99 protein-coding genes, 1 tRNA gene, 5 pseudogenes and 1 riboswitch (1 of these 106 only partly in view) are annotated in these 96,183 nt (G+C 39.8%); of the genes and pseudogenes, 60 read left to right on the plus strand and 45 right to left on the minus strand.

Annotated elements, in window-relative coordinates:
- The 12 genes and pseudogenes from lanKC (AC07VD_RS18065) to AC07VD_RS18120 all read left to right on the plus strand — a co-directional run.
- Window positions 1–2,247 carry the 3' portion of a class III lanthionine synthetase LanKC gene (gene lanKC, locus AC07VD_RS18065; protein ID WP_494721900.1) on the plus strand. It extends 441 nt beyond the left edge of the window, so only the last 2,247 of its 2,688 coding nucleotides appear in the window; its start codon lies off the left edge, out of view; it ends in the stop codon at window positions 2,245–2,247.
- A complete protein-coding gene (locus AC07VD_RS18070) occupies window positions 2,210–2,338 on the plus strand; it encodes a class III lanthipeptide (RefSeq protein WP_187290710.1) in 129 nt (42 codons plus the stop codon). The genes lanKC (AC07VD_RS18065) and AC07VD_RS18070 overlap by 38 nt, the downstream gene beginning before the upstream one ends.
- 37 nt (window positions 2,339–2,375) lie before the next feature.
- Window positions 2,376–2,504 (plus strand): class III lanthipeptide, encoded by a 129-nt coding sequence (locus AC07VD_RS18075; protein WP_187290711.1) that lies wholly within the window; start codon window positions 2,376–2,378, stop codon window positions 2,502–2,504.
- A 36-nt stretch (window positions 2,505–2,540) separates the two neighbouring features.
- Window positions 2,541–2,669: a class III lanthipeptide gene (locus tag AC07VD_RS18080; RefSeq protein ID WP_198511543.1), complete on the plus strand. Its 129-nt coding sequence runs from the start codon at window positions 2,541–2,543 to the stop codon at window positions 2,667–2,669.
- A 36-nt stretch (window positions 2,670–2,705) separates the two neighbouring features.
- Window positions 2,706–2,834 carry a class III lanthipeptide gene (locus tag AC07VD_RS18085; RefSeq protein ID WP_187290712.1) on the plus strand — a complete coding sequence of 43 codons (129 nt, stop codon included), beginning with the start codon at window positions 2,706–2,708 and terminating at the stop codon, window positions 2,832–2,834.
- A 37-nt stretch (window positions 2,835–2,871) separates the two neighbouring features.
- Complete coding sequence (locus AC07VD_RS18090; protein WP_187290710.1) at window positions 2,872–3,000, plus strand: class III lanthipeptide; 129 nt, start codon at window positions 2,872–2,874, stop codon at window positions 2,998–3,000.
- A gap of 318 nt (window positions 3,001–3,318) precedes the next feature.
- Entirely contained in the window at window positions 3,319–5,889 is a 2,571-nt protein-coding gene (gene lanKC, locus AC07VD_RS18095; RefSeq protein WP_124060060.1) for a class III lanthionine synthetase LanKC, read from the plus strand.
- A gap of 89 nt (window positions 5,890–5,978) precedes the next feature.
- Window positions 5,979–7,712, plus strand: a complete 1,734-nt coding sequence (locus AC07VD_RS18100) for an ABC transporter ATP-binding protein (protein ID WP_088325336.1) — start codon at window positions 5,979–5,981, stop codon at window positions 7,710–7,712.
- A gap of 322 nt (window positions 7,713–8,034) precedes the next feature.
- Window positions 8,035–8,409 carry a YdeH family membrane protein gene (locus tag AC07VD_RS18105; RefSeq protein ID WP_029317380.1) on the plus strand — a complete coding sequence of 125 codons (375 nt, stop codon included), beginning with the start codon at window positions 8,035–8,037 and terminating at the stop codon, window positions 8,407–8,409.
- Window positions 8,410–8,658: 249 nt separating this feature from the next.
- Window positions 8,659–9,035: pseudogene (gene srtD, locus AC07VD_RS18110) on the plus strand (class D sortase, LPxTATN-specific); the annotation flags it as partial.
- A gap of 189 nt (window positions 9,036–9,224) precedes the next feature.
- The gene (locus AC07VD_RS18115; RefSeq protein WP_003240464.1) at window positions 9,225–9,458 is read left to right on the plus strand and encodes a helix-turn-helix transcriptional regulator; all 234 of its coding nucleotides are present in this window, start codon (window positions 9,225–9,227) and stop codon (window positions 9,456–9,458) included.
- Window positions 9,455–9,808 (plus strand): hypothetical protein, encoded by a 354-nt coding sequence (locus tag AC07VD_RS18120; RefSeq protein WP_033883540.1) that lies wholly within the window; start codon window positions 9,455–9,457, stop codon window positions 9,806–9,808. Before AC07VD_RS18115 ends, AC07VD_RS18120 begins: the two co-directional genes overlap by 4 nt.
- 439 nt (window positions 9,809–10,247) lie before the next feature.
- Here the strand turns inward: AC07VD_RS18120 and desA are convergent, their stop codons facing one another.
- Window positions 10,248–11,276, minus strand: a complete 1,029-nt coding sequence (gene desA / locus AC07VD_RS18125; protein WP_129092256.1) for a Delta(5) desaturase DesA — start codon at window positions 11,274–11,276, stop codon at window positions 10,248–10,250.
- 139 nt (window positions 11,277–11,415) lie between these two features.
- Here desA and AC07VD_RS18130 point away from each other — a divergent pair, with 139 nt between their 5' ends.
- Together AC07VD_RS18130 and cspC are read left to right on the plus strand one after the other, a co-directional pair.
- A complete protein-coding gene (locus tag AC07VD_RS18130; RefSeq protein WP_349897605.1) occupies window positions 11,416–11,574 on the plus strand; it encodes a molecular chaperone TorD family protein in 159 nt (52 codons plus the stop codon).
- Between the two features lie 409 nt (window positions 11,575–11,983).
- Entirely contained in the window at window positions 11,984–12,184 is a 201-nt protein-coding gene (gene cspC, locus AC07VD_RS18135; protein ID WP_003234247.1) for a cold shock protein CspC, read from the plus strand.
- A 682-nt stretch (window positions 12,185–12,866) separates the two neighbouring features.
- On the opposite strand, the gene AC07VD_RS18140 is transcribed toward cspC, so the two are convergent.
- From AC07VD_RS18140 to AC07VD_RS18150, 3 genes are all read right to left on the minus strand, one after another.
- Complete coding sequence (locus AC07VD_RS18140) at window positions 12,867–13,328, minus strand: CarD family transcriptional regulator (protein WP_024572643.1); 462 nt, start codon at window positions 13,326–13,328, stop codon at window positions 12,867–12,869.
- A gap of 658 nt (window positions 13,329–13,986) precedes the next feature.
- Complete coding sequence (locus tag AC07VD_RS18145; RefSeq protein ID WP_128740047.1) at window positions 13,987–14,850, minus strand: DMT family transporter; 864 nt, start codon at window positions 14,848–14,850, stop codon at window positions 13,987–13,989.
- Between the two features lie 230 nt (window positions 14,851–15,080).
- Window positions 15,081–15,956: an AraC family transcriptional regulator gene (locus tag AC07VD_RS18150; protein WP_024572645.1), complete on the minus strand. Its 876-nt coding sequence runs from the start codon at window positions 15,954–15,956 to the stop codon at window positions 15,081–15,083.
- 112 nt (window positions 15,957–16,068) lie between these two features.
- On the opposite strand from AC07VD_RS18150, the gene AC07VD_RS18155 reads away from it, so the two are divergent.
- Window positions 16,069–17,028, plus strand: a complete 960-nt coding sequence (locus AC07VD_RS18155; protein ID WP_440671412.1) for a DMT family transporter — start codon at window positions 16,069–16,071, stop codon at window positions 17,026–17,028.
- Window positions 17,029–17,150: 122 nt separating this feature from the next.
- Here AC07VD_RS18155 and AC07VD_RS18160 read toward each other — a convergent pair whose 3' ends face one another.
- Complete coding sequence (locus AC07VD_RS18160) at window positions 17,151–18,029, minus strand: AraC family transcriptional regulator (protein ID WP_217018535.1); 879 nt, start codon at window positions 18,027–18,029, stop codon at window positions 17,151–17,153.
- A gap of 225 nt (window positions 18,030–18,254) precedes the next feature.
- Between AC07VD_RS18160 and AC07VD_RS18165 the strand changes: the two genes are divergently transcribed.
- The 4 genes and pseudogenes from AC07VD_RS18165 (at window position 18,255) to AC07VD_RS18180 (ending at window position 22,493) form a co-directional block, all read left to right on the plus strand.
- The gene (locus tag AC07VD_RS18165) at window positions 18,255–19,643 is read left to right on the plus strand and encodes an aminotransferase-like domain-containing protein (protein WP_494721901.1); all 1,389 of its coding nucleotides are present in this window, start codon (window positions 18,255–18,257) and stop codon (window positions 19,641–19,643) included.
- 109 nt (window positions 19,644–19,752) lie between these two features.
- Entirely contained in the window at window positions 19,753–21,045 is a 1,293-nt protein-coding gene (locus AC07VD_RS18170) for an MFS transporter (RefSeq protein ID WP_494721919.1), read from the plus strand.
- Window positions 21,046–21,287: 242 nt separating this feature from the next.
- Window positions 21,288–21,661 (plus strand): annotated as a pseudogene (locus AC07VD_RS18175) (YdeH family membrane protein).
- Between the two features lie 238 nt (window positions 21,662–21,899).
- Window positions 21,900–22,493: a YdeI/OmpD-associated family protein gene (locus AC07VD_RS18180; RefSeq protein WP_494721902.1), complete on the plus strand. Its 594-nt coding sequence runs from the start codon at window positions 21,900–21,902 to the stop codon at window positions 22,491–22,493.
- 371 nt (window positions 22,494–22,864) lie between these two features.
- On the opposite strand, the gene AC07VD_RS18185 is transcribed toward AC07VD_RS18180, so the two are convergent.
- Together AC07VD_RS18185 and AC07VD_RS18190 are read right to left on the minus strand one after the other, a co-directional pair.
- Window positions 22,865–23,524, minus strand: a complete 660-nt coding sequence (locus AC07VD_RS18185) for a YdeJ family lipoprotein (protein ID WP_124060101.1) — start codon at window positions 23,522–23,524, stop codon at window positions 22,865–22,867.
- Between the two features lie 795 nt (window positions 23,525–24,319).
- Complete coding sequence (locus AC07VD_RS18190) at window positions 24,320–24,595, minus strand: HPr family phosphocarrier protein (RefSeq protein WP_014478952.1); 276 nt, start codon at window positions 24,593–24,595, stop codon at window positions 24,320–24,322.
- Window positions 24,596–24,912: 317 nt separating this feature from the next.
- Here AC07VD_RS18190 and AC07VD_RS18195 point away from each other — a divergent pair, with 317 nt between their 5' ends.
- Window positions 24,913–25,458, plus strand: coding sequence for a TetR/AcrR family transcriptional regulator (locus tag AC07VD_RS18195; protein ID WP_015252737.1), 546 nt, complete (start codon window positions 24,913–24,915; stop codon window positions 25,456–25,458).
- Window positions 25,459–25,626: 168 nt separating this feature from the next.
- On the opposite strand, the gene AC07VD_RS18200 is transcribed toward AC07VD_RS18195, so the two are convergent.
- Window positions 25,627–26,490 carry a DMT family transporter gene (locus tag AC07VD_RS18200; RefSeq protein ID WP_003234225.1) on the minus strand — a complete coding sequence of 288 codons (864 nt, stop codon included), beginning with the start codon at window positions 26,488–26,490 and terminating at the stop codon, window positions 25,627–25,629.
- Between the two features lie 154 nt (window positions 26,491–26,644).
- Here AC07VD_RS18200 and pdxR point away from each other — a divergent pair, with 154 nt between their 5' ends.
- Complete coding sequence (gene pdxR, locus AC07VD_RS18205; protein WP_494721920.1) at window positions 26,645–28,036, plus strand: MocR-like pyridoxine biosynthesis transcription factor PdxR; 1,392 nt, start codon at window positions 26,645–26,647, stop codon at window positions 28,034–28,036.
- 195 nt (window positions 28,037–28,231) lie between these two features.
- Window positions 28,232–28,657, plus strand: coding sequence for a MaoC family dehydratase (locus AC07VD_RS18210; protein ID WP_048654930.1), 426 nt, complete (start codon window positions 28,232–28,234; stop codon window positions 28,655–28,657).
- Window positions 28,658–28,709: 52 nt separating this feature from the next.
- Here the strand turns inward: AC07VD_RS18210 and AC07VD_RS18215 are convergent, their stop codons facing one another.
- Both AC07VD_RS18215 and AC07VD_RS18220 read right to left on the minus strand, forming a co-directional pair.
- On the minus strand, window positions 28,710–29,282 hold the full coding sequence (locus AC07VD_RS18215; protein WP_124060052.1) for an alpha/beta hydrolase: 573 nt from the start codon (window positions 29,280–29,282) through the stop codon (window positions 28,710–28,712).
- Between the two features lie 81 nt (window positions 29,283–29,363).
- Window positions 29,364–29,693, minus strand: a complete 330-nt coding sequence (locus tag AC07VD_RS18220) for a winged helix-turn-helix transcriptional regulator (RefSeq protein ID WP_086343496.1) — start codon at window positions 29,691–29,693, stop codon at window positions 29,364–29,366.
- A gap of 253 nt (window positions 29,694–29,946) precedes the next feature.
- On the opposite strand from AC07VD_RS18220, the gene AC07VD_RS18225 reads away from it, so the two are divergent.
- Window positions 29,947–30,819: a YitT family protein gene (locus tag AC07VD_RS18225; protein ID WP_014478959.1), complete on the plus strand. Its 873-nt coding sequence runs from the start codon at window positions 29,947–29,949 to the stop codon at window positions 30,817–30,819.
- Window positions 30,820–30,967: 148 nt separating this feature from the next.
- Here AC07VD_RS18225 and AC07VD_RS18230 read toward each other — a convergent pair whose 3' ends face one another.
- Complete coding sequence (locus AC07VD_RS18230; protein WP_124060051.1) at window positions 30,968–31,354, minus strand: winged helix-turn-helix transcriptional regulator; 387 nt, start codon at window positions 31,352–31,354, stop codon at window positions 30,968–30,970.
- A 110-nt stretch (window positions 31,355–31,464) separates the two neighbouring features.
- Here AC07VD_RS18230 and AC07VD_RS18235 point away from each other — a divergent pair.
- Window positions 31,465–32,058: pseudogene (locus AC07VD_RS18235) on the plus strand (NAD(P)H-dependent oxidoreductase).
- A gap of 143 nt (window positions 32,059–32,201) precedes the next feature.
- On the opposite strand, the gene AC07VD_RS18240 reads toward AC07VD_RS18235, so the two are convergent.
- Window positions 32,202–33,389, minus strand: a complete 1,188-nt coding sequence (locus tag AC07VD_RS18240) for an MFS transporter (RefSeq protein WP_124060050.1) — start codon at window positions 33,387–33,389, stop codon at window positions 32,202–32,204.
- A gap of 206 nt (window positions 33,390–33,595) precedes the next feature.
- Here AC07VD_RS18240 and AC07VD_RS18245 point away from each other — a divergent pair, with 206 nt between their 5' ends.
- From AC07VD_RS18245 to AC07VD_RS18265, 5 genes and pseudogenes are all read left to right on the plus strand, one after another.
- Window positions 33,596–34,192 carry a TetR/AcrR family transcriptional regulator gene (locus AC07VD_RS18245; protein WP_015715300.1) on the plus strand — a complete coding sequence of 199 codons (597 nt, stop codon included), beginning with the start codon at window positions 33,596–33,598 and terminating at the stop codon, window positions 34,190–34,192.
- A 624-nt stretch (window positions 34,193–34,816) separates the two neighbouring features.
- Window positions 34,817–35,152, plus strand: a complete 336-nt coding sequence (aseR, locus tag AC07VD_RS18250; protein ID WP_015482851.1) for a metal-responsive transcriptional regulator AseR — start codon at window positions 34,817–34,819, stop codon at window positions 35,150–35,152.
- A gap of 12 nt (window positions 35,153–35,164) precedes the next feature.
- A complete protein-coding gene (locus tag AC07VD_RS18255; RefSeq protein WP_124060049.1) occupies window positions 35,165–36,472 on the plus strand; it encodes an arsenic transporter in 1,308 nt (435 codons plus the stop codon).
- Window positions 36,473–36,530: 58 nt separating this feature from the next.
- Window positions 36,531–36,777: pseudogene (locus tag AC07VD_RS18260) on the plus strand (low molecular weight phosphatase family protein).
- A 193-nt stretch (window positions 36,778–36,970) separates the two neighbouring features.
- Window positions 36,971–37,761: pseudogene (locus AC07VD_RS18265) on the plus strand (GNAT family N-acetyltransferase).
- Between the two features lie 69 nt (window positions 37,762–37,830).
- On the opposite strand, the gene AC07VD_RS18270 reads toward AC07VD_RS18265, so the two are convergent.
- The 6 genes from AC07VD_RS18270 to AC07VD_RS18295 form a co-directional block, all read right to left on the minus strand.
- The gene (locus AC07VD_RS18270) at window positions 37,831–38,718 is read right to left on the minus strand and encodes an LCP family glycopolymer transferase (RefSeq protein WP_029878427.1); all 888 of its coding nucleotides are present in this window, start codon (window positions 38,716–38,718) and stop codon (window positions 37,831–37,833) included.
- Between the two features lie 154 nt (window positions 38,719–38,872).
- On the minus strand, window positions 38,873–39,700 hold the full coding sequence (locus AC07VD_RS18275; protein ID WP_031315635.1) for a polysaccharide deacetylase family protein: 828 nt from the start codon (window positions 39,698–39,700) through the stop codon (window positions 38,873–38,875).
- Between the two features lie 246 nt (window positions 39,701–39,946).
- Complete coding sequence (locus AC07VD_RS18280) at window positions 39,947–41,086, minus strand: WD40 repeat domain-containing protein (protein WP_494721903.1); 1,140 nt, start codon at window positions 41,084–41,086, stop codon at window positions 39,947–39,949.
- Entirely contained in the window at window positions 41,083–42,531 is a 1,449-nt protein-coding gene (locus AC07VD_RS18285; protein WP_124060047.1) for a HAMP domain-containing sensor histidine kinase, read from the minus strand. Before AC07VD_RS18285 ends, AC07VD_RS18280 begins: the two co-directional genes overlap by 4 nt.
- Window positions 42,532–42,543: 12 nt before the next feature.
- Window positions 42,544–43,236, minus strand: a complete 693-nt coding sequence (locus tag AC07VD_RS18290; RefSeq protein WP_494721921.1) for a winged helix-turn-helix domain-containing protein — start codon at window positions 43,234–43,236, stop codon at window positions 42,544–42,546.
- A gap of 256 nt (window positions 43,237–43,492) precedes the next feature.
- Window positions 43,493–44,395, minus strand: coding sequence for a DMT family transporter (locus tag AC07VD_RS18295; RefSeq protein ID WP_494721904.1), 903 nt, complete (start codon window positions 44,393–44,395; stop codon window positions 43,493–43,495).
- A gap of 132 nt (window positions 44,396–44,527) precedes the next feature.
- Between AC07VD_RS18295 and AC07VD_RS18300 the strand changes: the two genes are divergently transcribed.
- Window positions 44,528–45,976: an aminotransferase-like domain-containing protein gene (locus AC07VD_RS18300; RefSeq protein ID WP_124060045.1), complete on the plus strand. Its 1,449-nt coding sequence runs from the start codon at window positions 44,528–44,530 to the stop codon at window positions 45,974–45,976.
- A 117-nt stretch (window positions 45,977–46,093) separates the two neighbouring features.
- On the opposite strand, the gene AC07VD_RS18305 is transcribed toward AC07VD_RS18300, so the two are convergent.
- Window positions 46,094–46,717 carry a flavin reductase family protein gene (locus tag AC07VD_RS18305; protein ID WP_124060044.1) on the minus strand — a complete coding sequence of 208 codons (624 nt, stop codon included), beginning with the start codon at window positions 46,715–46,717 and terminating at the stop codon, window positions 46,094–46,096.
- Window positions 46,718–46,806: 89 nt separating this feature from the next.
- Between AC07VD_RS18305 and AC07VD_RS18310 the strand changes: the two genes are divergently transcribed.
- Window positions 46,807–47,487, plus strand: coding sequence for an ArsR/SmtB family transcription factor (locus tag AC07VD_RS18310; protein ID WP_003244115.1), 681 nt, complete (start codon window positions 46,807–46,809; stop codon window positions 47,485–47,487).
- 79 nt (window positions 47,488–47,566) lie between these two features.
- Here the strand turns inward: AC07VD_RS18310 and AC07VD_RS18315 are convergent, their stop codons facing one another.
- From AC07VD_RS18315 to AC07VD_RS18325, 3 genes are all read right to left on the minus strand, one after another.
- Window positions 47,567–48,010: a carboxymuconolactone decarboxylase family protein gene (locus AC07VD_RS18315; protein ID WP_124060043.1), complete on the minus strand. Its 444-nt coding sequence runs from the start codon at window positions 48,008–48,010 to the stop codon at window positions 47,567–47,569.
- Between the two features lie 85 nt (window positions 48,011–48,095).
- Window positions 48,096–48,275, minus strand: a complete 180-nt coding sequence (locus AC07VD_RS18320) for a hypothetical protein (protein ID WP_010886421.1) — start codon at window positions 48,273–48,275, stop codon at window positions 48,096–48,098.
- Entirely contained in the window at window positions 48,272–48,415 is a 144-nt protein-coding gene (locus tag AC07VD_RS18325) for a hypothetical protein (RefSeq protein ID WP_014478971.1), read from the minus strand. Before AC07VD_RS18325 ends, AC07VD_RS18320 begins: the two co-directional genes overlap by 4 nt.
- A gap of 267 nt (window positions 48,416–48,682) precedes the next feature.
- Here AC07VD_RS18325 and ydfH point away from each other — a divergent pair, with 267 nt between their 5' ends.
- From ydfH to AC07VD_RS18340, 3 genes are all read left to right on the plus strand, one after another.
- Complete coding sequence (gene ydfH, locus AC07VD_RS18330) at window positions 48,683–49,906, plus strand: two-component system sensor histidine kinase YdfH (RefSeq protein ID WP_124060042.1); 1,224 nt, start codon at window positions 48,683–48,685, stop codon at window positions 49,904–49,906.
- Window positions 49,899–50,540, plus strand: coding sequence for a two-component system response regulator YdfI (gene ydfI / locus AC07VD_RS18335; protein ID WP_015382876.1), 642 nt, complete (start codon window positions 49,899–49,901; stop codon window positions 50,538–50,540). The genes ydfH and ydfI overlap by 8 nt, the downstream gene beginning before the upstream one ends.
- Window positions 50,541–50,655: 115 nt before the next feature.
- On the plus strand, window positions 50,656–52,830 hold the full coding sequence (locus AC07VD_RS18340) for an MMPL family transporter (protein WP_326237345.1): 2,175 nt from the start codon (window positions 50,656–50,658) through the stop codon (window positions 52,828–52,830).
- Between the two features lie 413 nt (window positions 52,831–53,243).
- On the opposite strand, the gene AC07VD_RS18345 is transcribed toward AC07VD_RS18340, so the two are convergent.
- The 4 genes from AC07VD_RS18345 to mneP all read right to left on the minus strand — a co-directional run bounded on the left by AC07VD_RS18345 (window position 53,244) and on the right by mneP (window position 56,946).
- Window positions 53,244–54,146: a carboxylesterase gene (locus AC07VD_RS18345; protein WP_494721905.1), complete on the minus strand. Its 903-nt coding sequence runs from the start codon at window positions 54,144–54,146 to the stop codon at window positions 53,244–53,246.
- 203 nt (window positions 54,147–54,349) lie between these two features.
- Complete coding sequence (locus tag AC07VD_RS18350) at window positions 54,350–55,039, minus strand: DUF554 domain-containing protein (protein ID WP_134155629.1); 690 nt, start codon at window positions 55,037–55,039, stop codon at window positions 54,350–54,352.
- An 89-nt stretch (window positions 55,040–55,128) separates the two neighbouring features.
- A complete protein-coding gene (locus AC07VD_RS18355; RefSeq protein WP_124060038.1) occupies window positions 55,129–55,941 on the minus strand; it encodes a MerR family transcriptional regulator in 813 nt (270 codons plus the stop codon).
- Between the two features lie 111 nt (window positions 55,942–56,052).
- Complete coding sequence (gene mneP / locus AC07VD_RS18360; protein ID WP_038428417.1) at window positions 56,053–56,946, minus strand: manganese transporter MneP; 894 nt, start codon at window positions 56,944–56,946, stop codon at window positions 56,053–56,055.
- 474 nt (window positions 56,947–57,420) lie between these two features.
- On the opposite strand from mneP, the gene AC07VD_RS18365 reads away from it, so the two are divergent.
- The 4 genes from AC07VD_RS18365 (at window position 57,421) to AC07VD_RS18380 (ending at window position 60,007) form a co-directional block, all read left to right on the plus strand.
- Window positions 57,421–58,041 carry a nitroreductase family protein gene (locus AC07VD_RS18365; RefSeq protein WP_024572374.1) on the plus strand — a complete coding sequence of 207 codons (621 nt, stop codon included), beginning with the start codon at window positions 57,421–57,423 and terminating at the stop codon, window positions 58,039–58,041.
- Window positions 58,042–58,056: 15 nt separating this feature from the next.
- Complete coding sequence (locus AC07VD_RS18370; protein ID WP_014478981.1) at window positions 58,057–58,995, plus strand: ring-cleaving dioxygenase; 939 nt, start codon at window positions 58,057–58,059, stop codon at window positions 58,993–58,995.
- A gap of 98 nt (window positions 58,996–59,093) precedes the next feature.
- Window positions 59,094–59,483 carry a DoxX family protein gene (locus tag AC07VD_RS18375; protein ID WP_003234169.1) on the plus strand — a complete coding sequence of 130 codons (390 nt, stop codon included), beginning with the start codon at window positions 59,094–59,096 and terminating at the stop codon, window positions 59,481–59,483.
- Between the two features lie 185 nt (window positions 59,484–59,668).
- Window positions 59,669–60,007: a thioredoxin family protein gene (locus AC07VD_RS18380; RefSeq protein WP_024572376.1), complete on the plus strand. Its 339-nt coding sequence runs from the start codon at window positions 59,669–59,671 to the stop codon at window positions 60,005–60,007.
- Between the two features lie 50 nt (window positions 60,008–60,057).
- On the opposite strand, the gene AC07VD_RS18385 is transcribed toward AC07VD_RS18380, so the two are convergent.
- From AC07VD_RS18385 to AC07VD_RS18400, 4 genes are all read right to left on the minus strand, one after another.
- Window positions 60,058–60,294, minus strand: coding sequence for a spore germination protein (locus tag AC07VD_RS18385; RefSeq protein ID WP_015482867.1), 237 nt, complete (start codon window positions 60,292–60,294; stop codon window positions 60,058–60,060).
- 204 nt (window positions 60,295–60,498) lie between these two features.
- Window positions 60,499–60,792, minus strand: coding sequence for a hypothetical protein (locus AC07VD_RS18390; protein WP_009969672.1), 294 nt, complete (start codon window positions 60,790–60,792; stop codon window positions 60,499–60,501).
- A 32-nt stretch (window positions 60,793–60,824) separates the two neighbouring features.
- Window positions 60,825–61,055 (minus strand): spore germination protein, encoded by a 231-nt coding sequence (locus AC07VD_RS18395; protein WP_024572979.1) that lies wholly within the window; start codon window positions 61,053–61,055, stop codon window positions 60,825–60,827.
- Between the two features lie 123 nt (window positions 61,056–61,178).
- Window positions 61,179–61,763 carry a DUF421 domain-containing protein gene (locus AC07VD_RS18400; protein ID WP_185157708.1) on the minus strand — a complete coding sequence of 195 codons (585 nt, stop codon included), beginning with the start codon at window positions 61,761–61,763 and terminating at the stop codon, window positions 61,179–61,181.
- A gap of 206 nt (window positions 61,764–61,969) precedes the next feature.
- Between AC07VD_RS18400 and AC07VD_RS18405 the strand changes: the two genes are divergently transcribed.
- Window positions 61,970–62,677, plus strand: coding sequence for a DUF421 domain-containing protein (locus AC07VD_RS18405; RefSeq protein ID WP_072175204.1), 708 nt, complete (start codon window positions 61,970–61,972; stop codon window positions 62,675–62,677).
- Between the two features lie 14 nt (window positions 62,678–62,691).
- On the opposite strand, the gene cotP is transcribed toward AC07VD_RS18405, so the two are convergent.
- From cotP to AC07VD_RS18420, 3 genes are read right to left on the minus strand one after another with little or no spacing between them, the layout of a single operon-like run.
- Window positions 62,692–63,123: a spore coat protein CotP gene (gene cotP, locus AC07VD_RS18410; RefSeq protein ID WP_069322405.1), complete on the minus strand. Its 432-nt coding sequence runs from the start codon at window positions 63,121–63,123 to the stop codon at window positions 62,692–62,694.
- 12 nt (window positions 63,124–63,135) lie between these two features.
- A complete protein-coding gene (locus AC07VD_RS18415; RefSeq protein WP_014478992.1) occupies window positions 63,136–63,378 on the minus strand; it encodes a spore germination protein in 243 nt (80 codons plus the stop codon).
- Window positions 63,379–63,391: 13 nt separating this feature from the next.
- Window positions 63,392–63,664 (minus strand): spore germination protein, encoded by a 273-nt coding sequence (locus tag AC07VD_RS18420; RefSeq protein WP_003243854.1) that lies wholly within the window; start codon window positions 63,662–63,664, stop codon window positions 63,392–63,394.
- A 346-nt stretch (window positions 63,665–64,010) separates the two neighbouring features.
- Between AC07VD_RS18420 and AC07VD_RS18425 the strand changes: the two genes are divergently transcribed.
- From AC07VD_RS18425 to AC07VD_RS18435, 3 genes are all read left to right on the plus strand, one after another.
- Window positions 64,011–64,607: a TetR/AcrR family transcriptional regulator gene (locus AC07VD_RS18425; protein WP_124060036.1), complete on the plus strand. Its 597-nt coding sequence runs from the start codon at window positions 64,011–64,013 to the stop codon at window positions 64,605–64,607.
- Window positions 64,604–64,948 (plus strand): DoxX family protein, encoded by a 345-nt coding sequence (locus AC07VD_RS18430; protein WP_124060035.1) that lies wholly within the window; start codon window positions 64,604–64,606, stop codon window positions 64,946–64,948. The genes AC07VD_RS18425 and AC07VD_RS18430 overlap by 4 nt, the downstream gene beginning before the upstream one ends.
- A gap of 163 nt (window positions 64,949–65,111) precedes the next feature.
- Window positions 65,112–65,582, plus strand: a complete 471-nt coding sequence (locus AC07VD_RS18435; protein ID WP_124060034.1) for a GNAT family N-acetyltransferase — start codon at window positions 65,112–65,114, stop codon at window positions 65,580–65,582.
- A 163-nt stretch (window positions 65,583–65,745) separates the two neighbouring features.
- Here the strand turns inward: AC07VD_RS18435 and vmlR are convergent, their stop codons facing one another.
- The 3 genes from vmlR to dinB all read right to left on the minus strand — a co-directional run bounded on the left by vmlR (window position 65,746) and on the right by dinB (window position 69,778).
- Window positions 65,746–67,392 carry an ABC-F type ribosomal protection protein VmlR gene (vmlR, locus tag AC07VD_RS18440; RefSeq protein WP_124060033.1) on the minus strand — a complete coding sequence of 549 codons (1,647 nt, stop codon included), beginning with the start codon at window positions 67,390–67,392 and terminating at the stop codon, window positions 65,746–65,748.
- Window positions 67,393–67,711: 319 nt separating this feature from the next.
- Window positions 67,712–69,088 carry an amino acid permease gene (locus tag AC07VD_RS18445; protein ID WP_014475969.1) on the minus strand — a complete coding sequence of 459 codons (1,377 nt, stop codon included), beginning with the start codon at window positions 69,086–69,088 and terminating at the stop codon, window positions 67,712–67,714.
- Between the two features lie 171 nt (window positions 69,089–69,259).
- Window positions 69,260–69,778 carry a damage-inducible protein DinB gene (gene dinB / locus AC07VD_RS18450; protein WP_130573280.1) on the minus strand — a complete coding sequence of 173 codons (519 nt, stop codon included), beginning with the start codon at window positions 69,776–69,778 and terminating at the stop codon, window positions 69,260–69,262.
- 168 nt (window positions 69,779–69,946) lie between these two features.
- Between dinB and AC07VD_RS18455 the strand changes: the two genes are divergently transcribed.
- On the plus strand, window positions 69,947–70,405 hold the full coding sequence (locus tag AC07VD_RS18455) for a MarR family transcriptional regulator (protein ID WP_003242874.1): 459 nt from the start codon (window positions 69,947–69,949) through the stop codon (window positions 70,403–70,405).
- Window positions 70,402–73,059, plus strand: coding sequence for an MMPL family transporter (locus AC07VD_RS18460; protein ID WP_494721906.1), 2,658 nt, complete (start codon window positions 70,402–70,404; stop codon window positions 73,057–73,059). The genes AC07VD_RS18455 and AC07VD_RS18460 overlap by 4 nt, the downstream gene beginning before the upstream one ends.
- Window positions 73,060–73,205: 146 nt before the next feature.
- On the opposite strand, the gene AC07VD_RS18465 is transcribed toward AC07VD_RS18460, so the two are convergent.
- Together AC07VD_RS18465 and AC07VD_RS18470 are read right to left on the minus strand one after the other, a co-directional pair.
- Entirely contained in the window at window positions 73,206–73,835 is a 630-nt protein-coding gene (locus AC07VD_RS18465) for a nitroreductase family protein (RefSeq protein WP_494721907.1), read from the minus strand.
- Between the two features lie 15 nt (window positions 73,836–73,850).
- Window positions 73,851–74,345: a MarR family transcriptional regulator gene (locus AC07VD_RS18470; RefSeq protein ID WP_072557150.1), complete on the minus strand. Its 495-nt coding sequence runs from the start codon at window positions 74,343–74,345 to the stop codon at window positions 73,851–73,853.
- 310 nt (window positions 74,346–74,655) lie between these two features.
- Here AC07VD_RS18470 and AC07VD_RS18475 point away from each other — a divergent pair, with 310 nt between their 5' ends.
- Window positions 74,656–75,864, plus strand: coding sequence for an MFS transporter (locus tag AC07VD_RS18475; protein WP_014475975.1), 1,209 nt, complete (start codon window positions 74,656–74,658; stop codon window positions 75,862–75,864).
- 36 nt (window positions 75,865–75,900) lie between these two features.
- On the opposite strand, the gene AC07VD_RS18480 is transcribed toward AC07VD_RS18475, so the two are convergent.
- Window positions 75,901–76,638, minus strand: coding sequence for a sulfite exporter TauE/SafE family protein (locus AC07VD_RS18480; RefSeq protein ID WP_003234130.1), 738 nt, complete (start codon window positions 76,636–76,638; stop codon window positions 75,901–75,903).
- 248 nt (window positions 76,639–76,886) lie between these two features.
- Between AC07VD_RS18480 and AC07VD_RS18485 the strand changes: the two genes are divergently transcribed.
- The 3 genes from AC07VD_RS18485 (at window position 76,887) to AC07VD_RS18495 (ending at window position 80,298) form a co-directional block, all read left to right on the plus strand.
- Window positions 76,887–77,561 carry a GntR family transcriptional regulator gene (locus tag AC07VD_RS18485; RefSeq protein ID WP_003234129.1) on the plus strand — a complete coding sequence of 225 codons (675 nt, stop codon included), beginning with the start codon at window positions 76,887–76,889 and terminating at the stop codon, window positions 77,559–77,561.
- 126 nt (window positions 77,562–77,687) lie between these two features.
- Window positions 77,688–78,950 (plus strand): glycoside hydrolase family 18 protein, encoded by a 1,263-nt coding sequence (locus AC07VD_RS18490; protein ID WP_153255726.1) that lies wholly within the window; start codon window positions 77,688–77,690, stop codon window positions 78,948–78,950.
- A gap of 160 nt (window positions 78,951–79,110) precedes the next feature.
- Window positions 79,111–80,298, plus strand: coding sequence for a macrolide family glycosyltransferase (locus tag AC07VD_RS18495; protein ID WP_494721908.1), 1,188 nt, complete (start codon window positions 79,111–79,113; stop codon window positions 80,296–80,298).
- A 38-nt stretch (window positions 80,299–80,336) separates the two neighbouring features.
- On the opposite strand, the gene AC07VD_RS18500 is transcribed toward AC07VD_RS18495, so the two are convergent.
- Both AC07VD_RS18500 and AC07VD_RS18505 read right to left on the minus strand, forming a co-directional pair.
- A complete protein-coding gene (locus AC07VD_RS18500) occupies window positions 80,337–81,047 on the minus strand; it encodes a membrane lipoprotein lipid attachment site-containing protein (protein ID WP_024571332.1) in 711 nt (236 codons plus the stop codon).
- A 65-nt stretch (window positions 81,048–81,112) separates the two neighbouring features.
- A complete protein-coding gene (locus AC07VD_RS18505) occupies window positions 81,113–82,501 on the minus strand; it encodes an alkaline phosphatase family protein (protein ID WP_494721909.1) in 1,389 nt (462 codons plus the stop codon).
- A gap of 330 nt (window positions 82,502–82,831) precedes the next feature.
- Here AC07VD_RS18505 and fra point away from each other — a divergent pair, with 330 nt between their 5' ends.
- On the plus strand, window positions 82,832–83,203 hold the full coding sequence (gene fra / locus AC07VD_RS18510) for an iron chaperone frataxin (protein WP_106074111.1): 372 nt from the start codon (window positions 82,832–82,834) through the stop codon (window positions 83,201–83,203).
- Between the two features lie 74 nt (window positions 83,204–83,277).
- On the opposite strand, the gene AC07VD_RS18515 is transcribed toward fra, so the two are convergent.
- Both AC07VD_RS18515 and AC07VD_RS18520 read right to left on the minus strand, forming a co-directional pair.
- Window positions 83,278–83,775: a YdhH/YoaO family protein gene (locus AC07VD_RS18515; protein ID WP_003234115.1), complete on the minus strand. Its 498-nt coding sequence runs from the start codon at window positions 83,773–83,775 to the stop codon at window positions 83,278–83,280.
- A 17-nt stretch (window positions 83,776–83,792) separates the two neighbouring features.
- The gene (locus AC07VD_RS18520) at window positions 83,793–84,272 is read right to left on the minus strand and encodes a GNAT family N-acetyltransferase (RefSeq protein ID WP_032727120.1); all 480 of its coding nucleotides are present in this window, start codon (window positions 84,270–84,272) and stop codon (window positions 83,793–83,795) included.
- Window positions 84,273–84,357: 85 nt separating this feature from the next.
- On the opposite strand from AC07VD_RS18520, the gene AC07VD_RS18525 reads away from it, so the two are divergent.
- Complete coding sequence (locus AC07VD_RS18525) at window positions 84,358–85,335, plus strand: HD domain-containing protein (protein ID WP_134155599.1); 978 nt, start codon at window positions 84,358–84,360, stop codon at window positions 85,333–85,335.
- 141 nt (window positions 85,336–85,476) lie between these two features.
- On the plus strand, window positions 85,477–86,094 hold the full coding sequence (locus AC07VD_RS18530; RefSeq protein ID WP_082200996.1) for a YdhK family protein: 618 nt from the start codon (window positions 85,477–85,479) through the stop codon (window positions 86,092–86,094).
- Between the two features lie 15 nt (window positions 86,095–86,109).
- Here the strand turns inward: AC07VD_RS18530 and pbuE are convergent, their stop codons facing one another.
- Complete coding sequence (gene pbuE, locus AC07VD_RS18535; RefSeq protein ID WP_003234105.1) at window positions 86,110–87,276, minus strand: purine transporter PbuE; 1,167 nt, start codon at window positions 87,274–87,276, stop codon at window positions 86,110–86,112.
- Window positions 87,277–87,331: 55 nt separating this feature from the next.
- Window positions 87,332–87,431: riboswitch (purine riboswitch) on the minus strand.
- A gap of 176 nt (window positions 87,432–87,607) precedes the next feature.
- Here pbuE and AC07VD_RS18540 point away from each other — a divergent pair.
- The 8 genes from AC07VD_RS18540 (at window position 87,608) to gmuG (ending at window position 94,854) form a co-directional block, all read left to right on the plus strand.
- A complete protein-coding gene (locus AC07VD_RS18540; protein ID WP_014112863.1) occupies window positions 87,608–87,919 on the plus strand; it encodes a PTS sugar transporter subunit IIB in 312 nt (103 codons plus the stop codon).
- Complete coding sequence (locus AC07VD_RS18545) at window positions 87,919–88,251, plus strand: PTS sugar transporter subunit IIA (protein WP_021481624.1); 333 nt, start codon at window positions 87,919–87,921, stop codon at window positions 88,249–88,251. The genes AC07VD_RS18540 and AC07VD_RS18545 overlap by 1 nt, the downstream gene beginning before the upstream one ends.
- Window positions 88,252–88,269: 18 nt before the next feature.
- Window positions 88,270–89,598, plus strand: coding sequence for a PTS cellobiose transporter subunit IIC (celB, locus tag AC07VD_RS18550; protein ID WP_024571324.1), 1,329 nt, complete (start codon window positions 88,270–88,272; stop codon window positions 89,596–89,598).
- 17 nt (window positions 89,599–89,615) lie between these two features.
- On the plus strand, window positions 89,616–91,013 hold the full coding sequence (gene gmuD, locus AC07VD_RS18555) for a 6-phospho-beta-glucosidase GmuD (RefSeq protein ID WP_124060026.1): 1,398 nt from the start codon (window positions 89,616–89,618) through the stop codon (window positions 91,011–91,013).
- A gap of 148 nt (window positions 91,014–91,161) precedes the next feature.
- The gene (gmuR, locus tag AC07VD_RS18560) at window positions 91,162–91,875 is read left to right on the plus strand and encodes a transcriptional regulator GmuR (RefSeq protein WP_124060025.1); all 714 of its coding nucleotides are present in this window, start codon (window positions 91,162–91,164) and stop codon (window positions 91,873–91,875) included.
- A 28-nt stretch (window positions 91,876–91,903) separates the two neighbouring features.
- The gene (locus tag AC07VD_RS18565) at window positions 91,904–92,803 is read left to right on the plus strand and encodes an ROK family protein (protein WP_494721910.1); all 900 of its coding nucleotides are present in this window, start codon (window positions 91,904–91,906) and stop codon (window positions 92,801–92,803) included.
- The gene (manA, locus tag AC07VD_RS18570) at window positions 92,800–93,747 is read left to right on the plus strand and encodes a mannose-6-phosphate isomerase, class I (RefSeq protein WP_124060023.1); all 948 of its coding nucleotides are present in this window, start codon (window positions 92,800–92,802) and stop codon (window positions 93,745–93,747) included. The genes AC07VD_RS18565 and manA overlap by 4 nt, the downstream gene beginning before the upstream one ends.
- An 18-nt stretch (window positions 93,748–93,765) precedes the next feature.
- Window positions 93,766–94,854: a mannan endo-1,4-beta-mannosidase gene (gene gmuG / locus AC07VD_RS18575; protein ID WP_124060022.1), complete on the plus strand. Its 1,089-nt coding sequence runs from the start codon at window positions 93,766–93,768 to the stop codon at window positions 94,852–94,854.
- A gap of 60 nt (window positions 94,855–94,914) precedes the next feature.
- Here gmuG and AC07VD_RS18580 read toward each other — a convergent pair whose 3' ends face one another.
- Window positions 94,915–95,769 carry a manganese catalase family protein gene (locus tag AC07VD_RS18580; protein ID WP_494721911.1) on the minus strand — a complete coding sequence of 285 codons (855 nt, stop codon included), beginning with the start codon at window positions 95,767–95,769 and terminating at the stop codon, window positions 94,915–94,917.
- A gap of 337 nt (window positions 95,770–96,106) precedes the next feature.
- Between AC07VD_RS18580 and AC07VD_RS18585 the strand changes: the two genes are divergently transcribed.
- Window positions 96,107–96,183: transfer RNA gene (locus AC07VD_RS18585), tRNA-Arg, on the plus strand.

Consider the following 96,183-nt stretch of genomic DNA (forward strand, 5'->3'; position numbering starts at 1 on the left):
AATGATAAACGCTGGAAGTATTCAAATGTCTTCTTTCGTTATGGAGCATTTGTATCTATGTATGTGAATAAAGATGGACAAAATGTTCCAGCAATTCAGCGACCTGATGGCACATTAATTCCAGATGTCCGTGCTCCATATTATGAAGTTCCTGACTTTGTTGAAGAACCTGTTGAAATACAAATCATGACTAAAAAAGTTGATGCAGAACTTGATAAAGAAGACACATCGAAGTTTGATTCATACAATGTTATTTCTGCACTGCATTTTAGCAATGGTGGTGGAGTATATAAAGTTGAAAAAAACGGGAAAACGTTTGTTATGAAAGAAGGAAGACTTGGTTCAGGTTTGGATCGGTTGAAACTAGATGGTTTTAAACGAATTTATAAAGAGGCTGAAACAATAAAGCAATTAAGTGAGAAGCCTTACATAGTTGATTTTTACGATTACTTTGAGATTTGGGAAAATAACTATTTGATTGAAGAACATGTATCAGGAATTTCTCTTATGGAATATGTATCTCAAAACTTTCCGTTTTCATATAAAGAAGATAAAGATATTTATATGGAACGCATGATGCATGTGATAGATCAGTTGATTGATGCTTTAAAAGATCTTCATAGAAGTAAGATTGCACTCGGAGACTTACAGCCAAATAATGTATTGGTATTAGAGGATTACTCAATCAAATTAATAGACCTAGAAACTGCTGTAACTCCCGAAAGCAAATACACCCCCGCCTTAATGACTCCTGGTTACGTTACGGATCAAGCAGAAACTTTTGAGCAAGCAGATTGGTATGCATTACTTAGAATTTGCAGGTTTTTATTTTTACCGATAGAAAATTTATCTGATCTGTCAATTGATATTGAAATAAATCAAGATAAATGGATTGGAGAGAATTTTGGGGATGAAGTTTTAAATAAAATTCAAGAAATTCAAGAGAAGACATTACCAACCATCAGGAAATTAAGTAAAGCTGCTACTTTAACAATTCCACCAATGAAAATAAACTACAAGAATGTTAATGAAATAACTGAAGGTTTGCGAGCTGGAATTATGAGTCATTTAAAACCTAAGTCAGAAAGTTTAATATCCGGAGATATCAGGCAATTCATTGAAAAAATGGGCAGTCTATCAATCGCTAATGGAGGATTTGGGGGAATAATGGCCTTGGATAGAACAGGGACTCTATCCGATTCAGTTTATCAATGGGTTGATCATGTATTGGAGACAATATTGAATTTAGACACGGAAACATATAAAAATTTCCCGCTCGGTTTATTTAATGGTATCTCAGGCATATTGTCCGTTTTATACGATATTGGATATAAAGAAGAAGCAATTAAACTGTTAGAGACAATGCCTTTTCCAGATACTGAAGATTCAGATTTAACACTGTTTTCTGGATTATCGGGAATTGGATTAAACTACCTGGCGTTTTATAGCATTACTCAGAAAAAAGACTTTCTAGATCGCTCTATAAAAATAGGAAATAGAATAATAGATGCCTATAAAGAAGACTGCTCCATCACTGTAAGGGATCCTTATGCAATGCCGTATGGCTTGTTAAATGGCTGGTCTGGAATCAGCTTGTATATTCTAATGTTAGGCAAGGCGACAAATGACAATGACTTAATAAAGCTGGCTAGCGAAATTTTCAATAAAGAAATAAGCAAAAACATTGAAATTGATTCTAAATTAGAATTAGCACAAATAAAAGAATATTCATTGGGCTATAAAAGGTTGATACCATATCTTGGTGAAGGTGCAGCTGGGATTGCATTAATTATGCTGGAATTCAATAAAAATCTTCCTGATTTTATGACAGAAAGTAATACTGAACTATTCAAAAAACTAACTAATGTTACAGACTTATATAGCACATTTGCAAGTGGCATCTTTCGAGGTGTGGGAGGAATGATTATTCTTGCGAATGCAATGAAATGTGCAGGGGTAAATACAGGCTCATTAGAATATACCATTAAAGCACTCGGGAATTATCTCCTGTATAAGAAACACGAAGGAATTTTAAGTCCAGGAGAGTATGGTTACCGACTATCTTTAGACTTACAAACAGGAAACAGCGGATTACTACTTGCTCTTTCTGATATAGATAGTGATAAATGGAGTAGTTGGTTACCGTTACCTAAAAACAATAATCTGAATCTCTTTGAAATAGACAAGTTCATTAAAGGAGGTGAAACAAATGAAAAAGCTATTATCACTTCAGCACAAAGCACTTGATAAAGAGGTTACTCTATTAAAAGGCAGATCATCAGTAAGCTTAGGCTGCGATAAGATCAGTACAGTAAGTTTGTATTTCTGCGGTAACTAAAGGTTACCCTCTGTTTATACTAAAGGAGGTGAAATAAATGAAAAAGCTATTATCACTTCAGCACAAAGCACTTGATAAAGAGGTTACTCTATTAAAAGGCAAGTCATCAGTAAGCTTAGGCTGCGATAAGATCAGTACAGTAAGTTTGTATTTCTGTGCTAACTAAGATTACTCACTGTTTAGACTAAAGGAGGTGAAATAAATGAAAAAGCTATTATCACTTCAGCATAAAGCACTTGATAAAGAGGTTACTCTATTAAAAGGCAGATCATCAGTAAGCTTAGGCTGCGATAAGATCAGTACAGTAAGTTTGTATTTCTGTGCTAACTAAGATTACTTACTGTTTAGACTAAAGGAGGTGAAATAAATGAAAAAGCTATTATCACTTCAGCACAAAGCACTTGATAAAGAAGTTACTCTATTAAAAGGCAAATCATCAGTAAGCTTAGGCTGCGATAAGATCAGTACAGTAAGTTTGTATTTCTGTGGTAACTAAGATTACTACTGTTTAGACTAAAGAGGAGGTAAAACAAATGAAAAAATTATTATCACTTCAGCATAAAGCACTTGATAAAGAGGTTACTCTATTAAAAGGCAGATCATCAGTAAGCTTAGGCTGCGATAAGATCAGTACAGTTAGTTTGTATTTCTGTGGTAACTAATGATTTTGGACAACCCTACTTAAAGAAAAGAGAGGGGATCATCCTCTCTTTTCTTTGTATTACCCAAAAAGTAAATACAATAAACTATCTAAAAAATATAAAAGGAGTTGGATGAAATGTCAAGAGGAAAGCAAATCAGTAATATCCTGAAATTGCAGAGCTTGGAGAGTGGTTCAGCGTATAATGCAGGGGCGACAGGTACCGTAGAAGGCCAATCACTATCTTTTTATAGTATAGCTTTTTGTGCTACCCCTCTTCCTGTCAGCGCAGTGAGTGCAGCTTTTTGCAACTAACTAATCAATTGAAAGGGTTGTAAATATGGATTTGCGATATTTAAATTATCTTAGTTCGACAAACAATTCTTTTTACACAAAGCCGGATATCCCTAATAGGGAGTCGGCTTTGTATATTTCTAATATACCTAATAACTATGAAACTATAAAAGAAAATCATTGGATTCATATCATGAATAAAGATTATGAACTTCCAATGCAAGGTTGGAAAATTCATATAAGTACTACAATAGATTCTGCAGAAAAAACATTAGAAATTGTATCAAATATATTGTTCGCTTATAAAGTCTCTTTTAAATATGTTAAAAGTTTATGGGAACTAAGTATTAAAAATTCAAAGTATAGCGACAGATCTTCTGCAGGTAAGTTTATTACGATTTTCCCGTCAAATGAAGAAGTATTTCTAAATTTGTTGAAAATATTAAGCAGGCAGCTAGACACTCTTCCTAAAGGTCCTTATATTTTAACAGACAAAAGATGGTACGACAGTAATGTTTACTTTAGATATGGTGCATTTATTGGCATGTATTTTTATGAAGATAATAAAAAGGTATATGCTATTCAAAGTCCTTCTGGTGACTTAGTTGAAGACTCAAGAAGTCCTCATTATTCTATACCCGAATTTATCACTGAACCTGCTCCAATAAGAGAGATGGATAATAAATTAGAAAACGAGTTAGCTGAACCTACTCCATTAGATGATATAGAGGTTATCCATGCAATTCATTATAGTAATGGAGGGGGAGTCTACTTAGCCCTAGATAAACTAGACAAAAAAGTTATCCTTAAGGAAGGAAGACCAAATATCGGATTAGACAGTCTTGGAATTGATGCCTTTACAAGAATAAAAAATGAAGCGATAATTTTGGAAAAACTTGAAGGGACGCACTATCCCGTAAAAATATATGATTTTTTTAAGGCTTGGGAACATCATTTTATTATAGAAGAATATATTGAAGGCACATCACTTAGAACTTGGCTTGCAACAAAATATCCTTTTTATACGAATGAACCAAATAAGGAATATCAATATCTAAAATCAGCATTAAATATTTTGGATCAATTAATAGATGCTCTAACTGAAATTCATAATCACGGAATAGGGATAGGAGATTTACAGCCCTCAAATATTATTATTACACCTGAAGAAAATATACGATTGATAGACTTTGAAACTGCTAGTTTTATTAATGATAGTGTACCATCAGGTTTAAAAACATTTGGTTTTACTGGCGGGCCTAATTTGACTAGAAAACAAGCGGATTGGTTTGCATTACTAAGAATATCGAGATATTTATTTTTGCCTATTGGTCCAGTTCAAGATATTTCTTCAAAAATTTTAGAGATACATGATAGATATATTGAAAATTATTTTGGCTCCGAAGCTATAAAAATAATTAATAAAATACAAAATATATGTTCACGAGTTCAGGCAAATCCAGCTAAAGATTTACTGAATTATGAATATAAATATAAACATATTAAAGAAATGACACTAAATGAAATGAAGATATCACTTCAAAATAATATAATAAAAAATATGTTTGTTGATGAAAGGGTAATCTCAGGAGATATTAGACAGTATGAATTAAACAATGGATTATTTAATATCTTAACTGGCGGTTTTGGAGCTGTATTAGCCTTTAATAGAACAAATATTCAAAATGAAAAATTAAACGAATGGGTAGGTAATCAATCTTTAGACGATTTATTGAAGATGGAAAATGGACTTTTGACTGGCAAGGCTGGAATAGCCACTAGTTTATGGGAATCAGGTTATTTTGACAAAGCAAAACATCTTTTTGATAGCATTAATCATTTTAAAAATAACAGTGATATAACATTATCATCTGGACTATCTGGAATCGGTTTAGCTTTTTTAGGCCTTTCATATGAAAAAGACTCTATCAAATATCTTAACAAATCTATAGAAATTGCAAACCGGCTAGAGGAATTATTAGAAAAAGACGTTTCAATCGTTCCTTATGATATGGATATAATACCTCGTGGTCTTATCAATGGGTGGTCAGGTGTTTCACTCTTTTATTCTTGTTTATATAAAAGAACTAAAAATCCTAAATGGCTTATTTTATCGAAAAGATCTATTGAAAAAGACTTGATCACTGGTAAATTTGATGATTACGGAGCTTATCAATTAGAAGATATATCAAGAGTAGTTCCTTATTTAGATGGTGGAAGTGCTGGTGTTGGGTTCGCATTAATTGAATTGAATTTACTTTTAAAGGACGATTTATGGAGAGAGGAATTAGAAGGGATTTACAAAATCGTAAAATCAAAGTGTTTTTACAATTGTGGGTTATTTCGAGGTACTGCTGGGATAATCGCTGCTAGTAATGCAATTGATAAATATTATAACCGGGGTATAAATGCTGATAATTTGAAAACTTTAGATCTACACCTCTTTAAAGGAAAGGTCGAAATATATACTCCTGGAGACTTTGGGTATCGTTTATCAAATGATATATTTTCCGGTTCATTAGGATTGTTGCTCGTAATACAAGGTATTATAAACAATACTAATTATATGTGGCTCCCTGTGATGAACATCAAAAAAGTATTTGAGTCTAACTCTTAATTATTTATCTCCCTCAATTAAGAGTGTAGGTAGAAACTTTTCTAATATTTTTTTGAATATGGATATCCGAAGTAAAAAAGGAGATTATTATGAGACCTAAAAACCCCTTATTCTTTTTATTATGTAAAATAAAACTTCCATTATTATTAATTTTGTTTGCTATTTCTATTTCATCTATAGGCAGCATTAGTGGTTTGTTTATACCTCTATTTACAGGTAAGGTTGTTGATAAATTTTCTGAGAACACCTTTGATTGGAGATTTATAGTAATTTTTTTATGCATGTTTTTAATTAACGCGATCTTGAGTGGTATTGGGTTATATTTGCTCAGTAAAATTGGTGAAAAAATGATTATGGCAATTCGTTTTATGCTCTGGGAACATATAATCAAATTAAAAACCTCTTTCTTTGATAATAATGAGAGTGGTTCAATAATGAGTCGTATCACAGACGACACCAATGTTATCAACGCTTTTGTATCTCAAAAATTACCCAATATAATACCTTCTATAATCACTATTTTAGGCTCTGTTATCATTTTATTAAGAATGGATTGGCAAATGACTCTTATAACTCTTATTATAGTGCCTATATTTTTAGCAATAATTATCCCTTTAGGCGGAATGGTAAGGAAAATCTCAAAAAAAGCACAATCCGAAGTCGCAAGCTTTAGTGGTTTATTAGGGCGTGTCTTAACAGAAATACGTCTTGTAAAGATATCTAATACAGAAAATCAAGAATTGAAAAATGCTTATAACAACCTTTTTGAAATATATAAATTAGGGTTAAAAGAGTCTAAGATCATTTCAATTATACAACCTTTAACTAGCCTCATCCTTTTACTGACTATAGGAATTATTCTGGGATTTGGCGGTATAAGAGTCTCAACGGGTGTAATATCTGCTGGCACCCTAGTAGCTATGATTTTCTATGTCATACAATTATCAGGCCCTTTGACTAATTTTTCAACGTTACTTACAGACTATCAGCGTGCGATAGGAGCTAGCCAAAGATTAAGTGAAATTCTACTTGAGCACAAAGAAGAGCTAGAGTCCAATAAGAATGCTTTAGATATTGATTTCAGCAATCAAAATTTGAAATTTTCAGAAGTAAGTTTCAAATATGATGATAAACCGATTTTGAATGAAATAACTTTTGATATCCCAAGTAGAAAGGTTACTGCTTTTGTAGGACCGTCTGGTTCTGGTAAAAGTACTATTTTCAATTTAATTGCACGTTTGTATGAATTACCCCCAAGTAATGGGAGCATATCACTCGAAGGAATACCGATTAACGAATTTAACTTATCAGATTGGCGGAATAAAATTGGATATGTAATGCAAACCAACGCAATGATAAATGGCACCGTAAAAGATAATATTACTTATGGAATCAAAAGAGAAATTAGTGAAGATGAAATTATTAAGTATTCTAAATTGTCTAATTGCCATGAATTTGTTATGTTGTTAGATAAAGGTTATAGCACAATAATTGGCGAAAAAGGAGTGAAGTTGTCAGGAGGTCAGCGTCAACGAATTGATATTGCAAGAAACTTTATTAAAGATCCTGATATTCTATTATTGGATGAGGCAACAGCAAGTTTGGACAGTGAGAGTGAGAGAAAAATACAGAATTCACTAGAAGAATTAATGAAAAATAGAACTACAGTAATAATAGCTCACAGATTAGCAACAATTAAAAAAGCAGATCAAATCATTTTCTTAGATCAAGGAGTGATTACTGGTAAAGGAACTCATGACCAATTAATGCTTACTCATGAAAAGTACAGGCGATTTGTGTCAGCCCAAAAATTGGCTAACTAACTAAATTACGAGCTCGCCCCTTTAATCTATTTATTAGTAAATTTAATATCATCATCTAAATCATTTATGTTAAATGAATTAAGATACCTTACAAATTTAGTGTAATCTTAACAATGTAAGATGAGGAATACTTTTTGCATTAGTTAAACTGAAAAGCAGCTAATTATTCGGCATAGTCTGTGGATGTTATGTTTTGATAAGTAGTAATAAATATTACTTTAGCTGTAATTTGACTGCATATACTTTGATTGAGAACATAAAATGGTTATAGAAAAAGACGGATAACCCGGTTTGAAAGTAATTATAAAAAGGAGTTATAACGATGGTAAAAAGATTTTTTCTGGTTTTACTCACACTAATTATGTCTATAGTTGTTATGCTAGTGGCTGCTAAAAATTCTCCTGGAGATAATGTTATTTCATTTGAACAGCCTCGAATATTAATGATATCAATTGGGATAGTGGTATTTTTATTCATTCCCCCGTTAGTCATGTCCTTTTTTGGTAACTGGGTTGTAAGAATCGTATCTGGTGTATACCAATGTTTTATCGTTCTAACCTTTCTGGGGCTCATTCCAATAGGATTTCTTATTCCCGATGGCTTTTTGACCATTGTTGTTTCTATTGCAGGAACTTTAATCAGCATAGTTAGCGTTGTAGTAACCTTTATTGATAGGAATAAAGAAGTTAAATCTTAGCTGAAATAATAAAATAAGGTTAGAAGGCTTTATCCTTAATTTCAAGGAAAGGAGCTTTCTTTTTTTATAGGTTTATATGTTGCGAATGACTAACGCCCTTGATGACTTATGGTTGCTTTTAGTGTAGATACTCGGAAAGAGAGTTACAGGGCGTATCTTAACAGTTCCTAAATCTACAGCTCCCAAATTGTTCATTTACAATAAAATAAATCCTCTCAACGGGCTGCAATTTCTTGTCCATAATTTCTCGGTGTCTTTGAGATTCCAAAAATAGACGCAGAGCTTCGGACTGTAGAAGGAACCGATGCGGATGATCTGGAAAAAGGAGTTGGCCATTACAAAGGAAGCTATTATCCAGATGAAAACGGACAAATTGTTCTATCAGGCCATCGGGATACCGTCTTCCGCCGAACGGGAGAACTAAAAAAAGTGATCAATTAAAGGTTAAGCTGCCATATGGAAGTTTTCAGTATAAGATTGAGAACATGAAAATTGTCGATAAAAATGATACTTCCATTATTACGCTGCAGCATAGTGAAGAGGAGCTCATTCTAACTACGTGTTATCCATTTTCATATATCGGTAATGCACCAAAGCGGTATATTATTTATGGAAAACGGATTTGAGAAATCCAGAATATCAAAGATTAGGCTGACGAATTTTCGTCAGCCTTTTTCGTCAGGTTCTTTCTGCATTCTGCTCCATGATTAAATCAAAGTAATCTTAGTAAACGTAAAGGTATTTTATATTTTTGTATAAGTTTACTTTACTTTTATATAAGGTCGATTTATAATTTGGTTCAAGAGGTGATGGTCATGAAGAAAGATTTTGGTGATTCGATCTCAAATAAGGTTTATGAATATCGTGTACTTGCCAGATTGTCTCAGCAAGAATTAGCAAAGAAAGTCGGGGTTTCCAAACAAACCATCTTTGTAATGGAAAAAGGAAATTATGTTCCGACTCTGCTGTTAGCTTTTCGAATTGCCGAATTTTTTAATGTGGATGTAAACGAGATTTTTACTTATGAGAAAGGAAATGATCAAAAATGAAAATGAATTCGATCACAGATACGATCACTAACGCAATTTTTTCTCCTTTAAAGTCCTGGGCTGAACATTCTCCGGGAAATTGGAATATTCTTATTGGCAGTGGGTTTGTATTGCTTGTAGTCGGATTGATTCTGACATTTGTATTTCTTAAAAAAATGGGTAAGGCTGACGAAAGAACAAATCAAATATCATTAAAAAGTGCCCTCTTTATGTTATATGGAGTAATTTTGTGCGACTTGATTTTCCCGAAAGAATATATGTGGCAAGTTTTCTTCTTATTTAAATATTCTCTTGCCTTATTAGCTTCAGGAATCTATCTAGCCGTTCGATATAAAAAAGATTTTTTGTGAATTGAATAACCGAGAAAGATAGTGTCTCTGAAGTTTTAATTGTTTTAGGAGAGGGAACGAATATGAAATCATTTTATAATGAGATTTGGAGAAGTGAGGAAGTGGGTTTTTGCTCACCAATTATTAACCATAATTCATACAACCTTATAGAAATGATGTAAAGTGGAGTTAGAAAGTGTAATGAAAACAAGCTTTCATAATCAATGATATGGATTTACAATGTTGAGGGCCCAGTGGGGTGAATAACCCGTAAAGGTTCAAGTTCTCTCGGCCGCACCCCCAATAATACCAAGGGTTTAACCATCTTTGGCGTTATTCTTTTGCGGAAAATACGGCAACAAATGTACCGCATTGTGGAGTCCACTAAAAAAGTGCTGACCTCTGCACAACATCGTTGCGCGAGTCTGCACTTTTATTCTGCGATTATGGTGAGTTTATTTTAATCCGTTGTTAGCCGCGCCGATACTTGGCTTTTAGAAGCTTTTTTTAAGTGGCTAAAACTAACAAATTTTTTGCCTTCTTCATCCCATAGGCGGAACTTTAACGACTTAAGGCTTGTTGCCAGTGTAATGGTCGGAACGTTTTGCAATGGTTCAGTGTTGTTATGCACTTTTTCAAGCTTATAGTTTGGGACTCTCGGGCTTAAATGATGAACATGATGAAAACCGATATTGCCTGTTAGCCACTGCATGACTTTTGGAAGCTTATAAAAAGAGCTTCCTTCAACTGCTGCTTTTACATATTCCCAATGCTCATCTTCTTCAAAATAAGAATCCTCAAACGTATGCTGAATATAAAACATCCAAATTCCGAGAGAGCCCGATATCATAAAAATCGGCACCTGAACCAGCAGGAAGTTTTGCCAGCCAATAGCCCAACATAAAAGTGCTGCCAAAGCGACGATCCCCAGGTTCGTTACAAACGTATTCATCCGTTCTTTGCGTTTTGCCCCTTTTCGATTAAAACGATTGGCAATCCCGAAAACGTAAATCGGCCCAATAATAAACATAACAAACGGATTTCTGTACAATCGGTACATTATTTTTGTCTTAGTTGAGGCTTCCTTATATTCCTCAACCGTCAGTACCCAAATATCGCCTGTACCGCGTTTGTCCAGATTGCTGCTTGTCGCATGATGGACAGAATGGTCGTGTGCCCAATGATCAAAAGGATGCAGAGTCAGAATTCCTGTTAATGTTCCAAGGATTCGATTCGCCTTTCTGTTTTTAAAAAAGGAATAGTGGCAGCAATCATGAAAGATGATGAAGGTTCTCACTAAAAAACCTGCCGCAACAACAGAAATCGCTAATGTAAGGAAATAAGAAATCGACAAGCTCTTATATGCCAAACACCATAATAGGAAAAATGGCACCAATGTGTTAATGATTTGACAAATGCTTTTGTGTAAATCGGACTTTTCATAAGGTGTAACCAGTTTTCTCAAAGTCCTTAGGTTTTGTTCTTTCATATTCAAAAGTTTCCCCTTCCCTGGTGATCTTCTAAGTGTAAAAAACGTTTTATAGCCTTAGAAGGCCCAACGTGATACACCTCATATATGATAAGTATTCTTCCCATTCATCTGTAAAATTATTGGAAATAATAAACTGATTTCCAGTTTATTATTAGCAGAGTCAGCCGGGATACAAAAGGCGTATGAAGATTATACCCAGCACTTTATTGGGTCAAACTCTCTCAATGCTCCCCCATGGGGATCGATTTATTTGACCGTGAACATTGATTGTTTGAGGAAAAAAGGAATGAAGTAATGGGTATATCCATGAGTGACTGTTTGGAAACATCTGCAGAAACAAAGTTTTACAAGTGAACAGCCCTGCTTTTAAAAGATTATCTTGCTCTTGAACAAGAAACAGCTGAGCTAAGTACTATTAAGCAAAGAAAAAGGTTTGAAGACAACTCGTGATTCATTTTTCACGGTGTTTTCAAACCATAGTTTTTAATAGGCCTCTTATTCTGCGCTGGTATACACATGTTTAACAAATAATGCCATGAATAAATCGTAAATATAATTTGCAGTTATTTCCGATTCCTGATATAATAAAGAAGAATTATTTTTGTTCGGTGTAAAGGATAGTATGAAGATTGACTTTTCGTCTTGATGATACTTTGGGCAAGGATAGTATATACTGTGTGGTTACACACTAGGAGGCAACAAAAATGGAACAAGGTACAGTTAAATGGTTTAATGCAGAAAAAGGTTTTGGCTTTATCGAACGCGAAAATGGAGACGATGTATTCGTACACTTTTCTGCAATCCAAAGTGACGGATTCAAATCTTTAGACGAAGGTCAAAAAGTATCGTTTGACGTTGAGCAAGGTGCTCGTGGAGCTCAAGCTGCTAACGTTCAAAAAGCTTAATCTTCAATCGTTTATACAAACAGGCTCTTTATATAGGGCCTGTTTTTTTATGTCTATATCATACTCAATAAAAAACCCTACTCAACGTTCGAGTAGGGAGATGCTACAAGGTAATAGAAAAAGATTTAAAACTTCAAAGGTTTGTTTACAGTATAACATACTGGATTGACAATATGCGGAATGTATATAAATTATTTAATTTTTTGTTCAAATATAACTCTTTTTTTCACTAACCTGTTCGTTAATTTAAGTATAGATGAATTATAAAAATGGTTTCATCTAGATGTTATCAACTCGCATATCTCTTTTATGAGAAGAAGATAAACAATTATTATTCAATGTGGCAGTGGATATAAGAAATTCTTAAAAATAATGAGGAGATCGATTGTTTTTTTCTTCTGGAAATAATCACTTAGAGATACCTAAAACAATGAAAGCCCTACCTCTCTTCCATCCTTACGGCTCCTTGTCCGTGCCAGTGTGAATCAGGATACTAATAACAAGTGACTATTTTATTGAGTTTTTTGGTAAAACTTCAATCTTCGCAGAAGAAATGTAAATAATAAAAATGGATTAGAATGTAGGAATAACAAAAGAGGTCGTTAATGTTCTAAACATAAGTTGGAGAAGATTTGCTTTTCGTCATAATATTCCGAAATATTTTTTGGGATCAATACACTATCTAACCGAAACTTTTTATTTGCTTTTCAGTGATTCCTTTAATTACTTCCAGTTCACTAATCAAAAATTCATATGCATTATCCAGCATTTTTTTTTCGCTTGCATTAAGTGCTTTTTCTTTCTTCATACGCATTAAATCACGTACAACTTCAGCGCCTTCTTGTATTTCACCCGTTTTTATTTTGTCCGTGTTTATTTTATACCTTTGCTTCCATGGCAGTAACCTATCTGATTCTCCATGCTGAAAAATGTGCATAATGTGTTTTAATGCAAGTATATCGGTAACTGGTCGTATATTCGAACTCAATATTTTACGCGTTGGAATCATAACGGTCATATTACTGATTGACATTCTTATGACATAATACTGTTGTTTTTCCTCTAAGAATTCTTTTTCTTCTATGGCTTCAATTATACCTGCTCCGTGCATTGGATAAACAATGTTATCGCCAATTTGAAACATATCATCCACCTCCATATATGGTAACCTTCTTAAGATTACCATATATGGAGGTGGAATATCAAACTTTTAATAATAACATGATCGAATTTTTGATGTCAATAACTTTTTTTAAAAAACAGATCAAGCAAAAACAATAGGGAACGTGTCGGATTTCCAATCAAGGAAAAGGTCAATTGATCCGTGTATATCCTAAAACTTCGACTAATTAACATAGATCAGTTTTTCATTGAAAATGGGTTATTCAATTTCCTTTAGGAATTCATGACTTGGCTCAATGACATTACAGAAATGATTTGAGTAGATAAGAAAGAACGATATTCGTGAAATGTCAGCTAAAATATTTAAAGCACATGATTAAGTTCTAATTTCTTTACCGATTTGATATGGATAACGGCCGACTTACTTAATGATGCATTTTCACTTATCTTGCGAGCAGAAAAAGGTTTGTGGATATTGAACATTTTGCCACCAAATTGGCATTATTATCAGGGAAATTGACAACCTTCAAATGGTATTGAGGTGAGAAGAAAAATAAAGAAAGGAGGGATTATAAATGAAGACCAGAACATAAAGAAGTAAAGGGGAAAGAACAAGGTTAATTGAAAAGCAAACTATATAAAATAGTTTGCTTTTTTTTGTTATGAATTCACTCTTTTTCTTACTCTTTAATGACTAATAAAACACCGCTAAGAATTAAAAACGAACCTATCCAAAATGTCCCGCCTATTTGTTCTCCCAGCAGAATCCATCCGAGTAAGGTTCCAACCAGAGGCTGAAAAAAGAAAAAGAGGCCTCCACTTGAAGCATTTAATAATTGTAAGCCGCGGTTCCACAATAAAAAAGCACAAGCGGTTGAAACAATTCCCAAATACAAAAGACCACCTAGAATTTTAGGGTCATGCAGTTGTGGCGTGAAAATCGTGCTAGGTTTTACAAAAGGAGTTAGTGCCACAATGGCCACAAAAGTTGAATACGTGGTAACAAGTATAGGCGAATAGCTGTTTGGCACGCGTTTGATAAGCACTGACATCAGTGCCCATGTAAGTGCTGCAACAAGCAGAGAAATACCGCCAAGCTGATTAGAGGTATCAATATGTCCGTTTCCAACTATAAATAATACGCCTGTGGTTGCTAAAATTATTGAAGTTCCTTTTTTTATATTCAATGGTTCTTTAAGTAATAGACGAGCAAAAATAACCATGAACGCTGGTGTGGAGGACGTAATAATTGCTCCCATTTGTGCTGAAGACAACATCGTTCCATATTCTTGTGTAACAATTGAAATGGTGTTGCCAACAATTCCAATGGCCACAATTAATAAAAGATCGCGCTTATGAATTTTCCAAGATTGTTTCCTTATTAAACCAACAATAAGAAGCGCAAGGATAGCGATGACGTACCTGATCCAAACCAATTCAAAAGGCGGAATTACTGCGACAACAACCTTAACCACAACATACATGCCACCCCAGATACTAGCGGCTAAAGCTAAATATATAGAACCTAACAGGGTATTTTTCATTTTTTTGTTCCCTCCGTATTTAAAATTAGGTCAATAAATGCCCTAACGGAGAGAAGTAGTCACTTTACTCCATTAAGGGCAGAGAAGTGCTACTGGAACATCATTTTCAAATAGTGGAGCTAAAAACATGTCATGATCACCTCGATTTTTAAGAATGACTATCATTATACAATGTTGGTTTTAAAGCCGTAAACACCTTAAGGGGACTCCATTTAATAATAGAATAAACTTTATAAATTCATTTTTTTGTATGATAATGGCGTCATATTCATCGCTTGTTGAAATTTACTTATGAAATAACTGGTACTGTTAAATCCAACTTGATAAGACACTTCTGTCACATTAGATTCAGGGTGTTGCAGTAATAATAAGCTTTTTTGAATTCTATAATCCATTACATAACGTAATGGCGTCTTATTCAGCATTCGTTTAAAATAACGGCAGCACTCAGAACGGCTCAGTTGGCCAGCTTTTGCAATGTCCTCTAATGTGATTTTTTCAGCATAATGGAGATGGATCCAGTTTAACATTTGTTTCATTCGATGACTTTTTATCATTTCAGATTGATCGTACTCTAATTGAAAACCATTAACGACCAGGTTTTTCCACATTAACGTTAATTGCATCGTAATGTCAATCTCATAGAGCGATGTCTTTTGTTGAATCAATTGATTTATTTTTTTAACAGCATCTAGAATATTTTTTGCCCACTGTTGATTTCCATCCAAAAATAAATAGGACAAATTGGTTGAAAACATATAGGGCTGAACATAGCTTGAATACAGTTCCTGAGATAAAACGAAATGGGGTGACACATTCAAGCAAATATACGTACAATCCGAGCCTTCCTTTTCTTCGGCCATGTGCAGGCAGCCACTATTGATAAATAATCCATCCCCTTCGTGAACCTCTATTTTTTCTTCATTTATTTGAAAGAGAGCTATCCCTTTTAGTATCAAAACAAATTGGATTTCATCATGCCAATGAAGCGGAATATAGCCATTTATATTTTGATTGATCGTTGTCTTGTAACAGGCAACTGGTAATTCTACCGTTCGGTGCTCTGTTAATTCTTTTAAATTTTGATCGATCACAAAATTCTTCATTCTGACTCCTCACCTCAATATATTTATATTTTTTCATTCAATTTGAGTATTTTTTATCATGTTTTGCATTTATTATAACACTATTATTATATTTATTAGTGAGGAGTCATGTATGAATACTTCCAATAGAAGAATGGGATTGTTCTATGTTATAACAGGGGCGACATGTTGGGGGATTGGAGGCACAGTAGCCAAAAAACTTTTTCAAGAATATCAAATTGATGTCAATTGGCTTGTAACGACACGCTTGCTTACGGCTGGAATGTTACTTTTAATGCTGCAACTGTTCAGAAAGGATCGGTCTCAGGTTATTGAGGTTTGGAAAAACAAAGCGTCGGCTGGCCAGCTTCTTATTTTTGGCCTATTGGGAATGCTAGCTGTGCAGTACACATATATGGCATCCATTCAACATGGGAATGCTGCCGTTGCTACATTATTGCAATATTTATCCCCAGTAATCGTCATTATCTACACGCTTTTACGAAAACAAACGGTTCTTACCAAACAAGATATCATTACTGTTGTACTTGCTTTAGTGGGTTGCTTTTTTTTGTTAACAAATGGTTCAATGTCTCAACTTTCAGTGCCGGCAGCTGCAGTAGTATGGGGAGTTTTATCAGGATTCGCGGCAGCTTTTTATACTTTATATGCCGTTGGTTTATTACATAAATTTGATTCTCTTGTCGTTGTAGGTTGGGCTATGATTATTGGCGGTTTTGCATTGGGTTTTATCCATCCGCCATGGCAACTGGATTTTCAACGATTAACTGCTGAGGCGTATGCATATATTTTATTTGTGATATTATTTGGAACAATGATTGCGTTCTGGTTCTTCATAAAAAGCTTGGAAAGCCTTTCTCCCAAAGAAACAAGCCTATTAGGCAGTTTAGAACCTCTATCCGCTGTTGTAACAACTGTCGTTTGGTTAAAAGCGCCATTTGGTTCTTTTCAATGGATTGGTGCTATTTGTATTATAGGGATAACTTTAATATTGGCTTTACATAAAGAGCCTTCTATGCAAAGTGAAAAGTCGATATTAAAGATTAGGAATCATGCAAATCGGGATATATAAGGGCTTTTTTTGCTTACATGAACGGTCCGGCAATGAAAAACACTGGTGGAGTTTGAGCCCTCTCGGCAGTATCAAAAAGACCAAGGGTTTTGACGCCCTTGGTATTCTTTCTTCAAGAACCTTCAATTCTTCTTCTTTGTAATTGGTATCCAAATTTCACTTTTAAAAGATGGTGATGTTACATCCTTATGCTCGTTCCACAATATTTCTGGACCTTCTATTTGTTCGTAATTTGACGATGGAAACCATTCGGAATAAATACGTCCCCATACTTCTTGCAGTGTATCCGGAAATGGGCCGATTGATTCGAATACAGCCCATGTCGAGGCAGGAACTTCAAGCCGTGAGAAGTTATCTGGACACTGTTTCGTTGTGGCTGCGCCAATATAGTGATCGAGCTCTCCGTTTTCCTCTGTCCGACCTTCAGAAAAATTCGTGGATGCACTAATGAGGCCTGATGGTGCTACATTAGAAAGCTCTTTTAGTTTATTTATTGCTTTTTCATCTAAACTTTCCCACATAGATGCAATTTCCGGATTAATCCCTTTAAAAATAATAGGAACTCTTTTTTTAATGCCAACGATGCGAAATGCCTCTTTTTCTTCAATACGGTAGTTCATTTCATTTCCTCCTTTAATTGTTAGCTGGAAGGTCATTCGTGGATAAGCTTTAAGGGAATGGCCATTAAGTCTGGCTTTTGATGGGTTTGTGCCATGTAAATTTTGGAATGCCCGTGCAAAAGAATCTGGTGAGTTATAACCGTACTTTATTGCAATATCAATCACTTTTACATCGCTGTCTTTCAGTTCAAAAGCTGCAAGAGTAAGACGTCTGCGACGAATATATTCCGATAATGAAATACCTGCAAGGAAGGAAAACATCCTTTTAAAATGATATTCAGAGCAGAAAGCAAGCTTTGCTGCCTCTTGAAAATCAATATCGTTAGTGAGGTTTTCTTCAATATACTTTAACGCCCTATTCATACTTTTAAGCAAATCCATTTATTTGGCCTCCTTTAACCAAAGAATAACAGGAGTGAAATGTATTTATCCGACATTCTGTGCACAGTTTTGCAGGATGACTTATATGAAATAAAGTAAGTGATTCACTTGTATTTGTACAGGTTTTATTGAAGCATGCTGTTCATAAAAAGGCATCAATATAGAAAGTTATAATTGTCTTATAAGCAGCACGTTCATATAATTGAGTGAAAAAGGATGCGTATCATGCCTATCAATTCTTTTGAAAACTATCCGATGAGCTGGAAGCCATCGATTGATAAAGCTGAAAAGCCTATTTATAAAGCACTTGCAGGGCAATTGGAACAGGATATTTTAAACGGAGTTTTATTACCTGGAACAAAACTTCCTCCACAGCGAGAATTGGCCGATTATTTAGATTTAAATGTGAGTACGATTTCAAAAGCATTTAAAGTGTGTGAGTTAAAGGGGTTGTTAAGTGCGACTGTAGGGAGCGGCACATTTGTATCGTATGATGCGTTATCGAATTCGTATTTACTTGAGGATACAAAGCCGAAACATTTAATTGAAATGGGAGCAATACTTCCAGATCACGCTTCATATGAGCCCTTGTTACACCAACTAAAAAACATGGTTCAGGAGGAGGATTATGAAAAATGGTTTAGCTATGGCCGGGCAGGTGAAAGCCTTTGGCAAAAAGATGCAGCTGTAAAGCTCATCCAAAGAGGCGGGTTTGAAACAACTGTTGAACACATTTTATTTGCAAATGGGGGACAAAATGCGATTGCTGCGACTTTGGCGAGTCTTTGTAAGCCTGGAGACCGCATCGGTGTTGACCATCATACGTACCCTGGATTAAAAACTGTTGCATCATTGCTTAGTGTGCAAATCGTACCGATAAAATCAGAGAACGATGAAATGAGTCCGGAGTCACTTGAATATGCGTGTAAAAACGAAAATATTAAAGGTTTGTATTTGATCCCGGATTATCATAATCCGACGACTTCCTTTATGTCTGTTGAGAATCGAAGAATGGTTGCAGACATTGCAAAGAAATATAATCTATTTGTTATTGAAGATGCATCGTACCATCTTCTCAACAAAAATCCGCTTCCGGCACTCGCCTCATTCGCACCGCAACAGGTTATCCATATTGCAAGTTTATCAAAATCGTTAGCGCCAGGCCTGCGTTTGGCTTATGTAGCAGTGCCGAGACAATATAAGGAGCCAATATCAAAGGCGCTTTATAATTTAAATATAACCGTTTCCCCGCTATTAGCTGAACTTACTGCTCGCACGATTGTATCAAACAAATTTGAAGTCTTAATTGAGAGTCATCGTGAACAAACCATTCGCAGAAATCAACTCGTAAACCGATATGTTGCGGGATATACATGTTTAGGTGTTGAAACAGGCATTTTTCGTTGGTTGTTGTTACCGGGTAAAATGTCTGGTGCCGAATTTGAAGAATTGGCTGCTCGACATGGCGTGCAAGTGTATGCGGCTGAACGCTTTGTAGTGGGAAATAGTTGTCCTGAAAGGGCTGTAAGGGTTTCTGTCTGTGCACCAAAAACACTTGAAGAGCTTGAACAAGGATTAATGATCCTGAGACGTTTGCTAGACGATCTTACCTAATATTGTTTGCCATACAATTATGACATTGTATGGCTTTTTTGTGCGTGTTATGATGATCCACATCTAGAGGGAGGTTTATACAAAATTGGCTTTTAGAAAGGAAGGTCAGATGATGTTAGACAAGGACAGCGTAAAAGCAATAAATGTTCAAACTGCTTCATTACAAAGCTACATCGGTTCACCAGAAAAACAAAAATCGTTTTACAAGCGTACACTATTCGTTGTGAGTATCTCACAAATTTTTGGCGGTGCGGGGCTGGCGGCAGGAGTGACTGTCGGTGCGCTTATTGCACAGCAAATGCTGGGCACTGATGCGTTTGCTGGTCTTCCTTCTGCTTTATTTACTTTAGGGTCAGCAGGATCTGCATTAATTGTTGGAAGACTTTCTCAACGTTATGGCCGTCGAACAGGTCTTTCAGCTGGCTTTATGATTGGCGGACTTGGAGCAATAGGCGTTATTATGGCAGCAATCATAAATAGTATTTTCTTGTTATTTATTTCATTGCTTATTTACGGTGCAGGTACAGCCACTAATTTACAGGCCCGTTATGCAGGTACAGACTTAGCAAATCATAAGCAGCGAGCAACTGCTGTTAGTATTACGATGGTTTTTACTACATTTGGCGCAGTGGCAGGTCCAAGCTTAGTGAATGTGATGGGGGATTTCGCTCTTTCTATTGGTGTTCCATCACTTGCTGGCCCTTTCATTTTAGCCGCCGCAGCATATATGTTAGCAGGTGTGGTCCTTTTCATTATGCTTCGTCCAGATCCATTAGTTATAGCAAGAACAATAGAAGCGGCAAATGAAGAGCCTGGTGATAAAGGACATTTGGCGGCAACTGAGCATACAGAAAACAAAAAAGGGATAATCGTTGGGGCAACAGTTATGGTTCTTACTCAAATAGTAATGGTAGCTATTATGACAATGACACCGGTTCATATGAGACATCATGGGCATGACTTGGGTGCAGTCGGTCTTGTTATTGGTTTTCATATAGGTGCTATGTATCTCCCTTCACTGGTTACAGGTGTTCTTGTAGATAGGTTGGGACGTACCGCAATGGCTATTTCCTCTGGAACAACGTTGCTTTTGGCAGGTGTAATAGCAGCATTTGCTCCGGGAGATTCTATGGTTCTTCTCGTCATTGCTCTTTCTTTACTGGGATTAGGGTGGAATTTTGGTTTGATAAGCGGGACTGCCCTTATTGTAGATTCAACTGATACTGCCACACGAGCTAAAACGCAGGGGACAGTGGATGTTCTGATTGCGTTGTCAGGGGCTGCTGGCGGAGCATTATCTGGAATGATTGTGGCAGGTTCAAGTTACCTAGCATTATCATTTACTGGAGGGATGTTGTCCTTATTACTCATTCCAGTGGTGGTATGGTTTAGGGGACGATAAAGGATAGGATTGTTTAATTTACATTAATTTGTTATATTGTTAGATAAAGTCTATTGCGTCGTCTAATAATCTAACTATAGTTGCTCCATTAAATCTAAATCAGCAATTTTGGTATAAAGATTTGTGACCAGGATTCCTTATAGCTGTGTCACTCACTGCATATTCTTTAATTGAATCACATAAAATGGTTATCGGATTTGAAAAAGGCAGGATTACTCGCTTTAGGTAAAGGAGTCATAACGTTGTTAAAAAGGTTTTCTCTTGTTTTTGTTACACTAATGATGTCTATACTTGTTGTTTTAGCGGCCGCTAAGAGTCGCCTGGAGATCATGTCATCTCATTTGATGAACCTCTTATCTTGATGATCTCAATTGGGATCGTTGTATTTTTATTTATCCCTCCATTAGTCATGTCCTTTTTTGGCAATTTGGTTGTAAGAATAATATCTGGTGTATACCAATGTTTTATCGTTTTCACTTTTCTGGGGCTCATTCCAATTGGATTTCTTATTCCCAATGGCTTTTTGACAATTCTAGTTTCTATTGCAGGAACTTTAGTCAGTATAGCTAGTGTTGCCGTAACCTTATGCATTGGCAAGAATAAAGAAGATATATAATAATTGAATTGTTATTTTTTCAGATTGTCAGTGGAATAATAAAACAAGATGAGAAGGCTTTGTGGGCCTTCTTTTTTTTGTTGTTGCATCATCCCCACTTTAAGCTTAATCTATTGAATAATAAGAGAAGGAACCTATAGAAGAATAAAATAAATAACGAGATGTCAAAAATAAAACTGGACTTCATTATTGTGAATTCACGTAAATGTAAAAAGATTGGAAAGAGGGGAATTCCTTCATGACAAATAGCAGAACAAATCCGAAGGTTGATGAATTTTTAAGTAAAGCGAAAAAGTGGAAGGAAGAATTTGAGAAGTTGAGAACCATCATTCTTGACTGTGAGCTGACTGAAGATTTTAAGTGGATGCATCCTTGTTACACATATCATAATAAAAATATTGTTTTAATACATGGGTTTAAAGAATATTGCGCGCTTCTGTTTCACAAAGGTGCCCTATTACAGGATGCCCATGGAATTCTCATTCAACAAACGGAGAATGTACAGGCGGCGCGCCAGATTCGGTTTACAAATGTTCAGGAAATAAATGAGCGAGAAAACATTTTGAAAGCCTATATTCACGAAGCCATTGAAGTTGAAAAAGCCGGTTTGAAAGTGGAAGTTAACAAAAATATTGAATTGAACATTCCTGAAGAACTTCAAAAAAAATTCGATGAAATCCCTGCATTGAAAATTGCTTTTGAAGCTTTGACTCCGGGACGGCAAAGAGCGTACACTCTTTATTTTTCTCAAGCCAAACAATCCAAAACCCGAGAATCGAGAGTCGAAAAATATGTGCAAAAAATTCTCGATGGAAAGGGATTAAAGGATTAGGCACGCCAAGGTTTAGGCTAAAGGAATAGCATCATAGCGTAATAAGATCATTTCTATAGAAGAAAAACAAGCATAGTAAGATGCTTGTTTTTTCTTAGGACAACATTCACTTACTGCTGAAATGCTTCTTTTGATTAACATTGTATGCCACTAGACAGCGTTATAAAATATTAATGCAACACCTAGAAATCATACGATCCAATGAAATAGCTCAATGGTACGGCTCATCACATTTAGAATGCCTAGGAGAACTAATAGAACCGGAAGATTTTTCAGCAAGTTACTGCACTTCAAACTTTGTTTTTATATTAATATATCTTATTTCCTTATTAACCATTGTATTTAGTCAGGTACAGACAAACGAATACTGATTAATGAATCATCATGATATCAATGAGCCGCTTGATTTTTTCCTTGTCACCTGTATCAACATACACTGTTTTTCTGTTTTTTATGATATTCTCAGTCACTTCCCTCATGACGCCTTTTTCTACATCATCAGCGGAATCCCAGCGTAAAGGCACATTATATACATGAATCGTGCCATCCCCATTGCCATGATAAGTGACTGATCCATCCACTAAACGAGAACCTGCTAACTGGGTTACATCTTCTGGATAGCTGGCACTTGTATCATCATTAGGATTAATTGGCTCGCCAGCCGAAATATGTCGAACATTTAATTCATCTATCTCTTGATTAGGTCCAAGTTGAAGCCAAACTCTGGCATATTCGATTTTTTCCGAAGAGTATGCTGCCAATACATTGTCTTCTTTGCTTTTCTCTTCTGCTGAAGAGGTCTCATTTGCAGCTTTTGTTGCGGATTCTTCTGATTCTGTTATTGGCTCCGCTTCATCCTTGCGTATTTTGGTGCTCTCTTCAGGCTCAGTGTGTTTTTCGTCAGTTTGCACAGCAGAAGCTTGATTTGAAGGTTGATGTGCTTCTTCATCCTTACTGCCCATACATCCAGCAAGCAAAATCATGAGCAGCAGGGCAGTAATACAAAAATATATCTTTCTGTGTTTCTTCATTCTTTCATTCATTCCTCCCTCTCCATTAACTCAGGTCAGCTTCATATATAAGTTTATGTATCTAAATATTACCATGGAATAGATAGGATGATATTGAAAACTGTTTAAGAAGAGGAAACGATCTTGAATAACATCGCGAAAACTTAAGAATTCTTAAGAAGTTTTGCCCCTTTTTCTGTGTTTTTAAGCGGGAACATGATGAAGGATTTAGAACGTAAATATCCAGAGTTGAAAAAATTATTGGAGACTTACAATTATAAGTTTTTGGCGCTGGGGATGATTTGTCCAATAGCTCCAACAGATGTCGTTTGTTTTTTATCGGCAGCTGTAGGAATCAAGTATACCACTTACATTTTAACGGTTATCGTTACGAATATCCCTTTATTGATATTTTCGAGTTTCATTGTGATCAATTTTAGTGAGTCATTAATGGGAACTGTATTGGTTGTCGCATCATTTGTTTTGGTTTCTATTGTATCCATTAAAATGTGGAACACCCTTAAGCATAAACGGAGCACATAGAAATGCCACGGGACTAGCCATTTATAGCTTATAAGCACCTGTAGAGATTTAAGTTCTTTCGGTATCCAATAATACCAAGGGTATAACTGCCCTTGGTATTATGTTCTGCTGCACATATATAAACCCTCCATTTTCGTTTGTAGATCCTTTTTAATTTTTGTATTTTAGGTTGAATGATCACCAGAAGAAAAATGAACGCATGATCTGAAAAGCTGTTTTGTCGCAAAATAAATAAATCAACGATAACAATCTCGCTACTACGATAGATTTTGATTACTGTATATAATCGTTTTTTAGTAAATGCTCTTTCATTTTTTGAATTGCCTTCGCTTCGTCGGCTCCATGAGCGTATATATGTATTTCGGTTCCTGGTTTAATTCCTAAATCCATAATGTCCATGATGGCTTTTGGCGCTTGTTTGAGGTTAACAGTTTTCCCTTGGTATTCAAGAAAAATATCTGATGTAAACCGATGAGCTATACTGACTAACAGGGTAGCTGGTCGCGCAAACCCTGTTTCCTTAATGATCGTAAATTGTCTTTTAATCATTCTTCACCTCATTAAAGTCTGCCTCTTGACGGATTTAAGTTGGGCTGCAGATCAAATTTGAATTTAGAGTACCTTTAGGATAAGTGATCTAATTTCATCGAAATAACACTCTTTCTTTGTGTTTACAAAATAATTCTCAACTAACTAAAATGGACAATGACTTCATTCGAGAAAAAAGCATGATTCACTAATCAACATTTGTTTATTATTGTAAATAAAAACATGGTGTGTACAATGGTTACATTCAGGCGATTTGTTGATTATTCAACATTCCACTCTAAATTGTTGATTATCTTAAGAAAGTTTGGTGAAAAGCTATGTCCAAAGTGGATAGAAGAATAACCAAAAGCCAAGAGGCTATTAAAATAGCTCTGATTGAGCTGATGACTGAAAAAAGTTTTGATCATATTACGATTAAGGAAATTTCTGAAAGGGCAAATGTAAACCGGGGAACAATCTATCTTCATTACTTAGATAAATTTGATCTATTAGAAAAAATTATGGAAGAGCATATAAACAATATGGGGGATTTTTGTGAGTCGGCAGCTGAAATGGACTGGATTGAATCGACTGTACACTGCATGGAATACCTTGAGAGTAATTATTTATTCTTTTCGACGATGTTAGCCAGTGAAGGCGCTCGATATTTTCGCAGTCAGTTCCTTAAGTTTAATATCGAAGAGTTCAGGAAAGATGTAGATGTAACGAAAGGCAAGAATTACGGCCAAAGTGAAGATGTCATTGTTGAATTTATAGCAAATGCTTACGTAGGGGTAGTGGAATGGTGGTTGAAAAACGAAATGCCTTACCCGCCTCGTGTCATGGCAGAAAAAGTGGGGGATTTGTTAGAGCGGATTTTATAATGGCGTCAGGTAAATGGGTGTTGCGAATCGTTAGGAACAAGAATGTGACTTATTTGTCTAAGCGAGAGATTCAAGTCTCCTCGATCGCATACAAAATACCAAGGGTTGCAGGCCCTTGGTATTTTTATACCTTCATGCATTTTTGAAGTTTATGCTTAATGGTCTGCCTTACTTTGCAAATCGCCGAGCTGCGGCAACGCACATGATAACGGCGATATTCACTGCTACGAGTGCCCAGCCTACTTTCTCGTGCAGTATCACTGAGGCAAGCAGCAGTCCAAAAAAAGGCTGGAGAAGCTGGAGCTGCCCAACCGCTGCAATTCCCCCTTGGGCAAGACCTCGATACCAGAACACGAAGCCAATCAGCATGCTGAATAAGGATACATATGCAAGACTGAGCAGCGCGGGAACGCCGATCGCCGACCATGAGTCCGGCGTAAAAAAGAACGACAATGGCAGCATAAGAGGAAGCGACAGAACGAGTGCCCATGAGATCACCTGCCAATTCCCCAGACGCCGTGAAAGTTTGGCCCCTTCTGCATAACCAAGACCGCATACGACAATAGAAGCCAGCATGTACGCGTCGCCAAGCGGGGATGAACCTCCCCCCTGAATGAGGGCGAAACCTGCTACTAACAAGCTGCCGGCAGCTGAGAAAATCCAGAAGACGGGCCGAGGGCGTTCACCCCCGCGCAGTACGCCGAAGACTGCCGTTGCGAGTGGAAGAAGTCCAATGAAGACAATGGCGTGTGCGGATGTGACATGCTGAAGCGCTAAAGCTGTCAGCAACGGGAAACCAATCACTACGCCAAACGCTACCACTAATAATGAAATGAGGTCTCTTTTGGCAGGATGCTGCTGCCGGAAGATGAGAAGGAGACCTCCCGCCAGTACACCAGCTATCGCAGCGCGGCAAACTGTGAGAAATAACGGATCGAAGTCTGACACAGCCAAACGGGTCGCAGGCAGCGAGCCGCTGAAAATGAGTACGCCTATAAAACCATTTATCCAGCCATTTGTTGTTTTGTTCATTATAATCACTCCACATATCTTTCTTGTTCATTGTCTGTATTTTCTTAACAAAACCAGCAGCTAAGGATTACAATGACTATAAACTGGAATTGGCCTTTTTTAAACGGCCAGTTTTCATAAAAAAATGCATACCAGTTAGGAGAACAACGTGCAAATGGATATCACGCCTTTTTTGAATAGAAATCTGGATAGTCCGCTTTATCAGCAGCTTTATCGGTATTTTAAAGAAAATATGCATCGGGGCTGTATTCAAAAAGGAATGAAGCTTCCTTCAAAAAGACTCTTGGCGAATCAGCTTTCCATCAGCCAAACGACTGTAGAACGTGCCTATGAACAGCTCGCTGCTGAGGGCTATATTGTGAGCAAGCCAAGAAGCGGGTGGTTTGCTGATTATCATGATTCTGATTTTGCTTATGATAGAATGCCAAGCACAACACCCATCCAACAAGAAGCAGAAGAAAATAAACAATGGATTGATTTTCATTATGGGAATGTAGATTCTTCTTACTTCCCTTTTTCCGCATGGCGAAAAAGCATGGTCAATAGCTTAGACCAATATGGACACGAGCTTTATCGGCCGGGACATGTTTTAGGAGAGTTTGAGCTGAGAACACTCATTGCAGAGTACCTGTATCAATCTCGGGGGGTTCATTGCGGCCCTGAACAAGTGATTATAGGAGCCGGGAACCCTATTCTGCTGCAAATCTTGTGCCAAGTTTTTGAGCCGAATATTTCTATAGGGTATGAGGATCCTGGTTATCCAAGAGCACGCAAGATTTTTGAAGCCAACCGCATGAATATTGTTCCTATACCAGTCGATGATGAAGGAATCTGTATACAGAAGGTCAAAGAACAGCAGCCAAACCTTGTATATGTCACACCTTCCCATCAATTTACGCTGGGAACCATAATGACAATAAACAGAAGAATTCAGCTGCTCAAATGGGCGGCCGAAAATCAATCCTTTATCATAGAGGATGATTATGACGGGGAATTTAGGTACACAGGACAGCCGGTTCCTTCTCTTCAAGGGCTTGATCAGCATAACCGTGTCATTTATATGGGCACTTTTTCTAAGTCTCTTTTGCCCTCGCTGCGTATCAGCTATATGATTCTTCCTTCACCTCTTTTAAAAAAGGGGCATGAAATCACGTCCTTATATAAGCAAACAGTGTCCTGCCACAGTCAGCTAACCCTAGCTGAATTTATAAAAAATGGAGAGTGGCAAAAACACATCAACAGAATGAGAAAACTTTACCGCAAAAAAAGAGCCATTGTATTAGAGGCAGTGCAAAGGGAATTAGGAGAGCATGTCAGAATCCGCGGAGAAAACTCTGGGCTTCGTATCTTACTTGACGCTTATTTGCCATTTGGTGAAAAAGAGTTAATTGAGAAGGCGAAAAAACATGGAGTAAAAATTTATCCTGTTTCTCTTTCTTATCAAAATCATCCTCCTGCAAAAACGGTCTCGCTCGGGTTTGCAGGGGTTTCTGAATCCGACATAAGAGAAGGCATAAAAAAACTGAAGGCTGCCTGGAAGATATGAGGGAGCTTTCAGTTTAGCAAAACGGCCAAGTGACGGAACTAAGTGTTGAGAGCTGTTCAATATTTTTTAAGTATATGATGAGTGCCAGCAGTCCAGCCCACGATATGTCTGTTTAGCGAAAAACAGAATTTTTTATTTGCTCATCACAGTGCTAAAATAAACAAAATAGACAATTGAAAAAATAGAGGTGTAAGAATGAAGTTAGATGAGTTTACAATTGGCCAGGTCTTCAAAACAAAATCATTAAAAGTAACAAAAGATGATATTATGCGGTTTGCGGGTGAATTTGACCCTCAGTATATGCATGTAGATGAAGAAAAAGCGAGTAAAGGCAGATTTAATGGAATTATCGCTTCCGGCATACAAACACTGGCCATATCTTTTAAACTTTGGATTGAAGAAGGTCTCTATGGAGACGATATTATAGCCGGAACAGAGATGAATCATATGACATTCATAAAACCCGTATATCCGGATGATGAATTGTTTACAATTGTTGAGGTTCTTGATAAGCAGCCAAAGAGAAATGAATTGGGAATACTCACAGTATTGTTATCTACTTATAATCAAAAAGAAGTAAAAGTGTTTGAAGGTGAGTTATCCGTATTGATGAAACGATAACTCAGAAAGCCCGCTTTTCGCGGGCTCGATTGAAGCAGATGGGTGAAAGATGTTAGCGGGTTTCTTTTGAAAAATAAGAGGTTAAAATATCATAAACAATAGGCAAAGAAGTAAACCCCTCATTTTCTAGAAAATGACCCCCGTGCTGGACTTCGTATAACGCAGCGTCAATTTGTTGTGCCAGCTCCTTGCTCCATGAAAATGGAACAATTTGGTCGTTCTTAGAAGCAATGACAGCACGGTGCTTCGCGGACTCGATGATTTTTTGATGATCAAACGATCCCTGTGTAAATTCATCTAACATCTGTAAAGTGGGCAATGATTTGGTAAAGCCGGAAACAAGTATGATTCCGCCAAGCTGTTTTCGTAATTGAATATGTTCCAAAAATCTCAAAATGGCGGGGCACCCTAAGCTGTGCGCAACCAAATACGTATTTTCGTGTAAAGTGTGCTGATATAAAGAGAGTGTCTCCAGCCAATCCTCAAGTCTTGGCTGGAGCGGATTAGGCATGTTTAAAATGTCTGCTTGGATCCCATCTGCGAGCAGACGTTTTTTCAGCCAAGGGAACCAATGATTTGTTGAGGAAGCTCTGTAGCCATGAATGATATAGACCTGTTTTGTCATTATTTCCTCCTAAGAAATATTTTCATTCAGTATAAAATTCCTCTCATTGGGAAACAAGTACGCACTTTTTTGTAAGTAGCTTTATATATGAGGCACTCCTTGTGCCATTCCCCACTTACACATCTCATCTATGAGGGGATACAAAGATCGCCCTCTGTCAGATAACGAATACTCTACTTTCAGTGGGGTTTGAGAAACCTCAGACCGATGAATAAGGCCGTCAGTTTGCAATTCCTTAAGCTGTGCGCTTAACATTTTATGGGTGATGAAGGGCATAGCCCTTTTCAGCTCGCCGTATCTCATCGTTTTTTCACACCCTAACTCATAGAGAATTCTCATTTTCCATTTGCCCCCTATAAGAGATAAGGTGTATTCAAATGGGGCTTGTTTACTGCGGCACAGGCTATCCATGTAATCGAACCTCCTTTTTAAGGTATCATATCAGAATAATTCAGGATTTTCGGTGTTGAAGTTTGAGGGCGATTCACGATCTGAAGTGAAAGTGGCCGCTTGCTCAACAGGCGGCACGGTACATGAATGTTCTAAGTCAAAGAGGGTTACCTTACTGTTAATTACTTTATTTAAAAAAACGCATGTTTTTAGCTGAAAATATCTATTATGGTATATTTAAATATAACGAAATATTTGAGAAATGAGGAATGGTATGAATACAACCAAAAAACATAAGAAATTTAAAGCGAAAATGATTTTCCAAATCATCATGGTTATCATTGGAGGAATCATAGCGGCGTATGGACTAGAAACAGTGCTCATTCCAAACAGTGTATCTGATGGAGGGGTGACGGGTCTTAGCATCGTTGGTTCACAGCTATTCAACTTGCCGCTGGGGATTTTGATTGCTGTGATCAACATTCCATTTGTCTGGTTAGGATATAAGCAAATTGGGAAAAGCTTTGCATTATTATCAATTATCGGAATCGTATCGCTTGCCGCGGGGACAAGCTTTTTCCACCACACACCCGCTATCATAGAAGGAGATACCCTGTTAATTACCGTTGTCGGCGGGATTATCCTTGGATTCGGAATGGGGCTGGCGCTGCGTAATGGCGGCGCATTAGATGGAATTGACATGCTTGCTGTGCTGCTATCCCGAAAACTGCCATTCGGAACGAGCGATCTCATTCTATTCTTAAACCTATTTGTGTTTATTTTTGTTTCCACAGTATTTGGCTTACAAGGGGCATTGCTTTCAGTCATTGCTTACTACATTGCATCCAAAGTGATTCATGTTGTGGAGGAAGGCTTAAGCGGCTCTAAAACCTTTCAAATTATTACAACCCAACCTGAATTAATGGTAGAGACAATACGTGATCAATTAGGCCGAAGCGCCACATATAAAGAAGCTTACGGGGGTTTTTCCCACGAGAAATTTAAAGAAATCACATGTGTCATCAACCGTTTAGAAGAAACCAAACTAAAGGAAATTATTAATGATATTGATAAATCCGCCTTTGTCACCGTATATGACGTAGCTGAAGTGAAGGGCAGCAATTTTAGAAGTCTTAATCATCATTAAAAAATAGAATGACCTTTTTAACGGTAACTGACATATCGCCGGTAAATGTAATCAAAAACACTTTTTGAGGGCTTGTGGGTGTCACCGGTGAAGGTCTGAATCACAGAAATACCAAGGGCGTCAAAACCCTTGGTATTTTTTCTGGTTATTAGATTTTATCTTCAGCTTTACGTGCTGCTTCGAGCTTATCAATCCTGTCTTTATATTTTTCTCCACAGTCCTTCATGTGCAGGATAACAGGTTCTAATGTTCTTCCAAACTCAGTTAAAGAGTATTCGACTTTTGGAGGGACCTGTTTATAAACCTCGCGGTGAATCACGCCATCCCGTTCCAATTCTCTTAATTGTAGCGTGAGCATACGCTGGGTAATTTTTGGGTATAGTTTTCGAAACTCATTAAACCTCTTTTTACCGTCAATGAGATGATAAAGAAGAATGCCTTTCCACTTACCTCCGATGATATCTAATGTTGTCTCCACCGGACATCCTTCAAAGTCATCAGAAGAATAATCAATGCCGAGTTTACGATTTCTCAAGCTGTTCACTCCTAATAGTATACTTTTTGATACTATATACATTCAATGTGCGTACTTTTTATATATTAATATACATCATATAATGATGTCACATCTAAGGAATGAAAGGAATGGATCATATGAAAACACTCGTACTCGTTGTACATCCGAATATAGAATCCTCTCGTATCAATAAAAAGTGGAAAGAAGCCGTATTAAGTGAACCAGATGTAACTGTCCATGATCTTTATGAAAAATATCGCGATCAACCAATTGATGTGGAATTTGAACAACAGCAGCTCCTGGCCCATGACCGTATCGTTTTTCAGTTTCCATTATACTGGTACAGCAGCCCCCCGCTTTTAAAATAGTGGTTTGATGAAGTGTTTACGTTTGGCTGGGCTCATGGTCCCGGCGGAAATAAATTGAAGGGGAAAGAGTGGGTAACTGCCATGTCCATCGGTTCACCTGAACACTCTTATCAAGCCGGCGGATATAACTTGTTTTCGATAAGCGAGCTGACAAAACCGTTCCAAGCATCTGCCCATTTAGTAGGCATGACCTATCTGCCTTCCTTTGCCGAATATCGCGCCAATACAATCAGTGACCAAGAAATTGCCGAAAGTGCGAATCGGTATGTAAAGCATATTACAAATATAGAATTAAACCCGAAGGTTCGCCTGCAAAGATATTTGAAACAGCTGGAGGGTGTCGATTTAACATAAAGATTGATTTTGGAAAATCCTGTACTCACCAAGCAGGATTTTTTCTTGTTCAGCAGAGGGATTTTAACATATAGCGAAAAAAGAAGAAGCCACCAAAAATAAGCTATTTGCTTGGTCCTGACTGCTTATTTTTGGTGAAAGACTTATTTCTCTGTGATGAAATAAAGCAAAGCGATGACCGGAAAAGCGATGCCAATCCATAATGCTGTACTCCATCCCCCTGAGGCATATGCCCATCCTCCAATTGATGACCCTATCGCACCGCCTAGAAAGAAGATCGCCATGAATAATCCGTTTAATCGACTGCGAATTTCAGGCGCCAACGAAAAAATAGCACGTTGACTGAGCACGAGGTTTGCAGATACGCCCATATCTAACAGAATAGCTGCGGCCACTAGAACTGTTATACCGACGGGGGAGCTACTCTGAATCATGAGCGGCAGTAATAAAGAGACAACGACAACACCGAGAGCGATTCCAGTGGCAAGCCGGGTCAAGCCTCGATCAGCCAGCCGGCCGCCTATTGGTGCAGCGACTGCACCCGCAATGCCCACCAATGCGTAGAGTGCTATTGCCTTCTGAGAAAAATGAAAATCAGGACCCGACAATAATAAAGGAACGGTAGTCCAGAACAAGCTGAAAGCTCCAAATACAAACGCATGATAGATGGCACGGCGGCGTAAGATTGGAGTCGTGCGCAGCAGCTTCCACATTGAACCGAGTAAGGCAGTATAGTTTGTATTTGCTGTTGGTTTTCTGGCAGGAAGCACTTTTGATAATACGATGGCCAGGATAACACTTACCACGGCGGACAAAGCGAATATTGCATTCCACCCCCAGATATCAGCGACTAGACTAGATATCGGACGGGAAAGCATAATACCGAGTAATAAGCCGCTCATGACATTGCCAACAACCCGGCCGCGTGCAGCGTCTGATGCAAGGTATGATGCAAATGGAACAAGCACTTGGGCTGCGATTGATCCCAATCCGACGAAAAACGCAGCTGCTAAAAACAGTGTTCCATGCTTCACAAATGCTGTTAGTGTCAAAGCCGCTGCGCTTAGAAGGAGCGATACAACAATAAGTTTTTTGTTTTCGATAATATCTCCTAAAGGGACAAGAAATAATAAGCCGGCAACGTATCCGATTTGGGTGAGTGTGACAATCAATCCAGCACTGCTTGGAGAAAGTCCAATTGCCTTACTAATTAATCCGACCAAGGGTTGTGCATAGTAAAGATTAGCAACAATGATACCGCATGCAGTTGCGAGAAGAAGGGTTAAACTGGGTGAAACCCTCTGACTTGCTTGTTTGTTTCCATTAGCCATAAGAATGAACTCCTTTTTAAGTGGTTTTTTGAGTGTAATCATGACTTCTCAACACAAGTGATTTTATAAACTGAACGTTCAGTTTCGTTGATTAAGGAAAATAATATACTAAACGTTCAGTTTTGTAAATAGGTTTCTGTTTTCTTTTTTTATTCAGATTAAGTATACTGAACGTATAGTTTATATTGCGGGAAGGAATGATTCATGTGCAGAGTAAACGAGGGCGGCCGCGTGATGAAGGAACGCATAAGGCGATTCTCTCTGCAGCCTATGACCTATTGCTGGAAAAAGGCTTCGATGCGGTGACAGTCGATAAAATTGCCGAGCGTGCGAAAGTGAGTAAAGCAACGATTTATAAATGGTGGTCTAACAAGGCTGCCGTTATCATGGACAGCTTTCTTTCGACCGCGACGGACAGGCTGCCTGTGCCTGATACAGGGTCGTCAGTACAAGATATAGTAACCCACGCCACGAATTTAGCTAGGTTTTTGACAAGCCGGGAAGGAACCGTTATTAAGGAATTAATAGGTGCAGGGCAGTTGGATGAAAAATTGGCAGAAGAATATCGCACGCGATTTTTCCAGCCTCGCCGCCTCCAAGCGAAAGGCCTTCTAGAAAAGGGAATTCAGAAAGGTGAATTGAGAGAGAATCTTGATATTGAAGTAAGCATAGATCTCATTTACGGACCAATTTTCTATCGTCTGCTTATAACAGGGGATGAGGTGAATGATTCCTATGTGCATGATTTGGTGATGAACGCGTTTAAGGGAGTTCAAGCTACCTCTGCTACAGAGAGTATGTAGCTGATAAGAACTGCAAAAGCTACGGATTATATGACAAATTGGTTCCATCGTACGTGAAATATAAGATTTTTGTTGCTGAGCGGAATCATCGAGGGAACTCTTATCGGATGTCGAAAAAGAAGTCATTCAATCGTGAATACATAACATCATATTATTACATTTCCTTTTCATCGATTGGAACAAGGGTTCTATACTTCAATGGAATATCGCAAAGTTGGAGTATTTAAAGAACAGGGGAAAATCGATGACCATTATGTAGGTGTCATGGCAATGGAAAAAATACTTGCAATGTAAACAGGCCTCTAAAGAGACCTGTTTTTTAATATCCAGAGGATCTGTCTATTTTCATCTTGGGCTCTATGACTACTCCCATAACTGAAATAGTCTAATATTTATACTGGAATATTTGATGTTCCAAATATAAGGGATTGTTTATATAAATAAAAGTTTATATAATGACGGGGGCGCTAAGGAAACGCGGGGAGCGACTCAGGTTTTCGTTTCAAAGTTTTGATCCTTAAGATATACGGAGCGCTACATATGGAAACGTAAAGGGGAATGTATAATCATTTGGCGTGTATATAACGATTTGCTTATATATTGATTTGGGAAGGAGGAGCTCATATGACGATTGATGTTGCGGCGATGACTCGTTGTTTGAAAACACTTAGTGATCAAACTAGGCTTATAATGATGAGATTATTTCTTGAAAAAGAATATTGTGTCTGTCAATTGGTTGATATGTTCGAAATGAGCCAGCCCGCCATAAGCCAGCATTTGCGGAAATTAAAAAACGCAGGTTTTGTGAATGAGGACAGAAGAGGCCAATGGCGTTATTATTCAATAAATGGTTCCTGTCCTGAGTTTGATACATTGCAATTGATCTTACATCAAATTGATCAGGAGGATGAATTGTTAAACCATATCAAACAAAAGAAAACTCAAGCGTGTTGCCAGTAAGGAGGCATTAGATTGACATCAATGATTTTGGCAGTATTCATCTTTTTATTAACTCTAGTATTGGTCATATGGCAGCCGAAAAATTTATCTATAGGGTGGTCAGCCTGTGGAGGCGCAGTGTTAGCGCTGATTGCAGGTGTTGTCAATTTTCATGATGTGTTAACTGTGACAGGGATTGTTTGGAATGCGACCTTGGCTTTTGTGGCCATCATACTGATATCATTAATTCTTGATAATATCGGTTTCTTTGAATGGGCAGCGCTTCATATGGCTAAGGCTGCAAAAGGAAACGGTGTGCGGATGTTCGTTTATGTATCTCTATTAGGAGCTATCGTCGCCGCGTTATTTGCAAATGACGGTGCAGCTCTTATATTGACACCAATCGTATTAGCGATGGTCAGAGCATTACATTTTAATGAAAAATTAGTTTTTCCTTTTATCATTGCCAGCGGATTTATTGCGGATACCACTTCGCTTCCTTTAGTAGTGAGCAATTTGGTCAACATTGTTTCAGCGGACTATTTTCATATTACGTTTATTGATTATGCATCCAGAATGGTTGTCCCGTACTTGTTTTCGCTGCTGGCGAGCATCATTGTACTTTACCTTTTCTTTAGAAAAAGCATACCAAAACGCTATGATCTGACTGAGGTTAAAAAACCGGTTGAAGCAATTAAAGATCAAAACATGTTCAGACTGTCATGGTATATCTTAGGGCTGCTGTTAATTGGATATTTTGTAAGTGAATTTTTTTCTATCCCTGTATCAGTGGTAGCGGGCAGCATTGCGATCATTTTCTTAATCGCTGCGCAAAAGAGTCCGGCCGTCCATACAAAGAAAGTGGTGAAAGAGGCGCCATGGGCTATCGTATTCTTTTCAATTGGCATGTACGTTGTTGTGTATGGTGTCCGAAATGCCGGATTAACGGATGTCCTTTCAGATGTGATTCAAGCCGCAGCTGATCAAGGATTGTTTGCTGGGATAATTGGAATGGGCTTTATTGCGGCGATTCTTTCTTCCATTATGAATAACTTGCCGACTGTTATGATTGACGCATTGGCTATTGCCGGTACAGATACACATGGGATGATGAGAGAAGCGCTTATTTATGCAAATGTGATCGGTTCAGATTTAGGGCCTAAAATAACACCGATTGGTTCCTTGGCGACATTATTATGGCTTCATGTTCTTTCGCACAAAGGTATGAAAATTTCCTGGGGCACGTATTTTAAAACAGGAATTATCCTCACGATACCCACTTTATTGATCACACTTGTCGGCCTGTATATTTGGCTGCTGATAATCCATTCTTTTTTCTAAAAGGACAAGGTCACTATATCAAGGAAAACAATGCACAGGTAACTCTTGCCGCAGCCAAATGGCTGAAGGGTGGGGGAGAAAATATCTTGGGGACAAGTGGAATGAGTATAGCGCTGAAATCGAATGTCATGGATGACATCTGAAAGCTGTCAAAGCTATGAAAGAAGCAGGGATTGATATTTCAAATCAAACATCGGATAAATTTGATGATCCGGCAAAAGCACACGGAACAGAAGAAGTGTTTCCAAAGGGTCCGTGATGAAATTGGTGACCGTTTAAAACAGTTTGCTGTAACTGGGGAATAAAGAATCGATATATTCAGCGTTTCCTTGGGTTATATAATGCAATGTGTTGTTCAACAGGTGTCTGCGAGCTGAGTGCAGACACCTGTTTTTGTTTTTATTTGTCTGAGATTCGTAACAGGGAAGTTATTTAGCTGGTGACAGAGGAAAATTGATTTGTGAACAGAATCATGAAGGAGACGGTGTTTTAAAGGAGTTGTCTGTTTTGCAGGAATTAACAAAAGAAAAATACAGTAGCTTAAAAACAATGTTTGATGACAAATATTGTCCCACATTTGTCTATCAATATTAGACCAAACCATTCCGGGAGCTGTTTATGCAGATGATCAAACCTTTCCTAAATCGTTTTTTATAGGAACTGAATCAGGCATTTATTTTATTGCGGGAGACCAAGGGAATCGGGATTTTCATGATTTCATTGCAGGATATTATGAAGAACAAGTGAAATCATCAAAACGATTTACCTTGTTTTCTTCCAGTGATACATGGGATAGCGTACTGAAACCCATACTGAAAGATGACTTGAACCAAATGAGAAGAGCTGCATTTTCTTATCAACCAAAATCTTTCAAAAAGACTTTGCAACTGCCAAAGGGGCTTGTATTGAAAAGAATTGACGAAGACATCATTTCACACAGCACAGCGTTTAACAGCGCGTATTATGAGGAGTATTGGGATTCTGTCTCACAGTTTGCTTCAAAAGGTTTTGGATTTGCTGTATTACATGGCAATCATGTAGTAAGTGAGTGTACCTCTATATTTTTAGGGCATAATCGAGCGGAAATGGATATCTACACACTTGAGGAATATAGAGGACTGGGGTTAGCTTATTGCGTAGCAAATAGGTTTATAGCGTTTTGTATGGAAAATGGGATTGTTCCTAGCTGGGATTGTGATATCTGCAACAATTCGTCCATTGCATTAGCAGCTAAACTAGGGTTTAAGAAAATAATCGAATACTCTCTTTTTTATTCCGGGAAATCATAAAAAAGAGAAGAGGCAAGAACTCTTCTCTTTACATGAGTAAGCGGTTGGTGAATACCGGTTTTTATTTTATTAAGAATCTAGATTTAATTGCTGGCGAAGTTTCTTCGATAAGTCCTTTCTCGTTTCATCAGTTACAACATGATACCATAAGTGATCTATCTTTTTATCCTCACCTTTTATTTCGATCTGTTTGACATGTTGAACGGCTTCTTTATAAGAGCGTTGAATATCAATCATTTTATCAAGTGTTAAGTTTGTTTGTATATTTTTTTCTAAGGCAGCCAAAATTCCTTGATAGTTTTTTAATGATTTTAATTGTGCTCCTTCGTGAATAATTTGGTTAATGATTTCTCGCTGCCGCTGCTGCCGCCCAAAATCACCGCGAGGATCTTCTTTTCTCATCCGTGCGTATTTAAGGGCAACCTTTCCATCCAGGTGCTGTTCCCCTTTTGGTATATGCACCCCTTCCAGGGTAAAAGGGAAATCATTATTCACTGTGATTCCGCCAATCTCATCTACAATATCTTTAAACCCTTCCATATTGACTTTGATATAATAATTGATTGGAATGTTTAAAAATTGTTCAACGGTTTGAACGGCACCTTCAATACCCTCGTAAGTATATGCTGCGTTCATTTTAATATTGGTATTCTTTGATCGCATAAATACTCTGGTATCACGCGGTATACTTACCATCGTCGATGTTTTCGTCTCTGGATTTAAAGTCAGTACGATCATCGAATCAGGCCGTCCTTTATCACCGGGGCGCTCATCTACTCCCAGCAAAAGAATCGATATAGGATCATGTCCAAGACTAGCATCTTGTTGCTTAGAATCTCTTTGCAGAGGTTCATACATATGGTTGACCGATTTTGCTACGTTTCGGTAAATGCTATAGCAGGTCAGGCCTCCAATGGTTAACAAGAGGGCTAGAACAAACAATAAAATACTCTGCATTTTCAGTTTCCTTCTCCCGATTTTCACTATCAAATTCCTTTCTGATCAAGTTGAATATTTATATGTTGTACTGGTTCTTAACGGTTCTCTAATAAATAATTCTTTTATCTCCGTGATATTTTGTAGTTCATATAAGATACTTTAAATTTATACTTCAATTGAATCTGAATTGTACCGGTTTGATTGAATCATGAATTGCTTTCATTTCGTATCCGCTTTCCCGGAAATATTTTAATAATTGTTCCAAATACGCCGCGGTAGTTGGCTTTTCATGCATTAATACAATAAGCGGCTCTTTTCCTTCAAGGGTTTTGACTTGCTGAATGACACTCTTAACAAACTCTCCATGAGTGTACTTCCAGTCCTCTGAGTCAACCGTCCAATCCCACAGGTTAAAATGATCACGCTCCACAACATCTCTAAAAGGGCCAGTAATGTAAGGCTTTGACCCGTAAGGTGCTCTTATTAAATGCGTGTTGACTTTGGTTGTTTCTTTAATGTAGTCCAATGTATCGTTCATTTCTGCAGCAAAGCTTTCAGGGGATTTATAGATTTCGGAAACCTGGTGCGTCACGCCGTGAGACCCAACAGAATGGCCGTTTTCCGCCATTTTTCTCACAATATTAGGATTTCGCTCGATATTTGGTTTTAACATAAAAAACGTTCCCTTTGCATTGTATTTATGAAGCAAATCCATAATTTTCTCTGAAGCAGCAGGGTTTGGTCCGTCATCAAATGTTAAATAAACGACCTTCCCGATTTCAGCAGGTTTTTTTTGTTCTTTTTTCTGTGCTGAATTTTTGTGTGTTTCTATATGCGCCTGCTCAGAAGCGTTTGTACTTTCTTTTATTGGTTCCTGCTTTGGGCCGGCAAGTGCCTTCCAGGAAATGCATAGTAACGTTACACCTAGAATAATCAATATCCCAAAACCTATTTTTCCTATTTGATTCAACTTACGATCCCTTCTTGGTGAATTTGACACTTTTTCCAACTCCTCAATTGTAGATATCAAAACTAGTTTTCTCGCGAACGAGTCACATAAATTAGAAGGCCAATGAAACTTTGGAGACAAAGCCCGGTAAAAATGATGCTCTTTTAATATAGATGGGAGTTATCGCAGAAGTTTGATCAACTTGTAAACAAAATGTCAACAAATGAAGGAATCATTGTTATGTAATATCTTGCAGGTATAAGAAAAAACCTTATTTCTATTCAATAGAAATAAGGTTTACTTGAAGGATATGATATAAGAGCGATCGTCAAAAAATCGGGCTGATGAGTTTTCCATAGAAGTATACTGGTTTTGTTCATAAACAAGCAGGTTGCTGCCATCTGGACTCCAATATATTTCTGATGGGTTGGCGCCGTGGTATATAGGTTCTGCGTAGAGGACATTTTTCCCTTGCAGCTTTCCTGCATAAGTATTGTCCTTGTCATATAAAGAGTAAGCGATCTTCTTTCGATCATTAGATATGGTAAAAACAGCTACATTTTCGAGCAGAACAGAGAGCTCACTGTTTCTGAGGTCGTATTCGTATAAGGTTTCTCCGATACCTAAAAATACAAATTGGTCATTGTTTAACCAAACAGGTTTACCATAGGGGCTAATCTGCCGCTTATTTTGAATAGTGATGCTGTCACCGCTGATGGTCCCCGTCATAATGCGATATTGTTGCCCTTGTAACATGGTTAGCAGCAAACTACGTCCATCATCTGAAATGGAAACTGCCGTAAGCGAATCCTTTTCATCAACATTCTTCAATGGATACGTTTTGAGGGTTCCGGAATCTATGTTGAATACATTGACCGCAGTCTGGTCATTTTTTGTCGTATCAATGACAAGATAACAAATGTATTTGCTATTATTTGACCATGAAATATCCTGTACAAAGGCATCCTTGCTAGAAGAAAAGCTGGCTATTTCCTTTTTGTTTCTGTTCGTAAGTGATATTAGATTTAGTGTTATCTTATTTGATGACATCGTTAATCCGGCGATACTTTTCCCGTCGGGAGACAACTTAAGGTTGGAAGTATTGCGGTCAATGCTCTGCAGAGTTTCAGGTTTTTCAAAAGGATAGGAGACATTCTGAAGATGCTGCGCTTTACCTTCCGTTGTGTCATTTCCTTTGAAAAAACCAACTACAGAGTTTGATGAAGACCAGCCAAGCAACTGGTCAGCTTGAGGGAGGCGATATATCTTCTTCACCTGAAAGGAGCCCGACTTCTGATCGTCATCAATCTGGCTCTCTTCCTTGTTTGGAATGATAATGGTTTCAGATCGCTTGCCCATATTATAGCTGGATACAAAAATCAAGGAAATCAATAATATCCCTGACAATATAATAAACCGTTTGTTCTTCATGATCATTTCTCAACCTTCATGTAAGCTAGTTCAATAGTGATGATTGTATGGTTTTCTTCGTAGAACATCTTGATTGTTCCTCCATGTTTTTCGACAATTGTTTTAACTATGCTTAACCCCAACCCTAAACTTCCTTCTTCCGTCACCTTTTGGTTTATTGAATAAAAAGGCTGAAACACTTTTGTGTATTGTTTGTCGTCATATGGATCACTTGGATTTTTGAACATAAAAAGAACCTGATCTCCCGCAACTTTAGCCTGAATCATGATTTCTGAATGAGATAAACTGTATTTGATCGCATTGTCCAAAAGATTAATAAAGAGTTGGCGCACTCTATTCTTTTGACCATACACATAGAGACTGTCTTCTATCTCATAGGTGATCTTCTTTTTATATCGTTCTGCACGAAATTTCATAGATTCGCATACATCTTTCAAAATCGTTCCTGCATCAATCCTATCGAATTGTTCTTTAGAGGTTTCTCTAGATACCTCAAGAAGTTTTATAACCAAATTGTGCAGACGCCGGCTTTCTTCAACAATATGATTCATTCCTTTATCAAAAAACGCCTGATCTGATTCCCCTTTTTGTTTTATGATTTCAGCATAGCCTTGAATAGAAGTCAGAGGTGTTTTCAGTTCATGGGTCATATTGTCAAAAAAACGTTTTTCCTGTTCATTAAGTTCCTTTAACCTGTCCCGATCTTTTTCGATAGTTGAAATTTGATCCCTAATTCTGGTGATCATATCATTGAAATTAACCGTAAGCTGGCCAATTTCATCTTTTCTAGAAAAATGGATATCCACATCCAGCTTTCCCTTTTTGACTTCTGAGGTGGCCTCTGTCAGCTTGACGATTGGAATCGTGATGTGTCTGGAGAGTATATAAGAGAAAAGAAACGCCGCCACAAATATCGCAAGAGCGATATAAAAAATAATATTTAAAATCTCTCCGCTTTGTTTGTAAAGCAAATTAAAATCTTTAGAAAAACGCAATATGCCAACTTTTGCACCATCAATGACAACGGGATAAGAAAAAAACACCTGTGCTTGATTTCGATCATAGGTGATATGATAAGCATTTTTTCCGTTAATTGCTTTTGCTAGATCCTCGTCAATGCCTTGTGAAAACACTGTTTTATTAGAAGAAGACAACAAAGTGCCATCTACGGTATAAACGCCTACATTGCTTCCTGTTGAATGAGTTAAACTATCCACTATTTCATCGGCCATATCGCCGAAGTATAGTTCATTGTTTTTATAATGATTGATTAAAAATGCTTGATTGATATACACGATGCTGTTTTTTTTTAACTCTATTAAATCTGAGGTTACAATTTTTTCATTGCTTGACCAAATGACGCTTTTGACCGTTTGATTGAGCACTAGGAAAGAGAGAGAAAAAATCAGAAAAAAACCAATAATAAATTTACCCTTGATCGTCCGTAACACTCTCTACTCCTCCTACTTCTCGAATTTATATCCAATGCCAAACACTGTTTTAATGAGGTCGCTTGCATCCAGTTTTTTACGGAGTCTTTGGATATGAGTATCTACCGTACGTGTATCCCCGGCAAAATCGTAGCCCCAAACAAATTCCAACAGCTCTGAACGTGTAAAGATTTTTCCACGATGGTCAATCAATGTCTTAAGCAGATCAAATTCTTTAGGAGTCAAATCAACAATGATCCCATCTTTTTTTACTATTCTTTCGTCTGGGATCATCACAATATTTTTTAATTGAATGTGATCCTCATTAGACGATCCTCGATCATTCACGTGGTTAGCTTGTTCAAGACGCCTGAGTATTGTACGAATTCTGGCGATAACTTCACGCAAGTCAAATGGCTTTGTAATATAATCGTCAGCCCCAAATTCCAACCCAAGGACTTTATCAGTGATATCTGACTTTGCGGTGATCATAAGTATAGGGATATTATAGCGTTGGGTCACTTTTTTACAGATATCCAATCCGCTGCAATCTGGCAGCATCCAATCAAGCAGCAGAAGATCGGGTTTGAATTGGTCTAGCTGTTTCATCCCTAAAGCTCCGTTAGATTCAGTACACGTTTGAAAACCTTCCTGCGTAAGCCCGTATGAAAGCAGATCTGCTATTGCTTCATCATCTTCAATAATAAGTATTTTCGTTTTATCCATTATTTCATTCATTCCCTGTTTCATGATTAAATTGAATATATCTATCTTAGAGTCTGCAATATCACTCATTATAGCATTCTTTTTAATAGTGATTATTCAGAACTTCAGACCAAACTATAATTGGATATATTTTCACCATCGTCAACAAAATCGGGGGAATTGAGCTATCGTTGGATTAGAGGACTATGGTAAACAATGCAATTTTAATTGATAAATGAGCTTATTAAAAAGATACCAAATGATGCGGGTATCTTCTTTATTTATGTATAAGAGCGTTTCCATATCGTTTGATTTTATTGGGTGTTAAATAGGTAAAACATACCCCGCCAACTGTAACCACTCCGCCTAGCAGAGAGATCAGTGTGGGTATTTCGCCGATCCAGATCCAAGATATGATCAAGGCTAAAGCCGGTGTAACATAAAGTGAAAGGGTTGCTTCTGAAGCACCGACGAGTGAAGTGACATATGCTAGTGCGAAGTAAGGAATAACCGTCGGCAATAATCCTAAGTAAACGATAGACAAAGTTGCGCTTATTGAAGCGTTCATCATCTCTTCGCCTAAGCCTGGCAGAAACACAAGCATAGGTATTGTTCCGCCCCAAATGGTGAATGTAACGAATGGAATAAAACCATATTTTTTTATATAGCGGGCTTGAAAAACGAAATAAATACTCTCCGAAAATGCTGCCAGCAGGATGACCAAGATACCGCTCATTGAATATGTAAAGTCTCCCGCCCCAAATGCAATCAATAATACACCCAATAAACTGATCATAGAGCCAAGCCATTTCGTAAATCCAAAATGCTCTTTGTAAAACAGGCGGGATAGCATGGCTGAGAAGATCGGTGCCGTAGTAACGAGTAAGCTTGCAACTCCGGCACTAACTGTTTTTTCACCGATGTTCAGCAAAATGTGATACAGTGCAAAACCAAAAAACCCTAAAAGAAAAATGGCAGGAATGTCTTTCAAGTCGGGTAGGCGCATCTGAGTCAAAACAGCAAAAAGCAATAATGCCATAGAGCCGATTAACAAACGACATAAAGCAAGGTGTTCTGGTGTGTACCCTTCTAGTCCTGCGCGAATTCCCGGAAAAGCAGATGCCCATAAACCAATCATGAGACTATGAGATATCATTATTTGAACTGTTTTCTTTCGCATTCCTCTCACTCCTCTTTACAAAAACCAACCAGTTATTTAATGTGTTTTTATATTAATAAAGATTTGGTGATATAGCTTCAACCAGTTAAACGGATTTTGACCCAACCAATTTATTTTAAGGAGACCGATTCTATGAGCTTTCCAGAAGAAAAAAAGATGAAAAAGCTCCCTAAGTACAGACAAATCGTTCATTTTATTAAAGAGAAAATAGGAAATGGAGAGTGGCCGATTGGAAGCAAGATTCCAAGCCAGCGCACGCTTGCAAAAGATTTTCAGGTAAATCGGAGCACAGTGATTACAGCCTTAGAGGAATTGATGGCCGATGGGCTAATAGAAGGCACAATGGGGAAAGGCACAGTTGTTATCAACAACACATGGACACTGATGGCTAAGAATTCTGCTCCCGATTGGGATCGATATGTCACCTCTGGTATTCAGATGCCAAGCCGAAAAATCGTTCAAGAGATAAATCAATCAGAATCAAATACAGACCTTATACAGCTCAGTAAAGGTGAACTTTCAGCTGAGATTTTTCCTTTGGCTGTTATGAAAGAGATGATGGGGAAGGTATCTCAACACATGGAGGCATTCGGATATGAAGAACCAAAAGGTTACTTACCTTTGAGGGAGGCATTGAGCAACTATTTAAAAACCATTGGAATCAACGTCTCATCTTCTTCCATTCTGATTGTCTCAGGAGCGTTGCAAGCCTTGCAGCTGATATCAATGGGGCTGTTACAAAGAGGATCAACCGTTTATCTTGATCAGCCCTCCTACCTTTATTCATTACACGTATTTCAATCAGCTGGTATGAAGCTGACTGGACTTCCTATGGATAATGAAGGACTTTTTCCTGAAAATGTTCATTTAACAAGAGGAGAGCGGGGAAGGGCTATCTTATATACAAATCCATGTTTTCACAATCCGACTGGTATTCTCATGTCTAAAAAGCGGCGGGAAGAAATCCTAGCAGTAAGTGAGAATACACAGCTTCCTATTATTGAAGATGACATTTATCGTGAGTTATGGATCGATGAAATTCCGCCATATCCTATTAAAACAATTGATAAAAATGGACACGTACTGTATATAGGAAGTTTATCGAAAACATTAAGCCCAGGCTTGAGGATTGGATGGATCGTCGGACCGGAACCGGTGATTGAACGTTTATCTGACATTAAAATGCAAACAGATTACGGATCCAGTTCGCTATCCCAAAGAGTAGCGGCAGAGTGGTTTACTTCCGGCCACTACCAGCAGCATGTAGAAAAGGTTAGGCAGCAATTAAAGGTGAGAAGAGAATTGGCCTTGAGTGTTTTAGAAACTCATTTGAAAGATGTGGCGACATGGAATATCCCAAAAGGAGGATTTTTTGTCTGGATAAAAATATTGCCTTCCATATCAATGAAATTACTTTATACTAAAGCCTTATCAAAAGGGATTCTGATCAATCTCGGCAGTATCTATGCTCAGGAAAAAGGGAATTATATTCGCTTATCATATGCTTATGCATCTCTTGAAGACCTTCAAAAGGGGATTTATGAGTTGGGTTTAATGATAAAAGAACTGGCAAGTAAGTAACTTTTATATCCTTAAATGGATGTTTCACTAAAAAAGAGATCAAGCCTAATGATCGCTTGATCTGATAATAACAAGGGTTACTAGAATAGACCAAATCATGGTTCGGTCTTAAAATGATCATGTCTCTGATCGAAAAGTCTTTCCGACTTCTCTTCCTAAACCAAAGTAGTGTCTGAAATTATAGATAAGCGGGCTCCATTTGGAAGGGTTGATATGGTTTTCGTCCAGAATAATACTTTCCTCGGCATGAAAATGTAGTACCTGCGTCTCTACAATTGCGAATGACGATTCATATTCTGGAAACCGAATGTGTTTCACTTCGGCTTCTATTTGGATAGGGCATTCTTTAATTCGTGTTGGTGATACTGTTTTTGATTGTAAAGGCGTTAACCCTGCTGCCTCGTATTTTTCTTTTTTATATGTAAATCCGAGCTGTTTCTTCAAAGGCGGTATACTCTTTTTTCCGCTATAAGATGAAATTCTTTCAACGTTTTCCCATAATTCCGGGCCAGGCAAGTTTATGACACATTCTTTGTGTCTTTCCAAATTGTCGATGGCTTTTCCTCCCAGTCCTACTCCAAGGATTATATAATGTCCAAGAGCCCAAGAAGAAGACATAGGACTAATATTAGTGGTTCCATCCTCATTCAATGTGGTTAGAAGAAATGTCGAGGTACCATAATACATGATCTTGGGTTTGATTTCTTTAAATCGACGAGTGTCTCGTTTTTTGATGTCCAATGTTTTTTCCTCCTTGTCACGCTTACATTTATATTGTAAAGGATTAACATTTCAACTATCATCGAAATATGAATGTAAGGAGGAAAATCATGAATCCTAATATTGCAAAAATCTCTTCGTTGCTATCAGATCCCTCGCGTTCTTCCATTCTTCTCAGTCTGATGGATGGAAGGATACACCCTGCGGGAGAGCTTGCATATCTCGCTAACATTAAACCTCAAACTGCAAGTTTTCACCTGAATAAATTGCTTGAAGCAAAGCTGATTAGCGTAGAGAAGCATGGAAGACATCGGTATTACAGATTGGCTGACTCAGATGCTGCAAATGTGATCGAACAATTGCTTCATATTGCGCCTAAAGCAAAAGTCAAATCTTTAAAAGAGTCAAAAGAGAAAAAGGACTTGCATTTCGCCCGTACCTGTTATGATCATTTGGCAGGTTATGTGGGCGTGCAAATGGCACATTCATTAGTTGAGCAGGGGATGTTAAAAAAAGTTGATTTAAACTTTGAGGTGACTTCAGAGGGTGCTTTATTCTTTTCAAAGTTAGGCATCAATGAAGAGCAACAACGGAATAAGAGGAGAGCTTTTGCCCGCTGCTGTTTGGATTGGAGTGAACGGCAGCATCATATTGCAGGAGCATTAGGAAACGCCCTATTGGTGCGCATGTTAGAAGAAGAATGGATCGTTCGTATGCCTAAAACGAGAGCGATTAGGATTACACAAAGCGGGAAAATCGCGTTTGAAAAGCACCTAAACGTGAAGATTTAGGACTTTGAAGCGGAAACACCAGATGATGAGGCACGATATCTAGGAGGAGTAAGATTTGTTCTAATCTTACTCCTTCTTCTTAATTTGAAGCAGCTCGATTCCCCATTGCAATAGAGATGCGGTTCCAACTGTTTATTTGATTAATGATGAGAACAAGGTCAACATATTGTTTTTCATCATAATGTTCCCGCACCCGATGATATAGCTCATCAGGAACCCTTTTAGATGGAATGAGCGTGATGTGTTCAGATAGTTCGAGAGCCGCTTTCTCTTCAGGTGAGTAAAAATCACATTCATTCCAAGCATGTAAACAGTAAATTCGCTGTTCAGTTTCCCCCATTTTGCGGGCATCGGACGTATGCATATCTATGCAGTAGGCACAGCCGTTCATTTGAGAGACTCTGATTTTGATTAGTTCTCTCGTCGTTCGGTTAATTGAGGATTGTTTCGTGTATTTCTCCATATCCATCATGATTTTCATACCTTCAGGTGCAATCTCATAGTAGGACACTCTTTGACTCATAAAGCAAGACTCCTTTCCATAGAATACCTAGATTGTATCCCGGTATTGATCATTTTACCAATGTGCGGTTTGAATGACAGCTGTTTCAGCGTCTTTTGGAAAGAAGCTTCTTTGAATAAAAATAAGGGTAGCCAGCAATGATGAGTGGAGCTGCTAATGCAAGCAGTATCCATGAGCCTGATTGGCTGTCTCTAGTGACTCTAATGAATATATAAGTACCGATCAGAAAATATAATAAAGCACCTAGAAACCAATACATGTTCAATCCTCTTTTTCCTTGCTTTTTGGTTGCGCATTTTTGTCTGTCATATGGCTTAATCGATCAGGGTTCTGATTTTTTAATACCTTTTCGGTCCGGATTCCTTTTCTCTTTAATGATAAAATTGTGAGATCAATCGATTTCAATGATGATCATTCCTTCAATGAATAGTAAGTTCCTTATGATTTTAAAGGTAAATTTGAAAAGATAAAACGTACATAGAGGCAGAACGTTCATGTACGTTTGGGCAATGATCACTTGTTGGAAACTCTAATGTTTCCCTGCACCTGATATTGTTGTGTTCCTTCTCTTCCTATAAAATGATTGGATACATGTGTGTTTGCACGTTGAAATATGAGTTCGATTTTCATGAATCTCTATTCGGTGAAACAGGTAAAGGAAGTGGATAAGGTTTGCTTATAAGGAATCCTTTTAAAGATAAATATTACTCACATGATAGGCGGGCATTAAACATGCTTGCACTCAGAGTGCCGGGCCTGGCTTTTATTCTCATGATCTATATAGCCTCTATCGTGCTGCAATTTGTTTCTGGGGGCTGGTCCATTTTATTGCTTTATGCGTTTACCATATTAATCGCCATTTTTGCTTTGCTTCATTGGCACTCATATCGCTGGGTTAAGAAAAGAGTGATTCTGTATTTCGTGGTACAAGGTTTGATCACCTTTGCACTTGCTAATCTCATGACTGGCTTCTTTATACTTGTGATTATCGGCCTTTATGCATTTTTAATTGGACAAATTATAGGAATGGCAGACAGAAGAAGGACTTTTCTCATTCTTTATCTATTGCTGCTGCTGGTCATAAATTCGGCGTATCACCTTCATAAAGGTGAAGTTTTGCATTTTATTGTTATTGCTGCGCCGATCATGATTGTCATCATCACTTATGCCGCAACATTTTTTGCCCAAGTCGATGAAAAAATAAAAGCTCAATTGACTCTTGAAAGGCTGGAGCTGGCTCATCAGCAGGTAGAACAGCTGACGCTGCAGAACGAAAGACAGCGGATGGCCCGAGACTTACACGATACGCTTGCTCAAGGTCTTGTCAGTTTAAATATGCAGCTGGATGCGATTCATGTTCATCTCGCCAAAGGCAACACAGAGAGAGCGAAGGAAATCATACAACAATCGATGAAAAGAGTGAAAAGCACATTAGCTGATGCACGTTCAGCTATTGACGATCTCCGCAGCAAATCAGAAGAAATCGGTGTTTTAAAAGAAAGAATTACCTCGCTAATGGATCATTTTATAGAGTCGACAGGCATGGCTTGTTTATTAGATTACAGATTGCATCAGGTGCTGGATGTGCGTACAGCTGAAAACTGTTATTACATCATTGGAGAATGCATGACGAATGCGGCAAAGCATGCTGAGGCGAAAACAATCTGGATATCCATTTGGGATGATGAAAAGGGAAGGCTCCATTTAACAGTTAAGGATAACGGCAAGGGATTTGATGTTGAAAAAGGAAAGAAAAAGAGAGGACATTATGGGCTTCTTGGCATACAAGAACGCGTCAGGGCAATAAATGGCCAATTCAATATCAAGAGTACAAAATTGAAAGGAACACAAATTGAGATCACTGTACCAATTCAGGGAGAGATGCAAGATGAATAAGGTTTTAATCGTTGATGACCATCTTGTCGTGAGGGAAGGTCTGAAGCTTTTAATTGAAACGAATGATCAATACACCATTATAGGAGAGGCGGAAAATGGAAAAGTCGCAGTCCGTCTTGCAGATGAATTAGAACCGGATATCATTCTGATGGATTTGTATATGCCGGAGATGAGCGGGTTAGAGGCCATTAAACAAATAAAAGAAAAACACGATACCCCCATCATTATTTTGACTACATATAATGAAGATCACTTAATGATCGAAGGGATTGAATTAGGAGCGAAAGGATATCTGTTAAAGGATACGAGTTCAGAAACCCTTTTTCACACAATGGATGCAGCCATCAGAGGAAATGTGCTGTTGCAGCCTGATATCCTTAAACGTCTGCAAGAAATCCAATTTGAGCGAATGAAAAAGCAACGCAGTGAGACGCAGCTGACAGAAAAGGAAGTCATTGTTCTAAAAGCAATTGCTAAAGGTCTTAAAAGCAAAGCGATTGCCTTTGATTTGGGCGTCTCTGAGCGAACAGTAAAGTCCAGATTAACGTCCATTTACAATAAATTAGGCGCGAATTCAAGAACTGAGGCAGTAACGATTGCCATGCAAAAAGGTATTCTGACAATAGACAACTAAACTGCATATTTGAAAATTGCCCAAACGTACATGCCCGAATGTACGTTTTTTTCATTTCATTGTCAACTACAATGAGAAAGAATGTGATCAAGCAATGTGTTGAAAGGAGATTATCATGTCAAAAATGTTATATACATTAGGAGGATGGGTTGCTCGCAATCGCATAAAAGCAATTTGTGCGTGGATCGTTGTGTTAGTTGCTGCGATAGGCCTTGCAGTCACCTTAAAACCAAGTTTTTCTGAAGATATGTCCATACCTGACACACCTTCGGAAAAAGCGATGGATGTGATTCAGAAAGAATTTCCTCACGGTCCTGATAAAGGGAGCATACGGGTTATTTTCGGTGCTGGTGATGGGGAGAAACTTACTGGGAAGCCAGCAAAAAAAGCAATAGAAGATACGTTCAAAGAAATCAGTAAAGATGATTCTGTTGACTCGATTGCAAGTCCTTTTGTGACAGGGACAATCGCGAAAGATGGCACAGTTGCCTATGCTGATATCAAGTATAAATCATCAGCAGATGATATAAAGGATTACTCTATCAAACACTTAAAAGACAGTTTGAAAATGGCTGATGATGAAGGATTGCAAACTGAGCTAAGCGGAGATGTACCGGGAGCCGAGATGGAGATAGGCGGTGTCTCTGAAATTGTCGGCATTATCTTGGCTTTTGTCGTTTTAGCCATTACATTCGGTTCTTTATTAATAGCAGGTTTGCCGATTTTAACTGCAATGATTGGTTTAGGTGTAAGTATTGGACTGGTTTTGATTGGGACACAAGTATTTGATATTGCTTCCGTCAGTCTTTCATTAGCCGGAATGATTGGCCTTGCTGTTGGTATTGATTATGCTTTATTTATTTTTACGAAACACCGCCAGTTTTTAGGCGAAGGCATACAAAAGAATGAATCAATTGCGAGAGCCGTAGGAACAGCGGGAAGCGCAGTCGTTTTTGCCGGACTTACTGTTATCGTTGCACTTTGCGGATTAACTGTCGTTAACATTCCTTTTATGTCTGCGATGGGGCTGACAGCAGGGCTTAGTGTACTGATGGCTGTTTTGGCTTCCATCACCCTTGTGCCTGCGGTCTTATCGATTGCAGGGAAGCGGATGATTCCGAAATCAAACAAGAAAATAGAAAAACAAAGCACTGAAACAAATGTCTGGGGACGCTTTGTCACCAAAAATCCTATCATTCTAAGTGTATGCAGCATTCTGATTTTGATCGTCATTAGTATCCCATCTATGCATTTGGAACTGGGCTTGCCTGATGCTGGGATGAAAGCTAAGGATAATCCGGATCGCCGGGCATATGACTTGCTTGCCGAAGGCTTTGGAGAAGGATTTAATGGCCAATTAACAATCGTAGCGGATGCCACAAATGCTACAGAAAATAAGGCGGAGGCTTTCGCAGATGCAGTGAAAGAAATAAAGGGTTTAGACCATGTAGCAAGTGTCACCCCTGCAATGCCTAATAAAGAAGGGAACTTTGCCATCATTACGGTCGTTCCGGAAACAGGTCCAAATGATGTCACAACGAAAGATTTGGTACACGATGTACGCAGTTTGTCAGATAAAAACGGAGTAGATTTGCTTGTTACTGGATCGACTGCAGTGAATATTGACATTTCAGATCGCCTGAATGATGCGATACCGGTGTTTGCTGTACTTATTGTTGGATTTGCGTTTGTATTGCTGACCATCGTTTTCCGTTCGCTGCTTGTGCCGCTTGTTGCTGTTGCAGGTTTCATGTTGACGATGACAGCCACTCTTGGGATTTGTGTATTTGTCTTGCAAGACGGGAATCTCATCGACTTTTTCAAAATACCTGAAAGAGGGCCGATACTCGCGTTCCTGCCGATTTTATCTATTGGGATTCTGTTCGGGTTAGCCATGGATTATCAAGTATTCCTTGTCAGCAGAATGCGTGAAGAATATGTAAAAACAAAGAATCCAGTACAAGCCATTCAGGCTGGATTAAAACACAGTGGTCCTGTTGTTACAGCAGCCGGCTTGATCATGATCTTCGTTTTTGCAGGATTTATCTTTGCAGGCGAAGCTTCTATTAAAGCCAACGGATTAGCACTTTCCTTTGGTGTGCTCTTTGATGCCTTTATTGTAAGAATGACACTGATTCCAAGTGTCATGAAGCTGATGGGGAATGCAGCCTGGTATTTGCCGAAATGGTTAGACAAGATGATTCCGAACGTGGATATAGAAGGGCATCAACTGACAAAGGAAATACATCCGGAAATAGATCATGAACAAAAGAAACAAATCAGTGTGTAATAGAAAAAGCAGATCTTTAATGATCTGCTTTTTTGCTTATGGTGGTATTTGGAAGATGGAGTCGGCAGTTAAAAGGAGACACTTATGGCACAATCACTCATTTTCGGTATGGATGGAACTTTGTTTCATATTGGCGGAAGCTGCGTCATACTAGCAGGCATCCCAGGAGAAGTGATAAAGCATATCAAATGATTTTTTTGACGCTGCCTTCTCTCCGTGATGCCTAGGTTCTTGATAATTCTAAGAATAAACCAACTGATTATATAAGAAACCTAAAGAAACAAGCACACAAAACCAGCTGCGGGTTTTGTCCAAGAAAAATAGAGTCCATAAGAGGGACTCTATTTTTTGAAATGCCCGGCTAGAAGCATATTGCAGGACTTTATGAATGCAAATCACTATCTTATAAGCCCTTACCGTGAAATGCCTGTTTCTGCATTGAAAAAACGCATTACACGTTCATTTACGTAAGCGGGTTGTTCCATCGATAAAACATGTCCGGCATTTTTAATGACTTCCGCCTCAATATCAGGAACGAATGAAGAGGCTCGGTGCAGGGCTGAGTGGGGATCATAGATGACTTCATGTTCACCAAGTAATAATAGGGTAGGAACTCTTGCTGAACGTAATTCCTCATCGGTAAAAACATACGGAAATCCGTCGGCTTTAGGATTTGGATTTCTTGATCCATCCTGCCACATTACCCCTGCCTGAAACTGCTTCACAAAAATCGGGTGCAGCACATTCTGATCATTCATCATCCAATTTAAGAATTTTTCAACTCCATTTGACGCTGTAAGGCCAAGAGCGTATTTGTAGAAATCGTGATGAAATGGCAAAAACGTTTCTGCCGGACTCAGTATAGCTGCGCTTTTTACTCTCTCAGGCATACGCAAAAGGAAATTCATCGTATGGAGACCGCCAAGCGAAAGTCCGATCATGTGGGACTTTTCGATCCCCAGATTGTCAAACACATCAAGAAGCCAATTGGCGTAATCCGTTCTTGTACCGCTTAAATTCTCAGGAATACTCTTGTTTTTATCACCTATGATATCAACTGCATAAGTTCTGTATTTGCTGCTCCAATCGGCGATGTTGGGATACCACATCGTCGAGCTGAATAATGCTCCGTGGAGTAATACAAGCGGCGGGGCATCCTCTGGGCCGCTTGCAATCACATGTGTTTGACCAAAACGAGTAGATATATAGAATGATTTGCAACGGACCGGCCAAAGACTAAGGCTTTCATTATAAGTTTGATAATAGCGGATACCGTTGTCACTTAATTCGGGAATACTAGATGAATGGTTTGACATACAAATGCTCCTCCCAATTTTGTTTAAATGAATGTGCCGTTTCGTGATGGGGAATCTGATTTTGATATAACAGACTTTATTTACAATATAATACAGTTGTTATTCGACGTCAAATCCACGATGAAAAGGAAATAAAACGATTGGAACAGATTATTAAAAATCAATATAACAGAATATTAACCTCCTTTGTGGGAGCTGCTTCATTAAAACCGCAATCCAAATGCATGAATCATAAAAATCACAACAGGAGGGATCAGGAGGGAAGGCAGCAGATTCAGTGTTTTGAACTTCTTGATTCCAAGAATGCTTAGACCTGAACTGAGGATGAGTATGCCTCCCACAATTGTGATTTCATTAATAAGGTCTGTATTGATTGCGCTCTCCATTACTTGTGCAAATAAATAAATGGAGCCTTGCCAGGCAAATAATACAATGGCAGCAGCCGCTATTCCAAAACCAAAAGTTGAAGCGAGCACAATGGAGGTGATCCCATCTAACATCCCGTTTGTCAGAAGGTATGTATAATCTCCATGCAAAGCGGCTTCAACAGGGCCTAATATTGACAGCGAACCTATACAAAATAATAAGACCGCAGTTGATAAGCCCTCTGCTAAATTGCTTTTAGAAAATTTGTTCACCAGCTTGTTGAATCGTAATTCTAAATTGATGATCTGGCCTAGCAAACCTCCAATGGCTAAACTCACGATGAATAGAATGGGGTATTTACTATCAGGCAAGTGCTGTGTAATGGCGTTGATCCCCAGCGCGACCGCAGCGAATCCCATTGCCTGCATCAAAATATCCTGGTATTCATCTTTAATGCCTTTTTTGAATATCCCCCCGATTATGCTTCCTGCAATAATCATCACTGTGTTAAAAATCGTTCCAAACATAAGCTTTCTCCTCCAAAAATCATTCCTGCATAAAAAATAAACCCTCTAGTTAGTAGAGAGTCAAGGGAGATAAAAACATATTCATGAGATTATTTGATGGGCAGCAGGATTTCAGTCACATAATTATCTAGGTTATTCGTAATGCCATAATCAATGAGTGTGATTTCAATTGAGTCCCCTGCTACCTCATAATGATGTTCTTTCATATATGCCAGTAATTTTTTGTAGTATGGTTCGGCTTCTGGATGTGACCCTTTAAACCTAATTTGCAGATATTCTCTTGAAGGAAAGATGATTTCTGAAGAAGTTTTTTCATTTTCATCTTCAAGAATCATAAATATACTGGAATATTTGTCAAACTGTTTTGCTTTCACATTTGCTGCTGATATGGATAAACCGATCTTGCCTATGAATATATCTTCGTTCACATTCAGGTGGGTTCTCAATTCAGCTAACGAATGTTCGATATCATGGCCGAGAACGTATTCATGCTGCAAATAGGCCACACGCATTGCGGGAAGTTTGATTTTTGAAATTTGATGTAACGGCATGTTAACGGCATCTTCTATATGTGTGATGCGTCGGGAGATCTTTCGTTCAATGCGTTCCAATTCTTTCTTTTTGCGATCAATTTCAGCCTGCTGGCTTTTTAGTAAATGAAGAAGAGTGTTTGTATTTTGAGAGTTATAAAAATCAAGAAGCTTATTGATTGGCAGGCCTAGGGCCCTCAAATACTTGATGGTATCCAGCCGCTCAAACTGTTGGGTAGAATAATATCTATAGTTCGTTTGCCCATCTTTATATTCCGGTTTCAAAAGGCCGATTTCATCATAATACCGAAGAGCAGAGATTTTCACATTGAATAACCTTGACACTTCTCCAATCGAAAAAAATTCCTTCATTCTAACAACCTTTCTGTCCCTATGATTGATATACACACATTATATAGTACGGCGAGATCTAAAGGTAAAGTTTGCAGCAAAAAGAAAAAACTCCTTCTAAAAAGGAGCTTTTCATTCTTCGAAATAAGGATTTACATGGATGAGCACTTCTTCTACATCTGAAAACTGTCTTTTGATTTCATTTCGAATTTCGCGGGCGATGTCGTGTCCCTGCTTAATTGTCAAATCATGATCCAAAGATAAACGGACATCAAGCAATTTATAGTGGCCATGTTCTCGAGCGCGGATTCTATCAATTCGTTTTACTTGATCACATTGAAAAATAACAGCTTTATATTCCTCTATCAGCTCGGGATCAACACTCTTTTCCATGAGCACATCAACAGACGGCCTGATTAATTCCATTGAAATCTTAAAAATGAGGTAAGCAACGATTGCACTGGCAATGGCATCTGCGTACAACAGATAGGGCCAGCCGCGGGTGTTTCCGATGATAGCCAACAGGACGCCGATAAAAGCGGCAAGAGAGGCAACGATATCGCCTTTATGATCGTACGCAATCGCTATAATCGCTTTGCTGTTCCATTTTTCCCCTTGCTTTATAGAATAACGATATAAGATTTCCTTAGCCACGTATGAAATCAGAGCCGCAAACAATGCGCTGTATTGGGGAACGCTTGGCCCTTTAACAAAGGACAGAATCGCTTCTATGAGGATATAAACGGATACGATCACTAAGATAATTCCTACAATCGCCTCACTAATGACTTCAGCTTTTCCGTGACCAAAAGGATGGTCTTGATCGGGCGGTTTATTGGAAATGCCGATCACTGCCAAGACTGCAATCGAAGCAACGACATCTGCCGCGGAATGTATTCCGTCTGCAAACACGGCTTCACTATCGCCTGCCAGCCCAAAAAAGACCTTTCCTGCCATTAAGATCAGATTGGCGATCAATGCAATCAAAGCAACTTTTCTGCTTATTTGTTCTCTTTCACTTGCCATTTTTTCCTCCTATAAAACTGCACAAAAAAATAGGAGTGCTCTATACACGCTCTCCGTATCCTTTCCTGTGTAATCACTTTGCTTATCATACCAATTCAATTTCGAGTGGGTCTATAGCAACGTTGTTTCCTGTTTACTAATAAATAAGGTGACAGAAAAAAAGTTGGAGCTGTGCTAAAAGGTCATACAGCAAACAAATGAGTTCTTATGTAACAACAGTGATGATTCGCTATTAAAATGCTGCCGTCAGTGAAAAATTTCCACCTAATTTTCAAAAACCTATTGACATGAGAGGATCTGTATTTTACTATTATCTCATATTCAAGATATTTTAATTCGAGACATTCGATTGAAAAGATCAGCGATCAAGCGCAACTCTAAGTGTTCAATCGTTGTCAGTTCTTTTACACAATATTCAATATGATTTTTTATAACATAATATCTCGAATTCGAGATAAAAGGGAGTGTAGCGTAATGGCTGAATTTACTCATTTAGTCAATGAAAGACGATCTGCAAGCAATTTTCTTTCAGGTCATCCAATCACAAAAGAAGATCTCAATGAGATGTTTGAATTGGTTGCATTGGCACCATCGGCTTTTAATTTGCAGCATACAAAATATGTGACGGTTCTTGACCAGGACGTAAAGGAAAAGCTGAAGCAGGCCGCAAATGGACAATATAAAGTGATTAGCTCTTCTGCGGTTCTCTTAGTATTAGGGGATAAGCAGGCATATCAACAAGCTGCCGATATCTATGAAGGGTTAAAGGTATTGGGGATATTAAATAAGCAAGAGTATGACCACATGGTGCAAGACACCGTTTCGTTTTATGAAAACAGGGGAGAACAATTTAAGAGAGATGAGGCGATAAGGAATGCTTCACTTTCTGCGATGATGTTTATGCTGAGTGCTAAGGAAAAAGGCTGGGATACCTGCCCGATGATCGGCTTTGATGCGGAAGCCGTAAAACGGATTTTGAACATAGACGACCAATTTGAGGTTGTCATGATGATTACGATTGGAAAAGAAAAAACAGAGAGCAGAAGACCGCGCGGCTACCGGAAGCCTGTGAATGAGTTTGTTGAGTATATGTAAAAGGAGCGGATAAAAATGGCTAAAAAAACGATGGGAATTCATCATATTACAGCGATTGTCGGTCATCCTCAAGAGAACACAGATTTCTACGCAGGAGTGCTTGGGCTTCGTTTGGTCAAGCAAACTGTCAATTTTGATGACCCAGGTACGTATCATCTTTATTTTGGGAATGAAGGCGGGAAGCCGGGAACAATCATTACCTTCTTTCCGTGGGCCGGAGCCCGCCAAGGCGTCATTGGAGACGGTCAAGTTGGCGTGACTTCGTATGTCGTGCCGAAAGGGGCTATGGCATTTTGGGAAAAGAGACTAGAAAAGTTCAATGTTCCATACACCAAAATCGAGCGCTTTGGGGAACAATATGTAGAATTTGATGATCCTCATGGACTGCACTTAGAAATCGTGGAAAGAGAAGAAGGAGAGGCTAATACGTGGACTTTCGGAGATGTAACGCCCGATGTTGCCATTAAAGGTTTTGGGGGTGCAACCCTATTATCAGCGCAGCCTGACAAAACCGCTGAGCTTTTAGAAAACATCATGGGGCTGGAACGAGTCGGCAAAGAAGGAGACTTCGTTCGTTATCGTTCCGCCGGTGATATCGGAAATGTGATTGACCTTAAGTTAACGCCTATTGGCCGCGGGCAAATGGGGGCCGGAACGGTGCATCACATCGCTTGGCGGGCTAACGATGATGAAGATCAGTTAGATTGGCAAAGATATATTGCTTCCCACGGATATGGTGTAACTCCTGTTCGGGATAGAAACTACTTTAATGCCATTTACTTCAGGGAACATGGGGAAATCCTGTTTGAAATCGCAACTGATCCTCCAGGCTTTGCACATGATGAAACACAGGATACAATGGGCGAAAAACTGATGCTGCCTGTACAATATGAACCGCATCGCACACAAATTGAACAAGGGCTGCTGCCGTTTGAAGTAAGAGAGTTAGATTGATTTGACACATAAAAAATAAAGAAACATATATTCAATTGATGATTGCTGGATACTGTCAGCAAAGAATCAGATGAAATCAAAGATGAGGAGAGATACAAATGGAAGATGCAGGACTGTTGCTTATTCGTATAATGATTGGTGTAGTGTTTTTGTTTTATGGCACACAAAAATTATTCGGCTGGTTTGGCGGATACGGGATTAAAGGAACCGGACAATGGTTCGAATCAATTGGGGTGAAACCAGGAAACGTTGCGGCCGCTCTATCAGGTCTTGGGGAGTTAGTAAGCGGAATTCTATTTATTTTAGGCGTATTCCTCCCGCTTGGAGCTGCTATCATAACGATCATCATGTTAGGTGCTATCGTAAAAGTCCATGGAGCGAAAGGTTTTGCGAATGGCGCCGGAGGTTTTGAATATAACCTGGTGCTCATTGCAGTTTCCATAGGGGTTGCACTCATCGGTTCAGGAGCTTACGCTTTGCATTTTTAATACGAAAGTATGTAAGAACAGTTGCTGCTTGTCAGTAACTGTTCTTTTATTTTGACATTTTCGGCAAGCTTGCAGGTACTCTGCAAAGTAAAAAAGCGGATATAATAAATATAAATCAGTATAGTGAATGATACGTATTGATGAGCTTGGTTATAAAAGACAGACCTATTTGAAGGAGTAAATGGATGAAAGAGATGACAGAATTACATTCATTAGATTCTATAGATAATTTTATCAAACAGCACAAATTCAGTTTTATTTATATATCAAGGCCTGCCTGTACAGTATGTCACGCAGTCCTGCCCCAGCTCAGAATAGTATTGGATCAGTTTCCAAACATCAAATTGGGGCATATCAATGCTGACGATGTAGCAGAGGTCGCCGGCAGATTTTCAGTTTTCACCGTTCCTGTGCTTCTTTTGTTCATTGATGGGACTGAGTTTCTAAGAGAAGCCCGTTTTGTTCATTTTGAACAGCTTGAACAAAAGCTGAAAAGGGTTTATCGATTATATGAAGGCGAATAAAGAAATAAGGCAAAAAAAAGAACTCAAATGAGTTCTTTTTTTGCATCAATTTATTCTTCACTAGGCGAAGAAGGGTTATCAACCTGCCCTTGATCACTTGTATCATTATCACAACTTGCTGAAATAATAATTGAATTAGAAGGAGAGTAATCTCCTAATGTGAAATTGACACCGTAATTTTTGCTGTTCGCAGTATGGCTGTTTTGCAAGTTTTGTCCGATATCTGTATTGGCGTTTTGTGTCATTCCATTTATCGTGAGATTTGAGATGTTGATTTGAGATCGCATGCTTCAAGCTCCTTTCATTCAGAAGTAGCTGTCATAGAGGACGCTGGCAGTCTATTTACTTCTATGATATTGCGTTTTTATATCATTGCATCAACATAATGGTAAAAATAATAGCGAGTGAATGAGCATCTCTTTTGAAGATGATCAACCTATCAGCAGAAATAAAGCCGCCTGATAAAGAGGCGGCAGATCATTATATGTCATCTATGAATTTGATGTATCGTTTTTCGTTTGCCTAAAGGATAAGATGGTCGTTTTTAATGATGAGTAGGAGCCTATAGCAGCGTAGCCATAAAACCAGCCCATAAATACGCCAGAAAAGAGGCTGTGTCGATGGCTTATGAAAACAGAAATGACAAGGCCTGTTATTAAGGCAACTGACGGTACAAAAGTTTTGGGGATTTTCAATAATATTTTGAGGATTTGGGTTATCAATATGATGATTGGAACAGCTATCACAGCATCCCAAAAGTTCGTGTGAATAATTGGAAAAGCCATACGGCACCTCATGAAGTGTTAATTTCTTATTTTTACGCTAAAAGCTTGGAAAGCAGTCCTTGGACCGCATTTGTAACATGTAGGGCTTGATTGGCGGAGCTTGTTTGGCTTAAAGCATTGGATTCAAAAACCAAACCTGTATTATTCCCTCCGGAACCATCTGTCTCTTTAGAAACAGAGAAAGGGCTGATGGAAAATGCAAAACCGTTATTAAAAACGCTGTTTCCGGATATCGAATGAATATAAACTGGGAATTTCATCATTCATCTCTCCTCTCTGTTATGACTGTTTATACAATATGGTGTGTGAGCAGCAATTGCTTAAACAAAACGGCAAAAACATTCAGTGAGAGACAAAAACCTGCAAAATTCCCCAAGTGCCTTTTGTTAATGCAGTTTTTTAGGGATGTTTTTTTTATTCTTTTTGCCAATTTCATCAAAAATATTCTGATTGCTAGACAAATGGGCTTGTCCGTCCTTATTAATGAAATTCGGGTGAATGAGTTTTTTTAGATCCCTGACAGTTAAAGGTTTGGCGTCATCAGTTAATTCTATTCCTAATTGCCCGTTTGCCTCTAATGTCGCAATTTTGACATCTTGTATAGCCGTAACGCCGTGAAGCCGTAGCTGCATTTCAAGCTGATCAGCTGTAAGTCTCATCTTCTTTAAGTTTTCGATATGAAGCTGTCCGTTTTCAATAACAATTTTTGCTTTTCCGGTCAACATCTTTTCAATGAAGTTCGATCTCATTTGGATCCATTCCATAACGATGAGTGTAATTGTGAAAATTGCCGCCGCAATTAATGTTTTGAAGAGGCTGTACTCGATGATTGGCTGAACGATAATAGTTCCGATCGAAATCATGACAACCGTTTGAGTTGAAGTCATTTGTGCGATTGATTTTCTTCCTGAAATTCTTAGCAAAATGACTCCGGCTACAATGAGAACTAGAGATTCCCAAGTGAAATTCATGCTACCACCTGACCAATGATGAATTAGATTTGTCATGGGATTGGCTTTCCTTCCGGCCAATCGCAATTTAATATATCCGAAAGGCAGTCGGTTCATTCTGTCCTGAACCGAACAATATTTTTGGTATAGATGGATATATTAAGCCAAACAATGATAGCAGCAGGAGTTTTTGGCCAAACAATCTGGGAAGCGGGGAGCGCCATAGCATGATTGAACTTGAAGTTGTCATTAGAACGGTTGCCAGCTTTGGCTTGCTGTTAATCGCAGAACGAATTTTAGGCAAACAGACAATCTCTCAAATGACGATTTTTGATTTTATTGCGGCGATCACACTAGGGGCGATTGCCGGTGGATTAGCTTACAATACTTCAATAAAACCGCACAATATGGCCATTTCGTTTAGTATTTTTGTGTTAACCATTTTTCTAATTTCGTTTCTGTCGATAAAGAACAGGAAGCTGAGGAAATTTTTTGCCGGAGATCCAACAGTGCTGATTCAAAACGGGAAGATACTTGAATCAAATATGAGGAAAATGCGTTACACACTCGATTATTTAAATCAGCAATTGCGGGAAAAAGAAATATTTAATATCGAAGAAGTTCTTTTTGCCATTCTTGAAACGAATGGTCAGCTGACTGTGTTAAGAAAACCGCAATTCCGGCATGTGACCAAACAGGATTTAATGATTGCGGTAAACCAAGAACACAGGCTTCCGATAGAGCTTATTATGGACGGAGAAATCATTGAGAATAATTTAAAGCAGAATCGTTTGACGGAATCCTGGCTTTTGGAGGAATTGCGAAAAAGAGACATAAAGGTGAAAGAGACCGTGTACGCAGTGCTGCTGGGTAATGGGGATATTTATGTGGATCAGTATAAAGACCATATATCAGTCCCTATGGATAAGGAATGAAGGAACAATCAATCTTAAAGCCCCTTATTGAACGCAATGGTTTCAATTTGTCTTGGGTACGAAATGTGCAGAAGCCCGTTTAACAGCTGAATCTGTAACAAATGAGATTCAGCGGCTTCGGGAAGCTGAATGATTCGCTCAATTTCTCCGTAATACCGTTCACGCAGCACTTCCATTTCGGCAGGAAAAACAGGCGTGATCGTCCCTTTGATCAACAGCTGGGTTTTAGATAGTAAACGGATCGTTAATTCTTCCTCATACACACCGGGCATTTCCACAATGATAAAATTATATTCTTCATCTTGATAAAAGTCGTAAACAAATGTAGAAGCTTCGGAATCAAAAAAATGTTCCGGGGCTTTATATTTGAGCACATTTGTCCAAAAGTCACTTTGTTTATATTCATTCGTAATCTCAAGCCACTTTCGAATTTTTTCGAAATCCATATGAGATTCTCCTTAAATTTGATTTGCAATAGGCGCAGAAGGGTTTCCGATTTGGTCTTGATCACTAACGTCTGAATCAATATTTCCAGTGTTCAAAAGTGAAGACGTAGGCGAAAGATCCCCTAAGGAAAAGTTTGCTCCAAAATATTTGCTGTTCGCAGTATGGCTGTTGTGCACAGTCGGGCCGACATCTATATTTCCGTTTTGCGTGACGCCGTTGATCTTAATATTTGCGATGTTAATTTGATATGGCATAGACGAAACCCCTTTAATCTAAAATTGGCGGTGGTGCAATCGGAGGAGCATTAACGTTGGATGTATCAGAGTTGCCGATAGATGTCTGATCATTTACATCAGGATCGTTTAAGAAGTTTTCCATAACCGATTCTGTAGGTGAGGTATCACCGAAAGAAGAATTGGTCCCTTGAGATTTTTGATTGTTGGTAGGGCTGTTATAAGCAGCTTCGCCTATTGTAATTGAACCATTGCCCGAAATACTGTTGATCTTCAAATAATATAGGTTGATTACTGTAGACGGCATCCCATCACACCCTTCCATCTTTCTGTACAGTACATTATGCGCTGCTGCACCCAATTGTTCCTTGCATTTACGGGCAAAACTCTATCTGGCCCCGGAGTGATGTTTGTTAGAAAAAAAGAATAAAGTTTGTCACAGCCTGAATGTCAATCTATTCAGCAAATACCTATCAGTGAATGAAAAGCCATTGATATAATAAATTGATTCAGTTATTCGAAATACATAAGACCCTTTAATAAAGGAAGCTGGCAACAGGATGAGTTTGAAATCATTGACAATGAAGCTAATGCCATGAAATAATACTCGTAAGTAACATTACTCGTGAGTATTATTTTGGGGGTGGTCCTAGTTGAAAAGTAAAGGACGTAAAGGAGAAGAAAGCCGGAAACGGTTACTCAAAGTTGCCGCTAATGAATTTTCGGTTCGGGGATTCCATGACGCGAAGGTAAGTGAAATTGTGAAAAAAGCTGGGTTCACGCAGCCTTCATTTTACCTGTACTTTCAAAGCAAAGAAGCCATCTTTGCCGAGTTAATAACCGATTTTCACTCTCGAGTCAGAAAGCTGACAGAGTCACTTCTTCTGGAAAACGGATTAAACACGGAGGATGTGTCAAAACGGGTACTGCTAGCTGTAGAGACTGTTTTTCAATTTTTGGCTGAGGACAAGAATTTAACCAAGATCGGCTTTTTTCTCAACCCAAAAGCAAAACAAATGAAAAAAGACTTGGCGATGGTTTTGAAAGAGAACTTAGAAGCAGAACAGCGGCTTGGCTATTTTCACTCTGAACTAAATATGGAAACTGTCGCTGAGTGTTTGGTCGGCATGATTGAACATTTAACCGATTCATTTTTGTTAACCGGAATCAAAGATCCGGCAAGCCTCGCAGCAGAGGTTGTGAATCTTTTAATTTACGGGATGCTTCCGAAAGGGAATGATGTAAGATGATATCTATTATTATGAAAGTCAGTTTGGCAGTTTTTATGCTTGCGGGAGGCATCATAAAGGTAAGCCGCGTTCCCTTTCAAGTTGAGCATTGGCGGCATTATCAATATCCATTATGGTTTCTGACTGTTACTGGCATTCTTGAAATAGCCGGAGCACTTGCTATGACAGCGGGAATTTGGAATCGGTATGCAGCGATTGGAGCAGGTGTTCTGTTTGTCGTTCTCATGGCGGGAGCAATTCATGCGCATATGTTTCGAGCAAGACAATCGGTCATCATGGCGATACCAGCGATAATCTGTTTGATTGTTTCTATCATGATCATCATGGGGAGTTACACGTAAGCTTTTTCACTATTGTTTAAGAACAAGCCCATTTGCAGGAAATCTCCTTTTCTTATCGAATAATAGAAAGTCCAGGAATTAACTGAATCAGTAAAATAGAGCTCCATTTCTGCGTTATTCGTCCGGCATCAGCTGGGCTTTTTTTATAAAGGAGGAATACAGGATGGCATTAACTTTGGAAGACATGACTGAGGAAGAGTTCGAAGCCTTTCGCGGGATGTCCGTGCAAAATTATGCGAAACAAAACATAACGTCAGGAACTTGGACGGAAAAAGAGGCGCTTGAGAAATCGGAGCAGGCATATGAGAACATGATTCCGAATGGGCGAGACAGCAGCAATCATTATTTTTGGAACATCACAAATGACCAAGGGGAAAGAATGGGCTGGCTCTGGCTGTATGCTGATCCGTTTCATCCGCAAAAGGAAGCGTTTATCTATTCCTTTGGGTTGTATGAAGCCTTTCGCGGAAAAGGACTTGCTCAATTGGCGCTTCAAACGCTTGATGAAAGAGCAAGAGAGCTTGGTGTGGAAAGGCTGGCTCTTCATGTATTTGCACACAACGAGACAGCCGTCTATCTCTATCAGAAGATGGGTTATGCCATGACCAATATACGTATGCGGAAACAGCTATAGTGAAAAGCCGCTTACGTTACCCAAATACAACATGCCTATCTGGAAGCGGTGGCAGGATACTATAAGTCATCATTAGAAAAATTAATGTCATGGGAAGGCTTGAACATATAAAGAAAAAGGACAACAGCTGTTGTCCTTTTCAATACCGCTTGAACTTTCTCCCTCAGTCTTTTTTGTCTTGATGATCCAGCTCTTTTATTCGTTTCGTAAGCTCATTGAAAGCCTGATCAAGCTCCTTATACCCTTTATCATTTGGCGTCATAAAACTGAGTTTTCCCAGCACTTCTTGTCTTTCTGTCTCAAGCTTTAATCGAAGCTCTTCCCGCTCATTTCTTTCAGAAGGAGCGGCGTCATTTAACTGCTTTTCGATGCCGTTGTTTGAGATGACGAGTTTACTGTTTGTTGTTTTTTCGAGAAAGTATCGGTCATGTGAAACCGCCAGCAATGTGCCGCTGTATTGTGACAGTGTTTCTTCCAGCTGTTCGCGTGACGGCAGGTCGAGATGGTTTGTCGGCTCATCTAAAATCAGCACGTCTTTTTCCTCCAGAATATATGCCATCAGCTTGATCTTTACACGCTCACCCATACTCATATGCTTGATCTGTTCAGTCCATTGGGCGGCTGTAAAACCTAAGTGTCTCATCAGATTTTGAACGTGCCCCCTTGCTTTGAATGTTTCATTCTCAAATAACTCTTCCGGTGTTTGTTCTAAAGGCAAATCAAACACCTCCTGCGTTAAATAGCCGATGTTTGCGGACGGCGACACCCATACACTTCCTTCTGCTGTTTCCTGTCTCAGAATGATGTTCAGTAATGTCGTTTTTCCGCTGCCATTGGGGCCTATGATCGCAACCTTTTCGCCGTGCTGAATCGTAAAGTTTGCGTTTTTAAAGAGGATCCTTTCTCCAAACGCTTTTGTTACATTCTGAACTTCTAAAAAACGTTTTCCTGTTTTGTGGGTTGTATCGATTGAAAAGCGGACTGTATATTCTGGGGTGACGGGTTCCGCCTTTGCTTTTTCCAGCTCTTTTTCAAGCCGCTTCTGCTTGGATTTTATCTGGGCATCCGTACGCTTCGCTTTTACCCGGTGATATTCTTTAAACCCTTCCTTTTTCGTCGATTGAGCATGGGCTTTTTCCGACCAAGAAGCGAGCTCATTCATTTGTGCTTCAATCCGTTCAACCATTTTTTGCTGCTTTTCATATTCACGCTGCTGGGTGAGTCTTTTCTTCTCCCGGAACTTCATATACCCGGAGTAATTCCCTTTGAATTCAATCAGCGTCTGATCCTCAAGCGACCATATTTTTGTTGCGGCTTCGTCTAAAAAATATCGATCGTGAGAAACGAGAATCACAGTGCCGTTATAATGTTTCAGCTGTTGGATGAGAAATTGTAAGCTTTTTTCATCAAGGTGGTTTGTCGGTTCATCTAACAGCAGCAGATCTGCATCCTCTGATAGTCCTTTCGCCAGCCGCGCTTTCAGTTTTTCACCGCCGCTTAACTGATGAAAATCACGAAGAGGCACATGCCATTTCTCCAGTAACTTCTTTTCGGCAGGTGTCTGATCCGCAAAGAAATACGCCGCGGTTTCCTGTTCAACCAAAGCCAGTTTTATATCCTTCCGAAGGATTTGACCCTGTGCAGGGGCTAAGTCATTGTGAATGAGGTGCAGCAGCGTAGATTTCCCAGCGCCGTTTTTTCCGATAATCCCAATGATATCTCCTTGCTGAACACTGGCGTTTACATGTTTAAAAACAGTTAGATCCTTTACTTCATAGCTAACGTTTGTTAATGTTACGATCTCTTTCATCCATATCCCTCGCTTTAAAGGGAGAATAAAAAAATCCTCCCAAATGTGTTGGAAGGATTAGCCGTGCCTGTGCATGATCAAATAAGCTATTTTTTATAAATAGCAGTGTCGTATATATAGAAAATGGGCAGACTAATCCTATTTTTTGATTTGAAATATTGATTTCAAACGGTAAAAATAAGATTAGTTAATCATTGTCCACCCATCATCCCTTCTTGTTTTGATTACAAACACTATAGCATACCTTCAAATTCAAAAGCAAAGGTCATTTTCATCAAAAAAACTCCTGCTCTCATTTTTGAGGCAGGAGTTTCGAGTGTTATTGATGCTTCGCTTTTCTCACTTTATAAATCACAATCAGCAAAATAAACCAAACCGGTGTGACAAATAAGGAAACACGAGTATCCTGTGCCAGTGCCAGCACAACCAGAACAAACGCCAGGAACGCAAGAATCAGGTAATTTGTAAACGGATAAAGCGGAAGCTTAAACTTGTTTGTTTTCGCTAATTCAGGTCTTGTTTTGCGGTATTTCATATGGCAGATGACCGTAATCCCCCAAATGTAGATAAAGCATACGGTTGAAATACTTGTGATCAGGGTGAATACGCCTTCTGGCATGATGTAGTTTAACGTAACACCGATTAAAATCACGATAGCTGAAAAGAATAAAGCATTTCTAGGCACTTTACGCTGAGTCAGTTTCGCCATTGACTCAGGCGCATTGTGATCTTTCGCCAGGGAATAGACCATACGGCTTGTACTGAATACAGCGCTGTTGCACGCTGAAGCAGCGGATGTCAACACAACAAAGTTGATAATACTTGCAGCCCCGACGATGCCAACAGCGACAAATACTTGTACGAATGGGCTTTCGCTGGGATTGATGACATCCCAAGGATAGATGCTCATAATCACGAGAAGAGCCCCGATATAAAAAAGCAGCACACGGACAGGAATATTGTTGATCGCCTTAGGGATTACTTTTTCAGGGTTTTCTGTTTCACCGGCCGTAAGCCCGACAAGCTCAATGCCGACAAAAGCAAACACAACCATCTGGAACGAGAGGATAAACCCGTGCATGCCATTCGGGAACAGGCCTCCGTGGCTCCAGAGGTTTGTGAAGCTGGACACTCCTGAGCTTGTGGAAAAGCCTTTGAAAATCATCACAAGGCCAATGACGATTAACGCCAAAATGGCAATGACTTTAATCAAAGCAAACCAAAATTCTAATTCTCCAAAAAGCTTGACTGTCGCTAGGTTCATAATCAGTAAAATAATAAGAGCGATCAAGCCGGGCACCCATTGCGGCACACCCGGGAGCCAATATTGAGTGTAGAGCCCGACTGCTGTCAGATCAGCCATCGCAATGGAAATCCAGCAGAACCAATATGTCCAGCCGGTGATAAATGCTGCCATATCGCCTAGGTAGTCTTGTACAAAATCCACAAAAGAGTGATAGTTCAAGTTTGATAACAGCAGTTCACCCAGCGATCTCATAATTAAAAAGCAAATGATCCCTGTGATCATATAAGCAAATAAAATCGAAGGTCCGGCAAAATGAATCGATTTGCCCGAGCCGAGAAATAAGCCTGTCCCAATGGCTCCGCCGATGGCGATGAGCTGGATATGCCTGTTTTTCAAGCCTCTCTGCAACGTTTGCTGATTTATATTGTCTTTCGTCATGTCGTCTGTCACTTTATGTGTTCCTCCATTGAAAATTGTTTATTGAGTCAGCAATCTATTTTTAATGATTATTATAACACTAAAATTTCTATCTTTTTTACTAAAAAAGGATTGATGAAAAGAATTTTAATGTGATTTGGACTATTTCCCGAAAAAAGCGGCTCCATTTAGGGAGCCGCTTTTTTATGCTTTTTCAGTTTTTTTCATAAACAGGTAGAGCCCATAATCTGTCGGTGCGGATGCGTAGCCTGCCTGCCGCAGCATTGCTGTGATATTGCCGCGGTGGTATGTTCCGTGATTGACAACGTGGGGAAGTAGTTCGGAAACAGTTGTTTTCATGATTCCGCCTGAGGGATTTTGAATCTGGAGTGGCTGATTGAGCTGTTCTTTTTGCTGTAAAAATAGTGTAAAGCGCTCGGATAACTTCAGAAAAAGGTCTTCCATTTCCTCTATTTCTTTTGCCTCTGTCTGTTCTTTAAGCTGTTCAGCTAAAGCCAAAGCATCGCTCAAGGTTTTGCCGGAAAACACTTCAATCCAGCCGAGATCAGAAAGATAAACATGAGACAATACATGGGATATTGACGGAAACACGCTTTGAATTTCCTGATAGTATACCTCTTTTGGAAGCTCTTTTAATCGGTTGAATATTTGTTGATTGGCCCAGACGTTATATTCATACAATTTGAACGCCAAATCTGACATGTTAAAATTCCCCCTTTCATGTATATAGCTTCTATTATACACGAACGTGAGTTCTCGTGTAGAGTGCCCGTGAATAAAATTTGTTGACATATATAGTTTAGAGGAATAAACTAATTGACATTGAACATAAAGTTTAGTGGGGTAAACTATAATGAGGAGGGGAAGATATTGAATGAACAAAAGCTATGTCAGGCGATAAACCTGTTTGTGGAAGTCCTGCTTGAAGGGACAGAATTTGTGCATCGTGAAATCAATCAGGATGTCTTCAAGCATATCTCAAGGGAACAGGCAGACCTGTTGAAAATTTTAAAAGTCAAGGGCCCAACCTCTCCCGGCAGCCTGGCCATGTACCAAAATGTACATAAGAGCGCGATCTCTAACAGATTGAAAAAGCTGCTCGAAAAGGGATTGGTTCAATGGGACGACTGTCCGGAAAAAAGTGATAGGCGCTCTAAGCTTATTAACATTACACCCAGTGGTGAACACATACTGGAAGAATTAGATTCTGCCATCTTTAACGCGCTCAAACCGTTGATTGATGATATAGATGAGGAACACTTACATTCCATCATCGAGATATTCACCATTTTAAAAAGCAAATTTAAAGGAGGAGATTCTGCCGAATGAGAGCAATCATCAAATTCAAGTGGGCAATTGCAGCCATAGTATTAGCACTTACCGTCGTTTTGAGTTTGTTTTCTCCGAACTTAACGGAGCTGGCCAATCAAAAGGGGCAGGCCCAGCTTCCCGCTGATGCTGTTTCAGAAAGGGCAAACGCCATTTTAAAACAAGCGGGAGAAGACAATAATTCGATCAGTGTTGTCTTTACATTAGACAACGCTATAAAGAAAGAAACAGAGAATCAGCTCCGGATAATGATTGATAAAATCAAAAAGATCGACGGTGTAGAAGAGGTAACATCTCCTCTGTCAGCGGAAAAAGAAGTCAAAGACCAGTTGATGTCGAAAGACAAGAAAACCGTTCTCATGCCTGTCACGATTACAGGTTCTGATAAAAAGGCGGAAAAAATTGCGGACGAGATTTATCAAATCGTTCCTGATGACTTGACGGCATATATTACGGGAGCTTCCCTTATCAACCAGGATTTCGCTCACAGCTCAGAGGAAGGGCTTAAGAAAACGGAAGTGATCACAGTCTGCCTGATCATCGGTTTACTGTTGATCGTGTTCCGATCTGTTGTGACGCCTTTTATCCCGATTGTGGTTGTCGGTTTTTCTTATCTGATCAGTCAATCCATACTGGGCATCCTTGTATACAATGTTGATTTTCCAATCTCGACGTTTACGCAAACCTTCTTAGTCGCGATCCTGTTCGGCATTGGAACAGATTACTGCATACTGCTTCTTACACGATTCCGTGAAGAATTGGCAAACGGGCATGATAAAAAAGAAGCGGCGCTTATCGCTTACCGCACAGGGGGAAAAACCTTATTTATCAGCGGATTTGCGGTATTGATCGGATTTTCCGCCTTAGGATTTGCGAAGTTTGCGATTTTCCAATCCGCAGTAGGGGTAGCAGTCGGTGTGGGAATCTTAATGATCATCCTCTACACACTGCTGCCATTATTTATGGTGACACTGGGTGAAAAATTATTCTGGCCTTCTAAGAAAGTGCTGTCACACAGTGACAACAAATTATGGGCGTTTCTCGGCAGACACTCCGTTGCGCGTCCGTTTCTGTTTATAGTCATCACGGTCATTATCACGCTTCCGTTCATCTTGACCTATGATGACCAGATTTCATTCGACTCAACTGCGGAAATCAGCAGCGATTATAAATCTATAAAAGCTCTCGAGGCCATTAAGGATGGATTCGGGGAAGGAAAAGCGTTCCCGATCAATGTTGTCGTAAAAGGAGACAAAGATCTTACAACAGCTGATACAATCCCTTATCTCGGAAACATCAGCAAAGCGATCGAGAAAGTTGATCATGTTGACTCTGTTATGACCATTACGCAGCCGACTGGTGAAAAAATCAAAGATTTATATATTGATAACCAGCTAGGATCGGTTTCAGACGGGCTGGATAAGACGGTGAAAGGGATTGCCGATGTCCAAAGCGGATTAACGGATATAGAAAACGGACTGAATCAAATGGCAGGGCAAACCGGTTCGGCCTCAAATGGAGGGTCTGGCGGTTCACTGGGCGATGCGGCAGATGGCTTGGGCAAAATCAATCAGCAGCTGCAGCTTGTGAGCAAACAGATTTCCCAAACCGGCAATACCGCACAGACCGTGCAGCAGCTTACGGCAATCAGCGGACAGCTTGGCCAGATTCAAACCGGTCTTGAACAAGCGAACCAACAGCTCTCAGGCCAGCAGGCACAAGCTGGAACCCTGACAGAAAGCCTGAAGAAGCTGTCCGAAGGCGTAAAAAGCGCAAATGAGGGCCTGACGAAAGTCTCTGACGGTATTACAGCTTCCAGTGATATGTTAGAGGACATGAGCAAAAGTCCAACTGTAAGAGATACAGGCATATTCATTCCTGATCAAGTAATGAAGGACAAAGACTTTAAGAAGTCAATTGACCAGTATTCCTTTGCAGACGGAAAAGGTGTTCAATTAAGTGTCGTTCTGGATTCAAATCCGTACTCAGAACAAGCTATTACGACAATAAACCAAATCAAAAAAGCTGTCGCAAACGAAGTTGACGGCACTCCTTTGGAGGATGCACAGATCGTATACGGCGGGGTCACGAGTATGAATGCGGACTTAAAGGAGCTGTCCACAACGGACTTCTCCAGAACAATGGTGATTATGATTATAGGCCTGTTTATCGTGTTAACCATTTTGTTCCGCTCAATGATCATGCCGATTTATATGATCGCGTCATTGCTGCTGACGTACTATACGTCGATATCCATAACAGAATTAATTTTTGTAAACGGCTTAGGAAACGCGGGTGTCAGCTGGGCAGTGCCATTCTTCAGCTTTGTCATCTTGATCGCGTTAGGGGTAGATTATTCGATCTTCTTGCTGGATCGATTTAAGGAAGAGGTGCACCTTGGCATTGAGCAAGGTGTCGTCAGGTCAATGAGCAAAATGGGATCTGTCATTATTACAGCTGCCATTATATTGGCCGGTACGTTCGCGGCGATGATGCCTTCAGGTGTCAATACACTGATGCAGGTGGCAAGTGTTATCATCATCGGGCTCTTGCTTTACGGCCTTGTCATACTTCCGCTCTTCATCCCGGCAATCATTGCGACCTTTGGAGAAGGAAACTGGTGGCCGTTCGGCAGGAAGAAAGGAAAAGAATAATCGAGAGAAGAGTGATGAATGGTCATCACTCTTTTTTCATGACTAAACGACTAACTTCAGACTTGTTACCCAAAAAAGATCAGACGATCAAACGGCGGCTGTACTTAAAAACAAAGAGCCCGGAAAACATTCCCGGGCTCTTTGTTTTATTTCCATTCTGCAATTGTATCAATCGGCAGACGGTAGGAAGCATAGCCTTCGTCTGCTGCTTTTCCGATAGAAAGTAGCATAACCGGTACATAACGTTCTTTATCTAATCCGAAGGTTTCCGCGATGTTTTCTTTATCGTATCCGCCGATCGGGTTTGTATCGTAGCCATGCGCGCGTGCAGTCAGCATCAGCTGCATGGAAACGAGACCTCCGTCAATCAGGATCGTTTCACGGTTGACCTGTGCCGGAAGCTTTTCAAAATGTGCGGTCAGCGCGGCGATTTGTCTGTCTTTGACCTCCTGCGGCATGTAACCAAGTTCCACGGCTTTTGAATAGATTTCTTCTAGGTAGTCTGCATTGTTCATGTCTGCAAATACAGCGATGACAGCAGATGATGTTGTGACCTGAGTTTGGTTAAAGCTTGCAAGCGGTGCGAGCTTTTCTTTTCCTTCCGGGCTGTCAATGACAAGAAAACGCCATGGCTGCGCGTTAACAGAAGATGGGGCAGTTGTTGCTTCCTCTAAGATCTCTGTCATTTCTTCTTTGCTGATTTTTATTGCCGGATCATAGTTGCGGATAGAACGGCGGCCTTTCATAATTTCCATAAAATCGTTTGTTTTGATCATGTTGATACACTCCTCTTAAGCTTCGATATTATCTATATTGTTTCGCATTCGCGCCAGCACATCAATGAGCAGGCGGCGTTCTTCTGCGCTTACATTTGCGAGCATTTCCTTCATGAAACGCTCCTTTTCCTTCTTAGAAGACTCAATTCGCTCTCTTCCTTGGTCTGTTAACCGAACAAGGGTGATGCGGTTGTCCTCAGGCTTGCGCCGCCTTGATACCATGCCTTTGGCTTCCAGCTGTTTCAGGTGTCTGGTAACGGCTGCGCTATCGATATTTACTTTCTTTTGAAGGTCGCTTTGACTGATCTCATCTGCATGATAAAGCAATGTCAGCAATTCCAAACGAGATTGGCTGATGCCCGTGCATGCCTCGAACTTCACGCCAATCACCTTGTTCACGCCTTGCAGCTGATATAAAATCTCGGCTTCCTCTGAACAAAATGACGCCAAAACCCATCCCTTCTTTCCTGTCAAAACTATTAATTGATATATCAATGATTGACACGTCAATTAATATACAACGATTGATTTCATCTTGCAAGCCATTTGCACTTTTGAACAACCTCCCAGCGCATAAAATTCGCTAGGCTAGAACTTAGCAAAAAAAGCTGGCCGTTTCTTCAGATGATGCTGATCACGATGATTCCCCGCATCATTCCCTTTATAGGTGTTCGGAATATCACTTTGCCGAGCCCGTGCTCAAGCGGCTTTCACAGGCTGAAAGTTATGATACAATATACAAATGTTTCACAGCTTCAATCCATAGTTGGAGCTGACATCCATTATATAAGGGACTAGGTTGAAGGGAAGGTTTGATAACATGCTGCACAATCCAACTGGAAAAGAACGCTTGGCACTAGCGTTTCTGCTCGGCATGCTTGCTATATTGGGCCCGCTTAATATAGATATGTATTTGCCAAGTTTTCCTGAAATCGCGGAAGATTTATCAGCAAGTGCTTCACTTGTTCAGTTAAGTTTAACAGCCTGTCTGGTTGGGCTTACGATCGGCCAGCTAATTGTCGGGCCGGTCAGCGATGCGCAGGGAAGACGAAAACCGCTATTAATCTGTATTTTTTTATTTGCGTTATCTTCTCTGTTTTGTGCACTGTCGCCCAATATAACAACTTTAGTGGCTGCGCGTTTTTTACAGGGCTTCACTGCTTCTGCAGGGCTTGTGCTGTCTCGCGCAATCGTCCGCGATGTGTTTACCGGAAGAGAGCTTTCTAAATTTTTCTCGCTGTTAATGGTCATTACCGCGGTGGCGCCAATGGTTGCGCCTATGACAGGCGGTGCCATTTTGCTTTTGCCGTTCGCAACGTGGCATACAATTTTTCACGTCCTAATGATCATCGGATTTTTACTAGTTCTTCTGATTGCATTGAGGTTAAAAGAAACGCTTCCGCCGGAAAAACGGATTCCAAGCTCAATCGGAACATCCGTCAAAACGATGGGCAGCCTGCTGAAGGATCGATCCTTTATGGGGTACGCGTTAACTGTCGGATTTATTCACGGGGGAAGCTTTGCATATGTGTCTGGTACGCCTTTTGTATACCAGGATATCTACGGGGTGTCGCCGCAGGTATTTAGTATTCTTTTTGGCATTAACGGGCTGGCGATTATATCGGGCAGCTTTATCATCGGACGCTTTGGCGGAATCATTCATGAAAAAAGCCTGCTTCGTATAGCGGTCATTACGGCTATGATTGCGACGGCTGTGCTATTAACCATGACCATGATTCACGGTCCTCTTGCTACATTAGTCATATCCATTTTCATTTACATGATTACGATCGGCATGGTTCTGACCAGCACGTTTACCCTAGCCATGGAAAAGCAGGGGCACCGCGCCGGAAGTGCAAGTGCGCTGCTTGGGATGCTCCCGCTGCTCCTTGGTTCAATCGTGTCACCGCTTGTAGGCATTAATGAGACAACAGCCGTTCCGATGGGAGCCATCATGTTTGTAACAGCTGTCATCGGCTCACTGGCGTTTTTTGGATTAACGAAAGAACGAGTAGGGCAGAATTCATAAAAAAAACCTGACATGACGTCAGGTTTTTTGTTTTATTTAGAATAACAACAGCAGGCCTGCAATCGCCGGAGTCAAAAAGATGGCTGATTTCAAAACCACCTTTGGCATGAGGTTGGTGAATTTCGCGCCTACATAGGCACCGCACATTGTCCCGACCAGAACTTTGACAAGCAAAACGTAATCAACAAAACCTTCTGTGATATACCCGATGCCTCCACCTACAGCCAGAGGGATGATCACAAGCATCGTCGTTCCGACAGAATGGCGAATGGACAGATTCAGCATAATCATTAAACCAATTTGAATAAAAGGTGCCGACCCAATGCCGAATGTGCCGGAAAGAACGCCGGCTGCAATTCCTAAGATTACCGCTCTCGTATACGTTGAAAGAGTGCTTTGATTCACTTGAGCCTTCTCTTTTAAAATAAATAATCTGATTAAAATGAGAATTGCTGATAAAAATAACATTCCAGCCGTCAAATAATGAAGCAAATCAGCCGGAATAAAAGATGTCAGCTTGGCGCCGAAAAATGAGCCAACCGCAGCAAAGCCTCCGACTATTAAGCCGATTTTCATTTGAATGTTGCCCTCGCGATAGTGGCTGTATGCCCCTGATAAGCTTGTAAAAGCCATGCCGGCAAGTGAAGTGCCTAAAGCCGTATGAATCGGGATATGGAAAAGAAGCGTTAAAAGGGCAATGACAAAGCCGGCTCCACCGGCGCCAATAAAGCCTAAAATAATTCCTAGAAGAAACATAACAAGAATAATGAGCATATTTTTTCCTCCATTGAAAAGATGTAAAAATGTAATCGTGCGCTATTCTGGCGGAGGTATGGTGTCCTATTGACGAAGAAAAACACGCCGTTTTTTCAGTTGCCAGTAGTCCGTCGACCGTCGTTCAGCAAACATATCGTACCTCAAATTCTGGGATCTGACAAGGCAGTTTGTTGCTTCCCATTACCATCTGTTATATGATTTTGATGAAGAAAAGCCCTTGAATATATTCAAAAGAGGTATTATATATGGACGATTTTAAATTAGATAAGCCGACTCCCTACTACCTGCAATTTTATAACCAGCTAAAAAAAATGATCTTCAACGGGACTTTTAAGCCTGGGGAACGGATAAACGAAACACAGCTGGCGAAAAGCTTTGGCGTCAGCCGCTCTCCGATAAGGGAAGCCATGCGATTGCTTGAGAAAGATGGTTTGTTAAAAGCGGATGACCGAAATGGATTTTCGATCACGTCATTAACGGCAAAAGATGTAGATGAGATTTATAAAATCAGAATTCCGCTGGAGCAGCTGGCAGTCGAATTAGTCATAGACGAAGCGGACGAAGAAGAGCTGACCATACTCGAAAAACAGCTTGAAGAAACAGAGAAAGCGATTCACAACGGCACGGAAGATACGGAAATCATTCGTTTAAACCAAAAATTTCATGAGCTGCTGGTTGATTTCAGCCATAACAGACATTTGAAAAATTTGCTTGAGCATGTAAATGATCTGATTCATTTTTGCAGAATCCTTAATTATACCGGCGACCACCGTGCAGAAACGATACTGCGTGAGCACCGCAGGATATTTGAAGAAGTGAAAAAGAAAAACAAAGAAGCAGCCAAACAGCATGTGCTGGCTCATTTCAATCATGACTGTGAGCATTTGAAGCATGTGCTTGAAGAAGGAAAAGAGAATTGATTTGTATGATCCGGTACCAAGGGGGAGCAGAACCCTTGGTATTTTTTTATGTATTCACCACATATCTAAGAGGCCCCGTTAATAAGATTTTATGATGGATTGACTAACGAATAATGGGGGTTAAACATGTTTATCCATATCGTCGGGCCTGGTGATTCTTTGTTTTCCATAGGCAGAAGATACGGTGCTTCTGTTGATCAAATCCGGAGTGTGAATGGTTTAGATGAGACAAATATCGTGCCGGGGCAGGCTCTGCTTATCCCTCTTTATGTATATACGGTTCAGCCGGGAGACACGCTGACCGCCATTGCGGCAAAAGCATTTGTTCCCTTAGAGCGGCTACGGGCCGCAAACCCGGGCATCAGCCCAAATGCTTTACAAGCGGGAGCAAAAATAACGATTCCTTCGATCTCAAATTACATTGCGGGAACGTTAAGTTTTTATGTGCTCCGTAACCCAGACCTCGATCGGGAATTAATCAATGATTATGCGCCATACTCGTCTTCGATTTCGATTTTCGAATACCATATTGCACCGAACGGCGACATTGCAAACCAATTGAATGATGCGGCCGCTATTGAGACAACTTGGCAAAGGCGAGTCACGCCGCTGGCAACAATAACGAACCTTACATCAGGAGGCTTCAGTACGGAGATTGTTCACCAAGTACTGAACAATCCAACAGCGAGAACCAATCTGGTCAACAACATTTATAACTTAGTTTCCACAAGGGGATATGGGGGTGTCACAATCGATTTTGAGCAGGTGAGCGCCGCGGATCGCGATCTTTTCACTGGGTTTTTACGCCAGCTGAGAGATCGACTTCAGGCGGGGGGGTATGTGCTGACGATAGCCGTTCCTGCAAAAACAAGCGATAATATTCCCTGGCTGAGAGGCTACGATTACGGGGGGATAGGAGCGGTTGTCAATTATATGTTTATCATGGCTTATGATTGGCATCATGCCGGAAGTGAGCCGGGTCCTGTAGCGCCGATTACTGAAATAAGGAGAACCATTGAGTTTACGATTGCGCAGGTGCCGAGCAGAAAAATCATTATCGGAGTCCCGCTCTACGGGTACGACTGGATCATCCCGTACCAGCCGGGCACAGTTGCTTCAGCGATTTCAAATCAAAACGCAATCGAAAGAGCGATGAGGTACCAAGCCCCGATACAATATTCAGCCGAATATCAATCACCGTTTTTCCGGTACAGTGATCAGCAGGGGCGGACGCATGAGGTATGGTTTGAGGATGTCAGGAGCATGAGCCGGAAGATGCAGATCGTCCGCGAATACAGATTGCAGGCTATTGGCGCTTGGCAGTTAACGCTGGGCTTTACACCGGGCCCATGGCTTCTGCGGAAATTTTTTACGATCAGAAAAGTGTAAAAAAAGACACCAGAGCTTGGGTGTCTTTTTTTTGATTAAGTCCAGAGCAGCAGAATAGTTCATTCATTTGTACCTTGCATGGGTTGTGTTCCCATTTTACGATTAGTAGTAGTCTGATTAAACAAAGAGTCAGAATACGATTTGAGAGGGAGTTGTCTACATGAAGACAGTATTGATTTTGAATTTTCCTGCGGAAGGCCATGTGAATCCTACCTTAGGCATTACAAAAGCGTTTTCCGATAAGGGATATGATGTCCATTATATATCCACTGAAAAATATAAAAAACGATTAGAAGCAGCGGGAGCAACGGTCCATCTTCACCGGGATCTGCTGCGAACGACACCTATTCATGTCGGTTCGCCCAATGGCATTCTTGATTTCGTGAAAATCCATATCAAAACGTCATTGGACATTTTACAGATTGTCAAAGACTTATCTAAGAGCATTCAATTTGATTTTGTTTATTATGATAAATTCGGCGCGGGGGAATTGGTAAGGGATTACTTAGATATTCCAGGAGTCTCTTCATCGGCGTCTTTCTTGTTTGGCGAGGAGCACCTGAAAATCCTGCCGCTGCATCCGGAGTCTGGAGCGCAGCTTGAATTGGATCAAGAGTGCGAAGACCTTTTGGCAAAAATGAAAGAAACGTACGGTGTTGCCCCGAAAAACCTGGTTCAATTCATGAACAATAAAGGGGAATTGAACGTAGTGTATACAAGCCGTTATTTTCAGCCAGAAAGTGATCGTTTCGGGGATGAATGTCTATTTATCGGGCCGAGCTTTCCAAAGAGAGCGGAAAAAACAGATTTCCCGATTGAACAGCTAAAAGATGAGAAGGTCATTTATATTTCAATGGGGACTGTACTGGATCATACAGAGGATTTCTTCAACCTTTGTATTGATGCATTTTCAGGCTTTAATGGAAAAGTCGTCATCGCTGCCGGAGAAAAAGCGGACCTGACCAAATTAAAGCAGGCGCCGGAAAACTTTATCATTGCTCCGTATGTCCCTCAGCTGGAAGTGCTGGAGCAATCGGATGTTTTCATTACACACGGCGGAATGAACAGCGTAAACGAAGGCATTCATTTCAGCGTGCCACTGGTTGTCATGCCTCATGACAAGGATCAGCCGATGGTGGCGCAGCGTCTCTCTGAACTCCATGCAGGCTATGTCATCTCTAAAGATGAAGTCAATGCCCAAATATTAAAACAAGCCGTAGATGAGGTTTTGCGCAACGATCAGTATACGGCAGGCATTAAAAAAATCAATCAAAGCTTCAAAGAATGTATGGACATGGAAGAAGTGATGGAGCGGATTGATGAGTTGATTCGCCAAAAAAACAAATAAGAAAAAGAACTCCCGTACCTTGTACGGGAGTTCTTGATTTAAAACTTGATTTTGATTTTTTGAGCATCGCTGATTTTCTTATGGTTATGGTCAAAGACGTCACTTGTCGTGATTTCGATCCACTTGATCTTTTTTGTTTTCTTCTCAGCATCCGCGGCCTTATCATGAGCATGGCCGCTTGATGCGTTCACAATAAAGCCGAGATTTCCGGACTTTTCGGCGCCGCCTTCCAATTCGCCGTTTAACTCTTCAAGATAAATATCTTTGTTCCAATCAAAGGTTTCGCCCGTATTTGTTTTCATCAATGCAATCGGCGCAACATTTACTTTTTTTGAAGAGGTGTTCTTGATATCAACGAAGACCTTAACGAAATCAAACTCTTCATCGTGTGTTAACTCATGAAAGTAATCAATCATGCTGTAGTCCGGGCGCAAGTGGATCAGCTTCATTTCTTTTACCGTTAACTCCACGTCGCCAATCTTATAGGTTTTGTTCACTTGTTTGATATCTTTTAAGACAGCTTTTCCTTTATCATCTGAAAACGTTTGGCCGACCTTAAGCAATGACCGGTCATCAGTTACCTGGGAATTAGGCTGATAATCATCTGTGCTGTCCTTCTGGGATGAAGTGCTTTGCGGCTCAGCTTTTACTGTTTTCTCCCCGCCTGCATGCTGTTTTTCAGTACTGGCGTTTGATGAGCAGCCCGCAAGCATGATAGCAAAAACGAAAATTGAAAGAATTCTTCTCATGATGATTCCTCCATTAAAAAGAGATCCCGTTACTTCATACAAGCAACGGGACACCTTGTATTCTTTTACTTATCGTTAATCTTAATGTTGTATTGTAAAGCCTTGAAGACATTTTTTGCGATTTCTGTATTATCAATTTGGCCGGCAAATGTCTCACTAGACGGACCGTATGCATAGACGGGAACATCTTCACCGGTATGTCCGCCTGTTGTCCATCCAGTGTGAGAGCGTTTATTAAAAATGTTCTCGATTGCGTTATCGATATCCAGCACTTCCTTCGATTTTGCCGCTTCTTCAACAGATTGAATTTCGGCTTTTGTTAAAGACAATTTCTTTTGATCGATATATGTTTTCAACGTTTTTTCAACATCCGCGCCGTCAGCGATCTTTTCTGCCATAAAGTCTGGTGTGCGTTTTGCGGCTTTAATGGGTTCACTGAACCAATTGTAGATGCCGTCCGCACCGATGGAATATCCGCCGGTTGAGTGGTCAGCCGTTGCGACAACCAATGTGTGCTTGTCTTTTTTAGCGAAATCAATAGCCGCCTTATAAGCTTGTTCGAAGTCTTCCATCTCGCTCATGGCGCCGACGATATCATTGTCATGGCCCGCCCAGTCAATTTGGCTGCCTTCCACCATGAGGAAGAATCCGTCTTTATCCTTGTTTAATTTTTTAATGGCTGTGTTTGTCATATCTTTAAGTGATGGAACATCCTTCGTCCGGTCAATCTTTTTAGGCAGGCCGCCGTCAGCGAATAGGCCAAGAACTTGGCTGTCTTTGTTTTTCAGCATGTCCTTGCGGTTATCCACATAGCTGTACCCCGCTTTTTTGAATTCCTTGATCAAATTACGGTCCTTACGGTCAAAATTGCTCTTTCCTCCGCCTAGAAGGACATCAATTTTGTGCTTGCCGTTGACCATCTCATCAAAATAATCATCCGCAATTGAGTTCATATTTTTTCGGCTGTGGTCGTGTGAACCGAAAGAGGCCGGAGTGGCGTGTGTAATTTCTGAAGTGGCCACAAGTCCTGTTGCTTTTCCTTTTTCTTTCGCAGCTTCAAGCACCGTTTTGGCTTCTGACCCGTCGTTATCCACGGCTATGGCATTATTGTATGTTTTAATTCCCGCAGACATAGCCGTTGCCGCCGCTGCAGAATCTGTTACATTTTGTTCAGGATCATCGGGGTAAGTTGTTTGCTGGCCGACAAGATACTGATCAAAAGCCGTAGGTTCCACAACTTTTGTCTTTTTATTATCCTTTAAGTATCGATAAGCGGACGTATAAGACACACCCATACCATCACCAATCAGAACAATAACATTCTTAATTTCGTCTTGGTTTCCCTTTTTCTTTTCCTGGGCGCTGGCATCAGGCACACTGCCGCTGGCTAAGCTGCTGAACGCAATTGATGATAAAACCGCGATAGGCAGTAATTTCTTCGGGAATTTTTTCAACTGGATAACCTCCTAAATATAGATGAATCTCAATGACAACCCAATTATATTTTTAAACTGTTAAGCTAGTATTAATCGATTTTAAAGATTGAATTTACAAGAATAATGAACTGCTATCAAAAGAAGGAAAGAGTGATAGTACTAAAGAAATAAATTGGAGGAATAGATACTTGCCGTGGATAGGCGGACTGAAATCTGCTATAGTCGCATAGAAGCAACCCGCTTACATCTTGAACAATTTTAAGTATTATGTTGGAAAGAGGTATTGTGTAAGCACATGTCTGAGCAATTCATATGGAGTGGCATCATTTTATTTTAGGAGGGAACAACATGGACGTTTTTTCTGAGTATTTAGCGGGGATTGATGACCCGTTCCACCGAGAAAGAACGGAAGAGGTGTTAACTTGGATAAAAAATAAATATCCAAATTTACATACAGAAATAAAATGGAATCAACCGATGTTTACGGATCACGGTACATTTATTATTGGCTTTAGTGTTTCTAAAAAGCATTTAGCTGTCGCTCCTGAAAAAGTAACGATAGCGCACGTAGAGGATGATATTGTGAAGGCCGGATATGACTACACCGAGCAGCTGATACGTATCCCTTGGAATGGTCCAGTTGATTACACGCTACTTGAGAAAATGATTGAGTTTAATATTCTGGATAAGGCGGACTGCTCCACTTTTTGGCGGAAATGAAGAAAAAGGCATAACATATGGGCTGTATAAAATATGTTATGCCTTTTCATTTGTCTATTTTTCGTTTTGATCATCTATTGCTGCTTTTCATCAAACAAGGTCTTTTCATTGAGCGTAAGCTGACTCGCAGAATAATGATTACCTTGTTTCCATTTCACTTCTATCGTAATATCATGGCCTTCAAGCTCATGTTCATCTAACCGCTCTAAAAAAGAAACGGACTTTTCCTTTGCGCTTCCATCAGAAAAAGTGCCTCCAGCATAATCATGCATCGGGATTTCCGTGTCAGAACTCAGCAGAACTTCATCATCCTTTTTTACAATCAGTGATTCCAAATAAGTGTTGTCTATTTCAATTGTATCACCGATCCAATAAAGTTTGCCGCTGTATTCATTCGGTGCATCTTCATTTTTTGTGAAAACTGCTTCCCAATTCTGGTCTTTGCTTTCTCCCTGCCAATTCGGATACTCCAAACGAACATGATGAATCAGGTGATAGGAAAAAAAGATCAAGCAGAAAGCGATTAATAGGAATGCCGTGAAAATGAGAGGGTATTTATAATGACTGGACATAAAAGACTCCTATTCGTTTAATCAATTACCTTCGAAAATAGAATTTCATCCCGAATCAAAATGCCGTTTTCAGCCACCTCGGGAATCTCCGGCTTGAGTCGGCGCGCTTTTTCAACTGCGTTCGGAAACACTTCGGCGAATTGATAGCCTCTCTTTTGATAAAACGCCATCGCATGTACATTATCATTCGTTGTGATAAGCTTTATTCGTTGACAATGTGCATGTTTAGCCGTCTCTTCAACCTGCTGAAGTAAAGCTGTGCCGATTCCTTTATTTTCAATCATACTATCTAATGAAATAATTTCACAATCTTTCCCATCTATTGTGTATGTAATACAGCCAATGATTTCGCCGCTTTCATTTACTGCGGCAAATCCATCTAATTCATCACATCGAAAAATGCCGCTGGAAATCGCCATCTCGGGTGTACCCCAATGCTTGGCAAAAAAAGCGGTCAACATATGTTTCGCTATCTCATTGTTTGGGATGATGATCATCGTAACACTCCTCTATTGAAAGATTGCATGTGTACTATCAATATAAACAATATATAACAAAAAAAATAGATGTTGAGGTGACGGCATGGAAATCAGCGATGTCATTTACGGGCACCACCATATAGACGGAGTGCTGGAAGAGCTTATCAAAAGCGCTCCTGTGCAAAGATTAAAAGGGATCTATCAAGGCGGAGCAAGCTTTTTAGTCAATCGAAGGTGGAATGTGACCCGGTATGAGCACTCCATCGGCGTAATGCTCCTCATCAAAAAGCTCGGAGGAACGATAGAAGAACAGATTGCGGGTCTGCTCCACGACGTATCACACACAGCTTTTTCTCATGTGGTCGACGTTGTCTTTGAAAATCAAGCAGAAGACTATCATGAAAACATCTTTCAACAAGTCATTGTTCACTCTGAAATCCCGGACATTTTACAAAAACACGGCTATCATACTGAAGAACTTTTATCTGACGATTCAAGGTGGACATTGCTCGAACAGCCCGCACCGGAGCTGTGTGCTGATCGGACAGACTATACGCTGCGTGATATGTACCGATATGGACACATTAACCTGCACGAAGCGCAAACCTTTTTGGATCATCTTATTGTGAGAAACGGAAGGATGTTTCCTGATAGTATTGAAGCCGCCGAATGGTTTGTCAGTGTGTACTACAAGGAAGTAATTGATTTCTTTTTGAATCCTGTGAATGTATATGGATATGAATATTTAGCGCGAGCATTGAAGGCAGCGCTGCGGCATGATGTCATATCCGCAGAGGATCTGCTGAAAACGGACCAAGAGGTACTGAACATCCTGCGTGCATCAAAAAATGAAGAAGTCCTGAGCTTGCTTACATCTATTCATCCCGGCATACAAGTAATAGAAGATGACATCCAGTACGATTTCCATCAAAAGAAGAAAATGCGCCTAATCGATCCATCCATTTTTCTTGATGACAAATGGATCAAATCCTCAGATGTTTCTGAAAAGGTGAGGAAAATGGGTGAGGCCGCTTATCAAAAAGCAAAAAAAGGTGTGTATATAAAAATCTTAAATCAGTAATTGCCGCCTGACAGCGGCTTTTTTTATGTTTGGCTTTGCAAACAAAGGGGAATAGGACAAACTGCGGGAACGCATTATGAGAATATCAGCGTATTTACATACCATTCGGGGGTATAGTATTATCGAGAGGGCATGTTTTCATTGTCTGCGGGCAAAAGTTACAGGAAAAAAATGAAGCAAAGGAGAATGAACATGAAAATCTCTAAAAATGCACTGGGAATTCTGATGTTATCTCTTGTTTTTGTTTTATCAGCATGCGGCAATAACAACAGTACGAAAGAAAGCACACATGACAATCATTCAGACTCCTCAACACATGAAGAGATGGACCATTCCGGATCAGCTGACGTTCCAGAGGGATTACAGGAATCTAAAAATCCGAAATACAAAGTAGGCAGCCAGGTAATCATCAATACTTCCCATATGAAAGGCATGAAAGGTGCTGAAGCTACGGTAACAGGCGCCTATGATACAACTGCGTATGTTGTTTCTTATACTCCGACTAATGGGGGACAGCGTGTGGATCATCACAAATGGGTGATCCAAGAAGAAATCAAAGATGCCGGAGATAAAACATTACAACCCGGAGATCAGGTGATTTTAGAGGCTTCTCATATGAAAGGCATGAAAGGAGCAACAGCCGAGATCGATTCCGCGGAAAAAACAACTGTATACATGGTTGACTATACATCGACAACAAGCGGCGAAAAAGTGAAAAACCACAAATGGGTCACCGAAGATGAGCTTTCAGCTAAATAATAAAAAATCCTCCTTTTACAAGGAGGATTTTTTTGCTGTTTGAACAGGTCTTGTTAAAGAAATGAAAGCAAACAGGACAGCGATGATCACAATCGATCCGCCGCACCATGCCGTTGACACCACAGTACCCGTCTGATCCAAAACAACACCGCCAATGGCTGAGCCAAGGGCAATTCCGACTTGGAGGGCCGATGTGTTAAAGCTTTGCTGAATGTCAGACGAATCAGGTGCAATTTCAATTAAATAGCTTTGCTGAGCCGGGGCGAGGCTCCAGCTCAGAAGACCCCAAATCACCATGACAGGCAAAAAGAAAATCATAGACGATGTAGACAGCGGCAGTAAGAACATAATGATGGCAAAGGAACCGGTCACCAGCAAAATGCTCTTAAAGGAACCAAGCCGGTCAGATAGCGCTCCTCCGAAAGGGCCTCCGCATACAGCAGATATCCCGAAAAGGAAATAACAAATGCTGACCCAGAAAGAGCTCAGGTGAAGAGTCTCTTCTAAAAACGGCGCAAAGTAAGCGTAAAGCGTGTAGTGGCCAGCTAATGTAAACATCGTGACGAGGTGTGAACTCGCGATTTTCAGATTACCGATCGTCTTGAGTTGTTCCCGGAAAGGAATCATTTTCTCCGCCGGTATTCTTTCAAAGAAGATTGAAATAATCAGCATGGAGATCAGTGCCAACAGGCCGATGCCAAGGAACAAAATCCGCCACCCGAAGGAATCGCTGATTAAGATTCCGAGCGGCACGCCTAATGCGATAGCAGAGCTGAATCCCATAAAAATAATTCCGATTGCGCGGGCTCTGTATTCAGGCGCTACAATTTTCGGGGCAATTGTTAAAGAAAGCACAACAATCAGCCCTGTACTCATTGCTGCCAATACCCTAGATACCATCAGTGTTGCGAAATTAGGGCTGAAATAGGCGACAAGATTGCTAAGGAAGAAAACAAATAAAGCAATTAGATATAAGCGCTTCCGCTCAATCTTCGCAGTCAATGCCAAAAGCAGCGGCCCAGATACTGCATATCCCAGCGCAAACACACTGATCAGCTGTCCGGCTGAAACAATGGAAATGTCTAAATCATTTGCGATCTGAGGAAGAATTCCCCCCACAATTAACTCAACCAATCCGACTGCAATCGTAGAAGCTGCAAGCAGGAAAACTTTGAAATTCATAACAAACTCCTTTACTTAAATGTTTTGATAAATAAAAAAAATCCTGATTACAAAAAATGTCATAAACAAATTTTGTAATCAGGATTTTACGGTTCCTGGTAGACACCCTCAAACCATATTATTGAGGTTATACAAGTGATAATAGCTATTTAATTGATTCGTTTCCGTTGATGAGTGTACCACATTATGAATGAATCTTCCATAGAAAAATTTACAAAATGATGAACCGGACAAGCATATGATTATATTTATTTTACAAAAGTATAGACATTTAAAAATAAATGACTATAATAATCGGTGTAAGCGTTTTAATCACAAGGGGGGATAGCAGTTGAAAAAAATATTACTCGCGTGCAGTTCAGGAATGTCTACCAGTTTATTGGTGACAAAAATGAAGGAATACGCACAGTCTATCGGTGAGGAAGCAGAGATTTGGGCTGTTGGCCAGGATAAAGCAAAAGAAGACATGAGAAAAGCGGATGCCGTTTTGATCGGTCCGCAAATGAGCTTTCTGAAAAGCGAACTCCAAAAAGAAGCGGATCAATACAACATTCGGGTTGAAGTCATTGACATGATGGCCTACGGAATGGCAGATGGGAAAAAAGCGTATGAGCAGGCATTGTCCTTAATGGAGAATCAATAATGGAACAGGTGAAAATCACGAATTTAACAGACGAACAAATCAGTTTTCAGCTTATCCTGCACAGCGGCAATGCCCGCAGCTGCATTATACAATCACTGCGCGCCTACAAAGAAGGGAACAAGGATGAGGCGGATGCCCTCATTGCCAAGGCTGAGCAGGATTTATCCGCGGCCCATGACATTCACTTTCAAATGATACAAAAGGAATCCGGCGGAGAAGCACAAGCTTTCTCATTGCTGCTTATGCATGCGGAGGATCACCTGATGTCAACATTATCCATGAAAGAATTAGTGAAAGAGATGCTTGATCTTTTTAAAACCAAGAATCTATAAATAATCGGGGTGGATAGGGTGTTCGAGAAAATCAGCCAATTCCTTGTTCCAATTGCAGGGAGGTTAAACAATAACCGCTATTTGCAAGTGCTGCGTGATGCATTTATGCTGGCTTTCCCGCTTACGATATTCGGGTCCATTTTTGTCGTGTTAACGAATTTGCCGTTTCTAAACAAAATCATGAATGCCTCAATGCTTACATCGTTTCAGTCTCATTTCGGCATTGCCTCCACGGCGACTATGGGCATTATGTCTGTCTTTGTTGTGTTCGGGATAGGCTATTACCTGTCAAAAAGCTATCAGGTCGAAGCTGTATTTGGCGGAGCGATCGCTTTGGTTTCCTTTTTGCTCTTAACGCCATTTATCGTTCAGCCGGAAACAGGAGATGCCGTTACAGGGGTTATCCCGGTCGACCGTCTCGGTGCAAAAGGGATGTTTCTTGGGATGATTACGGCATTTCTTTCTGGTGAAATCTACAGAAGAATCGTTCAAAAAAACCTGACAATCAAAATGCCAGCCGGCGTTCCGCCTGCTGTAGCAAAATCATTCGCCGCACTTATTCCGGCTTTTATCACATTGACCGTATTTTTGCTGATTAACGTAATGGTGACTCTGTTTTTTAAAACAAATATGCACGACGTCATTTATCACGCGATTCAGGCTCCGCTTGTCGGACTTGGAAGCGGTATCATCCCAACGCTGATTGCCGTGTTTTTCATTCAAATTCTTTGGTTTTTCGGACTGCATGGACAGATCATTATCAACTCCGTGATGGACCCGATTTGGAATACACTGCAGGTAGAAAACCTTTCTGCTTACACGGCGGGAAAAGAAATCCCTCATATTATTTCAAAACCGTTTATGGAGATTTATACAGTAGGGATGGGCGGAACCGGGATGACGCTTGCGATTGTGTTTACCATTCTCATATTCATGAAAAGCAGGCAGATGAAGCAAGTATCAAAACTTGGCCTCGCTCCCGGTATTTTTAACGTAAACGAACCGATTATCTTCGGGCTTCCGATTGTCATGAATCCGATCATTATTGTGCCTTGGGTGCTGGCACCGATGGTTGTTACGCTCGTCACCTATCTGGCTATGTCAGCCGGGCTCGTTCCGCCTCCGACTGGTGTGACGGTGCCGTGGACGGTTCCATTATTCATTAATGGCATCATGGCGACGAACTCAATCATGGGGGGCGTGATGCAGCTTATCAATCTGCTGATTGTCTTCGTGATCTGGTTTCCATTCCTAAAAGCAATGGATAAATTAAATCTGGCAAAAGAAAAAGAACAGGCTGTGCAGGATTCAGCTGCTCAGCAAAATGATAACAGCATAAAAATGTGACATAAGGGGAGAGAGACTTGGCACAAACAGAAAAATATCGTTTTCCAAAGGATTTTTGGTGGGGATCATCGGCTTCAGCAACACAAACGGAGGGTGCCGCCGACAGAGACGGAAAAGGCCAGAATATATGGGATTATTGGTTTGAAAAAGAACCGCATCGTTTTTTTGATCATGTCGGCCCCGCAGACACATCCCAATTTTACGACAACTATAAAGAAGATATCAGGCTGATGAAGGAGCTTGGCCACAACTCGTTCCGGATGTCGATTTCCTGGTCACGTTTAATACCAAACGGAACGGGCGAGATCAACGATACAGCCGCAAATTTCTATAACAATGTCATTGATGAGTTGATCGCTAACGGAATTGAACCTTTTGTCAATTTGTTTCATTTCGATATGCCGATGGTGCTTCAAAAAATCGGCGGCTGGGTCAATAGAGAGACGGTTGACGCGTATGAAAACTATGCAAGAACTTGCTTCCGTTTGTTTGGCGGCCGGGTGAAAAAATGGTTCACGCATAATGAACCAATCGTTCCCGTAGAAGGCGGATACCTATATGATTTTCATTATCCAAACAAGGTCGACTTTAAAGAGGCCGTCCAGGTTGGATTTCATACGATGCTATCAAGTGCCCGTGCCATTCAGGCTTACAGGGAGATGAAGCAGGACGGAAAAATCGGTATCATCTTAAATTTGACCCCTTCATACCCGAGAAGCAGCCATCCGGCGGATGTGAAAGCCGGGGAAATCGCAGACGCGTTTTTTAACAGATCTTTTTTAGATCCATCTGTCAAAGGCGAATTTCCCAAAGAGCTGGTTGACATGTTGAAGCATGAAGGCTTTATGCCAGATTACAAAGCTGAAGATCTTGACATCATCAAAAAGAACACGGTTGACCTGTTGGGAGTGAATTATTACCAGCCGAGACGTGTGAAAGCGAAAGAACATCTTCCGAATCCCGACGCTCCTTTTTTGCCGGACAGATATTTTGATCCCTACGTCATGCCGGGCCGTAAAATGAATCCGCATCGCGGCTGGGAGATCTATGAAAAAGGCGTTTATGATATTTTGATCAATTTAAAAGAAAACTACGGAAACATCGAGTGTTTTATCTCTGAAAACGGCATGGGGGTTGAAGGTGAAGAGCGCTTCAGAGATGAACAAGGCATCATTCAAGATGATTACCGGATTGAATTTATAAAAGAGCACCTCAAATGGATTCACCGCGCCATACAGGAAGGATCAAACGTAAAAGGCTATCACTTATGGACGTTCATGGACAACTGGTCTTGGACAAATGCCTATAAAAACCGATACGGGTTTGTATCAGTCAATCTTGAGAAAGACGGAGAAAGAACCGTCAAAAAGAGCGGAAAATGGTTCAAAGAGGTTGCTGAGCATAGCGGTTTCTAGATTTTCCTAAAGGTCAAGATCTTCCGGCAATCATCATAACGAATAGAGATGACGAAAATCCGCAACATTGATGAAATAGGGAAAAGAACTTATGATATCCGTAAAAGCTTATGTGATATCAGACTCTAACAGCTGCCGGAGGATACCAATGAATAAATACGAAATCATTGCAAATGAAATGAGAAAAAGAATTAAAAATAACGTATATCCGATCGATCAGCCCATTCCTGATGAAGTATCTCTTGCAAAAGAATTTAACTCAAGCCGCATGACGATGAAGAGAGCCTTGGATAATTTAGTTGCCGAGGGTCTGCTGTTTAGAAAACGAGGCCATGGCACGTTTATTATTCAATCTGCAATACAGGATGACCATGTCCATGTAGTCAGCAATGAGATTCTCGGATTGACCAACTTGCTGAAAGATAAAAAAATCCAAAGCAAGGTCATTCAGTTTGAAGTGCAATTTCCCACTGAGGAAGTTGCCGCCCATTTGTCTATTGATCAGAAAACACCGGTTTATTATGTCGTTCGGCTGCGAATTGTAGAAGGTGAACCCTATGTATTAGAAAAAACATATATGCCGACTCATTTAATACCGGGCATTAATGACGATGTCCTTCATGATTCGATCTACAATCATATTACAAATGTGCTGCACCTCAAAATCGCCGGAACGCATCGGAAAATCAGAGCCTGCAAATCTGATCATATTGACCAGCAGCATCTGGGCTGTAAACAGGATGATCCAATTCTTGAAGTGGAACATGTGGGCTTCTTAGATACCGGGATTCCATTTGAATATTCCTTTTCACGTCATCGGCATGACAAGTTTGTTGTGACTTCTGTAAACATACGGCGCTGATTGCGGAGACAACAAGGAGGCCATCTGCATGCTTGGCGGTATTGAAGCAGGCGGCACAAAGATTGTTTGTGCTGTCGGTAAGGAAGATGGAACAATCATTGACCGAATAGAATTCCCCACAAAGATGCCGGATGAAACGATAGAGAAAGTAATTCAATATTTTCGCCAATTTTCATTAAAGGCAATCGGCATCGGTTCCTTTGGTCCCGTTGATAACGATAAAACCAGTCAAACATACGGTACCATTATGGCCACGCCGAAAGCGGGCTGGAGACACTACCCCTTTTTGCAAACCGTTAAGAACGAAATGAAAATCCCAGTCGGATTTAGTACAGATGTCAACGCTGCGGCGCTGGGTGAATTCCTTTTCGGTGAAGCGAAGGGTCTCGACAGCTGCCTGTATATAACGATTGGTACTGGCATCGGTGCGGGAGCAATTGTAGGGGGCAGGCTCCTTCAGGGGCTGTCGCACCCAGAGATGGGCCATATTTATATCCGGAGGCACCCGGATGACGCATACCAAGGGAAGTGTCCTTATCATGGAGATTGCTTTGAAGGCTTGGCTTCCGGTCCCGCCATTGAAGCGCGCTGGGGAAAAAAAGCCGCGGATTTATCAGATATAGCACAAGTCTGGGAACTGGAAGGGTACTATATTGCCCAAGCACTGGCTCAGTATATTTTGATCCTTGCACCTAAAAAAATCATTCTTGGCGGCGGCGTCATGCAACAGAAACAAGTGTTTTCTTATATCTATCAATATGTACCGAAAATCATGAACAACTACTTAGATTTTTCTGAATTGTCAGATGATATAAGTGATTATATTGTACCTCCACGTTTAGGCTCTAACGCCGGAATCATCGGCACGCTAGTTTTGGCGCACCAGGCCTTACAAGCAGAGGCAGCATCCGGGGAGGTGCGATCATGACGCATCCTTTATTTTTAGAGCCTGTCTTTAAAGAAAGACTATGGGGAGGGACGAAGCTTCGTGACGTTTTTGGCTACGCAATACCCTCACAAAAAACAGGTGAGTGCTGGGCCGTTTCTGCACATGCCCATGGCCCGTCGGCTGTAAAAAGCGGTCCGCTGGCAGGAAAGACACTAGATCAAGTATGGCTAGATCATCCAGAGATTTTCGGTTTTCCAGATAGGAAGGTGTTTCCGCTGCTGGTAAAGCTGCTGGACGCCAATATGGATCTCTCAGTGCAAGTCCATCCTGATGATGATTATGCAAAACTGCACGAAAATGGCGACCTTGGTAAAACAGAGTGCTGGTATATCATTGATTGCAAAGATGACGCCGAACTAATTTTGGGACATCACGCAAGCACAAAGGAAGAGTTCAAACAACGAATAGAAAGCGGTGATTGGAACGGGCTGCTGAGGCGAATCAAAATCAAGCCCGGAGATTTCTTTTATGTGCCAAGCGGTACACTCCATGCTTTATGTGAGGGAACCCTTGTCCTGGAAATCCAGCAAAACTCTGATACAACGTATCGCGTATACGATTATGACCGCTGTAATGACCAGGGCCAAAAAAGAACTCTTCATATAGAAAAAGCCATGGAAGTCATAACGATACCGCATATCGATAAAGTGCATACACCGGAAGTGAAGGAAGTTGGTAACGCAGAGATCACTGTATATGTACAATCAGATTATTTCTCAGTGTACAAATGGAAGATTAGCGGCCGAACTGCTTTTCCTTCATATCAAACCTATTTGCTGGGGAGTGTTCTGAGCGGATCAGGACGAATCATAAATAATGGTAGTCAGTATGAATGCAATGCAGGCTCACACTTTGTCTTGCCTGCGCATTTTGGCGAGTTTTCAATAGAAGGAACATGTGAATTCATGATATCTCATCCTTAATGAATGGGGGAGTTGCATTTGTTTAAGAAACATACGATCTCTTTGCTCATTTTATTTTTACTTGCGTCTGCTGTTTTAGCAAAACCAATTGAAGCGCATACTGTGTCGCCTGTGAATCCTAATGCACAGCAGACAACAAAAGCAGTGATGAACTGGCTTGCGCACCTGCCGAACCGAACGGAAAACAGAGTCCTTTCCGGAGCGTTCGGAGGTTACAGTCATGACACATTTTCTATGGCTGAGGCTGATAGAATCCGAAGCGCCACCGGGCAATCGCCTGCTATTTACGGCTGCGATTATGCCAGAGGATGGCTTGAAACAGCAAATATTGAAGATTCAATAGATGTAAGCTGCAACAGCGATTTAATGTCGTATTGGAAAAATGGTGGAATCCCTCAAATCAGCTTGCACCTGGCGAATCCTGCTTTTCAGTCAGGGCATTTTAAAACACCGATTACAAACGATCAGTATAAAAAAATACTAGATTCTTCAACAGCAGAAGGGAAGCGGCTGAATGCCATGCTCAGCAAAATTGCTGACGGACTTCAAGAGCTGGAGAACCAAGGTGTGCCTGTTTTGTTCAGGCCGCTGCATGAAATGAACGGTGAATGGTTTTGGTGGGGACTTACATCATATAACCAAAAGGATAATGAAAGAATCTCTCTATATAAACAGCTCTACAAGAAAATCTATCATTATATGACCGACACAAGAGGACTTGATCATTTGATTTGGGTTTACTCTCCCGACGCCAACCGAGATTTTAAAACTGATTTTTACCCGGGCGCGTCTTACGTGGATATTGTCGGATTAGATGCGTATTTTCAAGATGCCTACTCGATCAATGGATATGATCAGCTAACAGCGCTTAATAAACCATTTGCTTTTACAGAAGTCGGCCCGCAAACAGCAAACGGCAGCTTTGATTACAGCCTATTTATCAATGCAATAAAACATAGATATCCTAAAACCATTTACTTTCTGGCATGGAATGATGAATGGAGCCCAGCAGTAAACAAGGGGGCTTCAGCTTTATATCATGACAGCTGGACACTCAATAAGGGAGAAATATGGAATGGCGATTCTTTAACGCCAATCGTTGAGTGAATCCGTAATGTCACAATTAAGAAGGTGCTCAAGAAGTTTCTTGAGCACCTTCCCACTGGATTAAGCATTCATATCGTCTAACCCAGGACTGTGTTCATTTGGTATTTCAGGAAGCACTGGTACGGGAAAGCCTGCCGGAGGATCTATTACTTGTAACTCTCCGCCATTTCGGCTTGGAGATTTCCCTTGATAGATTTCACTGATTCTCGTTTCATCCAACCTAAAGTTAAACTGTGCATTATGGTAGCCTAATTCGACATACTTTCTGCACTCAGGATATTTATTAATGTCATAATTCGGCACAGGGAGCAGCTTCGCCCATTCAACGCCCAATGTCTCGAGCGCTTTCGCGAATGCATTCTGGTGAGCATTGTCGCGTACAATCAGAAAAGCAAGTGTTTCGCGGAACGTCTGATTAGAGCTCATTTCATAAATTCTTGTTTTTTGCAGCACACCTGTCGACTCAAGAAGCAGGTTATCCAGCAGGTCAGTAATTAAGTTTCCGTGGTTATACACCCACGACCCGTTCCACGGATTGCCCCCTGCATCAACAGGAAGGGAACTTTGCGCTCCAATAATATAATGATGAGGATTAGCATGTTTAACCGCTTCATCAAGTGGCGCTTGATCTGTACCTTGACTGCCGACACCTTCACCGCCTGATTCATCTAATAAAGCATTGATTGTGTTTTGAACCAGTTCAACGTGGGCAATCTCCTCTAAAAAAATGCCGCGAAGCAGATCGCGATACTGTTTCTGCTTTCCTCTGAAATTAGAGCTTTGGAAAAAAAACTGCATCATTGTACGCATTTCTCCATAATGACCGCCTAATATCTCCTGCAGGACCTTAGCAGCTGCCGGGTCTGGCTTGTCCGGTTTAATGATATTAATCAGTTCCTCTTTGTAGTAATACATAACACGCCTCATTTCTTCTTAAGAGATTTTCTTATATTATTTGTAAGATGAGATAAAATATATACACGATAAGCATGGGAAGGCGTGAAAGAAGAAAATAAAAAAATACAGGAAAAGTGTTGACCAAATAAAACAGGCATGGTATATTATTAAACGTCGCTGATGAACAGCGTGAAACAAAACGAAAAACAAAAAAGTTTTTTCTAAGGTGTTTACAAGATTATAAAAATGTGTATAATAAGAAAAGTCGAATTGAAAAAGATTCGAAAAACATTTTTTAAAAAAACTTCTTGACTTCAACATCAAATGATAGTATGATAGTTAAGTCGCTTGATAAGCGCCCGTAGCTCAATTGGATAGAGCGTTTGACTACGGATCAAAAGGTTAGGGGTTCGACTCCTCTCGGGCGCGCCA

Source organism: Bacillus sp. GW821-FHT01G09, from assembly GCF_059422205.1.

Bases quoted from the DNA above. Each gene is read 5' to 3' on its own strand.
- AC07VD_RS18070 (WP_187290710.1), top strand. From the start codon at position 2,210: ATGAAAAAGCTATTATCACTTCAGCACAAAGCACTTGATAAAGAGGTT.
- AC07VD_RS18075 (WP_187290711.1), top strand. From the start codon at position 2,376: ATGAAAAAGCTATTATCACTTCAGCACAAAGCACTTGATAAAGAGGTT.
- AC07VD_RS18080 (WP_198511543.1), top strand. From the start codon at position 2,541: ATGAAAAAGCTATTATCACTTCAGCATAAAGCACTTGATAAAGAGGTT.
- AC07VD_RS18085 (WP_187290712.1), top strand. From the start codon at position 2,706: ATGAAAAAGCTATTATCACTTCAGCACAAAGCACTTGATAAAGAAGTT.
- AC07VD_RS18090 (WP_187290710.1), top strand. From the start codon at position 2,872: ATGAAAAAATTATTATCACTTCAGCATAAAGCACTTGATAAAGAGGTT.
- lanKC (WP_124060060.1), top strand. From the start codon at position 3,319: ATGGATTTGCGATATTTAAATTATCTTAGTTCGACAAACAATTCTTTT.
- AC07VD_RS18100 (WP_088325336.1), top strand. From the start codon at position 5,979: ATGAGACCTAAAAACCCCTTATTCTTTTTATTATGTAAAATAAAACTT.
- AC07VD_RS18105 (WP_029317380.1), top strand. From the start codon at position 8,035: ATGGTAAAAAGATTTTTTCTGGTTTTACTCACACTAATTATGTCTATA.
- AC07VD_RS18115 (WP_003240464.1), top strand. From the start codon at position 9,225: ATGAAGAAAGATTTTGGTGATTCGATCTCAAATAAGGTTTATGAATAT.
- AC07VD_RS18120 (WP_033883540.1), top strand. From the start codon at position 9,455: ATGAAAATGAATTCGATCACAGATACGATCACTAACGCAATTTTTTCT.
- desA (WP_129092256.1), bottom strand. From the start codon at position 11,276: ATGAAAGAACAAAACCTAAGGACTTTGAGAAAACTGGTTACACCTTAT.
- cspC (WP_003234247.1), top strand. From the start codon at position 11,984: ATGGAACAAGGTACAGTTAAATGGTTTAATGCAGAAAAAGGTTTTGGC.
- AC07VD_RS18140 (WP_024572643.1), bottom strand. From the start codon at position 13,328: ATGTTTCAAATTGGCGATAACATTGTTTATCCAATGCACGGAGCAGGT.
- AC07VD_RS18145 (WP_128740047.1), bottom strand. From the start codon at position 14,850: ATGAAAAATACCCTGTTAGGTTCTATATATTTAGCTTTAGCCGCTAGT.
- AC07VD_RS18150 (WP_024572645.1), bottom strand. From the start codon at position 15,956: ATGAAGAATTTTGTGATCGATCAAAATTTAAAAGAATTAACAGAGCAC.
- AC07VD_RS18155 (WP_440671412.1), top strand. From the start codon at position 16,069: ATGAATACTTCCAATAGAAGAATGGGATTGTTCTATGTTATAACAGGG.
- AC07VD_RS18160 (WP_217018535.1), bottom strand. From the start codon at position 18,029: ATGGATTTGCTTAAAAGTATGAATAGGGCGTTAAAGTATATTGAAGAA.
- AC07VD_RS18165 (WP_494721901.1), top strand. From the start codon at position 18,255: ATGCCTATCAATTCTTTTGAAAACTATCCGATGAGCTGGAAGCCATCG.
- AC07VD_RS18170 (WP_494721919.1), top strand. From the start codon at position 19,753: ATGATGTTAGACAAGGACAGCGTAAAAGCAATAAATGTTCAAACTGCT.
- AC07VD_RS18180 (WP_494721902.1), top strand. From the start codon at position 21,900: ATGACAAATAGCAGAACAAATCCGAAGGTTGATGAATTTTTAAGTAAA.
- AC07VD_RS18185 (WP_124060101.1), bottom strand. From the start codon at position 23,524: ATGAAGAAACACAGAAAGATATATTTTTGTATTACTGCCCTGCTGCTC.
- AC07VD_RS18190 (WP_014478952.1), bottom strand. From the start codon at position 24,595: ATGATTAAAAGACAATTTACGATCATTAAGGAAACAGGGTTTGCGCGA.
- AC07VD_RS18195 (WP_015252737.1), top strand. From the start codon at position 24,913: ATGTCCAAAGTGGATAGAAGAATAACCAAAAGCCAAGAGGCTATTAAA.
- AC07VD_RS18200 (WP_003234225.1), bottom strand. From the start codon at position 26,490: ATGAACAAAACAACAAATGGCTGGATAAATGGTTTTATAGGCGTACTC.
- pdxR (WP_494721920.1), top strand. From the start codon at position 26,645: ATGGATATCACGCCTTTTTTGAATAGAAATCTGGATAGTCCGCTTTAT.
- AC07VD_RS18210 (WP_048654930.1), top strand. From the start codon at position 28,232: ATGAAGTTAGATGAGTTTACAATTGGCCAGGTCTTCAAAACAAAATCA.
- AC07VD_RS18215 (WP_124060052.1), bottom strand. From the start codon at position 29,282: ATGACAAAACAGGTCTATATCATTCATGGCTACAGAGCTTCCTCAACA.
- AC07VD_RS18220 (WP_086343496.1), bottom strand. From the start codon at position 29,693: ATGGATAGCCTGTGCCGCAGTAAACAAGCCCCATTTGAATACACCTTA.
- AC07VD_RS18225 (WP_014478959.1), top strand. From the start codon at position 29,947: ATGAATACAACCAAAAAACATAAGAAATTTAAAGCGAAAATGATTTTC.
- AC07VD_RS18240 (WP_124060050.1), bottom strand. From the start codon at position 33,389: ATGGCTAATGGAAACAAACAAGCAAGTCAGAGGGTTTCACCCAGTTTA.
- aseR (WP_015482851.1), top strand. From the start codon at position 34,817: ATGACGATTGATGTTGCGGCGATGACTCGTTGTTTGAAAACACTTAGT.
- AC07VD_RS18270 (WP_029878427.1), bottom strand. From the start codon at position 38,718: ATGCAGAGTATTTTATTGTTTGTTCTAGCCCTCTTGTTAACCATTGGA.
- AC07VD_RS18280 (WP_494721903.1), bottom strand. From the start codon at position 41,086: ATGATCATGAAGAACAAACGGTTTATTATATTGTCAGGGATATTATTG.
- AC07VD_RS18290 (WP_494721921.1), bottom strand. From the start codon at position 43,236: ATGGATAAAACGAAAATACTTATTATTGAAGATGATGAAGCAATAGCA.
- AC07VD_RS18295 (WP_494721904.1), bottom strand. From the start codon at position 44,395: ATGCGAAAGAAAACAGTTCAAATAATGATATCTCATAGTCTCATGATT.
- AC07VD_RS18300 (WP_124060045.1), top strand. From the start codon at position 44,528: ATGAGCTTTCCAGAAGAAAAAAAGATGAAAAAGCTCCCTAAGTACAGA.
- AC07VD_RS18310 (WP_003244115.1), top strand. From the start codon at position 46,807: ATGAATCCTAATATTGCAAAAATCTCTTCGTTGCTATCAGATCCCTCG.
- AC07VD_RS18315 (WP_124060043.1), bottom strand. From the start codon at position 48,010: ATGAGTCAAAGAGTGTCCTACTATGAGATTGCACCTGAAGGTATGAAA.
- ydfI (WP_015382876.1), top strand. From the start codon at position 49,899: ATGAATAAGGTTTTAATCGTTGATGACCATCTTGTCGTGAGGGAAGGT.
- AC07VD_RS18340 (WP_326237345.1), top strand. From the start codon at position 50,656: ATGTCAAAAATGTTATATACATTAGGAGGATGGGTTGCTCGCAATCGC.
- AC07VD_RS18345 (WP_494721905.1), bottom strand. From the start codon at position 54,146: ATGTCAAACCATTCATCTAGTATTCCCGAATTAAGTGACAACGGTATC.
- AC07VD_RS18350 (WP_134155629.1), bottom strand. From the start codon at position 55,039: ATGTTTGGAACGATTTTTAACACAGTGATGATTATTGCAGGAAGCATA.
- AC07VD_RS18355 (WP_124060038.1), bottom strand. From the start codon at position 55,941: ATGAAGGAATTTTTTTCGATTGGAGAAGTGTCAAGGTTATTCAATGTG.
- mneP (WP_038428417.1), bottom strand. From the start codon at position 56,946: ATGGCAAGTGAAAGAGAACAAATAAGCAGAAAAGTTGCTTTGATTGCA.
- AC07VD_RS18365 (WP_024572374.1), top strand. From the start codon at position 57,421: ATGGCTGAATTTACTCATTTAGTCAATGAAAGACGATCTGCAAGCAAT.
- AC07VD_RS18370 (WP_014478981.1), top strand. From the start codon at position 58,057: ATGGCTAAAAAAACGATGGGAATTCATCATATTACAGCGATTGTCGGT.
- AC07VD_RS18375 (WP_003234169.1), top strand. From the start codon at position 59,094: ATGGAAGATGCAGGACTGTTGCTTATTCGTATAATGATTGGTGTAGTG.
- AC07VD_RS18380 (WP_024572376.1), top strand. From the start codon at position 59,669: ATGAAAGAGATGACAGAATTACATTCATTAGATTCTATAGATAATTTT.
- AC07VD_RS18385 (WP_015482867.1), bottom strand. From the start codon at position 60,294: ATGCGATCTCAAATCAACATCTCAAATCTCACGATAAATGGAATGACA.
- AC07VD_RS18390 (WP_009969672.1), bottom strand. From the start codon at position 60,792: ATGGCTTTTCCAATTATTCACACGAACTTTTGGGATGCTGTGATAGCT.
- AC07VD_RS18395 (WP_024572979.1), bottom strand. From the start codon at position 61,055: ATGATGAAATTCCCAGTTTATATTCATTCGATATCCGGAAACAGCGTT.
- AC07VD_RS18400 (WP_185157708.1), bottom strand. From the start codon at position 61,763: ATGAATTTCACTTGGGAATCTCTAGTTCTCATTGTAGCCGGAGTCATT.
- AC07VD_RS18405 (WP_072175204.1), top strand. From the start codon at position 61,970: ATGATTGAACTTGAAGTTGTCATTAGAACGGTTGCCAGCTTTGGCTTG.
- cotP (WP_069322405.1), bottom strand. From the start codon at position 63,123: ATGGATTTCGAAAAAATTCGAAAGTGGCTTGAGATTACGAATGAATAT.
- AC07VD_RS18415 (WP_014478992.1), bottom strand. From the start codon at position 63,378: ATGCCATATCAAATTAACATCGCAAATATTAAGATCAACGGCGTCACG.
- AC07VD_RS18420 (WP_003243854.1), bottom strand. From the start codon at position 63,664: ATGCCGTCTACAGTAATCAACCTATATTATTTGAAGATCAACAGTATT.
- AC07VD_RS18430 (WP_124060035.1), top strand. From the start codon at position 64,604: ATGATATCTATTATTATGAAAGTCAGTTTGGCAGTTTTTATGCTTGCG.
- AC07VD_RS18435 (WP_124060034.1), top strand. From the start codon at position 65,112: ATGGCATTAACTTTGGAAGACATGACTGAGGAAGAGTTCGAAGCCTTT.
- vmlR (WP_124060033.1), bottom strand. From the start codon at position 67,392: ATGAAAGAGATCGTAACATTAACAAACGTTAGCTATGAAGTAAAGGAT.
- dinB (WP_130573280.1), bottom strand. From the start codon at position 69,778: ATGTCAGATTTGGCGTTCAAATTGTATGAATATAACGTCTGGGCCAAT.
- AC07VD_RS18460 (WP_494721906.1), top strand. From the start codon at position 70,402: ATGAGAGCAATCATCAAATTCAAGTGGGCAATTGCAGCCATAGTATTA.
- AC07VD_RS18465 (WP_494721907.1), bottom strand. From the start codon at position 73,835: ATGATCAAAACAAACGATTTTATGGAAATTATGAAAGGCCGCCGTTCT.
- AC07VD_RS18475 (WP_014475975.1), top strand. From the start codon at position 74,656: ATGCTGCACAATCCAACTGGAAAAGAACGCTTGGCACTAGCGTTTCTG.
- AC07VD_RS18480 (WP_003234130.1), bottom strand. From the start codon at position 76,638: ATGCTCATTATTCTTGTTATGTTTCTTCTAGGAATTATTTTAGGCTTT.
- AC07VD_RS18485 (WP_003234129.1), top strand. From the start codon at position 76,887: ATGGACGATTTTAAATTAGATAAGCCGACTCCCTACTACCTGCAATTT.
- AC07VD_RS18490 (WP_153255726.1), top strand. From the start codon at position 77,688: ATGTTTATCCATATCGTCGGGCCTGGTGATTCTTTGTTTTCCATAGGC.
- AC07VD_RS18495 (WP_494721908.1), top strand. From the start codon at position 79,111: ATGAAGACAGTATTGATTTTGAATTTTCCTGCGGAAGGCCATGTGAAT.
- AC07VD_RS18500 (WP_024571332.1), bottom strand. From the start codon at position 81,047: ATGAGAAGAATTCTTTCAATTTTCGTTTTTGCTATCATGCTTGCGGGC.
- fra (WP_106074111.1), top strand. From the start codon at position 82,832: ATGGACGTTTTTTCTGAGTATTTAGCGGGGATTGATGACCCGTTCCAC.
- AC07VD_RS18515 (WP_003234115.1), bottom strand. From the start codon at position 83,775: ATGTCCAGTCATTATAAATACCCTCTCATTTTCACGGCATTCCTATTA.
- AC07VD_RS18520 (WP_032727120.1), bottom strand. From the start codon at position 84,272: ATGATCATCATCCCAAACAATGAGATAGCGAAACATATGTTGACCGCT.
- AC07VD_RS18525 (WP_134155599.1), top strand. From the start codon at position 84,358: ATGGAAATCAGCGATGTCATTTACGGGCACCACCATATAGACGGAGTG.
- pbuE (WP_003234105.1), bottom strand. From the start codon at position 87,276: ATGAATTTCAAAGTTTTCCTGCTTGCAGCTTCTACGATTGCAGTCGGA.
- AC07VD_RS18545 (WP_021481624.1), top strand. From the start codon at position 87,919: ATGGAACAGGTGAAAATCACGAATTTAACAGACGAACAAATCAGTTTT.
- gmuR (WP_124060025.1), top strand. From the start codon at position 91,162: ATGAATAAATACGAAATCATTGCAAATGAAATGAGAAAAAGAATTAAA.
- AC07VD_RS18565 (WP_494721910.1), top strand. From the start codon at position 91,904: ATGCTTGGCGGTATTGAAGCAGGCGGCACAAAGATTGTTTGTGCTGTC.
- manA (WP_124060023.1), top strand. From the start codon at position 92,800: ATGACGCATCCTTTATTTTTAGAGCCTGTCTTTAAAGAAAGACTATGG.
- AC07VD_RS18580 (WP_494721911.1), bottom strand. From the start codon at position 95,769: ATGTATTACTACAAAGAGGAACTGATTAATATCATTAAACCGGACAAG.